Genomic DNA, 113,561 nt, shown 5'->3' with positions numbered 1-113,561 from the left:
GCCGCGTCCGGGTGACCATGTAGGTCAGGCCCACCATCAGCGCGAGGGAGACGGCGAGGATCACCACCTGCACCAGGGTCACCTGGGCGCCGAACACCTCGAACCGGGTGTCGGGGAACGAGCCCGGCGGGAAGCGGCGGGTGTCGGGGCCGTAGCGCCACTGCAGCACCGCGATGAGCATGCCGGCCAGCGCGATCGAGGAGATCAGCCCGGCGAAGTGGGCGTCGGCCCGGTTCTTGAGCGGCCGGAACGCCACGCGCTCGATGACCAGCCCCAGGACGGCGCCGAAGACGAACACGACCGGCAGGGCGGCCCAGAGGGACAGCCCGCCCCGCTCGACCAGCTCGATGCCGACGAATGCGGAGGCGGCGAAGACCGCGGGGTGCGCGAGGTTCAGCCGGTCGAGGATGCCGAACACCAGCGTGAAGCCGATGGCGAACAACGCGTAGATCGAGCCGATGAAGATGCCGTTGAGGAGCTGCTGCACAGCGTCGCCTGTTCTCGTCGTGGGTGCCGGGGCACGGTAGCCGACACGTGGCCGGGGGGGGGGGGGGGGGGCGGGGGCGGCCCCCGCGGGCCCCGGGGGGGGGGGGGGGGGGGGGGGGGGGGGGGGGGGGGGGGGGGGGGGGGGGCCGGGCAGCCGGCCGGCGCCGCGCGAGGGGTCACTGCAGGACGGCGAACTGACCGTTCTCGACGACCTGGACGACGGCCGGGTGGTCGGCGTCCCGGTTCTCGTCGATGGAGAACTCGCCGAGGACGGTGGGCACGTCCTCGATCTGCCCCAGCGCCTCCTGGATGCTGTCGCGCTCGGCGGAGCAGTTGGCGCGCACGGCCTGGTCGACGAGCTTGAGCCCGGTGTAGGCCTGGGCGGCGAACTGGTCGGGCTGCGAGCCGTACTCGGCCTCGTAGGCCTGGAGGAACGCCTGGTTCTCCGGGTTGTCCGAGGCGGAGTTCCAGGCGGCGCCGACGACGACGCCCTCGGCCGCCTCACCCGCATCGGCCATCAGCCGCGGGTTGTTGAACCCGTTGCCGCCGATGATCGGCACGTCGATGCCGAGCTCACGGGCCTGGGTCACCAGCGGCACCGCGGCCTCGATCAGGGCCGAGACGACGAGCGCGTCCGGGTCGTTCTCCTGCGCCTGGGTCAGCAGGGCGCGGAAGTCGGTGTCGGACTTGGAGAAGGTGATCGTCTCGCTGATGGTCACGCCCTGGTCCTCCAGCGCGGCGGCGAACGCCTCGTAGCCGGACTCGGTGAACGCATCGTCGTTGCTGTACATGACGACGACGTCCTCGAGGGCGAACTGCTCGGTGGCGGCTGCGACGGTCTGCGGGATGACCGCCTGCTCGGTGAGGGAGTCGCGGAAGACGTAGTCGCCGATCTCGGTCACCCCCGCGGCCGTGTTGGAGATCCCGAGCACCGGCACACCCGCCTCCTGGGCGATCGGGTCGGCCTGGACGGCGGCGTTGGACAGCGTGGGGCCGATGATCAGGCTCACGCCGTCGTTGACGAATTCGTCGAAGAGCGTGATCGCCTGGCGGGGGTCGGTCTGGTCGTCCTCGATCGTGAGGTCGTAGGTGACCCCGCCCTGCTCGGCCAGCTCCGAGGCGGCGAGCTCCAGGCCGCGCTGCTGGGACTCGCCGTAGCTGGCCGCGGCACCGGTCAGGCTGAGCACCGCGCCCAGGGGCACCTCGCCCTCGATGGTGCAGGACTCACCGCTGCCCTCGCCGGTGAGTGCCCCCGAGGCGGCGGACTCCCCGCCGCCGGACTCACCGGAGCCGCAGGAGGCGAGGAGGAGGGCCGCGGCGCCGGCCGCGGCGACGGTGTGGAGCTTGGTGCGCATGTCTCTCCCTTGTCGAGCACGACGACCGGCCGACCGCGACGAGGCGGCCGCGCGGCGCCCGCGGACGGGTCCGTCCGAGGCACCCGGGCGTCGTGGGCCGATCGGAGCCGGTCGGCTGGTTACGGGAGTCACAGTAGGCACCGCCCACCGCGCCGCCGGCAGGGGCGGGGCAAGCGTGCTCAGAACGTGACCGTCCGGAACCCGACGGGTTGCGCGTCGGCAGCTCGCGGCGCCGGGCCGATGACACCGGGTGCAAGATGGGCCGTCCCTCTCCCGCTCCAGGAGGCCCCTCGTGCCCGCTCCCCTCCCCCCGGCGAGGACGTAGTGCGTCCCGCTCGCGCCGCCCGGTCGGGTGGCCTCGTCCCCGGTTCCGCCCTCCTCCCCGCCCTTTCCCGCCGCACCCTGCTGGCCGGCACCGGCGCCGTCCTCGCCGCCGCGCTCGCCGGCTGCTCCGGCACCTCGACCGCCGCACCCGGCTCCCCCGGCACGCTGCGCATCGGCGCCATCCCCGACCAGGACCCCGAGGTCCTGCAGCGCCAGTTCGGCACGGTGGCCGGTACCCTCGCCGCAGACCTCGACCTCGATGCCGCGTACCGGCCGGTCACCGACTACGCCGCCGCCGTCTCGCTGTTCCGGACCGGCGACCTGGACCTGGTCTGGTTCGGCGGGCTCACCGGCGTCCAGGCCCGGCTGCAGACCCGCGGCGCCGTCCCGATCGCCCAGCGCGACATCGACGAGGAGTTCCACTCGGTCTTCGTCGTCAACACCGCCACCGGGCTCGCCCCCGCCGACGACCTGCGCCCGCTGGCGGACCTCCGGTTCACCTACGGCAGCGAGACCTCCACCTCCGGCCGGCTCATGCCCGCCCACTTCCTGCGCGAGGCCGGCGTCGACCCCGAGGGCTTCCCCGGCGGCCCGGGGTTCTCCGGCTCGCACGACGCGACGATCGCCCTCGTCGCCTCGGGCACGTACCAGGCAGGCGTCCTCAACGAGCAGGTGTGGCGGTCCCGCTCGGAGGACGGCGGGGTGGATCCCGCGGTGATCGCCTACGCGCGCACCCCCGCTTACCACGACTACCACTGGCTGCTCGGCCCCGGCGCGGTCGAGCGCTTCGGTGACGACCTGGCCGGCCGGCTCACCGGCTGGTTCACCGGGCTGTCCGCCGGCGACCCGGACGACGCAGCGGTGCTCGAGCTGTTCGGCGCGGGCTCCTTCATCCCGACCGAGGCGGCGAACTACCGGCACATCGAGGACATCGGCCGGGACCTCGGGTTGGTCAGCTGAGCGAGGTCGTCCGGCTCACCGGTGTCGAGGTCCGCTTCGGCGGCACGCCCGCCCTCGCCGGGGTGGACCTCGCGGTGGCCGCGGGAGAGCGCGTCGCCGTCGTCGGCGCCTCCGGCGCGGGCAAGTCGACGCTGCTCGGGGTGCTCAACGGCTCGGTGCCGCCGACGGCCGGCTCGGTCCGGGTGCTCGGCGCGGACCCGGCGGCCCTGCGCGGGCGGGAGCTGCGCCGGCTGCGGGCGCGCACCGGCACGGTCCACCAGCACCTCGAGCTCCCCGGGCAGCTGCGGGTGGTGCACAACGTGAACGCCGGCCGGCTGGGCTCCTGGTCGGCCGCCCGGGCCACGTGGTCGCTGGTCCGCCCGCAGGGCACCGGCGACGTGCTGGCCGCGCTGGCCCGCGTGGGGCTCGCCGACCGGGCTTACGAGCGCACCGAGCGGCTCTCCGGCGGGCAGCGGCAGCGGGTGGCGCTGGCCCGGCTGCTGGTGCAACGGCCCGAGCTCGTGCTCGCCGACGAGCCGGCGTCGGCGCTGGACCCGGCGCTGGCCGACCAGGCGCTCGGTCTGCTCGGCGAGCTGGCGACCGGGCGCGGCGGTGCGCTGCTCGCCTGCCTGCACGACCCGGCGCTGGCGTTGCGGCACTGCGACCGCGTGGTCGGCCTGGTGGCCGGCCGGGTGGTGCTCGACGCCCCGGCCCGCACCCTCACGGTGGCGGCGCTGGAGGGCTTCTTCGGGGTGACCCGGTGACCGCCGTCCTGCAGCGTCCGGCCCCGCCGGCGCCCCGCCTGCGCCGCGACCGGCGGCGCTGGGCGTGGGGGCTGGGCGCCCTCGCCCTGCTGGGCTGGGCGCTCGCCGGGAGCGGGCTGTTCTCCGGGCCGGTGGTCAACCCGGCCGGCGCCGGCCAGGTCGGCCGCTTCCTCGCCGCCGCCGTCCGGCCGGAGCTCGGCGCGGAGTTCCTCGGCGTGGTGGCGGGCTCGACGCTGGTCACCGTCGCGTACGCGGTCCTCGGCGCCGGGCTCGCCGTCCTGATCGGGGCGCTGGGTGCGGTCCCGGCCTCGCGCACGGCATGGGGACGGCGGCGCACCGGGTGGCTGCTCACCCGCGGCGGGCTGGCGCTGCCGCGCGGCCTGCACGAGGCGGTGTGGGGCCTGCTCCTGGTGAACGTGCTCGGCCTCGACCCGTGGGTGGGGGTGCTGGCGATCGCCGTGCCCTACGGCGCGATCACCGCGAAGGTCTTCGCCGACCTGCTCGACGAGGTCCCCCGCGGCGGGTACCGGGCGCTGCTCGCCGCCGGCGCGGGGCGGGGGACGGCGGCCCTCTACGGCCTGCTCCCCCCGGCCGCGGGCGGGCTGCTCTCCTACTCGTTCTACCGGCTGGAGTGCGCGGTGCGCTCGGCCGTCGTCCTCGGCCTGATCGGCGCCGGCGGGCTGGGCTATCAGCTCGCCCTCTCGTTCGCCTCCCTCCGCTGGGAGCAGGTGTGGACGACGGTCTACGCGCTGGCCCTGCTGTGCCTGCTCGCCGACGTCGCCGGCCGGGCCGTGCGCCGCCGCGTCGCCGCGCCGCGGCCCGGGGCCCGGCGCGACCGGGTCCTGGCCGTGGCCGTGCTGGCGGTCCCGGCGCTGGCCGGCTGGGCGGTCTGGTACCTCGCACTCTCCCCCGCCGCCCTGGTCTCCGCCCGCACCCGCGAGCAGGTCGCCTACGTCGCCGCTGCCGCGTGGCCCCCGGCGACCGGCGGCGACCTGCTGGCGGCAGTGTGGTCGGCTTCGGTGGAGACGGTGCGGATGTCGGTGCTGGCGGTGGCGTTCGCGACCGCGGGGGCGGTGGCGCTGGCCGGCCTGGCGGCGCGTCCGGGCAGCCCCGGCGGTCCCGGGCGCCACGCGCTGGGAAGGCTCACCCGCGTCGGGCTGCTGCTGCTCCGCGCCGTCCCGCCACCGGTGTGGGCGCTGGTGCTCCTGTTCGTGCTGCTCCCCGGCGTGCTGCCGGGAGCGCTCGCGCTCGGCGTCTACACGCTGGGCGTGCTGGGGCGGCTCGTCGGCGAGGCGGTCGAGGAGGCCGACCGTCGCCCCCAGGAGGCGCTCCGGGCCGCCGGTGCGGCACCGGCCGCCCGGTGGCTGTACGGCGGCGTCCCCGCGCTGGCCGGGCCGGTGCTGGCCCTGGCGCTCTACCGGTGGGAGGTCGTCGTGCGGGACACGGTGCTCGTCGGCCTGCTGGGTGCCGGCGGGATCGGTGTCCTGCTCTCGGCCGCGACGTCGTCCTTCGACTGGCCCGCGGTCACCACGGTGCTGGTCGCGATCGTGCTGCTGACCGTCGCCGTCGACCTGGTGGGCGCCCGCGCCCGCGCCGCCCTGCGATGACACCGCGCCCCTCCGGGCCGCACCACGGCCACGTGCCGTCCCCTGCTGCGACGAGTGCGTCCGTCCACCGTGCCGGGAACCCTCCGGGCTCCGCGCCACGGCGAACCGTGCTCCCTACATCCAGCGGGTGCGGGCCGACAGGGCGGCGAGGGCGGCGGCACCCGCCGTGGAGGTGCGCAGCACCTCAGGGCCCAGCCGCACCGCCTCCGCCCCGGCCGCGCGGAAGGCGACGACCTCGCCGTCGGAGAGGCCGCCCTCCGGGCCGACGACGACCACCACGGTCCCGGACGCCGGAACCGCCAGCCCGGCCAGCGGGCGACGGGCCCGCTCGTGCAGGACGACGGCGAGGTCGGCTTCGGCGAGCATGCCGGCGACCTCGCGGGTGCTCATGGGTTCGGTGACCTCGGGCAGCCGTGGGCGGCGGGACTGCTTGCTCGCGGCCCGGGCCGCGGCCCGCCACTTCGCCACGCCCTTCCCGACCCGGTCGTCCCGCCAGCGGGTCACGCAGCGGGCGGCCTGCCACGGCACGATCCGGTCGACGCCGAGCTCGGTGGCCAGGTCCACCGCCAGCGGGCCCCGGTCCCCCTTGGGCAGCGCCTGCACGAGCACGAACTCCGGGTCCGGAGCGGGCACCTCGAAGCGGTTGCGCACGGCGACACGCAGCCCCGCCGGTCCCGCGACGACGACCTCGCCCTCGGCGACGGTCCCCGCGCCGTCCCCCACGTGCACCCGCTCGCCCGGCTGCAGCCGCAGCACGTCGACGGCGTGCCGGCCCTCCTGGCCAGCGACGAGCAGCTCCTCGTCGTCGGGCAGCTCGTCCAGCAGGAACAGCGGGACGCCGTCGAGCGCAGGGGCCTCGCTCACGTCAGCGCCCGTGGAAGGCGTCGCGCACCCGGGAGAACAGGCCGCCCTGCGCCTCGCGGTCACCGCCGGGGGTGTCCTCGCCCCGCAGCGCGGCGAGCTCGCGCAGCAGCTTCTCCTGCTCGGCGTCGAGCCGGGTCGGCGTCTGCACCTCGACGTGCACGAGCATGTCGCCGCGCCCGGTGGCCCGCAGCCGCGGCGCCCCGTGCGCGCGCAGGGTGAGCACGCTGCCGGACTGGGTGCCCGGGCGGATGTCGAGCTCCTCCTCGCCGTCGAGCGTCTTCAGGTTCAGCGTGGTGCCCAGCGCCGCGGCCGTCATCGGGAGGGTGACCCGGCAGTGCAGGTCCTCGCCGTCCCGGGTGAACACCTCGTGCGGGCGCTCGTGCACCTCCACGTACAGGTCGCCGGCCGGTCCGCCGCCGGGGCCGACCTCGCCCTGGCCGGTGAGCCGGATGCGCATCCCGTCCTCCACGCCTGCCGGCACCTTGACCGAGAGGGTGCGGCGGGCTCGTACCCGGCCATCTCCGCCGCACTTCGGGCACGGCGTGGGGATGACCTGGCCGGTGCCCGAGCAGGTCGGGCAGGTGCGGCTGGAGACCACCTGGCCGAGGAAGCCGCGCTGCACGCTCTGCACCTCGCCGCGCCCGGAGCAGGTGCCGCAGGTGGCCGGGTGGGTGCCGGGCGCGGTGCCGGCGCCGGTGCAGGCGTCGCAGAGGACGGCGGTGTCGACGGTGATGTCCTTGGTGGTGCCGAAGACCGTCTCGTCGAGCTCCAGCTCCACCGGGATGAGCGCGTCGCGCCCGGCCCGCGTGCGGCTGCGCGGGCCCCGGGTGGCCGCGCCGCCGAAGAAGGCGTCCATGATGTCGCCCAGGCCGCCGAACCCGGCACCGCCGAACCCGCCGGCGCCCCCGGCCCCCGCGTCGAACGGGTCACCGCCGAGGTCGACGATCCGGCGCTTCTCGGGGTCGGTCAGCGCCTCGTAGGCGCGGGTGACCTCCTGGAACCGCTCCTTGGCCTCGGGGTCGGGGTTGACGTCCGGGTGCAGGTCGCGGGCCAGCCGCCGGTAGGCGCGCTTGATGTCCTGGTCGGTCGCGCCCTGGGCCAGGCCCAGCACGCCGTAGTAGTCGGTCGCCATCGAAGAGTCTCGTCCTCAGCTCTCGGCCAGCAGGTGGCCGACGTAGCGGGCCACGGCTCGCACCGCGGCCATGTTCCCTGGGTAGTCCATGCGCGTCGGCCCCACGACGCCGAGGCCCCCGAGCGCCCGGTCGCCGGAGCCGTACCCGACGGTGACCAGCGAGGCCCCCGTCAGCGCCTCGTGCGCGTTCTCCTCGCCGATGCGCACCAGCACGGTGCCGGCGTCCACCTCGCTCATGAGGCGCAGGACGACGACCTGCTCCTCGAGGGCCTCCAGCAGCGGCCGCAGCGTGCCGGGGAAGTCGGTGCCACCGCCGCGGGCGAGGTTCGCCGTCCCGCCGATGACCAGCCGGTCCTCGCTGGGCTCGACGAGGGTCTCGACGAGCGTGGCGCTGACGGCGGCCACCAGCCCCCGCAGGTGCGGTGGCGCCGTCTCCAGGAGGCCCGGCACCTTGTCCCCGGCCTCGCCGAGCTTGACCCCGGCGAATGCCGAGTTCAGCAGCGCGCGCAGCTCGGGGACGGCGGCGGCGTCGACGTCCGGCGGGCAGTCGACGACGCGCTGCTCCACCCGACCGGTGTCGGTGATCAGGACCAGCAGCAAGCGGCCCACCGCCACCTGCACCACCTCGAGGTGCCGGACGGCGCTGCGGGACAGCGTCGGGTACTGGACGACCGCCACCTGGCGGGTCAGCTGCGCGAGCAGCCGGACGGTGCGGCCGAGCACGTCGTGGAGGTCGACCGCACCGTCGAGGAAGCGCTCGATCGCCCGGCGCTCCGCGGCCGACAGCGGCTTCACCGCCGAGAGCCGGTCGACGAAGAGCCGGTAGCCCTTGTCGGTGGGCACCCGGCCGGCGCTGGTGTGCGGCTGGGTGATGTAGCCCTGCTCCTCCAGCACCGCCATGTCGTTGCGGATCGTCGCCGGGGAGACCCCGAGGTCGTGACGCTCGGCGAGGGCCTTGCTGCCCACCGGGTCGTTGGTGGAGACGAAGTCCTGGACGATGGCCCGGAGGACCTCCAGGCGGCGTTCGTCGTGCGCCACGGTGACACCTCCCCGTACCGGTCGACGTGCCGTGCCGCGCCCCGGGGTGCGGGGCCGCCGCCGGCCCCGGGCCACGCCCGGCCTGGCACTCGCACGGACAGAGTGCCAGGCCAGCATACGCCTAGGACCTGGTCCGCCTCGCCGCTCGCAGGCGTGCGGCGAGCCCCGGCGGCGGGCCGCCGGGGGCGGGGCACGGCGGTGCTCCGGCGGCTAGGGTGGTGGCGGTCGGTGCCCCTGGCCGGGGGGCGGAGAGCGGGAGGTCGGTCCCCTGATCTTCAAAGGCGTGCGCAACGGGCGCCCCTACCCCGACCACGGGCTGTCCACCCGCGACTGGGCGATGATCCCGCCCCGGCAGGTCCGGCTCGACACCCTGACGACCACCAAGCGGGAGCTGGCCCTCGACGCGCTGCTCGCCGACGACTCCACCTTCTACGGCGACCTCTTCCCCCACGCGGTGCAGTGGCACGGCGAGCTCTACCTGGAGGACGGGCTGCACCGGGCGCTGCGCGCAGCGCTGCAGCAGCGCAACGTCATCCACGTGCGGGTCCTCGACCTCGACGCGCTCACGCCGGTGCAGGCGCCGGAGGGCCCGAGCACCGCCTCGCTGCCCGCGCAGCCCCCGGTCCCCGGCCCGCGCGGCCGCTGACCCGCCGCCGCCCCTACAGCCAGCCCTTCTCCTCCGCGACGCGGGCCGCCTCCACCCGGGTTCGGGCGCCGGTCTTGCCGATCGCCGAGGACAGGTAGTTGCGCACCGTGCCCTCGGACAGGAAGAGCCGGCCGGCGATGTCGGCCACCGTCGCCCCGTCGGCGGCGGCCCGCAGCACGTCGGCCTCCCGCGCCGACAGCGGCGTCGCCCCGATCGCCAGCGCGGCGGCGGCGAGGTCGCGGTCGATGACCCGCTCCCCGGCCACGACGGCCCGGATGCCCTGGGCGAGCTCGCTGACGGGGGCGTCCTTCACCAGGAAACCGGCGGCGCCGACCTCCATCGCCCGGCGCAGGAAGCCCGGTCGGCCGAACGTCGTGAGGATGACGGCTCGGCACCCCGGCAGCGCCGTGGCCAGCTCCCTGGCGGCGGTCAGCCCGTCGGCGCCGGGCATCTCGATGTCCAGCAGCGCCACGTCGGGGCGGTGCTCGGCGGCCGCCGCGGCGACGGCGTCCCCCCGCCCGACCTCGGCCACCACCTCGATGTCGTCCTCCAGCTCCAGCAGCGCGCGCAGCGCCCCGCGGACCATCGTCTGGTCCTCGGCGATGAGCACCCGGATCACGACGCCGCCACCGGCGACGCCGCGACCGGGCTGGTCAGCGGCACCGATGCGGTGAGCCGGAACCCGCCGCCCTGCCCCGGCCCGTGGTCCAGCCGGCCGCCCACCGCGGCGACCCGCTCGGCGAGCCCGCACAGCCCGGCCCCGGCCGGGGCGTCCCCGCCGCGCCCGTCGTCGGCGACGGTCAGCTGGACGTCGTCCTCCCCGGTCCGGAGGGTCACCGTGACCGACCGCGCCGCGCTGTGCCGCAGCACGTTGGTGGTGGCCTCGCGCACGACCCAGCCGAGCACGGCGTCCACCGGGCCCGGCAGCGGCCGGCCCGGCGCCGGCGCCCGCAGCGCGATGCCGGCCGCCGACAGCGCGGGCCTCGCCTCGGCCAGCGCCTGGGCGAGGTTCACCTGGCGGTAGCCGCTGACCGCGTCCCGGACCTCGGCCAGCGCCCGCCGCGCCGCGGACTCGACGTCGGCCATCTCCTGGCGGGCGCGGGCCGGGTCGCGCTCGGCCAGCCGGCCGGCCAGCTCGCTCTTGAGCGCGATCAGCGAGAGGCTGTGCCCGAGCAGGTCGTGCAGGTCGCGGGCGAAGCGCAGCCGCTCCTCGGCGACGGCGTTGCGGGCCAGCTCCTCCCGGGCCTCCACCAGCTCGGAGTTCAGCGAGATGAGCTGCCGCATCCCGCGGAGCGCGAACGCGGTGAGCAGGCAGATCACGGGCAGGACGAACACGTCACCCAGGACGCCGTGCGCAGCCAGCACCGCGGCGCAGACACCGGCCGCGCCCACGACGGCCGGCCACACCCACCGCTGGGGCAGGCCCACCGACGCCGCGGCCGAGACGTAGATCATCAAGCCGGCCCACGCGGGTCCCAGCCAGACGGCCAGCCCGACGCCGAGGACGGCGACGACCGCCAGCGGCACGCGCGGCCAGTCGCAGCGCTCGCCGAAGACCTGGCCGAAGATGCCGAGGTAGACGACGGTGAAGGCGACCAGGGCCGCGGCCGCCACCACCTGCACCAGCAGCGGCCGCGGCGTGCTGACCAGGTCGGCGACCGGGAAGACCTGGAACAGCAGCCAGGGCACGGCCCAGCCCAGACGCTGCCAGCGGTTCCGGGGATCCACGAGCCGCACCGTAACCGGGCTCAGCCCGCGACCGCGTGCAGCGGCCGCTTCCGGGCGACGGAGACCGCGGTCAGCCCGAAGGCGACCGTGAAGCCGGCCATCGCCAGGACCGCCGCCGCCGGCCGGCCCCCGGCGGCCACGCCGCGGCCCAGCTCGGCGTACCAGTACGACGGCAGGGTGTAGGCCAGCCCGCGCATCGCCTCGGGCAGCATCTCCACCGGCCACCACAGCCCGCCCAGCGTGGCCAGCACCACGCCCAGGATGCCGATGGCGCCCCCGGCGGCCTTCTCGTCCAGCGACAGCCCGACCAGCAGCCCCAGCGCCACGAACGCCGCCGAGCCGGCCCACAGCACCGCCACGAGCGCCAGCCAGGTGCCGGCGGGCAGCTGCACCCCGTTGACGAACCGGCCGACGAACGCGACCACCAGCAGGCTCGGCAGGGCCAGCAGCACCCCGACGAGGACGTCGACGGCGATGACCTGGGTCTGCGGCACGGGCGTGACCCGCAGCTGCCGCAGCCAGCCGGAGGCGCGGTCGAACGAGATGCGGATGGTCGCGCCCAGGGAGGCGCCGATGGCCCCGTAGGCCATCATCGACACCATGATCGACGCCGAGACCTCCTGACGCTCGGCCGTCCCCGGCATCTGCCCGCCGATGATCTTCGTCAGGAAGATCGTGAACAGCGCCGGCAGCAGCACGGTGAAGAAGACGAACTGCTTGTTGCGCGCCACCCGGCGCAGCTGGAAGGCGAAGAGCGGGTTCACCGGGTCGCTCCGATCGTCGTCTGCCGGCGGGCGGGGAGGAGGGAGAGGACGGCGTCCTCGAGGGAGGCGCCGCGCACCTCGAGGTCGGGCAGCCGGCCGTCGGCGAGCAGCGTGCGCAGGGTGGCGTCGGCGTCGGCGGTCGCCAGCCGGACCGTGCTCCCCTGCCAGGTCACCGCGGTGACCCCGGGGACGTCGTCGAACCGGCGCTCGGGCACCGCCGTGAAGGAGATCGTCCGGCCGCCGACGCCGGCCTTGATCTCGGCCGCGGTGCCGTCGGCCACGATGCGGCCACCGGCGACGACCACCACCCGGTCGGCGACGGCGTCGGCCTCGTCGAGGTGGTGGGTGGCGAAGACGACGGTGTGCCCGCGCCCGGCCAGGCCGCGCATGGTGGTCCAGAAGGCGCGGCGGCCGGAGACGTCCATGGCCGAGGTCGGCTCGTCGAGGAGGAGCAGCGGCGGGGCTCCGACGAGCGCCAGGGCCAGCAGGACGCGCTGGCGCTGGCCGCCGGAGAGCGCGTCCACCGGCCGGTCGAGCAGGCCGTCGATGCCGGCGGTGGCCACCAGGTCGGCGAGCGGCCAGGTGCCCTCGCCGGCGGCCCGGCCGAAGCTGCGCCGGACCAGGTGCAGGACCTCGCCGACCCGGGTCTCGCTGGGCAGGCCGCCGTGCTGGAGCATCGCACCGACCGTGCCGGCCCGGACGGCGTCCCGCGGGGTGCGCCCGAGCACGCGCACCTCTCCGGCCGTCGGGGTGAGCAGGCCGAGGACGGCGTTCAGCGTCGTCGACTTGCCGGCGCCGTTGGGCCCGAGCAGGGCGACGGTCTGGCCGCGCGGGATGGTGAGGTCGAGGTCGTCGACGGCGACCACGTCGCCGTAGCGGACGGTGAGCCCGCGGATGTCGAGGGCGGCGGGAGGCATGCCCCGAGCCTGCCCGGCCGGCGGGAGGGTGGAGTAGTGCCGGACGTCGCCACCCGCGTCTGACATCCGTCAGGTCCGGCCGGCGACGGCGCTCAGGTGGCGGGCGTGCAGGCGACGCAGGTGCGCGCGAACGGGCGCAGCTCGAGCCGCTCCTCGGGGATGGCGGTACCGCACCCGGTGCAACGGCCGTAGGTGCCCTCGTCGATGCGGGCGAGCGCGGCGTCGATCTCCTCGATGGTGCGCTGCAGGTCGGCGCTGCGGCGCTGGGCGACCGGGTCGGGCACCGAGGTGGCGCACTCGGCGAGCGCCTCCTCGCGCTGCTGCACGGCCTCGGCGCGCTGCTCCTCGAGCAGGTTGCGGAAGCGGTCGGCCGAGGCGTCGGTCGGGCTGTCGAGGCTGGCGGACATGCGGATCTCCTTCGGGCGAACGCGGGAGGACGCGGTCACCGGTCGGTGGCGCGTCGGGGCGGGCGGTCGTGACCCGTCGAGCGGGTCAGGAACGGCGCGGCGGGGCCCGGTCCTGGCTGCGGCGGAGGACGTCGAGGCCCCGGAGACCGCGGGCACGGCGGTTCATCGCGAGGGCGAGCCGGGCACCGCCGGACAGGGCGAACGGCGGGTGCACGGAGGGGTGCGCTGCTGGTGCGGACACCGACGCCCCCCTCCGTGCCACCCGGCCCCGTTGCCGGAACGGGGACCATAACCGACGTTCGCGTACCGCAATAACCCCCTTCGGGTGAAACCGGTCCCCGGCAGCCGCCGTCGGCCCCCTGCAGGGGCCCGCCGCGAGCGTGCGAGCGGTGGGGGCAGGGGGCCCTTCAATCGGTGAGGTCGCGGACCACCGCGTCGGCCAGCAGCCGGCCCCGGTCGGTGAGGACGGCCCGCCCCGCGGCGTGGGCACCCGGCTCGAGCAGCCCGCCGGCGACGGCCACCGCGGCCCGGGCCCGCCCGGTGGCCGTCAGCGCGGTCAGCGGCAGCCCGTCCCGCAGGCGCAGCCCGAGCATCACCGTCTCCAGGGCCCGGTCGGCGTCGTCGAGCACCTCCGCGTCCTGCGCCGGGCTCTCGCCGCGGGCCAGCCGGTCGGCGTAGGCCGCGGGGTGCTTGACGTTCCACCAGCGCACCCCGCCGACGTGGCTGTGCGCGCCCGGGCCGACGCCCCACCAGTTCGCGTTGGCCCAGTACAGCTCGTTGTGCCGGCAGCGGGCCGCCGCGGAGGTGGCCCAGTTGGAGACCTCGTACCACTCGAAGCCGGCCCGGCGCAGGGTCGCGTCGGCCTGCTCGTAGCGGTCGGCGAGCACGTCGTCGTCCGGCATGGGCAGCTCGCCGCGCCGCACCCGGCGGGCGAGCCTGGTCCCCTCCTCGACGATCAGGGCGTAGGCGCTGACGTGGTCGACCGGCGAGGCCAGGACGGCGTCGAGCGAGGCCGCCCAGTCGGCGTCGGTCTCCCCCGGCGTGCCGTAGATGAGGTCAAGGTTGACGTGCTCGAAACCCGCCGACCGGGCCTCGTGCGCCGCCTCGACCGCGCGGCCGGGGGTGTGCCGCCGGTCCAGGGCGGCGAGCACGTGCGGCGCGGCCGACTGCATGCCGAGGCTCACGCGGGTGAAACCGGCCCCGCGCAGCCGGGCCAGCGACGCCGGCGAGACCGTCTCCGGGTTGGCCTCCGTGGTCACCTCGACGTCGTCGGCGACGGGGAAGAGCTCCCGGACGGCCGCGAGCACCGCGGCGAGGTCGTCCGCGGGCAGGAGGGTGGGCGTGCCCCCGCCGACGAACACGGTGGAGACCGTCGGGAGGTCCGGGCCGAGCGTGCGGGCGGCGCGCTCGAGCTCGGCGATCGCGGTGCCGGCGTACTCGCTCCGGTTGGCGCCGGGCCCGAGCTCCTCGGAGGTGTAGGTGTTGAAGTCGCAGTAGCCGCAGCGGGTCGCGCAGAACGGCACGTGCACGTAGAGGCCGAACGGCGTGGTCGCGAGCTCTTCGCGGGCGCCGGCGGGGAGCCGGTCGGGGCCGGGCGACCCGGGCGGCAGGCCGGCGTCGTCGATCAGCGGCAGGACGGTGTTCATCTGCTCCCAGTGTGCCGCGCCGGCCCGCAGGGGCGGCAGGATGCCGGGCGTGACCTCCGACCGAGTGCTGCAGGTGTCCCTCTCGCGCGGCGTCGCGACCCTGACGCTGGACTCCCCGGTCAACCGCAACGCGCTCTCGCGGGCCATGCGCGCCCAGCTGCGCGGTGCGCTGACCGACGCCCTGGCCGACGACGCGGTGCGGGTGGTGGTGCTGGACCACACCGGCCGGGTGTTCTGCTCGGGGATGGACCTCTCCGAGGCCGCCGGCGGCTCCGCGGAGGACCAGGGGGTGCGCGAGTTCCCGGAGCTGCTCCAGCTGCTGTGGTCCTCCCCCAAGCCGGTCGTCGCGGTGGTGCGCGGCCCGGCGCGCGCAGGCGGTGTGGGGCTGCTGGCCGCCTGCGACGTCGTCCTCGCGGCGTCGTCGGCCACCTTCGCCTTCTCCGAGGTGCGCCTGGGCCTGGTGCCGGCGGTGATCTCCGCCGTCGTCCTGCCCCGGATGACGACGCACGTCGCGCACCGGCTGATGCTCAGCGGCGAGGTCTTCGACGCCACGACCGCCGCCTCCGGCGGGCTGGTCGACCTGGTTGCTGCCGACGACGACGTCGACGCGGCGCTCGCCGGGCAGCTCACCGCGCTGGCGGCGGGGGCGCCCGCCGCCCTGGCCGAGACCAAGCGGCTGCTGCGGGCGCGCCAGCCGCAGCTCTCGTTCGAGCCGCTGCTCGACCTCTCGGCGCGGTTCTTCGCCGGCGAGGAGGGCCAGGAGGGGATCGCGGCCTTCCGCGAGAAGCGCCCCGCCCGCTGGGTCCCCGCCGCCGACGGCTCGTCCTCGGCGTGAGTCGCGCTCTGCCCACCCTGGGTGGGCAGAGCGCGACCACCCGCGGAACCCCTGTCGGGGGGCGGCGGCCCCGGAGCGGCCTGCTCCCGCAGCGCTCGTGCCCGGCCCACGAGAGTTGGCAGGGCACGGGCATGCCGGGACGGAGCCGTCAGAGGGCGCAGGTCGCGATCGTCTGGCCGGGTCGTCGGATGTCGGCATCGCCCTGAGCCGCTTCTCGGTGGACACACGAGATCACGGACGGCCTCGGAGCAGCAGGCTGCCGTGACGGGCGGACGCCGGGACGCATGCCGATCGGTGCAGCTTCAGCGCAGGCGGCGGGTGTTGTCGGGCAGCCGCTGGGTGACCCCCCGCCCGTCCAGCCACTCCATGAGCGGGACGGCGACCCGGCGGCTGGTGCCCCACGCCTGGCGGGCCTGGCTGAGGGTGAACGGCTGCGGCACCGCGGCCAGCCGCTCCCGTGCGACCGCCTCGATGCCGGGTGCCAGGTAGACCCCCTCCCCCACCCGCACCAGCTGGCCGCTGCGCACGGCTGCGGCGAGCTCCCGGCTGCCCAGCCCGGCGGCCACCAGGTCGGGGGCCTCCGGGGCGGCGAAGGGGTCCGCGGCGAGCCGCGCGCGCACGGCGTCGACCGCCCGCTGCACCTCCGGCGGCAGATCGGCCGCGCCGTCGACGACGCGCCCCTCGCGCAGGACCAGCGGCTCGCGGACCAGCGCCGGCACCACCTCCGCGTCGGGCAGCTCCAGGGCCCGCCGCACCACCTCGGCCGGCGGCCCCGGTTCCAGCGGCCGCAGGCGCCGGTAGCGCGCGACGACCTCGGGCAGCCGGGCGGCGAGCTCGTCGGCGAGGCCGGCGGCCAGCAGCCACGGCCCGTGCCGCGTCGCCCCGGCGGGAACCGGCCAGCCCATCGCGGCGAAGTCGGCGGCGCGGACGATGCGGCGGCGGGCCAGGGCGGCGGAGGCGCCCTCCACCCCGTCCGGCTGGGCGACGAGCTCGGCGGCCCGCTGCCGCGCGGCGCCCCGGCGCCGCAGCTCGGGCGGGTCGACGTCGCGCACGTCGGCGCCCAGCACCCGCCGGGCACCCGGGTCGCGCAGCAGCAGCCGGTCGCCGATCCGCAGCGGCAGCGGCGAGGCCAGGCGCAGGCGCACCGCCGCACCCTCGAGCGGGCGCAGGCGGGCCCCCACGGTGGCCGAGCCCACGTGCACGACCGGGCCGGCCGGCAACCGGTCGCCGGGCACCGCGGTCAGCGTCACGTCGACGACGTCGGTCAGCCGGAACGCCCCCGGCGTGAGCAGCGCGTCCCCCCGCGTCAGCTCCTCCACGGCGACGCCGCGCAGGTTCAGCGCCACCCGCGCGGTGGCCTCGGCCCGCTCGACCGGCTGACCGAGGGACTGCACGCCGCGCACGGTCACCTCGCGATCACCCAGGACGAGCCGGTCCCCGGCCGCGACGGCCCCGGCGGCGAGCGTCCCGGTGACCACCGTGCCGGCGCCCTTGATGGTGAACGCGCGGTCGATCCACAGCCGCACGGGCCCACCCGTGTCCGGGGCCGGCAGCCCCCCGAGCAGGCGCTCGAGCGCCGCCGTCAGCTCGGGGACGCCCTGCCCGGTGACCGAGCTGACCGCGATCCCGGGCACCTGGCCCATGGACGTCGCCGCGAGCCGCTCCTGCACGTCGGCCAGCACCGGTGCCGGGTCGGCGAGGTCGGACTTGGTGACGGCGAGCAGGGCGTGCCGCACGCCCAGCGCGTCGAGGACGCCGACGTGCTCGGCCGTCTGGGCCGACCATCCGTCGTCTGCCGCCACGACGACGACGGCGGCCGGGACCGGGCCGACGCCGGCGAGCATGTTGCCGACGAAGCGCTCGTGACCGGGGACGTCGACGACCGCGAGCCGGCGGCCCGAGGGCAGCGTGGTCCACGCGAAGCCCAGGTCGATGGTGAGGCCGCGGCGGCGCTCCTCGGCCCAGCGGTCGGGCTCCATCCCGGTGAGCGCCCGCACCAGCGCCGACTTGCCGTGGTCGACGTGGCCGGCCGTCGCGATCACGTCCACCGGCGGGCCACCTCCAGCACCGCGTCGGCGAGGGCGTCGTCGGCGTCCGGGGGCACGCTGCGCAGGTTGAGCAGCGTGCGACCGTCCTCGACGTATCCGACCACCGGGGTCGCGCCCAGCCGCAGCGGCTCGGCGAAGCGCTCGGCGAGCGCCACGGCGGCGCCGGGGAGCGGGTGCTCGGGCGCCCCTCCCCCGCCGACGCGGGAGTCGGCGTCCACCGCCTCGGCCTCCACCCCCGCGGCCACGAGCCGGGCCGCCAGCGCGCCCGCCCGGTCCCGCAGGCCGGCGACGTCGGCCACGAGCATCCGCTGCACCGGCGGCAGCGGGCCGCGCAGCGTCGCCTCGAGGGCGGCCAGCGTCGTCTTGTCCACCCGGAACGCCCGGTAGAGGGGGTGACGGCGCAGCCGCTGCACGAGCTCCGCCCGGCCGAGCACGAGCCCCGCCTGCGGGCCGCCGAGCAGCTTGTCGCCGCTGGCCAGCACGAGGTCCGCGCCCGCGGCGAGCGTCGTCTGCAGGTCGGGCTCGTCGGGGAGGACGGGATGCGGCCGGAGCAGGCCGGAGCCGACGTCGGCGACCAGCGGCACCCCGGTGCCCCGCAGCGCCGTCGCCAGCTCGCCCACCTCCACCGCCCGGGTGAAGCCGCGCACCACGAAGTTCGACGGGTGCACCTTGAGCACCGCGCCGGTGGCGGGCCCCAGGACGTCCCGGTAGTCGGCGAGCGCCACCCGGTTGGTGGTGCCGACCTCGCGCAGCCGGGCGCCGGTGCTCTCGAGCAGCTCAGGGATGCGGAAGCCGTCGCCGATCTCCACCAGCTCCCCGCGGGCGAGCACCAGCTCACGGCCCTGCCCCAGGGCGGTCGCCACCAGCGCGAGGGCGGCGGCGCAGTTGTTCACCACGAGCGCGGCCTCCGCGGCGGGCACCGCATCCAGCAGCGCCGCGATCGCCGCCTCGCCGCGCGGGCCGCGGCGGCCGGTGCGCAGGTCCAGCTCGACGTCGGTGGTGCCGCTCGCCGCGACCACCGCCTCGACCGCGGCCGCCGAGAGCGGCGCACGGCCGAGGTTGGTGTGCACGACGACACCGGTCGCGTTGAGCACCGGGCGCAAGCTGCCGGCCACGGGCGGGAGGTCGGCGAGGACGGCGTCGACGGCGTCGTCCGGGGCGACCTCGCCGGCCCGGATCCGCTGCTGGACGCGCTGCACGGCGCTCTTGACCAGGACGCGCCCCAGCCGCTCACCGGCCCCGGCCAGGCGGGGGTCGGCGAGCAGCGTGTCGGTGCGGGGCACCAGGCGGCGCGGGTCGGTCGTCATCGCCCCGCAGCGTAGGTGCGGGGCGGGAGCTGGCGGAGGCGGACGGGAATCGAACCCGCCTGGCCGAGATGCTCGGCCACGTCGGCTTTAGAGGCCGCGGGGGCCACCAGACACCCTGACGCCTCCGCGGGTGAGCCTACGGGGTGGAACTGTCGGAGGTCGGTGCCAGCATCCGCGGCGTGAACCGCACCGAGCCCCGCACCCCCGCGACGCTGCCGCCGGTCGCCCTCACGCCCGAGGAGGCGGCCGCCGTCGCCGCGGCGCTGGCCGCCCGGCCCGCGGGCCCCTACGCGGAGGCGGGGCAGACCGCCCTGGAGAAGGTGCTGACGGCGCTGGAGCCCGATCCGGCGCAGCGCGCGCGGTTGCTGGCGAGCAGCCGCCGGCTGGCCGCCGAGGCCGCGCGCGACGCCGAGGTCCGCCGCCGCGTGGAGCAGGGGCTCACCGATCGGCGCGTCCTGGTGCTGGCTACCGCGACCGCGAGGGCCGCTGGTCGGAGCGGGCCGTCGAGCCGCAACTGCTCGTCCGCGCCGGCGCCCACGAGTTCTTGCTGGCCTGCTGCCGGGAGCGCCAGGAGCTGCGCTGGTTCCGGGAGGACCGCATCGGCGCCGCCGAGGTCACCGGTGAGCCCGCGCCCCGGCGGGACCTGTCCGGCGTCGGTGCGCCGCCCTCGGCGGGGCACCCGGCGGGGCGGAAGCTCCCCCGCACCCCGCCGCCCCCGGCGCCACCCCGGCTCCGGGTGCTCCGCGGCGGCCGGGCCTAGATTCGGGGCCGTGACCACCGCACCCGCGCGCATCCGGCTCACCCAGTACGCCCACGGCGGGGGGTGCGCCTGCAAGATCCCGCCCGGTGAGCTCGAGGCGGTCGTGGCCGGGCTGACCGCGCAGGGGCCGGTCGACCCGGCCGCCGAACTGGTCGTGGGGCTCGACGACGGCGACGACGCGGCGGTGGTCCGCATCGCGGGCGGGCAGGGGCTGGTCCTCACCACCGACTTCTTCACACCGGTCGTCGACGACGCCTGCACCTTCGGCCGGATCGCCGCGGCGAACGCGCTCTCCGACGTCTACGCGATGGGCGGCACCCCCGTCGTCGCCGTGAACCTGCTCGGCTGGCCCCGGGACGTGCTGCCCGCGGAGCTCGCCGCCGAGGTGCTGCGCGGCGGCCTCGAGGTGGCCCAGGCGGCCGGCTGCCACGTCGGCGGCGGTCACTCCATCGACGACCCCGAGCCCAAGTACGGCATGGCGGTCACCGGCGTGGTCGACGTGGACCGGCTCATCACCAACTCCGGGGCGGTGGCCGGCACGCCGCTCACCCTCACCAAGCCGCTGGGCGTCGGGGTGCTCAACAGCCGCATGAAGGCCACCGGCGAGGTGTCGGAGGAGGCGGTCGCCGCGATGACCACGCTCAACCGCGAGGCCGGGCGGGCCGCGGTCGCCGCCGGCATCCGCGCGGGCACCGACGTCACCGGGTTCGGCCTGCTCGGCCACCTCTACAAGATGGCGCGGGCCAGCGGGGTCACCGCCGTCGTCGACGCCGCCGCCGTCCCCTACCTCACCGGTGCGCGGGAGGCGCTGGCCGCCGGGTTCGTCTCCGGGGGCACGCGCCGCAACCTCGACTGGGTGCGCCCGCACGTCGACTTCTCCGCGGTGGACGAGGACGAGGCGCTCCTCCTGGCCGACGCGCAGACCTCCGGCGGCCTGCTGCTCGGCGGGGAGGTGCCCGGCTCCCCGGTCATCGGCGAGTTCGTGCCGCGCGGCGAGCACGTGGTCATCGTCCGCTGACAGGCCCGGGAGCATCGCAGCGAGGAACGAGCGAGGAGCGGACCGGGGCGCGGAAGCGGACCAGGGGTGATGGTCCGCTGAGCCCCCAGCGACGGCGCGTCGCCGCGGCACGCCGGGGACCGGCCCGGCACCGCGCGGGGACCGCTCCCCCCGGCGGCCGGGCTCGTGCAACCGTCCCGCCAGGTCGGGTGCGACGGTGCACACGGCGGCGGACCGGCGGGGAGGACGACGTGGCGGTGCGGACGGCGGCACGGGCGGCGCTGGCGGCGGGACTGGCGGCCGCGGCCGTGGGGAGCGGGGCGGGAGCGGCCGGTGCCGCGGGTCCGGGCGGCGGGGTGGGCGACCCGGCGTGGCGTGCCAACGCCGTGTTCGTGGACCAGACCCAGGGCGTCCTGGTCGACGTGACCGTCGCGGAGGCCTCGGCCGCCCGGACCACGGTGACCGTGGACCTCTTCTCCGAGGGGTGGGTGTGCGCCGTGCAGGGACAGCCCTCGGTCGCCGACGTCGTCCACCTGGAGTCCGCCCGCGTCGGGGGGACGTTCGGCTACACCTGCTCGGAGGGGACGGGCGGTGGCCAGGGGCTCGCGCCTGCCGCGCTGCAGGGCACGGTGGCCCTCGACGTCACCTGGACCGGCGTGGGCTCCCCGGTGGCGCAGCCGCTGTTCGACGGCGCGGTCGGGCGCTACGTGGTGCGGGACGCCGACGTCGACGCGACGGTGTCCGTGACCGGTCACCTCTCGGCCGCCCCGGAGGTGGACTCGGGTCACCTGGCCCGCGAGTCGACCGTGGTCCCTCCCGGCCGTCTCCGCTGATCCCGGACGGCCGGCGGTCCGGAGGACACCGGGCGGAGTCCTCGGCTAGGTTCGCCGTCATGCTGGCTGCCTTCGTCTCCACCCCTGCCCCGAAGGACCCGCTCTCCGTGCTGGAGATCGGTGAGCGGCCCGAGCCCGAGGCGCCTGACGGCTGGACGACGATCCAGGTCAAGGCGGTGTCGCTGAACCACCACGACCTGTTCAGCCTGCAGGGCATCGGGCTGCCCGCCGAGCGGATGCCGATGATCCTCGGCACCGACGCCGCCGGCATCGACGAGGACGGCAACGAGGTCGTCGTCCACGGCGTCATCTCCACGCCCGACTGGATGGGTGACGAGACGCTCGACCCGAGGCGGTCGCTGCTCTCGGAGGTGCACCAGGGCTCGATGGCGGAGAAGGTGGCCGTCCCCCGGCGCAACCTGCTGCCCAAGCCGGCGGAGCTCACCTTCGCCGAGGCCGCCTGCCTGCCCACCGCGTGGCTGACCGCCTACCGGATGCTGTTCGTGAAGTCCGGGCTGCGGCCGGGGCAGACCGTCCTCGTGCAGGGCGCCAGCGGCGGGGTGGCGACGGCGCTCATCGTGCTCGGCCGCGCCGCCGGCTACCGCATCTGGGTCACCGGTCGCAGCGAGGAGAAGCGGGCCGCCGCGCTGGCGCTGGGCGCCGAGCAGGCGTTCGAGAGCGGCGCCCGGCTGCCCGAGCGGGTCGACGGCGTGATGGAGACCGTCGGCGAGGCCACCTGGAGCCACAGCATCAAGTCGCTCAAGCCCGGGGGCGTGCTCGTCATCTCCGGCGCGACGACCGGCTTCAACCCGGGCGCCGAGCTCAACCGGGTCTTCTTCACCCAGCTGTCGGTGATCGGGTCGACCATGGGCACGAAGTCCGAGCTCGAGGCGCTGATCCGGATGTGCGCCGTGACCGGCGTCCGCCCGCAGATCGACGTCGAGCTGCCGCTGGCCGACGCCCGGGAGGGCTTCGCCCGGATGCTCGAGGGCCGCACCAACGGGAAGATCGTCTTCACGCTCTGAGGCGAGCGGCGGTGTGCGCCGACGCGCCGTTCTCCGCTGGGAACTGCGCGTCGGCGCAGACCGTCAGTGGACGAGCTTGAGGCCGACGACGCAGGCGACGATGCCCGCCAGCAGCAGCACCCGCACCAGCGAGACCTGCTCGGCACCGGTGACCATCGCCCACGCGACGGTCAGGACGGCGCCGATGCCCACCCATACCGCGTAGGCGGTGCCCAGCGGCAGCTCGCGCATCGCGAACGCGAGCCCGCCCATGCTCGCGACCAGCGCGACGCCGAAGACGACGGAGGGCACCAGCCGGGTGAAGCCCTGGGACCGGTCGAGCGCCGCCGCCCACACCGCTTCCAGCACCCCGGACAGCACCAGGACCAACCACGACATCTCGGGCTCCTCTGGCGCCGTCTTGTCGCACACCGGGTACGGCACCGCTCGTCCGGGAGCCGGGGGGTGGCTCCCCTCCACCTTCGCACGTGTCAACACGACGGTTGACACGCCACCGCGGGTCCTCGTCGAACAGCTGGAGGCGCTGCAGGTCGGCAACGCCCGCGACCAGGGGTGGACCTGGGAGCAGATCGCCCAGGAGCTCGGGGTCAGCCGGCGGGCGGTGCACAAGAAGCACGCGGGCGGTCGCGGGCCGTTCCGACGGAGGGACTGACGATGTTCGAACGGTGCACGCAGCAGGCCCGCGACGTCGTGGTGGGCGCACAGGCCAGGCGCGCGCTGCGGCCCCGACGGGCACCTCGCGCACGGCCTGATCCGCGAGGGCGAGAGGCTGGCCACGAAGGTGCTGCACGACCGCGGCGTCGACCCCCCGGCGCTGCGGGACGACCTCAGGCTCGCGCTCGGCTCCTGACCGGCGCACCGCGCAGCAGGACCAGGGCGGCGATCGCGGCCAGCGCGGCCGCGACCGCCGCCCCGGCGAAGACGGTGTGCAGCTGGGTGAGCACGGCGGCCTCGGTCGCGGCGTCGTAGGCCGCGCAGTCGGCCGGGCTCGCCGGGCAGAGCTCCACGGGGCTGCCGATCGCCGCCACCTCGGCGGTGAACCGGCGCAGCGCGACGGCGGTGAGCAGCGACAGCCCGGCCAGCATGCCGACGGTCCGCGCCACGACGGCCAGCGAGCTCGCGCTCCCGTGCACCCGCGGCGGGGTGACCGCCAGCAGCACCGCGTTGACGGGGGCGATCGCGAGCCCGAAGCCGAAGCCCGCGGCGACGAGGGCGACGGTCGACCAGGCACCGTCCAGCGCCTGCTCGTCCCACCTCGTCATCGCGACGAAGGCGACCGCCGCCAGGGCCATCCCGGCGCCGGCGACGACGCGGGCGGCCACCACCCGGCACAGCCACCCCCCGGCCACCGCCCCGACCGGCACGGCAACCAGCAGCCGCAGCAGCACCAGGGCGGCGCCCAGCTGGTCACCGGGCGCCGTGGTCGCCCGGGCGAACAGCGGGACGTCGACGAGCGCGGCCACCAGCGCAGCCCCTACGAAGAGGTTCACCACCAGCGCACCCCACGCCCCGACCGGCCGGAGCGCCGCGGGCGGCAGCACCGGCTCCCGGGCGCGCCGCTCGTGCAGCACGAACAGGGCGCCGGTGACGGCGGCCAGCGGCAGCAGCACCCATCCGTGCGCGACCACCTCGCGGGCCGGGTCGGCGGCGGCGAAAGCCCAGACCAGGGCGCCGAGCGAGACGACGGCCAGCAGCGAGCCGACGACGTCCACCTCCCGCGCCAGCCGGCCGAGCCCGCCCAACGGCAGCACCGCACCCGCGGGGTGAAGCAGGCTGCGCGCGGCGAGCAGCACCGCGAGCACGACGGTGGCCAGCAGCAGGGGCGCCGTCCACACCGCCCCGTCGAGCAGCGGGACCCACAGCAGGCCGAGGGTGACGTCCTCGGCCAGCGCGGGCGGCTCGGCGAGCAGCAGCCCCAGCGCGACGGCCGCCGGCGCGGCGAGGCCGAGTCCCACCGGGTCCGGCCGCCGGACCCGCCCGGTGACGACGACGCCCGCAGCCAGTGCCAGCCCGAGCAGCAGGTTGAGCCAGAAGATGGCGCGCCAGTCGGCGACGGCGAGCACCGCCGCACCCGCCAGCGGCCCGAGCACCGCACCGGCCTCCTGCACGGCGCCGACCACGCCGAGCGGGACCGCCCGCCGCTCGGGCGGCCATCGGTCGGCGACCAGCGCCAGCGTGGCCGGCACCAGGCCGCCGGCGCCGATGCCCTGCAGCCCGCGCCCGGCCACGGCGGGGCCGAGCGTCCCCGCCGTCGCCGTCAGCAGCGAGCCGAGGGCGAACAGCAGCAGGCAGCCGATGAGCACCGGGGCGCGCCCGCGCAGGTCGGCCAGCCGGCCGAGCAGCGGCAGCGTCGCGGTGTAGCCGAGCAGGAAGCCGCCGACGATCGGCGTCGCCTTCTGCAGCTCGTCCAGCCCCACCCCGACGCCGGTGAGGATGTCGGGCAGGGCGAGGACGACGACGTAGGTGTCGGCGGCCGTGACCAGCACGGCGAGGGTGGCGAGGACGATGGCGGCGGCCCCGGGGACCGCCCGGGCGCCGGGCTCAGCCGGTGGCCGGTGCGGTGATCTCGACATCGGCCCCGAAGTCGCTCAGCTCCAGGACGTAGGTGGCGTCGGTGCCGGCCTCGAAGAACGGACCGCTCAGCTCGGCCCGGCGCAGCTCGCCGCTGTCGGTGGCCACGAAGAACCGGGCCTGCACCGGCTGGGAGGGGTCCTGGCTGGTGAGGAGCTGCTGCACCAGGTCGCCGGGCAGCTCGGCGGTCACCTCGCGGACGACGGTGCCGTCCACCCGGCGCTCCTGCCCCAGCTCGGCTCCCTCCGCCTCGACGAGCAGCTGCGAGATGCCGGTCTCGGGGTCGAGCAGCGCGCCTGGGTCGCCGATGCCGAACTGCGCGGGGTCGATGACGCTGAAGCCGCTGGAGAAAGGCAGCTGCGCGTAGACGGTGCCGTCGACCGAGACGACCTCCAGGTCGAGGCTCGACCCGACCGCCAGCACCTGCAGCGTCCCGTCGAAGGACGACGGGCGGGCGATGTCGCCCTCCCCGCCCACCAGCACGGTGCCGCTGCGCGGCGCCCCCTCGCTGTCCAGCACGAAGTGCGCGCTCTCGGCCTCGTCGAGGGTCTGCTTGGCCCGCTCGAGCAGGGCGGTCGCCGACTCGGCGGGCTCGTCGGAGCCGCAGGCGGCCAGCACCGGGCCGGCGAGCAGCGTCAGCGCGAGCAGCGGCGCGCCCGTCCGGCGCAGCAGCATGACGTCCTCCCGTCGCGGCGGGACTCCCCGGCCCTCGCGGCGGACACTAGCGCGCCGGGCCGCTCAGCCGGGGACGGCTCGGGCCCCGATCCGCGCCGCCAGCTTGGCCCGGTTGCGTTCCGGGAAGGTGCCCAGCGCCGGGGCCAGCTCGGCGACCCGGTGCTTCTGGGTGGTCCAGACCCGGAACGTCAGGCCCACCGTGACGCCGTGGCCGGGGCGGTGCAGCACCTCGATCGCGTCGCCGGCGCCGATGTCGCCGGCTTCGAGCACGCGCAGGTAGGCGCCGCTGGCGCCGTGGGCGGTGAACCGCTTCACCAGCTGGGGCTCGTCCCAGAAACGGGCGAAGTTGGCGCACGGGATCCGCGGGGCGGTCACCTCCAGGAGCGCCGTCCCGACCCGCCACCGCTCGCCGACCACGGCCGCGGTCAGGTCGACACCCGTCGTCCGGAGGTTCTCGCCGAACCGGCCGGGCGGCAGCTCGCGGCCCAGTTCGGCGATCCAGACGTCGGCGTCCTCCTGGGCGTAGGCGTAGACCTGCTGCCCGTCGCCCCCGTGGTACCTCCGGTTGACCTGCACGTCGCCGTCCAGACCAGCAGGACCGACGGCGACCCGACCGGCGACCGGGCGCTTGTCGATGCCGCTGCGGTCGGGCCTGCGATCCGGCAGCGGGAGGAGGTCCGCGCCCGAGACGCAGACCGCCTCGACCCGCGGGGTCACTTCTTGGAGGCGGTCGACTCGTTGGTGGAGAGCGCGGCCACGAAGGCCTCCTGGGGGACCTCGACGCGGCCGACCATCTTCATCCGCTTCTTGCCCTCCTTCTGCTTCTCGAGCAGCTTCCGCTTGCGGGTGATGTCACCGCCGTAGCACTTGGCGAGGACGTCCTTGCGGATGGCGCGGACCGTCTCGCGGGCGATGACCCGGGAGCCGACGGCGGCCTGGATGGGCACCTCGAACTGCTGCCGCGGGATGAGCTCGCGCAGCTTGCCGGCCATCATCACGCCGTAGCTGTAGGCCTTGTCCTTGTGCACGATGGCGCTGAAGGCGTCGACGGCCTCCCCCTGCAGCAGGATGTCCACCTTGACCAGCGCGGACTCCTGCTCGCCGGCCTCCTGGTAGTCCAGGGAGGCGTAGCCGCGGGTGCGGGACTTCAGCGCGTCGAAGAAGTCGAAGATGATCTCGCCGAGGGGCAGCGTGTAGCGCAGCTCCACGCGGGACTCGCTCAGGTAGTCCATCCCGCCGAGCTGGCCGCGCCGGCTCTGGCAGAGCTCCATGATCGCGCCGGTGTAGTCGCTGGGCGCGATGATCGTGGCGTTGACGATCGGCTCGTAGACGGTGTCGATCTTGCCCTCGGGCCAGTCGCTCGGGTTGGTCACCGTGATCTCGGAGCGGTCCTCCATGATCACGCGGTAGACGACGTTCGGCGCGGTGGAGATGAGGCTGATCCCGGCCTCGCGCTCCAGCCGCTCGCGGACGATCTCCAGGTGCAGCAGGCCGAGGAAACCGACGCGGAAGCCGAAGCCCAGTGCCGCCGACGTCTCGGGCTCGTAGGTGAGCGCGGCGTCGTTGAGCAGCAGCTTGTCCAGGGCCTCGCGCAGCAGCGGGTAGTCGCTGCCGTCGATCGGGTAGAGGCCGGAGTAGACCATCGGCTTCGGGTCGCTGTAGCCGCCGATCGGCTCGGCCGCCGGCTTGTGCTGCAGGGTGACGGTGTCACCGACCCGGGACTGGCGGACGTCCTTCACCCCGGTGATGAAGTAGCCCACCTCGCCGACGCTGAGGCCCTCGACGGGCTTGGGCTCGGGCGAGATGACGCCGATCTCCAGCAGCTCGTGCGTGGCGCCGGTCGACATCATCTTGATCCGCTCGCGCGAGGAGATCTTCCCGTCGACCACGCGGACGTAGGTGATGACACCGCGGTAGATGTCGTAGACGGAGTCGAAGATCATCGCGCGGGCCGGGGCGTCGGCGTCGCCGACCGGGGCCGGGATCTCCTGCACGATGCGGTCGAGCAGCGCGGGGACGCCCTCGCCGGTCTTGCCACTGACCCGGAGGACGTCGTCGGGCTCGCAGCCGATGATGTGCGCGATCTCGGCGGCGTACTTCTCCGGCTGCGCCGCGGGCAGGTCGATCTTGTTGAGCACCGGGATGATCGTGAGGTCGTTCTCCAGCGCCAGGTAGAGGTTGGCCAGCGTCTGCGCCTCGATGCCCTGGGCGGCGTCGACCAGGAGGACCGCGCCCTCGCAGGCGGCCAGCGACCGGGACACCTCGTAGGTGAAGTCGACGTGCCCCGGGGTGTCGATCATGTCGAGGACGTACTCGGTATCCCCGACGGTCCAGGGCAGGCGGACGTTCTGCGCCTTGATGGTGATGCCGCGCTCGCGCTCGATGTCCATGCGGTCGAGGTACTGGGCGCGCATCTGCCGTGCCTCGATGATCCCGGTGACCTCGAGCATCCGGTCGGCCAGCGTCGACTTTCCGTGGTCGATGTGGGCGATGATGCAGAAGTTCCGGATGCGGGCCGGGTCGGTGGCAGCAGGAGTCGTCACAGTGCCGCCATCGTCCCACGTCCGGGCCCGGGGTCGTAGGCGGGCGCGGCCGCCGGGTCCCGCGAGGTGTGCCGGACGTCGCCGGACGGCGGGTTGGGGTGGCCGACGGGGCGCTGGTATCTTTGCAGGCCGGTCCTGTGGCGCACGCCGCCCGGACGCACGAACGACTGTCAGAAGTACTCCCTCCTGTCGAGACACCGAGGCTCACGCGTGGCGAACATCAAGTCCCAGATGAAGCGGATCAAGACCAACGAGAAGGCGCGCCAGCGCAACGTTGCCGTCAAGTCCGCCCTGAAGACGGCCGTCCGGCGGGTGCGCACCGCCGCCGAGTCGGGGGACGCCGCGGCTGCGACCGCCGCCTACCAGGCCGCTGCCAAGCAGCTGGACAAGGCCGCGAGCAAGGGCGTCATCCACAAGAACCAGGCCGCCAACCGCAAGTCGGGTCTGGCGAAGCTCACCGCCGGTCTCTGACCGGTCCGCGTCCACCCGGACGCGCGCTCGACGACGAGCCCCCTCCCCTCGCGGGACGGGGGCTCGTCGCGTTCCCGCCCACCCCAGCACGCCCCGTAGGAGTCCCGTGACCGCCCCCGGCCGCCGCTTCCTCGTCCTGCACGGGTGGCAGAACCACCGTCCCGCGCACCACTGGCAGTGGCAGCTGGTGGAGTCGTTGCGCCGCTCGGGTGAGCACGTGCTCTTCCCCGATCCCGACCGGCCGGTGCCGGCCACGTGGACGGAGCTGCTGCGCGCCGAACTGGCCCAGCTGGGCGACGGGGAGCGCGTGGTGGTCGCGCACTCCCTCGCCGTGCCGCTGTGGCAGCACGCGGCGTCGCTGCTCACCCCGGAGGAGCGGGTGGACCGGGTGCTCCTGGTCGCCCCGCCGGCGCCCGAGGTGCTGGCCGGCTACCCGGAGGTGGCCGCCTTCGCCGCGTTCTGCCCCGACGCGGACCAGCTGGGCCGCGGCGCCGGCTCGGTGCGCCTGGTGGCGAGCGACGACGACCCGTACTGGCCCGGCGGCGGCGCGGTCCCGGTGTACCGGGCGCTCGGCATCGACACCGACCTGCTGCCGGGTCAGGCGCACCTGGACCCCGAGGCGGGCTACGGCCGGTGGCCCGCCGTCGAGCAGTGGTGCCTGGACCCGTCGACCCGCCTGACGCCTCGCTGATCCCTCGTCGGCGAGACTGATCCCTCGTCGGCGGGCCGGCCGCCCGGGTCAGCGGCCGGTGCGCACCCGGCCGCGCCCGGTCTCCGCCCGGATGGTGACGATCCGCCGGATGGCCCGCTCGAGCGCGTAGTCGGCGCTGGCGGCGACGCCCTTGACGTCGGCGTTGAGGTCGGCGGCCACGCCGAGGGCCTGCTGGAGGCCCTCGATGCTCCAGCCACGCGCCTGCGCCTGGGCCTTCTTCACCTTCCACGGCGGCATCTTCAGCGTGCGGGCGAGGTCACCGGGGTTGCTGGAGCTCAGCGAGGCCACCCGCGCGGCGGTGCGCACGCCGTCGGCGATCGCGTCGGCGATCAGCACGTGCGCGACCCCGCGCTCCAGCGCCCAGCGCAGCATCTCGATGGAGCCGGCGCGGTCGCCCGTCAGCACCCGCTCGGCCACGGTGAACCCGGTGACCTCCGCCTGGCCGCGGTGGAAGCGGGCGACGTCGTCGGCGTCGATGCTGCCGCCGAAGTCGGAGACCAGCTGGCCGGCGGCGGCCGAGAGCGACCGCAGGTCGGCGCCGATCGCGTCGACCAGCGCCGTGACCGCGTCGGGGGTGATCCGGCCGCCCAGCTGGCGCACCTCGTTGCGCACGAAGGCGATGCGGTCGCCGACGGAGGAGATCTTGGGGCACTCGTCGACCGCGGCGCCGGCGGCCTTGAACGCCTTGACCAGCGCCTCGTTCCGCTTGCCGCCGGAGTGCACGACGACCAGCGTCAGGTCGGGGTCCGGGTCCCTGGTGTAGCCGGTGAGCGCGTCGGCCAGCGCGGACGCCGCCTCCTGCACGCCGGTGACGACGACGAGCCGGTGACCACCGAACAGCGACGGCGCCAGCACGTCGGCGAGCTCGCCCACCGGCAGCCCCATCGCGGCCAGCTCGTGCACCTCGCCGTCGGGGTGGCGGGCGAGCACGGCCCGGCGCACGGCAGCGACGGCCCGGGAACGCAGCAACTCCTCCTCGCCGATCACCACCCGCAGGCGCGACGTGGGCTCGACGGGGGCGGCAGGCACCCCCGCATGGTGCCACGCGGCACCGACGGTCCGTGGCGACCGCCCGGGCCGCCGGGAGCGCCTCCGGGGGCGTGGGGCCGGGCGGCGCCGCCTGCCCGCCGGCGTCCGTCCCGCGGGCGACGATCCCCCAGTCGCCGGCCGTGCCGACCACCGCGAGGTCGCCGTCCCGGTCGGTGCGGTGCACCCGGCTGCCGGCGTCGGCCAGCCAGTCCAGCAGCCGCGGCGCCGGGTGCCCGTAGCCGTTGCCGGCCCCGACGGAGATCAGCGCGCTGCGGGCCCCGGTGGCGGCCAGGAACGCCGGGTCGGTGTCCGCGCTGCCGTGGTGGGGCACCTTGAGCACGTCGGCACGCAGGTCGGCGCCGCTGTGCAGCAGGGCGGCCTCCTCGTCGGCGCCGATGTCACCGGTGAGCAGCAACCGGAGCCCTCCCACGGTCACCCGGGCCACGAGGGAGAGCCCGTTGGGATCGGCCGCAGCGGTGGCCCGGCGCGGATCCGGCGCGAGCACCTCGACCTCAGCCCCGCCCACGCTGCGCCGGTCACCGGGGACCAGCACCTCGCGGGTGCCGCCGGTGCGCGCGACGAGCGCGTCGACGCGCGCGGCGCGGTCGTCCGCCGGGGACAGGGTCCCCGTGGCCACCACGCCCACCCCGCGGCCGGTGAGCGCGCCGGCGAGACCCCCGGCGTGGTCGGCGTCCAGGTGCGACAGCAGCACGAGGGGCAGGGCATCGATGCCCAGCCGGTCGAGGCAGCGGTCGATGGGGGCCGGGTCCGGGCCGGCGTCGACGAGGACCCCCCGCCCGGCGCCGAGCGGCAGCACCAGCCCGTCGCCCTGCCCGACGTCGCACGCCACGAGCACCGCACCGGCCGGGGGCCAGCCGTCGAGGCCCTGGCGCAGCGGCCAGCCGACCAGCACGAGCCCGACGAGGGCCGCCAGCGCGAGCGGGCGCGCCCGCGGGAAGCGCCACAGCAGGCAGCCGGCCACCAGCAGGAGGACGGCGAGCAGCAGGGCCCCCACCGTGCCGGGCGGCCAGCCGGCGACTGCGTCGGGCGCTGCGGCGGCCCGCTCGGCCACGAGCACGATCCAGCGCACCGGCCACCCGGCGAGCCCGACCAGCGCATCGGCGGCCCAGGGGAGCGCCAGGCCGGCCGGGGCGGCCAGCAGCCCGAGGACCGTCGCCGGTGGCACGGCCGGCGCCGCCAGCAGGTTCGCCGGCAGCGACACCAGGCTCACCGTGCCGGTCAACCCGGCGATCACCGGGGCGGTCGCCAGCCCGGCCGCCGCGCTCACGGCCACCGCGTCGGCGGGCCACGCCGGCCAGCCGTGCCCGCGAAGCCGCCGCGCCCACGGCGGGGCCAGCAGCACGATCGCCGCCGTCGCGACCACCGACAGCGTGAACCCCGGGTCCCTCGCCAGCCCGGGCTCCACCAGGAGCAGCACGGTCACCGCCGCACCGAGCGCCGGCAGCGCCGCGCGGGATCGGCCCGACGCGAGGGCCAGCAACGTGACCGTGCCCATGGCGGCAGCCCGGAGCACGCTCGCGCTCGGCCGGGCCAGCACCACGAAGCCGACCAGCGCCAGCCCGCCCACCAGCGCCTGGACCCGCCGGTCGACCGCTCGGCGCCGCAGCGGCCGGAGCACCCCGGCGACCACGATCGCCACATTGGCGCCGGAGACAGCGGTCAGGTGGGCCAGGCCGGCGCGCTGGAACTCCTGGTCGAGCACCGGGTCCATCCGACTGGTGTCGCCCACCACGAGCCCCGGCAGCAGGCCGCCCGCGCGGTCGTCGAGCACCCGCTGGGACGCGGCGCCCAGCGAGCGACGGAGGTCGCCGGCCACGCCCTGCACCGTCCCCGGCCCGCCGAGCGCCTCCGGTGGGCCGCGGGCAGAGAGGACCGCCACCACGTCGTCGCCGGCCTCGGGCAGCGCGAGGCCGGCGCGCACCCGCAGGCGCTGGCCGGGCAGCAGGCCGGACCAGCCGTCAGCGGGCGCGAAGACCAGGACGGGCTCGTCCAGGTGGTGCACCGCGCCGTCCCCGACCAGCTCGGTGACCTCGGCCTCCAGGAGCACGCGCGGCCTCCCACCGCCGCCTGCCAGCAGTTGTGGGTCGCCGCGCACGGTGAGGACCACCCGCGCCGTCCCGCCTGCCTCGGCGGCCGCCCGCAGCGGGGACGCCTCCCGGGCGGCTCCCCGCACGGCCGCGGTGCCCGAGCCGACCGCGACCCCGGCCAGGACGACGAGGGCCAGGGCCGCCGCCGGGCCCCGCAGGCGTGCGAGGTACGCCGCAGCAGCGAGCGCCGCCCCGGCGATCAGCGCCAGCGCGGTCCACCGCAGCCGGGGCGCCACCAGGCCCGTGCCCCACACGGCCGCCGCCAGCGGCCAGAGCCGCAGGTCCAGGACCCGCCGTGGGTGCGGCGCGCTGCTCACATCTGCACCAGCTCGGCGAGCTCCGCGGCCTTGGCCGGGCCGATGCCCGGCACCTGGTCGAGCTCCTCGACGCTGGTGAAGGCCCCGTTGCGCGTGCGGTGCTCGACGATCCGCTGGGCGAGGACCGGGCCGATGCCCGGTAGCGCGTCGAGCTCGGCGACCCCGGCGGTGTTCAGGTGCACGCGGCCACCGGGCGCCGCGGGGGGCGGTCCACCGGCCGCCGCTCCGGGCACCCCCACGGCGATCTGCTGCCCGTCGGAGAGCGGCGCGGCCAGGTTCACCGCTGCGGGGTCGGCGCCGGGGAGCAGCCCGCCGGCGGCTTCGACGGCGTCGGCGACCCGCGCGCCGGCCGGCAGCGTCACCAGCCCCGGCCGCGCCACCTGGCCCACCACGGCGACGACCACGGGTGAGGACGTGCCGGCCGCCTCCCCCACCGATTGCCCGCCGGGTGCAGCGCTGCTTGGCGCGGACGCCACAGGCGCGGGCGCCGCCGCCGGCTCCACCCGCGGGCGTTCCGCCCACGTCCAGACCAGCAGGAGCAGCACCGCCACGACGGCGGCCGCCCAGACGGCCCGGCCACCCATCCGCCCGGCGTCCCAGCGCTGCGTCGTTCCGGGCGCGCGGTGCCGGCCCCCACCGGCCGGCCGGTCCACGGGCGCAGGGGACTCCACCGGCACGGTGATCCGCGCGTCCGCCGGCCACCCGGGCCCGTCCTCGTCGTCGGGCAGCCAGCCGCCGGTGACCGGCCGGGGTTCGGCCAGGACGGCCCGCAGCCGGGCGCGGATCACGTCGGCGTCGTCGTCGCGGCGGACTAGGAGGCGCACCCCGGCGACGCTAGGGAGCCCGGCCGCCGCCGCACCCGGTCACAGCGCGACCTGTGGAGGAGCCCCCGGCTGTGGACGACCGGCGCCCCCGTCCGCGGGGTGCGCGGCACCCTGTGCGGGTGCAGCCCCGCCCGCGGTCAGCCCGTGCCCGTCCCCGTGCCCGCGTCGCCGGCCGGTCGCGCCACCGGCTCCGGACCGGTGGAGACGACCACCCCGACGGCCCCGGGACCCACGTGTGCGCCGATCGCGGCGCCGAGCTCGCTGACGTGGAGCTCGCGCACCCGGGGTACGCGCGCGCGCAGCTCGGTCACCAGCCGGTCGGCGCGCTCGGCGGCCGCGAGGTGGTGCACGGCCAGCGACACCTCCCGCTCCCCCGCGTGCTCGACCACGTGCTGGACCAGGCGGGCCAGCGCCCGCGCCGAGGTGCGCACCTTCTCCAACGGCACGACGCGGCCGTCGACCACGTGCAGCACCGGCTTCACCGCGAGCGCCGAACCGAGGACGGCCGCCGCCGAGCCGATCCGCCCGCCGCGCCGCAGGTGCTCGAGCGTGTCCACCACGAAGAGCGTGCGGGTGCGGTCGGCGGCCTCGCGGGCCACCCGGGCCACGGTGTCGCCGTCGGCGCCACGCGCGGCCGCACGCGCGGCCTCCAGCACGGCGAACCCGGTGCCCATCGCCGCCGAGCGGGAGTCGACGACGGAGACGACGTGCTCCCCGACCTGCGAGGCGGCGACGCGCGCCGCGTCCCAGGTGCCGGAGAGCTCCGCGGAGAGGTGGACCGACACGAGGCGGTCGGCCCCGGCGTCCAGCGCCGCCCGGTACGCGGCCACGAAGTCCCCGGGCGTGGGCCGCGACGTCGACACCTGCTGGCCGCGGGCCGACAGCGCCTTCGCCACGTCCTCGGAGCCGATGTCCTCGCCTTCCCGCCCCGACCGGCCGGCCAGGACCACGTACAGCGGGACGACCCGGATGCCCAACTCGTCGGCAAGCACACCCGGCAGGTAGGCCGTCGAATCGGTGAGGACGGCGACGGGCATTCGGCGAGGCTAACCGTCGCCACGCCACCGGGTCGTGCGTGGTGGCGGCAGCCGGTCAGCCGACGGCGTCGGCGTCCTGGTCCGGGCGATCACCGGCCGCGCCCGGTGCCCCCTCCTCGGGGTCGGCGCGCAGCCGGTCCGCCCCGGGTGCGGCGAGCCCCTCGGGGAGCGGACCGGCCGATGCGTTGTGCCGCATCAGCCGCCACCGGCCGGCCTGCCGGGTCAGCTCGCTCCACGCGCAGTTGCCCAGCGGGCCGAACACCCGGCGGTGGTCGGGCCCCAGGTCCAGCAGCGTCTCGATCATCCGTCCGCTCGTGCCCCCGTGGGTCACCACCACGGCGACGTCGGCGGGCGGGAGGTCGGCGAGCGCGGCGAGCACCCGGGCGGCGACCGCCGGGGCCTCCTCGCCGCCGCGGCCGCGCACCGGGCGCCCGGCCAGCCAGTCCGCGTACTGCTCGGGGTACCGGTCGGCGACCTCGTCCCGGGTCAGCCCTTCCCAGCTGCCCATGCCGTGCTCGCGGAGCCGGGGGTCCAGCCGCAGCGGCACGCCGAGCAGGGAGGTCAGGGCCCGCGCGGTGTCGGCCGCGCGGTCGAGGTCGCTGGCGACCACCGCGGTCGACCGGCTCCCGAGACCGGCGGCCGCCACGAGGTGCGGGGCGGCGTGGGCCGCCTGCGCGCGCCCGACGTCGTCCAGCGGCGGGTCCAGCTGGCCCTGGAACCGTCCGGCCGCGTTCCACCGGGTCCGCCCGTGCCGCCAGACGACCAGACGGGTCACCGGCAGCTCGGGCAGGGCCGGTGCCGTCACTGGCCGGCCGTCTCCGCGACGGACGGAGAAGCGGGGTCTGCGGAATCCTCCGCGCCGCTCGCGGGACGGTCCGCGTCGGTGAAGGGGATGGAGGGGCAGTCCTTCCACAGCCGCTCGAGGGCGTAGTAGGCCCGCTCCTCGGCGTGCTGCACGTGCACCACGACGTCGACGAAGTCCAGCAGCACCCAGCGGGCCTCGGCGACGCCCTCCCGCCGGACCGGCTTGACACCGTGCTCCCGGAGCCGCTCCTCGACCTCGTCGACGATCGCCTGGACCTGCCGCTCGTTGGGTGCGGAGGCGAGGACGAAGGCGTCGGTGATGGCGAGCCGCTCGCTGACGTCGACGATGGTGACGTCGGTGGCGAGTTTGTCCGCGGCGGCCTGGGCGGCGCGCAGCGCGGTCTCCCGGGCCTCGGGCGAGGCGGTCATTCGGGCACCTCCTGGAGGTGGGACGTCGTGGGTGTGGTGCGCTCGCCGGTGGCGTCCGGGGTGGCTCCCGGCCCGGCCGGCGGGCGGTCGTAGGTGGGGCGGTCGCCCGCCGGCCGGCCGTCGCGGACGGGTCCGGCGGTCGGACGCCGCGCGGTGCTCCGGTAGAGACCCCGCTTCTCGATGTACTGGACGACGCCGTCGGGCACGAGGTACCAGACCGGCATCCCGCGGCCCACCCGTTCGCGGCAGTCGCTGGAGCTGATCGCCAGCGCGGGGATCTCCACGAGGCTGACCCCGCCCTCGGGCAGGTGGCTGTCGGCCAGCGTGTAACCGGGCCGCGTGACGCCGATGAAGTGGGCCAGCTCGAAGCACCGTGCGCCGTCGCGCCAGGTCATGATCTGCGAGAGGGCGTCGGCGCCGGTGATGAAGAAGAGCTCGTCGTCGGGCCGCTGGGCGTGCAGGTCGGTGAGGGTGTCGTAGGTGTAGGTCGGCCCGCCCCGGTCGATGTCGACCCGGCTCACGGAGAACCGCGGGTTCGACGCCGTCGCGATCACGGTCATGAGGTAGCGGTCCTCGGCGGGGCTGACGTCCCGGTCGCTCTTCTGCCACGGCTGACCGGTCGGCACGAACACGACCTCGTCGAGCCCGAACAGACCGGCGACCTCGCTCGCGGCGACGAGGTGCCCGTGGTGGATGGGATCGAAGGTCCCACCCATCACGCCGACTCGTCGTCCCGCCACCGGCCGAGCGTATCCGGGTGGCGCCGGACGGCGCCGCGAGGACCGGTCCGCCCGGGGTGCTCCCCCGCCCGCCCCGCCCCGACCGCACCTCCTGCCGGCCGGCGGCCGCCCGCCGCGTCGACATGGGGACGCGTCGACACCACGACACGACGACATCCCGACACGACGGCACCGGACGCGGTCGACAGATCGGCACGTCGACAGCTCGGCGTGCCGGCACGCCGGCCGGTCAGAGCGTCGTGACGAAGTCGGCCAGCTGGGCGGCGTTGCGGCACTCGACCATGTCGATCACCTCGCCGTACCGCTCCGCCGCGGAGTCGCCGCTGCCCCACAGCCGGCGCGGCTCGGGGTTCAGCCAGTGCGCCGACCGGGCCTTGCCCACCAGCCCGGCCAGCACGGGCACCCCGGGCTGCCGGTAGTTGGTGCGCCCGTCGCCGAGCACCAGCAGCGATGTCTTGGGCCCGACCGCCGAGGCCCAGCGGTCGGCGAACACCTCGAAGGCGGTGCCGTAGTCGCTGTGACCGTCGAAGCCGACCACCTGCGCCTCCCGGCCCATCCGCGCGATCGCGTCGGCGACGTCGACCCCTGGGCTGAAGAACCGGGTCACCTCGTCGGTGGAGTCGACGAACGCGAACGCCCGCACGCCGGTGAAGTGCTCGCGCAGCGCCTGGGTGAGCATGAGCGTGAAGTGGCTGAAGCCGGCCACCGAGCCGCTGACGTCGCAGAGCACGACCAGCTCGGGCTTGTGCACCTTCCGCGGCCGGTGGTGGGTGACGACGGGCACGCCGCCGGTGCCCAGCGAAGCGCGGACGGTCTTGCGGAAGTCCAGCCGGCCCTCCCGCCCCAGCCGCCGGCGGGCCGAGAGCCGGACGGCGAGCCGACGGGCCAGCGGGGCCACCGACCGCCGCAGCTCGGCGAGGTCGGCCGACTGGGCGCGCAGGAAGTCGACCTGGTCGGCGAGCGGCCGGACGGCGTTCTTCGCGACCCGGTCGCGCCCCTTCTCCGCAGCGGTGCGCCGCCGCACCTCGGCCTCGACCGCCGTCCGGAAGGCCGCCAGCCGGTCCCGCACCGTCTGCCGCGCGACCTGCTCGACCAGCCCGCCGCGCCCGCCGTCACCCAGCAGCCCGGCGAGCAGCTGGGCCACCAGCGTGTCCGGCGAGAGCGCCCGCATCACCCGGTAGCTGAAGTAGGACTGCCCCGAGGGGGTCGGCTGCCCCTGGCCCAGCTGGTCCACGGCGTCCCGCGCGAACCGGCGCAGCGCCTCCGGGTCGCCGTCCTGCAGGAGCTCCAGCAGCTGGGCGCGCATGAGCGCGGCCAGCGCGGCGTCGTCGGGCACGTCCAGGGTGGACTCCCCCGGCTCGCCCGGCGCCTCGCCGTCCGCGGCATCGGGCTCGGGGCGGTCACCGAGCGGCCACCACAGGTCGAACAGGACGTCGTAGGTGGGGCGCTGGGCCGCGCGCTGGAGCAGCACGGCGGCCAGCCCGTGGCGCAGCTGCTCCCGGTCGAGCAGGTCCACGACGGTGAGGATCTCCGCCGCGTCGACGGCCTGGCTGATGCCGACCGGGATGCCTGCCTCGCGGACCGCCCGCACGAACCCGTCCAGGTGCCCGGCGAGCCCACCGGGCTCCGTCCGGTTCCCCTGCGGAGCAGCGTCCATCAGTTCAGCCGCAGCTCGGCCGCGGCCCGGGTCTGGTCGCTGGCGTGCTTGAGCACCACGCCCAGCGTCGCGGCCATCGCCGGCTCGTCGAGGGTGTCGAGCCCCAGCTCCAGCAGGGTCTGCGCCCAGTCGAGGGTCTCCGAGATCGACGGCGACTTCTTCAGCTCCAGCCCGCGCAGCGCCCGAACCGTCGCGACCAGCTGGTCGGCCAGGCCCGAGGCGAGGTCGGGCACGCGGGAGAGCACGATCTCCCGCTCCCGCTCGGCGCTCGGGTAGTCCAGCGCCAGGTACAGGCAGCGCCGCTTGAGCGCCTCGGAGAGCTCGCGGGTCGCGTTGGAGGTGAGGACGACGGTCGGCCGGCGGCTCGCGGTCACCGTGCCGAGCTCGGGGATGGTGACCTGGAAGTCGCTCAGCACCTCCAGCAGCAGCCCCTCCACCTCGACGTCGGCCTTGTCGGTCTCGTCGATGAGCAGCACGGTGGGCTCGGTGCGGCGGATCGCGGTGAGCAGCGGCCGGGAGAGCAGGAACTCCTCGCCGAAGATGTCGTCGTGGACGGTGTCCCAGTCCGCACCCCCCTCGGCCTGGGACGCCTGGATGCGCAGCAGCTGCTTCTTGTAGTTCCACTCGTACAGCGCGCGGGCCTCGTCCAGGCCCTCGTAGCACTGCAGCCGGATCAGCTCGGACCCGGTGGCGGCGGCCAGCGCCTTGGCCAGCTCGGTCTTGCCCGTGCCCGCCGGCCCCTCCACCAGCAACGGCTTGCCGAGGCGGTCGGCGAGGAAGACCGTCGTCGCGATCTGGGCGTCGGGCAGGTAGCCGGCGGTGGACAACCGCTTGCTGACGTCCGCGACCGACGAGAAGTTCGGGGACTGCGACGGCGGGCGGGGCATGCGGCTCCTGTCGGGGTGGTGGGGCGGGCCGGACACTCGCCGGGCGGTCAGCGCGTGTGGCCGGACCCCGTGACGACGTAGGTGGTCGAGGTCAGCTCGGGCAGGCCGAGCGGGCCCCGGGCGTGCAGCTTCTGGGTGGAGATGCCGATCTCGGCGCCGAAGCCGAACTCGCCGCCGTCGGTGAACCGCGTGGAGGCGTTGACCAGCACGGCGGCGGCGTCCACCCCGGCGGTGAACTCGGCGATGGCGCGGGCGGAGTCGGCGACGATCGCCTCGGTGTGGCCGGTGCTCCAGCGGGCGATGTGGTCGAGGGCCTGCGGCAGGTCGTCGACGACCCGCACCGCCATGTCCATCGACAGGTACTCGGTGCCCCAGTCCTCGTCGGTGGCCGGGACGACGCCGTCGTGCGCCGAGCGGGCCGCCTCGTCGCCGTGCAGCGCGACCCCGGCGTCGGCCAGCGCGGCCAGCAGCCGCGGCAGGAAGGGCACGTCACGGTGCACGAGCAGCGTCTCGGCGCTGTTGCAGACGCTCACCCGGTGGGTCTTGGAGTTGAGCACGACCGCCTCGGCGATCTCCGGGTCGGCCGAGGCGTCGACGTAGACGTGGCAGTTGCCCTCGCCGGTCTCGATCACCGGCACCCGCGACTCCCGGACGACCCGCTGGATCAGCGAGGCCCCACCGCGCGGGATGACGACGTCGACCAGGCCCCGGGCGTTCAGCAGCTCCCCCACCGACGCGCGGTCGGCCGGCAGCAGCTCGACGAAGCCCGCCGGCAGCCCCGCCTTCTCACCCGCCTCGGCGAGGACGGCGAGCAGCGCGGTGTTCGTGCCGAACGCCGAGGCCGAGCCGCGCAGCAGCGCCGCGTTGCCGCTCTTGAGGCACAGCCCGGCGGCGTCGACGGTCACGTTGGGGCGGGCCTCGTAGACGATCCCCACCACACCGAGGGGCACGCGGACCTGCTTGAGCTCCAGCCCGTTGGGCAGCCGGGACCCGCGGACGACATCCCCCACCGGGTCGGGGAGCGCGACCAGCTGGCGCAGCGCGTCGGCGACCCCGGCGATCCGGCCGGTGTCCAGCCGCAGCCGGTCGACGATCGCCTCGGGCGTGCCGTCGGCCCGGGCCGCGGCGACGTCGGCCGCGTTGGCCGCCAGGATCTCGTCGGCGCGCGCGACCAGCGCCTCGGCCATCGCCGTCAGCGCGGCGTCCTTGGTGTCCGTCGGCAGGGTGCGGAGCACCCGGGAGGCGGCCTTCGCGCGCAGCGCGGCGGCACCGATCAGGGGCAGGCCGGAGACGTCGGACACACCGAGATCCTACGCGCGCGGCCGGACGGGTTCCCCCGCGCGACCCCGGACCGCCCCGACGGCCCCCTGTGCGAGAATGATTCTCATGCACATGACGCCGATCCGCCGCGGGGCGGTCGTACTCGGTTCTGCCACCTGCCTGCTGCTCGCCGGTTGCGGCGCGGAGGAGGGCGGGACCGGGGCGGGCGAGGGCCAGCTGTCCGTGCTCGCCGGCTTCTACCCGCTGCAGTGGGCCGCCGAGCAGGTCGGCGGCGACCGCGCGTCGGTCACCTCGGCCACCCCGCCCGGTGCCGAGCCGCACGACCTCGAGCTCACCCCGCGGGACGTCGCCGCGATCTCCGAGGCCGACCTGGTCGTCCACCTGGAGGGCTTCCAGCCGGGCCTGGACGAGGCGGTCGCCTCCGAGGCAGCGGACGCCGCCTGGGACGCGGGCCAGGCCGCCGACCTCTCGCTGACCACCACCGGTGAGCACGACCACGCCCACGAGGGCGAGGAGCACGCCGAGGAGGACGACCACGCGGAGGGCGGCGAGGCGGTCGACCCGCACTTCTGGCTGGACCCCACCCGCCTGGCCGACGTCGCCGACGCCCTCGCCGACCGGCTCACCGAGCTGGACCCGGACGGTGCGGACACCTACGCGGAGAACGCCGCGGCGCTGCGCGCCGACCTCGAGGCCCTGGACGCGGAGATGTCCGATGCGCTGGCGGGCTGCGCGGTGGACACCTTGGTGACGAGCCACGACGCGTTCGGCTACCTCGGCGAGCGCTACGGTCTCGAGGTGGTCGGCATCAACGGTCTCAGCCCGACGCAGGAGCCGAGCGCGGCCCAGCTCGCCGAGATCGCCGAGCTGGTGGCCGACCGCGGCATCACCACGGTCTACACCGAGACCCTCGTCGACCCGGCGGTGGCCGAGACCGTGGCCGGCGAGGCGGGCGTCGAGACCGCCGTCCTCGACCCGATCGAGGGCCTGACCGACGAATCGGCCGGCGGGGACTACCTCGAGGTGATGCGCGCCAACCTCGCCACCCTGCAGGAGGGTCAGAACTGCTCGTGACCGGCCGGAACCTCGCCGGGCAGCGCCCGACGGAGCCCGATCGCGACCTCGCGGTCGGGCTCCGCGGCGCCAGCATCGGCTACGGCGACGTCCCGGTGGTCCGGGACGTCGACCTGACCGTGCGCCCGGGCGAGGCGATCGCCGTCCTGGGCTCCAACGGATCGGGCAAGACCACCCTCGCGCGCGGCCTGCTCGGCCTGGCCTCCGTGCTCGGCGGCGAGGTGACGGTGCTGGGCGCGCCCGTGGGGCGGCTGCGCGAGCGCGGCCGGGTCGGCTACGTGCCGCAGCGGCACACCGTGAGCGGGGCCGTACCGGCCACCGTCCGCGAGGTGGTCGGCGTCGGCCGGCTCGCCCGTCGGGGACTGCTCGGCCGGCCGTCGGCCGCTGACCGCGCGGCGGTGGCCGACGCCATCGACGCGGTGGGGCTCGGCGACCGCGTGCGCGACCCGGTCGCGTCGCTGTCGGGCGGCCAGCAGCGCCGCGTGCTCGTGGCCCGGGCTCTGGCCGCCGAGCCCGAGCTGCTGATCATGGACGAGCCGACCGCCGGGGTCGACGCCGCCAACCAGCGCACCCTCGCCCGGGTCCTCGCCGAGGTGTCCGCGCGGGGCACCACCCTGCTCGTGGTCACCCACGAGGCGGGCCCGCTCGCCGGTGTGCTGACCCGTGCGGTCGTCGTCGACCACGGGCGGATCCGCTACGACGGGCCCCTGGCCGATGCGGGCCCCCTCGCCGGCGGTGCGGGGCACCACCACCCGGACGACCCGGAGGACCAGCCGGGGACGGGGTACCGCCAGCACCAGCCGTGGACGTCGTCCCGGCCGGTGCGCGCCCGCGACGGGGAGCAGTGACGTGGAGATCCTCCAGTACGAGTTCATGCAGCGGGCACTGCTCGCGTCCCTGATGGTCGGGCTGGCCGCGCCGGCCGTCGGCGTCTTCCTGGTGCAGCGGCGGCTGTCGCTGCTGGGCGACGGCCTCGGCCACGTGGCACTCGTCGGCGTGGGCGTCGGCGTCCTCACCTCCACCGCGCCGGTGGGCGCCGCCCTCGTCGCCGCGATCGCCGGGGCGGTGCTGATCGAGCTCGTCCGCGCCCGCGGCCGGACCAGCGGCGACGTGGCGCTCGCCGTCCTCTTCTACGGCGGCATCGCCGGCGGCGTGGTGCTGCTCAGCCTGGCGCCCCCGGGCCAGGCGACCAACCTCGACGCCTACCTGTTCGGGGCGATCACCACCACGAGCGCCGGCGACCTGGTCGCCTTCGGCGTCATCACGGTGGTGATCCTCTCGGTCGTGTGGCTGCTCGGGCAGCGGCTGTACGCGGTGAGCGACGACGAGGAGTACGCCCGCGCTGTGGGCCTACCGGTGCTGGCGCTCAACGTGGTGCTCGCCGCGCTCGTCGCCTCGACGGTCGTGCTGTCGATGCGGGTGGTCGGCCTGCTGCTGATCAGCGCGCTGATGATCCTGCCGAGCGCGGTGGCCCAGCTGCTGGCCGGCAGCTTCCGGCAGGCGCTCCTGCTCGCCTGCGGCATCGGCCTGGTCATCAGCGTCACCGGTACCACGGCCTCCTACTACACGGGCACGCCGTCCGGCGGCACCATCGTGCTGCTGGCGATCGGCCTGTTCCTGCTCGTCACCCTCGCCGTCGCCGTCCGGGACACCACGGGCCGGCGGCGGCACCGGCGTAGGGTCGATCTGCACGCCGCCCACCCGCACGAGCACGGGGAGGGCTGCGGCCACCGGGCGGTCTCGCACGGCGACCACGTGGACTACGACCACGACGGCCACCTGCACGCGCCGCACCGGACCGGATCCGGCGTGCACTACGACGAGCACGGCGAGCACCCGGCGACGGCGCGGGTGGAGGGAAAGGCAGGCCGACCGTGAGCTCCCCGGACGTCGCTCCGCCCGCCCGCCGGCAGACCCGCCAGCGCACCGCCGTCCTCGAGCTGCTCGACGAGCTCGACGGTTTCCGGAGCGCCCAGGACCTGCACTCGCTCCTGCGCGAGCGCGGTGACTCGGTGGGCCTGGCGACGGTCTACCGGGCGTTGCAGGCGCTGGTCGACGACGGCCTCGTCGACGTGCTGCGCAGCGGGGAGGGCGAGGCGGCGTACCGCCGCTGCTCACCGGTGCACCACCACCACCTGGTCTGCCGCGCCTGCGGGCGCACCGTGGAGGTCGCCGACCCGCCGGTGGAGCGGTGGGCGGCCAAGATCGCCGCCGAGCACGGCTTCGCCGACGTGCAGCACGAGCTCGAGGTCTTCGGCACCTGCGGGAGCTGCGCCGCCGACGGCTGACAGGCGCGGTTGGTCAGCGCTCGCGGAGCGCCCGCAGGGCGGCCTTCCGGGCGTCACCGGTGAGCCGGTCCAGGAACACCTTCCCGTCGAGGTGGTCGACCTCGTGCTGGAGGCAGCGGGCCATCAGCCCCTCGCCCTCCAGCCGCAACGGCTTGCCGTCGACGTCGAACCCCTCCGCGACGCAGCGCATCGCGCGGACGGTCGGCGCCCAGATGCCCGGCACGGACAGGCAGCCCTCGTCGCCGTCCTGGATCTCCTCGGAGCGCTCGACGATGACCGGGTTGACCATGTGCCCGATGACGCCGTCGATGTTGTAGGAGAAGGCGCGCACGTTGACGCCGATCTGCGGCGCCGCGACCCCGGCCCGGCCGGGGTGGTCGACGGTCTCCTCGAGGTCGCGGACCAGCGCGGCCAACCAGCCGTCGAAGGCCCGTACCGGGTCCGAGGGCGTGCGCAGCACCGGGTCGCCGAGTTCGCGGATGGGGCGGATCGTCACCGGGTCAGTCTCTCAGCCCGGTCCGGACGCTCAGCGCAGGCGTCCGACCAGCACCATCTCGTCGCGGTGCACCACCTCACGGCGGTACTCCGCCGGGAGGTCGCCGGTCTTGCGGCCGAGCAGCCGGGGCATCTCCCGGGCGTCGTAGGCGACCAGCCCGCGGGCGACCACCACGCCGTCCGGCCCGACCAGCTCCACCGGGTCGTCGGCGACGAACTCCCCCGCCACGCCGGTGATGCCCGCCGCCAGCAGCGAGGCGTGCCGCTCGCGGAGCGCCTCGACCGCACCGTCGTCGAGGAGCAGCCGGCCCCGCGGCCGGCTGGCGTAGCGCAGCCAGAACTGGCGGGCGCTGGGCCGCTTGCCCATCGGCGCGAACAGGGTGCCCACCCGGTCGCCGTCCAGCGCGCCCGCGGCCTGCGGGGTGGAGGTGACCACGACCGGCACCCCGGCGTGCGCGGCGATGAACGCCGCCTCGACCTTGGTCGCCATCCCACCCGTGCCGACGCCGTTCCGGCTGGCCGAGCCGAGCACGACGGCGGCCAGGTCCGCGGGGTCGCGCACGGTGTCGACCAACTGCGCCGGCCCGGTGCGCGGGTCGCCGTCGTACACGCCGTCGACGTCGGAGAGCAGCACCAGGGCGTCGGCCTGCGAGACGTGGGCGACCAGGGCGGCCAGGCGGTCGTTGTCGCCGAAGCGGATCTCCTCGGTGGCGACCGTGTCGTTCTCGTTGACGACCGGCAGCACCCCGAGGTCCAGCAGCCGCTCGACCGTCCGGCGGGCGTTGCGGTAGTGGCTGCGGCGGGTGAGGTCGTCGGCGGTGAGCAGCACCTGGCCGACGGTGATCCCGTGGCGGGCGAACGCGTCGGCGTAGGTCTGCACCAGGCGCAGCTGCCCGACGCTCGCCGCCGCCTGCGCGGTCGCCAGGTCGCGGGGGCGCCCGTCGAGGCCGAGCGGCGCCAGCCCGGCGGCGATCGCGCCGGAGGACACCAGGACGACCTGCCGGCCCGAGGCCCGCACGGCGGCGAGCGCGTCGACCAGGGCGGTCAGCCGCTCGACGTCCAGGCCCCCGGGCAGGGTGGTCAGCGAGGAGGAGCCGACCTTGACCACGACCCGGCCCGCCCCGGCGATCGCGGGGCGGGCGGCGGCCGGGGTCACCGGGTTCCCTCGCCGGCCCCACCGGGCAGGTCGTCGGCCATCTCCTCGAGCTCTGCGTCGGTCCAGCCGGCCTCGGTGGCCTCGAACGGGACGCGGCGGGCGCGCTTGGCGGCCAGCCGCTCGGTCGCCCCGACCCGCTCGTTGCTCTCGAGCCGGTTGTCGGTGCCCCGCCCGCCCAGGCCCGCGGACTCCTCGGCGGTGAGGGTGCCGGCCGGCAGCGTCGGCGCCCAGTCGAAGGTGACGTCGCCGATGGTGACGGCGTCGCCCTCGCGCGCGCCGGCCTTGGCCAGCTCCTCCTCCACGCCGAGCCGGTTGAGCCGGTCGGCGAGGTAGCCGACGGCCTCGTCGTTGGTGAAGTCGGTCTGCCGCACCCACCGCTCCGGCTTCACGCCGCGGACGACGAACGCTGCGCCGTCGGCCCCACCCGCCCCGTCGGGGTCGCGCTCCACGGTGAAGCCGCTGTCGTCGACCGCCCGCGGGGTCAGCGTCACGCGCACCGGCTCGGGCGCCGGCAGCGAGGCCCGGTGCTCCTCGACCGCGGCCGCCAGCGCGTAGCCGAAGGCGGCCAGCCCCTCGCCGGTGACGGCGCTGATCGGGAACACCTGCAGCCCGCGCGCCTCCAGGGCGCCGCGGACCAGGTCGACCAGCTCACGGCCGTCGGGGACATCGATCTTGTTGAGCACCGCGATGCGGAGCCGGCCGACGAGGTCCAGCTCGTCGCCGCCGTACTCGGCGAGCTCGTGCTCCAGCGCGTCGATGTCGGTCTCGGGGTCGCGCCCGGGCTCCATGGTCGCCATGTCGATGACGTGCACCAGCACGGCGCAGCGCTCGACGTGCCGCAGGAACTGCAGGCCCAGGCCCTTGCCGGCCGAGGCCCCGGGGATCAGCCCCGGCACGTCGGCCATCGTGTAGACGGTGTCGCCTGAGCGGACCACGCCGAGGTTGGGGACCAGCGTGGTGAAGGGGTAGTCGGCGATCTTCGGCCGGGCCGCCGACATGGCGGCGACCAGCGAGGACTTGCCGGCCGACGGGTACCCGACCAGCCCGACGTCGGCGATGCTCTTGAGCTCCAGCACCGCGTCGAGGGCCTCGCCGGGCTCGCCCAGCAGCGCGAACCCGGGCGCCTTGCGGCGGTTGTTGGCCAGCGCGGCGTTGCCCAACCCGCCCTTGCCGCCGTGCGCGAGCACGACGCGGGTGCCGGCGCCCACCATGTCGGCGATCTGCCGGCCGTCGAGGGTGCTCACGACCGTGCCCTCGGGGACGCGCAGCACCCGGTCCTCGCCACGGGCGCCGTGCCGGTTGCTCCCGGCGCCGGGGCGGCCGTTGGCCGCCTTCTGGTGCGGGCGGTGGTGGAAGTCGAGCAGCGTGTGCACGCTCGGGTCCACCTCGAGGACGACGTCGCCGCCGTCACCGCCGTTGCCGCCGTCGGGCCCGCCGAGCGGCTTGAACTTCTCCCGGTGCACCGACGACACGCCGTGCCCACCGTTGCCGGCGGCGACGTGGATGGTCACCCGGTCGACGAAAGCGGCCATGCCCGCCACCTCCTAGCTTGCTGTAGAACGCCACGAGCGCACGGGCCGATCGGCCCGTGCGCCCATGAGCGGATGGAACGGCCCCGTCCCGAGGCTCGTCCCGAGCGTGCGAGGGATGAGGAGGACGGGGTCCTCTCAGGCCTCGACGGCGGTGATGGAGACGGTCTTGCGTCCCCGTCGCGTGCCGAAGGTGACCGCGCCCGGCGCGAGCGCGAACAGCGTGTCGTCACCGCCGCGGCCGACACCCAGGCCCGGGTGGAAGTGGGTGCCGCGCTGGCGGACGATGATCTCGCCGGCCTTCACGACCTGGCCGCCGAAGCGCTTCACGCCGAGGCGCTGGGCGTTCGAGTCGCGGCCGTTCCGGGAGGACGAGGCGCCCTTCTTGTGTGCCATGTCGGCGTCAGCCCTTCGTGATGTCGCGGACCACGACGTCGGTGAGGCGCTGACGGTGCCCCTGACGCTTGTGGTAGCCGGTCTTGTTCTTGAACTTGTGGATGTGGATCTTGGGACCCTTGCCGTGGGCGAGGATCTCACCCGTCACGGTCACCTTCGCCAGGGCCGCCGCGTCGCTGGTGACCGTGTCACCGTCGACCAGGAGGATGGCCGGCAGGGTGACGGTGTCGCCAGCCTCACCGGCGAGACGGTTGATCGTGAACGTGTCGCCCACGGCCACCTTGTGCTGGCTCCCGCCAGCCTTCACCACTGCGTACACCACTGACTCCTGTTCGCGTTTCTCACGTCGAGCTCTGTGTCCGGCGCGCACGACCGGGGGGCGCCGGGTGCTTGGACGGGCTGCGCACGCCGTCCCGGCGGCGCCCGGAGGCGCCTGCGCGGTGGCGCAGCAACCCGTCCAGCGTACCCGAGGCGTCCCGGGCCGGTCGACACGCCCTGGTCGTGACCCTGCTGACCCCGTTCCCCTGGATCGGCGACCCCACCCAGGGGCCGCCGATCCACGGGCAACCGGTCCCCGGGGCTAGCTGACCGGGGGGCCGGCCGGCCGGCTGGCCGCCCGGCGGCGCCGCGGCCGGGAAGCCGCGGCAGGGACCTCGCCGTCGCCGGGGGCCTGCGCCTCCGGCACCGGCGGGGCGTCCTGGACCGGCGGGGCGTCCTCGGTCTGCGCACCGGCGTCGGCGGCGTGCGCCACCCCGCCGGGGACGACGTCGGCGGGCGTGGTCGCCGGGGTGATCGGCGACGCGTCCTGCTCCGGGACCTCCACGGCGGCGACCTCACCGGCGGGGAGGACGTCGTCGGCCTCGGTCTCCGCCTGCGCGGCGGGGACCGGGACGCTCTCGGGCAGCGGCTGGACCGTGGGCACCCGCACCGGCGGGTCGAGCTCCAGCACGGGCGGCACGACATCCTCGACCGTCTCGGCGGAGCCGTCGGCGACCGGCTCGGCCGGCGCCCCGTCGTCGGCGCGGGTGCCGGCGAGGACAGCGGCGTCCTCGGCCGCGCGCTCCTCCCCCGACTGCCCGCGGTTGCGGCGGCCCCGGCTGCGGCGGCCGCCGCTGCGCCCGCCCTCGGAGGGCTCGCCGTCACCGGCAGGGGCCTCGGCCGCGACCGGCCGGCCGCTCTCCTCGGTCTCCTCGGCGGCCGGGCTCTCCTTGCCGGTGGACTCCTTACCGCCGGAGTCCTTGGCGCCGGAGTCCTTGCCGCCACCGCCGTTGCCGCGGTTGCGCCCGCTGCCGGCGTCCTTGGCGCCGCCGCCGGAGTCCTTCCCGGCGGAGCCGTTGCCGCCGGGACCGCTCCCCCGGCGCTTCTCGTCGACCGGGTCGGTGTGCACGAGGATCCCGCGGCCGCGGCAGTGCTCGCAGGCCTCGGAGAAGACCTCCAGCAGCCCCTGGCCGACCCGCTTGCGGGTCATCTGGACCAGGCCCAGGGAGGTCACCTCGGCGACCTGGTGCTTGGTGCGGTCGCGGCCCAGGCACTCGGTCAGCCGCCGCAGCACGAGGTCGCGGTTGCTCTCGAGCACCATGTCGATGAAGTCGATGACGATGATGCCGCCGATGTCGCGCAGCCGGAGCTGGCGGACGATCTCCTCGGCCGCCTCCATGTTGTTGCGCGTCACCGTCTGCTCGAGGTTGCCGCCCGAGCCGGTGAACTTGCCGGTGTTGACGTCGACGACGGTCATCGCCTCGGTCCGGTCGATCACCAGCGAGCCGCCCGACGGCAGCCACACCTTGCGGTCCAGCGCCTTGGTGAGCTGCTCGTCGATGCGCAGGTCGCGGAAGACGTCACCTTCACCGGTGTAACGGGTGAGCCGCTCGCTGAGCTCGGGCGAGACGTGCGCGACGTAGGCCTCGACGGTGTCCCAGGCGTCGTCACCCTGGACGACGAGCTCCTTGAAGTCCTCGTTGAAGACGTCGCGGATGACCCGGATGGCGAGGTCCGGCTCGCCGTAGAGCAGCGTGGGCGCGTTCGTCGTCGACTCGGACTTCTGCTTGATGACGTCCCACTGGGCCTTGAGCCGGTTGACGTCGCGGGTGAGCTCCTCCTCCGAGGCGCCCTCCGCCGCGGTCCGGATGATGACGCCGGCGTCCTCGGGGACGATCTTCTTGAGGATGTCCTTGAGCCGCTGGCGCTCGGTGTCGGGCAGCTTGCGGCTGATCCCGGTCATCGAGCCACCGGGCACGTAGACGAGGAAGCGGCCGGGCAGGTTGATCTGCTGCGTCAGCCGGGCGCCCTTGTGGCCGATCGGGTCCTTGGTGACCTGCACGAGGATCTTGTCGCCCGACTTGAACGCCTGCTCGATCGAGCGCTGCTTGCCCGAGAGCCCGGCGGCGTCCCAGTTGACCTCGCCGGCGTAGACGACGGCGTTGCGCCCCTTGCCGATGTCGACGAACGCTGCCTCCATGCTCGGCAGGACGTTCTGCACCCGGCCCAGGTAGACGTTGCCCGCGAAGGACGTCGCCGAGGCCTGCGTGACGTAGTGCTCGACGAGGACGTCGTCCTCGAGGACGGCGATCTGCGTGCGCTCCCCCCGCTGGCGGATGACCATCTTGCGGTCGACCGCCTCGCGACGGGCCAGGAACTCCGCCTCCGTGAGGATCGGCTGACGGCGCCGGCCGGTGTCGCGGCCATCCCGGCGGCGCTGGCGCTTGGCCTCCAGCCGGGTGGAGCCGGTGATGCCGCGGACGTCGTCGTCGCTGGTCGTCCGGCCGTTGCGGCCCGCCCGCTCGGGGCGGTCGTCGTCGTCGGAGTCCTCGGAGCTGTCCTCGGCGCCCGAGCTGCTGCCCCGGCGGCGACGACGGCGCCGGCGGCGGGTGCCCGAGCCGGTCGAGCCCTCGTCGTCGGTGTCGTTCTCGTCCTCGTCGCCCTCGCCCGCGTCGGCGGAGGTGTCCTCGTCCTCGGTGTCCTCGCTGTGCGGGCGCTCGTCGGCGCTGTCGTCGTCGGCGTCCGAGGCGTCCTCGCCGCTGCGACCGCGGCCACGGCCACGACGGCCGCGGCGGCGGCGACGGCTCGCCGACGAGCCGCCCTCGTCGCGGTCCTCGCCGGAGTCGTCGCGGTCGTCGGCGTCCTCCGCCTGCTCGTCGTCGGTGTCCGCCTCGGCCAGCTCGGGCTGCTCCTCGGCGGCGCGGCGACGCGAGCGGCTGCGGCGGGAGCGCGGCGCCTCGTCGGCGGTCTCGTCGGCGTCCCGCTCCTCGGCGGCCTCGTCGGTGAGGTCGGGCTCGGGCGACTCGACGGGGCGGCGGCTGCGGCGGCGGGGCGCCGGGGGTGCGTCGTCGGGCGGCGCCACGAAGCTCACGAACGCCGGGACCGCCGCCGCGACGACCGGGCGCGCGGGCTGCACCGGATCGGGGTCGGGGGCGGCCGCGCCGGCCGGGCGGGTGGCCCGGCGGCGGGGGCGCGCGACGACCGCGGTCGGCTCCGGCGAGCTGAACTGGGCGCCGAAGCGCGGCCCGGCCGGCTCGGGCTCCTCGGCCGCTACCTCGGTCTCCGCCGTCGCCTCGCCGTCGGCGGCGGCGCCCTCGTCGGCGGCGCCGTCCTCGTCGGCGGGGTCGGCCTCCGGTGCCCCCTCCTCGGGGGTCGCCGGGATGCCGGTGGCCTCGGCCTCGGCGGGCTGCGGTGTGCCCGGCGGGACCGCGGCGTCCGTCGCGTCGTCGGTGTCGGTGGTCGGGTGGTCGGTGTCAGCCACGAGGGCTCTCGCCTCCTGTGCTGCTCCCGGGCGCCGATCGGTGAGGACTGGCGGCCGCGCAGGAGCACGGGTTGGGCGGGGCGGGCCGCCGCGGGGGTGTGGCGGACGTGCTCGCCCTGCGAAGTCTGTGGGGCGGCTCCCGCGCGACGGTTGCCGCGGCAGGGAGCCGGTGTGCGGTGGTGCCCGTCCCCGGTGACGCCGGGGGCGGTGGTGCGGGTCCTGCGGTGGTCTGGGCGACCGGGCCGGGTGGCCCGGGGCGGGCGCGTCACGTCTGGCAGCCGTGCCGCTCGACAGCGCGCGGTCTCCGGGCGGTCCGCCGGTCAGACCGTCGCGTGCTCCCCCTGGCAGCGGGTGCGCGCCGCACGGTCAGGACCGAGCGGATCAGCCACGGTCCCGGTGTCGTCGAGCCGGCCCTGCGCCTCACGCACGGCCCGGGGGGGCAACGGCGGGCGCAGGTCGGCGACGGCAGCCAGGGCGGCCAACACGTCGTCGGGTCGTACAGCGGGCGTCACCTGCCGGACGACCATGTGCAGTATGGCACAACCTGCCTCCTCCGCCGCCGACGCGCTGGCGACGGCGGGGCGGGCGTCGACGTCCTTGAGTCCGTTCTTGGTGCGCTTCGCGACGGTGACGACGTCGGCCGCCAGGAACTTCTCGACCGCGGGGGCGAGCTCCTCCAGGCGCACGCCGGGCAGCTCGACCCGCCAGACGGAGGTGTCGATCCGGTCGGCCAGCGAGCCGGTCCCCTGCGCCGCCTCGACGCACTCCAGGACGGCGACGTCCTCCGGCAGCGCGGCGTCGAGCGCGGCCCGCACCGCCTCGGGGTCGCAGCGCTCGGCGAGCCCGATCTCCACGTACTCGGCCTCGCTGGCCGAGCCGGTGGGCGCGGCGCCGAGGTAGGAGATCTTCGGGTGCGGGCTGAACCCGGCGGAGAACGCCATGGGCACCCGCGCCCGGCGCAGCGCCCGCTCCAGGGCCCGCGCCAGGTCGCGGTGCGAGGCGAACCGGAGCCGGCCGCGCTTGGCGTAGCGGATGCGGAGCTTCTGGACGGTCGGGGGCGGCGGCGGCCCTTCGGGCTGGCGGGCCATCAGACGACGGTGAGCGGGAGCAGGTTGCGGCCGGTGGGCCCGATCTGGATCTCGGTGCCCATCGTCGGGCAGACGCCGCAGTCGTAGCAGGGGGTCCACCGGCAGTCGGCGACCTCCTCCTCGGACAGGGCCTCCTGCCAGTCCTCCCAGAGCCACTCCTTGTCCAGCCCGGAGTCCAGGTGGTCCCAGGGCAGGATCTCGTGCTCGGTGCGCTCGCGGGTGGTGTACCAGTCCAGGTCGACGCCGAACGCCGCGAGCTCCTCGGCCGCGGCCTGCGTCCAGCGCTCGAAGGAGAAGTGCTCGCTCCAGCCGTCGAACTTCCCGCCCTCGCGCCACACCCGCTCGATGACACGGCCGACGCGGCGGTCACCGCGGGAGAGCAGTCCCTCGATCACGCCGGGCTTGCCGTCGTGGTAGCGCAGGCCGATGGAGCGGCCGATGCGGCGGTCGGCGTTGATCGCCTGGCGCAGCACCCGCAGCCGGTGGTCGATGGTGTCGGCGCTGGCCTGGGCGGCCCACTGGAAGGGGGTGTGCGGCTTGGGCACGAAGCCGCCGATGGAGACGGTGCAGCGGATGTCCTTGCGCCCGCTGGCCTCGCGGCCGGCGCGGATCACCTCGACCGCGAGCTCCGCGATCTCCAGGACGTCCTCGTCGGTCTCGGTCGGCAGACCGCACATGAAGTAGAGCTTCACCTGCGTCCAGCCGTTGGCGTAGGCCGTCGTCACCGTGCGGACGAGGTCCTCCTTGGACACCGTCTTGTTGATGACCCGGCGGATCCGCTCGCTGCCGCCCTCGGGCGCGAAGGTGAGGCCGGAGCGCCGCCCGTTGCGGGACAGCTCGTTGGCCAGGGTGACGTTGAAGGCGTCGACCCGGGTGCTGGGCAGGCTGAGGCTGGTGTTGGTGCCCTCGTAGCGGTCGGCGAGCTGCTTGGCGACCTGGCCGATCTCGGAGTGGTCGGCGCTGGAGAGGCTGAGGAGCCCGACCTCCTCGTAGCCGGTCGCCGCGAGCCCCTGCTCGACCATCGACCCGATGCCGGTGATCGTCCGCTCGCGCACCGGTCGGGTGATCATCCCGGCCTGGCAGAAGCGGCAGCCGCGGGTGCAGCCGCGGAAGATCTCCACGCTCATCCGCTCGTGCACGCTCTCGGCCAGCGGCACCAGCGGCTGCTTGGGGTAGGGCCACTCGTCGAGGTCCATGACGGTGCGCTTGCCGACCTTGGCGGGCACGTCGTCCCGGGTCCGGGTGACGGCGGCGATGGTGCCGTCCGGCCCGTAGGAGAAGGCGTAGAAGCGCGGTACGTAGACGCCGTCGACGCGGGCGAGCCGGGTGAGCAGCTCCTCGCGGCCACCGGGGCGCCCCTGCGCCTTCCACGCCTTGACGACGTCGGTGATGTCGCCGACGGCCTGCTCGCCGTCGCCGAGGACGGCGCAGTCGACGAAGTCCGCGACCGGCTCGGGGTTGAAGGCGGCGTGCCCGCCGGCGACGACGACCGGGTGGGTCTCGTCGCGGTCGACCGCGTGCAGCGGGACCCCGGCCAGGTCGAGCGCCTCGAGCAGGTTGGTGTAGCCGAGCTCGGTCGCGAAGCTCACGCCGAGCAGGTCGAAGTCGCGCACCGAGCGGTGGCCGTCGACGGTGAACTGCGGGACGCCGTGCTCGCGCATGAGGGCGGCGAGGTCGGGCCAGACGGCGTAGGTGCGCTCGGCCAGGGCGTCGGGGCGCTCGTTGAGCACCTCGTACAGGATCATCAGGCCCTGGTTCGGCAGCCCCACCTCGTAGGCGTCGGGGTACATGAGCGCCCAGCGCACCTCCGCGGACTCCCACGGCTTGGTCCGGGCGTTGAGCTCGCCGCCGACGTACTGGATCGGCTTCTGGATCTGGGCCAGCAGCGGCTCGAGGCGGGGGTAGAGGGTCTCACCAGTCATGACCTGTCCAGGGTAGCCGCCGCGGGCACCGCTCCCCGCCCCGCGCGACGATCAGATGACCTGATCATCGAGCGTCCTCCCTCACCGCAGACGCCGAGGGAGGACGCCGCACGGTGAGGCAGGACGTGCCGAGGCTTGAGCGACTTGTTGCATTAATGCTACGTTTCATCGCATGGGGCGACAGCCGAAGTCCACGGCGGACAAGGTCCACGACCGCATCGCGGTCCTCCGGGCCGACCGCGGCGTGAGCCGGAAGGAACTCGCGGACGCCGTCGGGGTGCACCCCCAGACGATCGGCTACGTGGAGCGCGGCGAGTACAGCCCGTCGCTGGCCCTGGCCCTGCGCATCGCCCGCTTCTTCGACCTGCCCGTCGAGGCGGTGTTCTCGCTCGATCCGCTGCCCTCGCTCAGCGAGGAACTCCTCAGGAGGACGTCATGAGCGTCTCCCCCGACCAGACGTACCTGGCCCGCAACTTCGACGACGGCCGGTGGGCGTGGGCGCGCAGGCGCCCGGTCCGCCGGCGTGCGGTGCTCGCCCAGATCGCGCTGTTCCTGGCCCTCGTCGCGGCCACGCTGATCGCCGCGGCCACCGGAGGCTGGTCGACGTGGTACTTCGTCGTCTGGACGGCGGGCATGCTCGGGTTCATCCCGCTGCACTCGCTGCTCAACCTGAGCATCCGCGGGGTGTTCGACCGGAGCAGCCGCTCGCTGGACGAGCACCAGCAGGAACTGCGGGAACGTTCCTACGTGGCGGTGGCGTGGCCCTCCTGGGGGCTGCACCTCACCGCGTTCGCCGGCGCGGTCACCCTCGTCGCGCTGACCGACGAGGTGGCGCTCGCGCTCTGCCTCGGGTTCCTGCTGTGGATGGCCGCCGGGCTGCTGGCCTACTGGCACCTCGCCTGGACCGCCCCCGACGAGGACGACGCCGACCTCTGATCCCCGCCGGCTACGCCACGATCGGCTCCGGTGATCGTGGAGCGCCCTCCCTCACGGTGCACGGTGAGGGAGGACGCCCGATGATCAGGGGCCCTGATCCCAGCGGCTCTCAGCCCAGGTCGGGGAAGAAGAGCGCCACCTCGCGCGCGGCGGACTCGGGCGAGTCGGAGCCGTGCACGATGTTGTTCTGCACCTCGAGGGCGAAGTCGCCGCGGATGGTGCCGGGGCCGGCCTTCACCGGGTCGGTGGCGCCGGCCAGGGCGCGGAAGGCCTCGATGGCCCGCGGCCCCTCGACCACCAGGGCCATCAGCGGCCCGCCGGTGATGAACTCCACGAGGTCGGCGAAGAACGGCCGCTCGCGGTGCTCGGCGTAGTGGGTCTCGGCGGTCTCCCGGTCCAGCGTGCGCAGCTCGGCGGCGACCAGGCGCAGCCCCTTGCGCTCGAGCCGCGTGATCACCTCGCCGACCAGGCCGCGGGAGACGCCGTCGGGCTTGACGAGGACGAGAGTGCGTTCGGTCACGGAGCGGCAGCCTACGGGGTCGGCGCGGCGTCCCCGCCGCCGTCGGTCCGGTCGGGCTCCGCGACGGTGCCGAGGGCGGTGCCCACCAGCTCCTTGCGCACCTGCAGCAGGTAGGCCCAGATGAGCAGGAAGGCCCCGGCGACGAACCACATGACGCCGTTGATCAGGCCGGTCGCCAGCAGGGGCACCTGCAGGGCGGTGCCGATCGCCAGCCCGCGCGGACGGCGCTGGACACCGCTGGCCAGGATGAGGACGAGGGCCAGCAGGAGCAGCACCGCGAGCAGGCCGCCGCCCAGCCCCTCCTCGGTCTGCGCGATGCCCCGGGGCACGAACAGCACCGCGATGCCCTCGAGCACCAGCACCGCGGCGGCGGCCCCGCGCAGGGCCTTGGCGGCGCGTACCGGGTCCGCCGCGGTCACCGCGAGCCCCGCGCCATGAGCGTGCGGGCCTCACCGGCGGTGATCACGCTGCCGGTGACCAGCACGCCGGACCCGCCGAGGGCGTCGTCCGGACCGGCCTCGGCCAGCTCGACCGCCTCGGTGAGCGCCTCGTGGAGCGCCGGCTGGACGCTGACCCGGTCGGCGCCGAAGACGTCGACGGCCAGCGCGCCGAGCTCGTCGGCCGGCATCGCGCGCGGCGAGCTGTTCTGGGTGACGACGAGCTCCGCGCAGACCTCCTCCAGCGCGGCGAGCATCCCGGCGACGTCCTTGCCGTGCACGCAGCCGACCACGCCGACCAGCCGGGTGAAGTCGAAGGACTCCCGGATGGCCTCGACCGTCGCCCGCATGCCGGCCGGGTTGTGCGCGGCGTCGACCAGCACGGTCGGGCTGGTGCGCACCCGCTCCAGCCGGCCGGGCGAGCGCACGGCGGCGAAGGCGGCGCGCACGGTCTCCTGCTCGATCGGCCCGGTCGCCGCTCCCGCGCCGAGGAACGCCTCCACCGCGGCCAGCGCCGTCACCGCGTTCTGCGCCTGGTGGGCACCGAACAGCGGGAGGAAGACCTCCTCGTACTCACCGCCGAGGCCTTGCAGGCGCACCTGCTGCCCGCCGACGGCGACCCGCCGCTCCAGCACCCCGAACTCGGTGCCCTCGCGGGCGACCACCGCCTCCACCTCCACGGCGCGGCGGACGAGGGCGTCCAGCGCACCCGGCTGCTGGTGGGCGAGGACAGCGATCGAGCCGGCGGAGATGATCCCCGCCTTCTCCCCCGCGATCGTCGCGACGTCGGGGCCCAGGTACTCGGCATGGTCGAGGTCCACCGGGGTGACGACGGCGACGCGGGCGTCGGCCACGTTGGTGGCGTCCCAGGTACCGCCCATCCCCACCTCGATGACGGCGACGTCGACCGGCGCGTCGGCGAAGAGCGCGTAGGCCATGCCGACCATGACCTCGAAGAAGCTCATCGGGGTCTCCCCCGCGGCGTCGACCATCTGCACGTAGGGCGCGATGTCCTCGTAGGTCTCGACGAAGCGCTCGGCGCTCACCGGCTCCCCGTCGAGCACGATGCGTTCCCGGATCGACTCCAGGTGCGGGCTGGTGAACCGGCCGACGCGCAGGCCGAAGCCGCGCAGCAGCTCGTCGACCATCCGCGCCGTCGTCGTCTTGCCGTTGGTGCCGGCCACCTGCACGACCGGCATCGCGCGGTGCGGGGACCCCAGCAGGTCGACCAGCGCCGAGATGCGGGTCAGCGAGGGCTCCAGGCGGCTCTCCGGCCAGCGGGCCAGCAGCTCCTGCTCGACCCGGGCCATGTCACCGGTGCTGCTGCTCACCCGGTCAAGGATGCCAGCCGCTCACCAGGCCCCGGCGCGCCGCGGGGGTGCGCCGCCGACCACACCGCCACCCGCGTGCACCCAGTCCCTCGGCGGCGCCGTCTCGACCACCCGCTTGCCGAGCGGGAACAGCCCGACGGCGGCCAGCTTGAACGAGGCGATGCCGAACGGGATCCCGATGACCGTGAGGCAGAACCCGATGCCCGCGACCACGTGCAGGACCGCGAGCCACCAGCCGGCGACGAGGAACCACAGCAGGTTGCCGATCGCCGACGCCACCCCTGCGCCGGGTGCGCGCACCGTCGTCCGCCCGAACGGCCAGACCACGAAGCCGGCCAGCCGGAACGAGGCGATGCCGAACGGGATGGTGACGACCAGCAGGCAGGCGATCACGCCGGCCAGCAGGTAGGCCAGCGCGAGGATCCAGCCCTGGAGGACCAGCCAGACGAGGTTGAGCAGCAGGCGCAGGGTGTCCACGTCATCTCCACGGACGGCACCGGCGCAGCGTTCCCCGGCAGGGCGGAAGCACGTTGCCCGCGCTTCCTAGGATGAGCGGCATGGTTCCCGACATCGCGACCCCGGACACGACTGCCCCGGCTGCGACCGTCGGCGTACCCGACAAGCCGACCGTCGACGGGCTCGAGGAGAAGTGGATCGGTCGCTGGGCGGCCGAGGACACCTACGGCTTCGACCGCGACGCCGCGCTGGCCGCGCCGCGCGAGCAGATCTGGTCGATCGACACGCCCCCGCCGACCGCCAGCGGCTCGCTGCACGTGGGGCACGTCTTCAGCTACACCCACACCGACATCGTCGCCCGGTACCAGCGGATGCGCGGGAGGCACGTCTACTACCCGATGGGCTGGGACGACAACGGCCTGCCCACCGAGCGGCGCGTGCAGAACTACTACGGCGTCCGCTGCGACCCGTCGCTGCCCTACGACCCGTCCTTCCAGCCGCCGGCCAAGCCGGGGAAGGACCAGCTGCCCGTCTCACGCCGCAACTTCGTCGAGCTGTGCATGCAGCTGACGGAGGAGGACGAGGCGGAGTTCGAGAAGCTGTGGCGCCGCGTCGGCCTGTCGGTGGACTGGACCAACGTCTACCGGACGATCTCCGAGACCTCCCGCGCCACCGCGCAGCGCATGTTCCTGCGCAACCTCGCCCGCGGTGAGGCCTACGCGCAGGAGGCGCCGACCCTCTGGGACGTCACCTTCCGCACCGCCGTCGCGCAGGCCGAGCTCGAGGACCGGGAGCGCCCGGGCGCCTACCACCGGATCTCCTTCCACTCCGCCGACGGCCCGGTGTTCATCGAGACCACCCGGCCCGAGCTGCTGCCCGCCTGCGTCGCCCTGGTCGCCCACCCCGACGACGAGCGCTACCAGCCGCTGTTCGGGAAGACCGTCCGGACGCCGCTGTTCGACGTCGAGGTGCCGGTGGTCGCCCACCGCCTCGCCGAGCCGGACAAGGGCTCGGGCATCGCGATGATCTGCACCTTCGGCGACCTCAACGACGTCACCTGGTGGCGGGAGCTGCAGCTGCCCACGCGCGCCATCGTCGGCTGGGACGGGCGCATCCTGGCCGATCCGCCGGCCGACGTCCCCGCCGGGCCGTACGCGGAGCTCGCCGGGAAGACCGTCTTCAGCGCGCAGCAGCGGATCGTGGAGATGCTGCGCGAGTCCGGCGACCTCGAGGGCGAGCCGAAGCCGATCACCCACCCGGTGAAGTTCTTCGAGAAGGGCGAGCGCCCGCTGGAGATCGTCACCACCCGCCAGTGGTACATCCGCAACGGCGGCCGGGACGCCGACCTGCGCGACGCCCTGGTGGCCCGCGGCCGGGAGATCCAGTGGGTGCCCGAGCACATGCGCCACCGCTACGACAACTGGGTCGAAGGGCTCAACGGCGACTGGCTGATCAGCCGGCAGCGCTTCTTCGGCGTCCCCTTCCCGGTCTGGTACCGGCTCGACGAGGCCGGCGAGCCCGACTACGAGAACCCGGTCATCGCCGATGAGGCGTCGCTGCCGGTCGACCCGTCGTCCGACGTCCCGCCGGGCTTCTCCGAGGAGCAGCGCGGCGTGCCGGGCGGGTTCATGGCCGACCCCGACGTCATGGACACCTGGGCGACCTCGTCGCTGTCCCCGCAGGTGGCCTCGGGCTGGGACACCGACCCGGAGCTGTTCGCCAAGGTCTTCCCGATGGACCAGCGGCCGCAGGCGCACGACATCATCCGCACCTGGCTGTTCTCCACGGTCGTCCGGGCGCACTTCGAGCACGGCACCGTGCCCTGGACGCACGCCACCATCTCCGGCTTCGTGGTCGACCCCGACCGCAAGAAGATGTCGAAGTCCAAGGGCAACGCGACGACGCCGATCGACGTGCTGGAGCGGTACGGCACCGATGCCGTCCGCTGGCGGGCCGCCGGTGCGCGGCCGGGTGCGGACTCGCCGTTCGACGAGGCGCAGATGAAGGTCGGCAGGCGCCTGGCGATGAAGATCCTCAACGTCGGCAAGTTCGTGCTGGGCCTGGGCGCCTCGGCCTCGCTGACCGCCGAGCAGGTCACCGAGCCGATCGACCGCGCGCTGCTCACCGGGCTCGCCGCCGTGGTCCAGGACGCGACGGCGGCGCTCGAGTCCTACAACTACACCCGCGCGCTCGAGGTCACCGAGGCGTTCTTCTGGTCGTTCTGCGACGACTACGTGGAGCTGGTGAAGTCCCGCGCCTACGGCTCGGGGGATGCCGCGACCTCCGCCCAGGCGGCCCTGGCGATCGCGCTCGACGTCCAGCTGCGGCTGTTCGCGCCGGTGCTGCCGTTCGTCACCGAGGAGGTCTGGTCCTGGTGGCAGAGCGGCTCGGTGCACCGCGCGGCGTGGCCGGCCGCGTCCGAGCTGCCGGCCGACGGCGACCCGGCCGTCGTCGCGGTGACGGCGGCGGCGCTGGCCGCGGTGCGCAAGGCCAAGTCCGACGCCAAGCAGTCGATGCGCGCCGAGGTGGAGACCGCCACGGTCACGGCTGCGCCCGACCAGCTGCCCCTGGTGGAGGCCGGGCGGTCCGACCTCGTCGACGCCGGCCGCATCCGCTCGCTGACCGTGCGCCCGGGCGAGGGCGAGCTGACCGTCGACGTCGTCCTCGCCGAGACCGCCGAGAGCTGAGCCGGCCGCACCCGTGCGACCCCGGCCGGGGTCGCCCGGGTGCGGATCCTCAGGCGGCGTCCGCGGCCCAGTCCGGGGGCGGGCCCGTGCCGAGCCGCCAGCGCGCCGCCTCCTCGGACGGGCTGTACGGGCCGAGCGCCAGGCGCAGCGCCCGCAGCTGGGCGCGGGTGACGGCCAGCTGCGACGCGCCGCCGTTGCCCCGACCGGGCACCCCGGCGCTCCCGGCGACCGACGGCGACACCACGTACGCCGCGGCGCCGGACAGCCCGCGGTAGACGAGCCGCTCGGGTGCGCTGAGGCCGGGCGGGGCGGCGAGGAACTGGCGCAGGTGGTCGGGGACGGGCCGCAGCACGGGGCGGTAGGCGGCAAGGGCCTCGGCCAGCTCGGCGGTCGTCAGCGGCAGGTCGGTGGCGCCCAGCTCCGCCGCGGCGCGGGCCCACTCCCCCACGTAGACGTCCGGCCAGCCGCAGCCGAAGCGCGGGGTCAGGTCGCCGCCGACCGCCTGCTGGGCGGCGAGGAAGGCGTCGGTGAAGGCCAGGTGCACCCAGCGCAGCAGCGCCGGGTCGGACGCCGAGTAGGCGGTGCCCCCGACCCGGCCGCGGACGCGCGCGTGCATGCCCCGGACCCGCGCCGCCTCTCGCTCGGCCAGCTCGGCCGAGCCGAAGGTGCTGACCACCAGCCAGCGGGCGGTGCCCGCCAGCCGCTTCCACGGGTCCTCGCGGTAGGCGGAGTGCCGCTGCACCCCGGCCAGCGCGAGCGGGTGCGCGCCCTGGCCCAGCAGCGCCGCGACGCCGCCGACCAGCGTCGAGAGGTCGCCGTGCACGCGCCAGACCACGCCGTCGGGCTCGAACCAGCCCGGACCGGTCCCGACGAGCGCGATGTCACGGACCCAGTCCGGGGCGCCGGTCGGGTCACCGGAGACGCGGGCCCGGAAGGCCTCCCGCGCCTGCTGGGGCAGGGAGGTCAGGGCGCGCACGCCCCCGAATGTGCCACGCGGCGGGCACCCCGGGGCGATCAGCGGGTGAGCTCGACCAGCTTCCGGACCGTGTTCCAGTTGCGGTTGGTGCCGGTCGCCCCGAGCAGCTGGTCCCACTTCCACCCCGCCGTGCGGCTGTGCTGGAACCCGTCCCGCAGCCACACGTACACCTCGCGCCCGCGCACGACGTACTCCCCGCCCTCGGCTGCCGGCAGCGCCGCCACGCGTTCGGGGTCCAGCGGCTCGGCGTAGAAGGTGACCGCATACCGGGCGGGATCCGTGGCGACGTGGCCCAGCGGGTCGGTTGCCAGCACGGCAGCCATCTCCTCCGCCGTCCGGACGACGACGGGGACGTCGAGCGCGAAGTGCTCGGCGATCGCCGCGGACAGGTCGGCGGCGAGCTCGGCTTCCGGGAGCGGGCTCTCGAGCAGGACGTTCCCGCTGGTCAGGTGGGTGCGGACCGCGCCGTACCCGCGGGCGGTGAGCACCTCGCGCAGCTGGGGCATCGAGACCCGCCGGGTGGCGCCCAGGTTGACCGCTCGCAGCAGGGCCACGTACCGGGTGCTCACGCGCGCAGGCTAGCCCGGGATGCGGGAACCGTGGGCGCCCGACGGCTCGGATCGCCCGCTCTGACCCTCCGTGCCCGGTGAACGCCAGAGGCCCAGAACCCGGCGGGTCCTGGGCCTCTGGCGAGCGGTCGTCAGGTGCGGGTCAGGCCGACTTCTCGCGGGGGGCGCGGGTGGGCTTGCGTGGCACGATCGTCGGGTTGACGTGCTCCAGCACGACCTCCTTGGTGATCACCACGGAGGCCACGTCGTCCCGGCTGGGGACGTCGTACATCACCGACTGGAGGACCTCCTCCATGATCGCCCGGAGCCCACGGGCGCCGGTGCCGCGCAGGATGGCCTGGTCGGCGACGGCCTCCAGCGCGTCGTCGGTGAACTCCAGCTCCACGCCGTCGAGCTCGAACAGCTTCCGGTACTGGCGCACCAGGGCGTTCTTCGGCTGGGTCAGGATGTTGATCAGCGCCTGGCGGTCCAGCTTGCGGACGCTGGTGATCACCGGGAGCCGGCCGATGAACTCGGGGATCATGCCGAACTTCAGCAGGTCCTCGGGCATGACCTCGGCGAAGGCGTTGGCGTCCTCGATCTCCTGCTTGCCGCGGATCTCACCGGCGAAGCCGATCCCCTGCTTGCCCGCGCGGGCCTCGATGACCTGCTCGAGGCCGGCGAACGCGCCACCCACGATGAACAGCACGTTGGTGGTGTCGATCTGGATGAATTCCTGGTGCGGGTGCTTGCGCCCACCCTGCGGCGGCACCGACGCCGTCGTGCCCTCGAGGATCTTCAGCAGCGCCTGCTGCACGCCCTCGCCGGAGACGTCGCGGGTGATCGACGGGTTCTCGCTCTTGCGGGCGATCTTGTCGACCTCGTCGATGTAGATGATGCCGGTCTCGGCCCGCTTGACGTCGTAGTCGGCGGCCTGGATCAGCTTCAGCAGGATGTTCTCGACGTCCTCGCCGACGTAGCCGGCCTCGGTGAGCGCCGTGGCGTCGGCGATGGCGAACGGCACGTTGAGCATCCGCGCCAGCGTCTGCGCGAGGTGCGTCTTCCCGCAGCCGGTGGGGCCGATCAGCAGGATGTTGGACTTCGCCAGCTCGACGGCGTCCTCGCGGGAGGCGCGGTCACCGCCGGCCTGGATCCGCTTGTAGTGGTTGTAGACCGCGACCGAGAGCGTCTTCTTGGCCTTGTCCTGGCCGATGACGTACTGGTCGAGGAAGTCGTGGATCTCCTTGGGCTTGGGCAGCTCGTCGAACTTCAGGTCCGACGACTCCGAGAGCTCTTCCTCGATGATCTCGTTGCAGAGGTCGATGCACTCGTCGCAGATGTAGACCCCGGGGCCAGCGATGAGCTTCTTGACCTGCTTCTGGCTCTTCCCGCAGAACGAGCACTTGAGCAGGTCACCGCTCTCACCGATTCGTGCCACCTGCTGACCTCCACCTCGACAGTCGCCGGTCCTGGTGTCAGGTACCCGCGGGTTGGACCCTGCTTGCTTGTCTTGTGCCCCTGCTCGGCCCCGCTGGCAGGCTGCCCCGCGAGGCTCTCCTCCCGGCGGTGCGGGCCGGGGATCGGGCGTTCGCCGAACGTACCCGCCGCCTCCGGCCGGTCCGGGCAATGACTCACCCGGATCGCCCGAGGCCGTTCCTCTTCTGTCCCGTCGTGCCCTCGGACCCCCGACGGTACGGGCCGAACACGCGTCTCGCGCGTCCCCGGCCCGTACCGGATCACGCAGTCGGGAGGGCGTTCAGCTTCCGGCTCTGGATCACCTGGTCGACGATCCCGTACTCCTTGGCCTCCGGAGCGGTGAGGATCTTGTCGCGGTCGATGTCGGCGCGGACCTGCTCGGCGCTCCGGCCGGTGTGCCGCGCCAGGATCTCCTCCATCTGCGTGCGGACCCGCTGGATCTCGGCGGCGTGGATCTCCAGGTCGGAGACCTGACCGCCGGCCTCACCGGAGGGCTGGTGGATCAGCACGCGGGAGTACGGCAGCGCCAGCCGCTTGCCCGGCGTCCCGGCCGCGAGCAGGACGGCGGCGGCCGAGGCGGCCTGCCCCATGCAGACGGTCTGGATGTCGGGCCGGACGAACATCATCGTGTCGTAGATGGCCATCAGCGAGGTGAAGGAGCCACCGGGCGAGTTGATGTAGATCGTGATGTCGCGGTCCGGGTCGGCCGACTCGAGCGTGATGAGCTGCGCCATCACGTCGTTGGCCGACGCGTCGTCGATCTGCACCCCGAGGAAGATGATGCGCTCCTCGAAGAGCTTGTTGTACGGGTTGGACTCCTTCATGCCGTAGCTCGTGCGCTCCACGAAGGAGGGCAGGATGTACCGGCTGGAGGGCATCTGGAAGCTCATGTGTCTGTGTCCTCGGGCGCTCAGTTGTCGGAGACCGGGTTGGCGCTGTCGGTCATCGCGGCACGGCTGACGACGTGGTCGACGAAGCCGTACTCGAGCGCCTCCTGCGCGGTGAACCAGCGGTCGCGGTCGGCGTCCTTCTCGATCTGCTCGACGCTCTGACCGGTGTGGAAGGACTGCAGCTCGTTGAGCTCGCGCTTGGTGCGCCGGAAGAGGTCGGCCTGGATCGCGATGTCGGCCGCGGTGCCGCCGACGCCGGCGGAGGGCTGGTGCATCATGATCCGCGCGTGCGGCAGGGCGTAGCGCTTGCCCTTGGTGCCGGCGGTGAGCAGGAACTGGCCCATCGAGGCGGCCAGACCCATGCCGTAGGTGGCGACGTCGCAGTCGATGAACTGCATGGTGTCGTAGATGGCCATGCCGGCGCTGACCGAGCCGCCGGGCGAGTTGATGTAGAGGTGGATGTCCCGCTTCGGGTCCTCGGCGGACAGCAGGAGCATCTGGGCGGCCAGCTGGTTGGCGATGACGTCGTCGACCTGGGTGCCCAGGAAGATGATGCGCTCGCGCAGCAGGCGCTCGTAGACCGAGTCGCCGAGGTTCATCCCCCCGCCGTTGGCGCGCAGCAGCGGCGCGCTGGCCAGGTTCGGGTCGGTGGTGCTCACGGGTGCGGTGACCTCCGTAGGACGCGTGTCGTGGCAGTCGGTCTCGGTGTGGTGCGGGGCCCGGAACGGCCTGCCGGGAGAGGTACCCCCCGGCGATCGCCTGAGTCCTGTCGACCCTAACGCGCACCTGCGACGGGACAGTCCCCGTGGCGGTGGTGTTCGCCGTCGGCGCAGCGGTGGCCCTGGAACGGCGACGACGCCGCCCCACCCGCGGAGGTGGGACGGCGTCGTCGGTGCCGTGCGAGCCTGCCGGCTCAGGCCTTGTTGACGTCCTCGGTGTTCTCGGTCGCCCCTTCGGCGGCCTCGGTGGCGACGGCCTGGACGCCGATCTCCCCGCCCTCGGCCGGAGCCTCCTCGGCGCCCTCGGCCGGAGCCTCCTCGGCGTCCTCGGCCGGGGCCTCCTCGGCGGCCGCCTGGACGGTCTTCGGCCGCAGGGCCTCGAGGTCGACGGGCCGGCCCGACGCGTCGGTGATCGTCGTCTGCTCGAGCAGCTGCGCCAGCGTCTTGGTGCGGCGGACGTCGGCGACGAACTCGGCGATGTTGCCGCTCTGCTGCAGCTGCTGGGCGAACTGCTCCGGGCTCATCCGGTTGCGCTGCGCCTGCGCCATGATCTGCGCCGAGAGGTCGTCGTTGCCGACGGTGACCTCACGGGCGTCGGCGATGGCGTCGAGGATGAACTGCGTCTTGACCGCCTGCTCGACGTTCTTGCGCTGGTCGGCCTCGTAGTCCTCGCGGCTGTCCACGCCCGACATCTGCAGGAACGCGTCCCAGTCCATGCCCGCCTGGGCGAGCTCGCGCTCGAAGGCCTGGTTGCGCCACTGCACCTCGCGCTCGACCAGGTTCTCGGGGACCGGCACCTCGATGGTCTCGATGAGGTGCTCGACCAGCTTGTCGCGCGCCTGGGCGCCCTGCTGGATCACCTTGGTGCGGGCCAGCCGCGTGCGGGCGTCCTCCCGCAGCTCCTCGAGGGTGTCGAACTCGCTGGCGGTCTGCGCGAAGTCGTCGTCGAGCTCCGGCAGCTCCTTCTCCTTCACCGAGCGGACGGTGACGGTGACGTCGGCCACCTGGCCGGCGTCGGGGCCGGAGAGGAGGGCGGTCTGGAAGGTCTTCGACTCGTCGGCGGAGAGACCGCGGACGGCGTCGTCGAGGCCCTCCATGAGGTTGCCCGAGCCGACCTCGTAGGACATGCCCGTGGTCGACCCGTCCTCGAGCACCTCGCCGTTGAGCTTGGCCTCGAGGTCGATGGAGACGAAGTCGCCGTCCTGCGCGGCGCGCTCGACGCCGGTGAGCATGCCGAAGCGCTCGCGCATGACGGAGATCTGCTGGTCGATCTCCTCGTCGGTGACCTCGACGTCGTCGACGGTCACGGCCAGGGAGTCGAGGGCCGGCAGCTCCAGCTGCGGCGCGACGTCGACCTCGGCGGTGAAGGCGAGGGTGTCGTTGTCGTCGAGGCGGGTCACCTCGATGTCGGGCTGGCCGAGGACGCGGACCTGGTTCTCGCGGATGACCTCGGAGTAGATTTCCGGGACGGCGTGCTGGACGACCTGCTCCAGGACGACGGGGCGGCCGAGGCGCTGGTCGAGCACGCGGTTGGGCACCTTGCCGGGGCGGAACCCGGGGACGCGGACCTGCTTGCCCAGCTCCTTGTAGACCTCACCGAAGGCGTGGTCCAGGTCCCCCCACGGCACCTCGATCGCCATCCGGACCCGCGTGGGGCCCAGTTCCTCGATGGTGCTCTTCACAGCGGCAGTGCTCCTCGGTGAGACAGTGGTGTGCAGGCGTCCGCACGAACTCGGAACGCCGGGTCGACCCCCGAGTCTAGAGACGTCGGGGCACGGTCGGGGTGGCGGGATTTGAACCCACGGCCCCCCGCTCCCAAAGCGGGTGCGCTACCAAGCTGCGCCACACCCCGTGGCCGCACGAGTCTAGGCGGCCCGGCACCCGGCCGGGTGGGCGCGGTCGGCAGGCACCCGGTCCGGCGGCGCCGTCGTCAGCCGTCGTCGACGACCAGGTCGGGGTCGACCAGCCGCAGGTCGACGCCGACGAGGTCCCAGGGGGTCACGGCCGCGGTGCAGGCACCCGAGACCACGAGCGGGTCCGCGGCGACGACGTCGCGCGCCTCCTCCGGCGAGCCGCAGCGGAGGACGTAGGCGGCGTCGCCCTCGCCCAGCGGGCCGCCGAGCAGCACCAGCTGCCGGTCGACGAGCGAGTCGACGAAGGCCTCGTGGTCGGGGCGCCGGGCGCCCGCACCCGGTGCCGCGGTGAGCAGCACCAGGAAGTAGGAGCCCCCGCTCACGCCGACACCGGCGGCCGCCGGTCGGCCCACGGCGCCGCCTCCTCCAGCGCGGCGGCCACACGGACCAGGAGGTCCTCCCGGCCGACGGCGGCGACGAGCTGGACGCCGACGGGCAGCCCCTCCTCGGTCCGGTGCAGCGGCAGGCTCACCGCCGGCTGGCCGGTGACGTTGAACTGGGAGGTGTAGGGCATGAGGCTGTTGATCCGCCGACCCTCCTCCCGGTCGCCGGCCGCGGTGAACCAGCCGAGCTCCGGCGGCGGCGCGGCGATGGTCGGCGTCACCAGCAGGTCGAAGCCCTCGCCGCCGAGTTCGGGCGGCGCCCACCACTGCGCCATCCGGCGGCTCCAGGAGCCCAGCCACGTGCGGGCGCCGAGGTACTTCTCGGCCGAGAGCCTGCGCCCGACCGCCCGGTACATCTGGTTGCGCGGCTCCAGCTCCTCGTCCTCGATCGGGCGCCCCAGGGACCGCTCGAACGCCGAGAGGGTGAGCGCCACGTCCGCCGCGATGGTCGTGGTGAACCAGCGGGGGAACTCGGGGTCGAACATCGCCCCCGGCGTCCCCGGCTCCACGTCGCAGCCGAGGTCGGCGAGCAGCCGGCCGGTGCGCTCGACCGCCGCCCGGCACGCGGGGTGGTCGAGGTACTGCTCCCCCGGCTCGGCGTCCAGCAGGCCGACGCGGAGCCGGCCCACCGGCGCCCCGACCTCCTCCGCGAGCGGGCGGGGCAGCGCCGGGGCGGCGTAGGGGTCGCCGGGCATGGGGCCGCCGATGGCGTCGAGGACGGCGGCGGTGTCGCGCACCGTGCGGGTGACGACGCCGTCGATGGTGGCGCCGGCCCACCCCTCCCCCACCTCGGGCCCCTGGCTGACGCGGGCCCGCGTGGGCTTGAGCCCGACGAGCCCGCACTCGGCCGCGGGGATGCGGATGGAGCCGCCGCCGTCGTTGGCGTGCGCGACCGGCACCAGGCCGGCGGCGACCGCGGCGGCCGACCCGCCGCTGGAGCCGCCGGTGGAGCGGTCGGTGTCGTACGGGTTGCGGGCGGGCGGGTTCGCGGCCGGCTCGGTCGTGATCGTCGTCCCGAACTCGGGCACGTTGGTGCGGCCGAGGACGACGAAGCCCGCCGCGCGGAAGCGGGCGGCGAGGTGGCTGTCGACGGGCCACCGGACGTCGGCGTCGCGCAGGAAGGAGGTGCCGTAGTGGGTGGCCTCGCCGGCGACGTGGCAGCCGAGGTCCTTGAGCAGGATCGGCACGCCGCGGAACGGCCCGTCGGGCAGGTCGCCGGCGGCCTCGGCGCGGGCGGCGTCGAAGCGGTCGCGGATCACCGCGTCCAGCCGCGGGTTCACCCGCTCGATCCGCTCGATCGCGGCGTCGACGAGCTCCGCGGGCGTGGCCCGGCCCGTGCCGACGAGCTCGGCCTGCGCGGTGGCGTCCATCCAGGTGGTCTCCGTCACACGGGCACCGTAGCGGCGGCCTGCGACGCCGCGACCGGCCCCCGACGCCGGGACGGCCGGCGCCGGATCAGCCACTCCGCGACCGCGAGGTTGACCGCCCAGCCGGCGCCCATGAGCAGCGCCTCGGTGGTCGGCCCGGGCGCACCCACGACCGCCGCGCCGAGGCCGGCGGTGAACACCTGCGTACCCGCGCCGAGGCCGAGGGCGTAGCCGCGCAGCATCCAGGCGCGGTGCCGCCGGACGTCGCGGCGCACGATCGCGGCGACCCCGAGCACCAGCGCCACGGCCATGCCGGCCCCCGCCGCGGCGCGGAGCGCGGTGAGCAGCCCGCCGTCGGCCCCGGTGGTCACGACGGTGAGCCAGAGCCCGCTGACCGCGGCCACCAGCCCGGCCGGCGCGACGATCCGCCCGGTGACCCGGTGCCATCGGGGCCGCCGGCCGCGCGTGCCCGGCACGAACTGGAAGGCGCCGACGACCGTGAACACCAGCGCGCTGACGATGTGCACCGCGAGCGGCACCGGCGCGCCGGCGGAGCGCGGGGGTTCGAGCACCGCCGCGCCCCCGGAGAGCTCGACCAGGCGGAGGGCGCCGGCGAGGAGCGGCACGAGGGCGAGGGCGACGAGCCCGGCGGGCACCAGCCACTGCCGGCGGGACGTCGTCGGTGCTGCTGCGGTCATGCACCAGATCGTCGAGGCGGTGACGGCGCAGGTCATCGCCTGGAAGTCCGGTTCCGGCCTCCTCCTTTGGTCGGAGGGCCCGGCTACCCGCGAGGCGGCACGCGGTGCGTCTCGTAGGCCCAGATCGCGATCTCCACCCGGTTCCGGACGCCGAGCTTGGCCATCAGGCTGCCGACGTGCGTCTTGACCGTGCTGAGGGTGATGTGCAGCTCGCGCGCGATCTCGTCGTTGGAGCGGCCCCGGGCGACGGCGGCGAGGACGTCCTCCTCGCGGTCGGTCAGCGGGTCGACCGGCTGGGCCGGCGGCGCGGCCGGTGCCGCACCCGCGAAGGCGTCGAGCAGGCGCGCGGTCACGCTGGGCGCGATGAGCGCGTCGCCGCGGGCCGCGGCGTGCACGGCCTGGGCCAGCAGGTCCGGGCCGGCGTCCTTGAGCAGGAAGCCGCGCGCGCCGGCGCGCAGCGCGGCGTAGACGTACTCGTCGAGGTCGAAGGTCGTGATGACGACGACCGGCACGGGGTCGGCCACCCCCGGGCCGGCGAGCCGCCGCGTCGCCTCGAGGCCGTCGGTGCCCGGCATCCGGACGTCCAGCAGGCAGACGTCGGGGCGGAGCCGGCGCGCGAGCGCGACCGCGGCAGCGCCGTCGGCGGCCTCGCCGACCACCTCGATGCCGGGCTGGGCGTCGAGGATCATCCGCAGCCCGGTGCGCACGATCTCCTGGTCGTCGGCGACGAGCACCCGCACGCTCACGCCGCTCCCCGCCGGGGCAGCACGGCGGTGACGGTCCAGCCCCGCTCGGGCCCGGGGCCGGCGGAGAACGTGCCACCGAGCAGCTGCACCCGTTCGGCCATCCCGCGCAGGCCGTAGCCGGGGTCACCGGTCCGGGCGGTGCCGTCGCCGTCGTCGCGCACCTCCAGGTCCACCCGCGCATCGTCGACGACCACCCGAACGTCGACGCGGGTGGCGCGCCGCGCGTGCCGGCGGGCGTTCGTGACGGCCTCCTGGGCCACGCGGTAGACGGCCGTGGCCACCGGGGCCGGCACGTCGTCGACGTCGCCGAGGACCCGGACGTCGACGACGAGCCGCTCGTGGCCGACGAGCTCGTGCAGATCGGCCAGCCCCGGTGCGGGGGCCAGCTCGGCGGGTGAGTCCCGGCGGAGCGAGCGCACCATGCTGCGCATCTCGGCCAGCGTCCGGGACGCCTCCGCCTCGATGAGGCGGAGCGCCTCGGTGGCGGCCTCCGGTCGCACCGCCGACGTGGCCAGGCCGGCCTGCGCGCGGACGGCGATCGCCGAGACGTGGTGGGCGACGGTGTCGTGCAGGTCGCGCGCCAGGTGCTCGCGCTCTCGCGAGGCCACCTGGTCGAGCTCGCGGGCCCGCGCCCGGGCCCGGTAGCGGGCGGCCGCGCCGGTGGCGAGGGTGGCGAGCAGGATGGCGGCCCCGCCGATGACGTCCCCCGCCGAGACCGGGCCCACGAGCACCGTCGAGGCGGCGCTGACCAGCATGAGCACCGCGCCGGCGAGCGCCTCGCGCCCGGAACCCCACCGCACGACGGCGTAGGGCAGCAGCAGGCCGACCGCAGCGGAGTACATGCCGTCGTCGTCGCCGGTGACGACGGCGAGCACGCCCAGGGCGCCGAACCAGAGGACGAGGACGAGCAGCGGGCGGGTGCGGCGCCACAGCAGCAGCGGGGCGAGCGCGCAGAGGACGGCGACCTGCAGCCAGCGGGCGGTCAGGTCGGGCCGCAGCACGCCCTCCAGCACGGCGACGAACCCGGTCAGGACGACGACCCCCCGGTCCCACCGGACCCGCGCGGGCGGGTCGGGTGGTCGCGGTTCGCCCCAGAGTGAGCGCAGCAGCCCCTGCACGCGGCTCACCGTACGAGCCGGAGCGCCGGAGTTGATCAGCCGGAAGTACGAGTCCACCCCGGGGGGTCAGGCGTCCACCGGCTCCCAGTCGACGACACGGGACGCCACCGCGTCGAGCAGCGGGCGGTCGTGCGAGACCGCCAGCAACCCGATGCCGGCGGCGCGGCAGTGCTGCAGCAGCAGGTCCCAGATCACGGCCTGGGTGACGGCGTCGACGCTCGCGCTGATCTCGTCGGCGACCAGGTAGCGCGGCCGGGCCAGCAGCGCCCGCGCCAGGTTGACCCGTTGGAGTTCACCGCCGCTGATCTCGTGGGGGCGGCGGTCCAGCCAGGCGGGGTCCACGAGCCGCCGGTCCAGCGCGGCGACGTCGCCGTCCGCCGCGCCGGTCGCGGCAAGCACCCGCCGCACCGTCCAGCGCGGGTCCATCGCGCGTTCGGGGTGCTGCAGCACGAGCTGCACCGGGTGCGGGGCGCGTCGGGCCCGCGGCACGACGCCGTCGACGGTCACCCGGCCGCGGACCGGGGTGGCGAAGCCGGCCAGCACCCGGCCGAGCGTGCTCTTGCCCCCGCCGCTGGGGCCGCACAGCCCCACGACCTCCCCTGCCCCGACCCGCAGGTCGACCCCGGCGAGGACCCACGGCTGCGCGGCGCCGTAGCGGAACCAGACGTCCTCGGCGTGCAGCATCAGGCCTCCGCCGTCGCCGGCGCCCGGAACCCGTTGGCGGGCAGCGCGTGCCAGAGCGACCGCGTGTAGGGGTGCCGCAGGGACGCCCCGTCGCCGGTGAACGCCCGCGGGTCGGCGACGTCGACCGTGCGGCCGTCGCGGCAGATGACCACCCGGTCGGCGACGGCGAGCGCGGCGACCAGCTCGTGGGTGATCAGGACGACCGCGCACCCCTCGTCGGCCATCGCGCGGAACTCGGCGAGCGTGGTCGCGACGGTGGTGGCCGGCAGGCCGGTGGTCGGCTCGTCGGCGACGAGGACGCGCGGCCGGCTCATCGTCGCCATCGCGACCAGCACGCGTCGCGCCATGCCGCCCGAGAGCTCGTGGGGGTACAGCCGCAGCACCTCGGGCCCGAGCCCGCGGCGGGCCAGCGCCTCCCGGGCGGCCCGCCGCGGATCGGGGTGGCCGGCGAGCCGCGCCGAGCGCCGCACCTGCCGGCCCACCCGGCTCAGCGGGTCGAGGAACCCCACCGACTGCGGCAGCAGCGCGATGCCGCGCCCGGCCAGCCGGCGGCGCCCGTCCGGGTCGACCTGCACGCCGTCGAAGCTCACCGTGCCCCGCTCCACCGCGTTGGGCGGCAGCAGCCCCAGGACGGCGTGCGCGAGCAGCGACTTGCCTGCCCCGCTGGCCCCGACGAGCGCGACCACCTCCCCCGCCGCCGCGGTGAGGTCCATGCCGGCCAGCGCGGTCACCGTCCGCCGGCGCAGCCCGCGTTCGTACTGGACGAACTCCACCTCCAGGCCGCGGACCTCCAGCAGCTGGCTCACAGGTGGGCGCTCCGCGGGTCCAGCAGCGCCCGGGTGTTCTCGCCGATCGTGTCGACCAGCTTCACCACGACCAGGAGGCACAGCCCGGGCAGCACCGCCAGCCACCAGGCGCCGGCGCTCAGGTAGCGCATCGACTCGGCCAGCAGCACCCCGATCGAGGGCTCACCCGGGTCGACCCCCAGGCCGAGGAAGGACAGGGCCGCCTCGTGCAGGATCGCGTGCGGGAACAGCAGCACCGCGCCGACGAGGAAGTGTCCGGTCAGGTGCCCGGCGAGGTGGTGCCGGGCGATCCAGCCGCGACCGTGCCCGAGCTGCCGGGAGACAGCGACGTGGTCGGAGCAGATGATCTCCCGCGCCCGGCCGCGCAGCACCCGGGTGAGCGTCGGCCAGTGCGTGAGGGCGACGGCGAGCACCGCGGCCCGGGTGCCCCCGCCGAACACGAACGCCAGCAGGATCAGCAGCACCAGGTGCGGCAGCGCGAGGAAGAGGTCGACCAGCCAGCTCACCGCCCGGTCGACGACGCCGCCGAACACCGCCGCGGCCGAGGCGAGCACCAGCGCGATCACGGCGGAGACCAGCGCCGCCGTCGTCCCGACCACGAGGCTGAGCCGCAGGCCGGCCAGGACGCGGGCGAGCAGGTCGCGGCCCAGCGGGTCGGTACCGAAGGGGTGGGCGGCCGACGGGCCGAGGTTCCGGTCGGCCAGCGCCGTGGTCGACGCGGCGTCGCCCGCGACACCCCCGGCGACGAAGACGCCGAGCACGACCAGCAGCGAGAGCCCGACCCAGGCGAGCGTCCGGCGCCGCCGGTCCCCGAGGAACCGGGGCCGGACGGCAGGGGCGGCGGTGCTCACCGCACCCCCTGCCCGGCCGGGGACGGCGCGACCTGTTCCCGCGGGGGCAGCGCACCCGGTGCCGGCGGACGGGACGCAGCGACCGGGCCGCGCAGGCCGCGCCCAGCACGGCGGGCGGCGGCGAGGTCCACGGAGACCCGGGGGTCGAGCCGGGCGTGCACGAGGTCGCCGACCTGGTTGCCGACGAAGACGAACACGGTGGTGAAGAGGACGATCCCCAGCAGCAGCGGCACGTCCTGCCCGAGGGCGGCGGCGGTGGTCGCGGCGCCCAGCCCCGGGTAGGAGAAGACCTGCTCGGCGAGGACCGCCCCACCGAAGAGCTCCCCGAGCGAGCTGAACTGCAGCAGCACGGCCGGGGCGGCGGCGTTGCGCAGCACCCGGTGGACGACGACGCCGGTCGCCGACTCCCCCTGCGCGCGGGCGAAGGCGACGTAGTCGCCGGCCAGCGCCTCGACCACGGCGTGCCGGGTGTGCAGCACGACCGGGGCGACCCCCACGATCGAGAGGGTGAGCGCCGGCAGCAGCAGGTGGTGCAACCGGTCGAGCAGGGTGACGTCCTCTGCGAGGGTGCCGACCGGGACCGCGCAGCACACCGGCGTCCAGCCCAGCTGCACCGAGAAGACGTAGAGCAGCAGGAGACCGACCCAGAACGTGGGCGCCGAGGCCAGCGTGTAGGCCCACCAGCAGATCGCCCGGTCGGTGAACCTGCCCTGCCGTGCGCCGGCGAGCACGCCGAGCGCGAAACCGAACAGCCCGGAGAGCAGCCAGGCGGTGGCCATGAGCGCCAGGCTGGCGAGGAAGCGCTCACCGATGACCTCGGCGACCGGCTGGTCGAACGTGAGCGACCGGCCGAGGTCACCCTGCGCGAGCTGCCCCGCCCACGCGAGGAACCGCTCGACCGGTGGCTCGTCGAGCCCCCAGCGCTCGGCGATCAGCGCCCGCTGCTCGGGCCCGACGGCGGCGATGTCCCCGCCGACGTAGGCGTCCACCGGGTCGACCGGCGAGTGGACCACCAGCGCGAACGACGCGGTGGCGACCGCGACCAGCAGCACGGCCAGCCGCACCAGCCGGCCGGCCACCCAGCGCCCGGCGCGGCTCAGCAGCTCCACTGCCAGTCCGCGATCCCCGCGGTGATCGGCCAGCCGTGGCCGTGCGGCTCGACCTGCGGGCTGCCGAGGTCGAGGCACTCGTCGACGAAGTAGGTGTGCTCGAGGTTGACCAGCCAGGCCCAGGCCGCGTCCCCCGTCGGCCCGAACCCCGTGCCCTCGCCGTCGTACTGGGCGGCCTGCCAGTGCGGGATCGCCGTCTCCTGGTCGGAGGCGGCCATCGCCGCCTCGAGGTGCGCGTCGACCTCGGGGTCCGCGTAGTAGCCGGGGTTCCAGTACTCGACGCCGGCCTGGGTCGACGAGTAGAGGTTGTACATCTCGGTGGGGTCGAGGCTCCCCCAGCCGAAGAGCACGGCGTCGGCGTGCAGCCGCTCGTCCATGACGTCCCAGCTCGCGCCGTCCGGCGTCACCTCGATGCCCACGGGGGCGAGCATGTCGGCGACCGCGAGGGCGAGCGCCTGCCGCAGCGAGTCGTCGGCCGGATAGCGCAGGGTGAAGGCCGCCGGGACGCCGTCGCGCTCGCGCACGCCGTCGCCGTCGGTGTCCACCCAGCCGGCCTCCTCGAGCAGCCGCTCGGCCCTGGCGGTGTCGGCGTCGGTGATCGCCGCCGCGGGCTCGTCCCAGGGCAGCCCGTCGACCGGCCCGGTCGCCGGTGTGCCGTAGCCCTCCAGGATCCCGTCCACGAGCGCGGCCCGGTCCACCGCGTAGGTGACCGCCTGGCGCACGGCGCGGTCGGAGGTGACGTCGTTGCCGATCGGCTGCCCGTCGTCGGTCGTCCGCCCCTCGTCGGGGACGACGGGGAACATGATCCCGCGGTTGTCGACCGACGGGACCGCCACCAGCCGCATGCCCGGTACCCGGGTGGTGGCCAGCTGGGCGGGGACGGCGGCCATGTCGACCTGCCCCGCAGTCGCGGCGGCCAGGGAGGTGTCCTCGCCGGTGAACTGGAAGACCAGCCGCTCGAAGGCCGGCTGCTCGCCGTAGTAGTCGTCGTTGCGCTCGACGATGAGCTGCTGGCCCTCGTCCCACTGCACGAACGTGTAGGGCCCGGAGCCGACCGGGTTGCGCGCGTAGTCCGGGCCGTGCGCGTGCTCGGGCACGATGCCCAGGGAGGCCAGCCGGTTGACGAACGTGCTCTGCGGCCGTTCCAGGCGCAGCTCGACGGTGTCCTCGTCGACGGCGACGGCCTCGGCCAAGGCGGTGACGTCGGTCAGGCCACCGCTCCGGCTCGCGGTCGTGAAGGTGTAGGCGACGTCGGCCGCGGTGACGGGCTCGCCGTCGGTGAAGCGGGCGTCGGTGCGCAGGTCGACGGTCCACACCAGGCCGTCCTCGCTGACCGACCAGCCGGTCGCCAGGTCGGGGACGAGGTCGAGGTCCGCGTCGCGGGTCAGCAGCGTCGACTGGAACAGCGGCGAGCCGTACCGGCCCCAGCCGAGCGTGGGGTCGTAGCCGTCGTCCGGCTCACCGCCGATCGCCAGCCGCAGCTCGGTGGGCGCCGTCGAGCCGGCCGCCGCCCCGGGCCCGCCGGCGACACCACCGCAGCCGGCGACCAGCGCCACCGCAGCGGCGACGGCCAGCGCGCTCCGGACCGCTCCCCGCCGTGCGTGCACGTGACGTCCTCCCGGCTGAAACGGCGTGCCGCACCCGGTGCGCGCCATGCCGCTGCCGAGGCTATTGCAAACCCCTTGCAACAAGCCATCCGGGGTTGCGCACCGCAACCGGAACACCGACCGTTGCTGCTCCGTTGGACTACGGGGCGGGCACGCCCCAGATCCTCCTCCGAAAAGAGCCATGAGCCCCTATCACAGTCCTCAGGCCGCGCCCCTCCGCAACGGGAAGATGGTGCGCGGCCGGTGACCGAAGTGCTCTCGTTGCTGCTCGGAGTGCTCGTCGTGCTGGCGATCACGGCCGTCACGGGCTACTTCGTCGCCCAGGAGTTCGCCTACATGGCGGTCGACCGCGCGACGCTCGCCGCGCGGGCGGAGGCGGGCGACGCCGCCGCGCAGCGCGCCCTGGGCGTCACCCGCCGGACCTCGTTCATGCTGTCGGGGGCCCAGCTCGGCATCACCGTCACCGGGCTGCTGGTCGGGTACGTCGCCGAACCCCTGATCGGTGAGTCTCTCGGCGCCCTCCTGGGAGGCGCGGGCGTCCCCACAGCGGTCGGCGTCGGCGTCGGCGCGGTGCTGGCGCTGCTCTTCTCCACGGTCGTGCAGATGCTCTTCGGGGAGCTGTTCCCGAAGAACCTGGCCATCTCCCGCCCCGAGCCGGTCGCCCGGTGGCTGGCCGCTTCGACGGTCGTGTACCTCAAGGTCTTCGGCTGGCTGATCTGGGTCTTCGACCAGGCGTCGAACCTGCTGCTGCGGGCGCTGCGGATCGAGCCCGTCCACGACGTGGAGCACGCGGCCACCGCCCGCGACCTGGAGCACATCGTCGAGGAGTCGCGCGACAGCGGGAACCTGCCGGCGGAGCTGTCGATGCTGGTCGACCGCATCCTCGACTTCCCCGACCGCGACGTCGAGCACGCGATGATCCCGCGCCCGCGGGTGGACACCGTCCAGGACACCGACACCCTCGGCCACCTGCGCGCGCTCATGACCCACGGCCACTCGCGCTACCCGGTGCTCGAATCCGGGACCGGCGACGTCGTCGGCGCGGTGCACCTGGCCGACCTGCTGGCCACGCCCGAGCCGGACACCGCCCTGGTGACGACGATCGCCCGGGAGTGCCCGGTCGTCTCCACGTTCACCCCGCTGCCCGAGGCGCTGCGGCAGCTCGCCGAGGCCGGCGAGAAGATGGCCTGCGCCATCGACGAGTACGGCGGCTTCGCCGGCATCGTCACGGTGGAGGACCTGGCCGAGGAGCTGGTCGGCGAGATCACCGACGAGCACGACGACGAGCGCCCGGAGTACGTGCCGCTCGTGGGGGACGGCGTCTGGGAGATGGCCGGTGACGTGCACGTCGACGAGGTCGAGCGGGCGCTCGGGATCGACCTGCCGGAGGGCCACCACGAGACGATCGCCGGGCTGGTCATCACCGCTGCCGGCGCCCTGCCCGAGCCCGGCGACCGGCTGACCATCGAGCTGCCGCCGGACCCTGCCGACCTGGTGCACGCCGACGAACCCTCCCCGCGGTTCCTGCACGTCGAGGTGCTCGCCGTGGAGAGGCACGTGCCCTCGCGCGTCCGCCTCGAGCTGCCCGATCGGGCCGGTGCGACCGCCGGGCGGGACCACGCGACCGACCAGGGGGCAGCCCGATGAGCGAGAACCCGTGGGTGGTCCTCACCGCGACCGTCGTCATCGTCGCGCTGTCCGCGTTCTTCGTCGCGGTCGAGTTCGCCGCTCTCGCCGCCAAGCGCCACCGGCTGGAGGAGGCCGCACCCGACAGCCGGGCGGCCCGCGCGGCGCTGCGCAACTCCTCCGAGCTCACCCTGCTGCTGGCCGGGTCGCAGCTGGGCATCACCGCGGCCACCCTGGCCCTGGGCGCGGTCAGCAAGCCGGCGGTGCACCACTGGCTCACCCCGCTGTTCGAATCCTGGGGGCTGCCGCTGGTCGCCGCCGACGTCGCCGGGTTCGTGCTGGCGCTGCTGGTGATCACGTTCATCCACCTCGTGGTCGGCGAGATGGCGCCGAAGTCCTGGGCGATCGCCCACCCGGAGCGCTCGGCCACCCTGCTGGCGGCGCCGATGCGGGCCTTCATGGCGGTGTTCCGGCCGCTGCTGCGCCTGCTCAACGCGGCCGCCAACCGGCTCGTCCGCGCCGTCGGGGTGCAGCCGGCCGACGAGCTCGCCGTCGGGCACAGCCCCGACGCGCTGCGGCACCTGGTCGAGCACTCGGCCGACGTCGGCGCGCTGGACGCGAGGTTCTCCGTGCAGATCGCGGGTGCGCTCGAGCTGGAGCGCATGACCGTCCGGGACCTCGTCACCCCGGACGCGCCCCTCGTCACCGTGCCGGGGAACGCCACCGTCGAGGCGGTGCGCGAGGCGACCCGGCGCAGCGGGCACCTACGCATCCTGCTCGGGACGCGGGCGCGGCTGACCGGTGTGGTGCACGTGCGCGACACCCTCGCCTCCGCTCCCGGCACTCCGGCGGCCGGGTTCGCCCGCCCGGTGTTCGACCTGGACGCCGGCACCACGGTGTGGGCGGCGCTCGCGGCGATGCGCGAGACGCGGAACCACCTGGCCGTGGTCAGCGAGGGCGGTTCGGTGCTCGGCGTGGTCACCATGGCCGACGTCCTGCACCGGCTGCTGCCCCAGCCGACGGCCGCCGAGCCGGCCGGCTGAGCCGGGGACGCCCATCGGAGGCTCTGCCTCTGCCCCCCCCCGTCGGGGCCAGTACGGCAACACGTGGGGGGAAATGTGGGACATCTCTGCGTCCCTCGACGGGCCTCGGTGACCGCTGCGCTCGGCCGACCCAGGGGGTTCTGAGCTTGGCCGTGTGCGGCGGCCAGCTGCGGCAGCGACACGCGGTTCTGCACTGGGCGATCAGCAGCCCGCTGGCGCGCAGCAACGTCTCCCTTGCGTCACGCTTCGGGTGGAGCTGCTGGACTCCGAGGTCGTAGGACCGCACGATGCGAGCTGTGAACCGACCCCGGCCGGTGTGGCCCCTGCTGGCGATGGCGGCGCTGCTGGCCGCCACGCCTGCGCTGGCCGCCTGCGGCGCCGGCGGGCCGGGCAGTTCGCCCTACGTCGCGGAGTTCGGCCTCGGAGCTGATACGCCCGAGGCCCGGGAGTTCGTGCTCACGCCGCTCCCCGGACCACGCGTTGAGGTGCTCCCCGCGCCGTCCCCTGCGCCCCGAATCACGCTGCCCGACCCCGGGGAAGGGTTCGACGAGCGGACCTACACGCCCTCGCCGGCGCCTGCGCCCGACTCCGGTGGCCCGTCGCCCCTCGAGTCGGCCTTCCAGCCCTCGATCGCCTGGGTCAACGACGGCCAGTACCTCGCGGTGGTCACCTTCGGCAGTTCCAGCTGTCCCAGCGGACCGCTTGGTATCGAGGTGGTCGCAGAGCAAGAGATCGAGGTCCGCCTGGGACCGCTGTTCCCCGACCGGGACGTCTGCTCTGCGGACATGAGCGGGCACGTCACGGTGGTGGAGCTGCCGTCGGGGGTCACGCCGACGAAGCCTCTGGCGGCCCGCTTCGGGGACCACGAGGTGACCATCGAGGCCACGGGTCGCTGACCCGGTCCCGCCGTACCGACTCGCTTGCCTGCGTCCGGTCACGGACCGGCTGTGTCAGCTGGCGGGCGGCAAGCGGTGCAGCTGGTAGCGGTACGTGTGGGTGCTCTGCGGCGGGCGCAGTTCGATGTCGGCCGGTGTGCGCACCGGGTCGGCTTTCCGCTGCCGGGTGATCCGGCCCGCGGCGGCCTGGCGGGCTGCGGCGGCGCGGCGGAACGACCCGTGGAACCACACCTCGAGGTCGAGGTAGCCGGGGTTGCTGTTGGCCTTCGCCAGCACGGTGGTGACGAGCTGCTCCACGTCGCCGTCGCGGTCGGGGCTGCGGGCCCAGTGCCGGGCGACTTCGAGCGCGAGGTGCGGGTCGGCCAGGTGCAGGCCGCGCTCGACCGCCGAGGCGAGCAGCTTGCTGACGGTGGTGTGCTGGTGCTTGGCGCGGGCCTCCTGCACGACGACCCACAACATGTGCGCGGCCATGTCGGACAGGCCCTGCGCCGGCCAGGTGTCGATCTTGCGGGCGCTCTTGCCGTAGTACAGGTCCTTCTTCACCTGCTTGGACAGCAGGCTGACCGGGACGCCGGCCGCGGTGGTGCCGTAGTCGAGGGCGCGGCGGGTGAGCAGCCGGTAGATGACGTCCCGCGGGCAGGGGCGTCCGGCGACACAGGCCGGGCAGGCGGCGTGCGGCTCGCACGGCTGGGCGTCGCGGATCTGCTGATGGTTGGCCCTGTACCAGGCCCGCGCCGCCGGCCGGTCGAGGCGTTCCAGCAGCGGTTCCAGCGCGACGAGCAGGGTGCCCACGTCGCCGGGGTCGCGCGTGGTGGCCAGCAGCGCGGTGAGCCGGTCGAGGAGGCGGGGCGCGTGACGCTCGTCGTAGAGCACCTTCTCCGCGATCGTCGGGCAGTGCAGCCGCACGCAGGCGGCGATCTGCGCGGTCCAGGCGTCGAGCGCGGCCTCGGTCGGTCGGGCCGGCAGCCGGGTGCGGCCGTGGCAGGCGCGGATGTGGCCGGCCGGGATCTGCGGAGCGCGCATCCGCCGTCGGCGGCGGACTGTGGCAGCGATGTCGCTGCTGCGCTTGGGCTTGGTGACGCGGCAGAACTCGTCCCAGGTGGCGATGCCCAGCAGCGCGGCCTCGGCCAGGAGACAGTCGAGCACCTCGGCGGTGTCCTGAGCGTCCTTGAGCGCCTTGTGCAGCCGGGCCTGGGCGCGCGGCACGGCGAGGGTGGTGTTGATGCCGTACCGGGTGGCGAGGTCGGTGAGCTTGGCGAAGTTGGCGACGCCGGGCAGCTTGAGCCGGACGCCGAGGAACTCGGTGTCGAAGACGAGCCGGTCGAATGGGGTCATCCCGGCGCGGGCGTAGGCGGCGGCCAGGTGCCCGACGTCGAACAGGGCGTTGTGGCAGACCAGCGCGGCGTCGGGGTGCCCGGCGAGGAAGGCGTCCAGCTCGGCCAGCACGGCGGCGACGTCGGGCTGGCCGGTGAGGTCTGCGGTGCGGATGCCGTTGTAGGCGCTGCTGTCCCTGTCCACCGGGACGCGGGGGTTGGCCAGCCGGTGGAAGGTCTCCCGACGGGTGCCGTTGAGCAGCACCACCGCCCCGACCGAGATCGGGTGGAAGGCGGCCTCGGCGGTCTTGGTTGCCTTCGTGTGCGTGGTCTCGATGTCGAGGACGACGAACTCGCGGCCGGCGACCAGCTCCTGGTACGCCGCCCCCTTCTCCGGCGCGGTGCTCACGAGGAGTGCCGTTCGAGCAGCTCGGTGACGGAGAACGCGTCGCGCAGGCCGAGCACGCCCGCGGGCTCGGTCAGGGCGCGCGGCGGCGGTGCCCAGCCCGCGGTGCGCTTGGACGCCTCGCGCAGGGTGCGGGCGACCTCGTGCTGGTCGAGCAGCGCGCCGTTGGCGGCGGCTACGACGAGGTCGCCGAGCAGGTTGGTGCGGGCCAGGTTGGAGAACATCGCGCCGCGTCGGGTGGTCAGCCGCTTGACCCACGCCCGGATCTGCGCCTCGACCGCCGAGTTGCTGACCTGCACCTCCGGGTCGTTCTGCCGCTGCGCCACCAGCGCGGTGCGGCGCAGCAGCGGCTCGTAGCGGCGGCGCTGCGCGGCCACCAGGTCGGCCGGCAGGTCGGCGGCGGCCGTCGCGTCTTCCAGCTCGTCGAACCAGGTGCTGACGGCCTTCGGCCCGCCGTCGCGCATCAGCTCGCGGCTGAGCCGGTACATGTGGTCGCGCACCTTGTCGGCCAGCCGCCCGCGGGGCGGGGTCAGCCTGGCCTCGATGTTGCGGGTCGCGTGGTACATGCACGGCACGAACGTGGTCTTCTTGCCCCACACGGCGGTCGCGGCCTTCTCGATCGCCGCCGCGCCGTCGGCGACGAGGAAGTTCGGCGCGTCGAGCTCGGCCAGGACCAGCCGCCAGGCCTCGGTGGAGGCGTTGGGCAGCGCCCGCACCCGCACCAGCCGGCTCGACCGGCCGGTGACCTTGCCGTCCTTGTCGCGCTCCCAGCTGGTCCGGGTGACCACCAGCGCGGTCCACACAACCGGGGCGTTGGTCAGCGTGGCCGACCGGGCGTAGTCCCGCTTCACCGCCACCTCGTCGGCGAAGTACACCACCGGCAGCCCCTCGGCCCGGTAGGCCGCCTCCTCCACCTGCATCGCCGCGAGCGCCGGCTCGGTGATGAACGGGGCGAACCGCTCGAGGATGTCGGCCGAGAGGTGCCAGTGCGCCTTCAGCTCCCGGCGCGGACCGAACTGGCCGGCCTCGTGCAGCTCCTCGGGCGTCTTGCCGCCGACCGTGCGCACTCGCCCGGTCGGGCGCTTCATCTGCTCCAACGCTCGCTTCGACACCGCCGTGTAGGCGTGCCCGTCGGCCAGCTCGCGCAGCACCGACACGACCACCGGTGTCGGCACGTTCAGCCGCCGGCTGACCGCCTCCTCCCCGGCGTGCCTCGGGGTCAGCACCTCGCAGTCCGGGCAGCAGGTGTCGTCCTCCACCGCCGCGCGCGGCAGCGGAGCGGAGAAGGTGTGGGCGTCGCCGTCGTCGGTCCGACTCACGCAGCGGTACCGCTGCCGCTCGCCGGCGGCGGTCTTGTAGGTGCCGTGGGGCCACACGTAGCGCCCGCCGTGCCCCGGCCTGGGGCACTCCGGCGCACTCACCACCTGGTCGATCAGCAGCCGCGCGTCCGCCTTCGGCCGGGTGAGCACCGTGAAGTAGTGGACCCCGGCCTCGCCGTCCTGCTCGAACCGGCAGCGGAACACGCGCGTCGCTCCGCGCCTCGACTGCCTGGCCTCGTGAGCATGGACCTGCGCGCCCGCGTGCCCGTCCGGGCACGCGGGCGCAGGCACAGACCGGCGAGCGGCCACCGTGTGCACCTCCGACGCCGAGGGCGCGGGCGGCCCTTACGCAGCGTCAAGATCAAACCACACAGCGCGGACAAAGTCCCACATTTCCCCCCACGTGTTGCCGTACTGCCGTCGGGGGCAGAGGCAGAGCGTCGTCCGGGGCGGTCCCCGTGGAGCGGCCTCGTGCGGTTCGGCTCTGCTGACCGGGCCACGCCACGCCCTCGGGTGGCGGCGCGCTACGCTCGTCGCGGCTCGGCAGCCCGGTGGATCTCGGTCCCCGGGTGGCTCCGATGTCGAGGGAGTTCGCTTCCTCGCGCCACCACGCGGGTGTAGCTCAATGGTAGAGCCCCAGCCTTCCAAGCTGGCCATGCCGGTTCGATCCCGGTCACCCGCTCCACGCGCGACCAGGGTGTGTGCCGCGTGTCCGCTTCAGCGGGCCGCGTCGGCCGGCGTGCTCGTCCGTCCACCGCCGGCGCTGCCGATCCCGGACCATGCGGATCTCCCGGACCCCGCCCTCGACCTGCGCCGTCCCGTCGGCGGCGAAGCCGTGCTTGCGGTAGAACGCCTGGGCTCGGGGGTTCGGGTCGGCCACCCACAGCGCCACGGGCTCCTCCGGATCGACGACCGCCCGCAGCAGCGCCGACCCGGCACCCGTGCCGTGGTCGGCCGCCCGCACGTAGAGCACGTACAGCTGCCGCCGCCACGTCGCCCCGGCGTCCAACGGTGGGCCCGACATGGCGATCCCGAACATGTCGTCGCTCCGCGAGGCGACGGCCACGCGGTTCTCGCGGTAGCGCCCGTCGGTCAACGCGGCAGTCCAGAACCGCTCCCGCGCGGCCAGGAAGCCCGGGTCGTCGAGCACCGCGTCGGGCAGGAGTCCCCGGTACGTCTCCTGCCAGCACTGCACGTTCACGCGCGCCATCTGCGCGACGTCGTCGACCCGCGCCGGGCGGACGGCCAGGCGGGGCCCCGCCGCCCCCATGACCGGGTCGCCGCCTGTGGCCGGGTCGGGTGGGCTCATCCGCCCGCGAGCGCGACGCCGTGGCGGCTGGTCACCGAGCGGACCGCCGGCATCGACTCCTCCAGCGGCCGGTCGACCGCGACGGTGCGGGCGAAGTCGGCGAAGAACCGCCCGGCGCCGTCCCCGGAGGTGATCACCAGGAGCCGTGCGGATCCGCCGACGACCCCGAAGGTGGCCGGCGTACCGGCCGGGACGACGACCAGCCCGCCAGGCTCCACGTCGTAGGACGTCCCGTCGACGACCGCGGTGATCCGGCCCTCCAGCAGGAAGAGCACCCCGGCCCACGGCGAGATGTGTGGCGGAGCCATCGGCGCCGCGGGCGCGACCACCTCGAAGACCTCGAAGCTGCCGCCGGCGTCCCGGACGGTGACCTTCGCGATGTGGTCGCCGTCGATCATGCGGTGGTGCCGGCCTTCCCCGGGACGGACGTGCACGGTGCTCATGGCTCCTCCTCGGGCGGGATGCGGACAGCCTTGCGCGACGGAGCGGCGGGCTCGCGAGTAGTGCGCTACCCGACTCCGAGGACGTCCGCCAGCGCCGTGCGCTCGGAGACGCCGAGTTTGAGGCCGGCGCGGTAGAGGTGCCCCTCGACGGTGCGCACCGACACGGTCAGCCGCGCGGCGATCTCCTTGTTGGACAGCCCCCGGGCGGCCAGCGCGGCGATCTCCCGCTCGCGGGTGGTCAGCGGCAGCGGGCGGATCGCGACCGCCAGGGCCGGGGTCCGGGCGCCGGACCGCCCGGCCGTCCGCTCGGCGAGGGCTGCCGCGGAGAGGGCCGACCCCTGCCGCCCGTGCCGGCGGTGCACGTCGGCGGCCTGGGCCGCCGCGTCGCCCGCTGCGACGAGGTCGCCCAGTCGGGCCCAGGCGTCGGCGGTCTCGAGCAGCGCCTCGCCGTCCTGGTCCGCCCAGGCCCGGGCGTGGGCGAGCGCCACCGCCGCCCGAGGGCTCACCCCGGCGAGTGCAGCGAGGCGGGGCAGCGCCGCAGTTGCGTGCCCGAACTGCACCGCGGTCTGCCAGGCCAGCACCTCGTAGGCGGGGGCACCCGCCTCGCGAGCGAGGTCGGCTGCGGCGACGGTGTGGCCGAGCGACTCGGTCGTCGACCCCGCCGCGGCTGCGCCCCACGCGAGCGCGAGGAGGTCGTCGGGCGCGTACAGCCGGTAGGCCGGATGCCGCCCGGTGACGATGCCGGCCAGGGGCGGTGCGGACTGCGCCGCGTGGCCGGCCTGGGCCGAGGCCGTCGCCAGCAGCGTTCGGCAGCGGAACCGGAACTCGTGCCCCGAGTCCACCAGCCCGGCCCACGCCTCGCGCAGCAGGGGCAGCGCGTCGCCGACCCGGCCTCCGGCGAGGGCGGCATGCCCGGCGACGACCAGCCCCATCAGCCGAGCCGGGCCCGGGAGGTCGGCCGACGCGGCCTGCATCCGCCGGGCCTGCCGGTCCGCCCGGTCGGGCCTCCCGGTGAGGCGGTGGCCGAGCACCTGCAGGTCCGCGAGACCGAAGCCGGGGATGACGGTGGGCACCCGGTCGGCGGTGAGCCCACCCACCACGGCGGCCTCGTCGAGCAGCGCGGTGTCCCCGGTGACGGCGGCCGCTGCGGACACCGCCGAGGCGACGAGGATGCGAGCCAGGTCGTCGGGCAGCTCCTCGTGCAGCAGCTCCCGACCGCGGAGCAGCACGGGCGCGACCTCGCCGCCCGCGGCGGCCAGGGCGAGGGACATGCCCGCGACGTGCAGCGGGGCCGCCCCGGTGGCCTCGGCCGCGGCCAGGGCCTGGCGGGCGTCGTCGGGCCGGGCCAACGTCCAGAGCAGGTTGCCGGCGCGGTGGACCTGGGCCCGGGCGCACATCCCGCTGTCCGGCGCGGTCAGGGCGAGCCGGGTGAGGATCGCCTCGGCCTCGTCACCGCGGCTGAGCCAGGACAGCGCTGCCGCGTGCACCAGCCGGGCGGCGGGGTCGCCGGCCGCGGCGGCCGCGCGCGCCAGCCGTTCGGCCAGCGGCAGGTCGTACATCCGGATCGCAGCCTCGGCGGCCCTCAGGAACAGGACGGGCTCCGGGGGGAGGTCGGAGTCGAGGGTGAGCACCGCGCGGGGAATCGGGTCCGGCTCCGCGTCCAAGGTCTGCGCGACCCTGCCGCGCAGGCGGCGCGCACGCAGGGTGCCCATGACCTCGCGGCGGACCTCCCCGTACAGCGGGTGCGCCAGCCTGGCGACGAGCCCGTCGGTGCGCACCAGGCCTCGTTCCTCGGCCGCCTCCAGGTCCGCCGGCGAGGTCAGCGCGGACAGCGTCGGTACCGCCACCGGCTCGGCGAGCGCAACCAGGTCGACGACGCCCTGCACCCCCGGCCCGAGGCGGCCGATCTGCTGCTCGAGGAGGTCGACCAGCTCCGGTGAGATCGCCGGCTCGCTGGTCCACCGCCAGAGCCCGGACGCCGGTGCGAACCTGCCGGCCGCCACCTCCCCGGCCAGCAGGTGCCGCAGGAACAGCGGGCTCCCCTCGGTCAGCCTCCACAACCGGCGGGCGGACCCCGGCTCGACCGGACCGCCGACGACCCGGGCGACCAGGCCGGCGGTGCAGGCGGCGTCGAGCGGGGCCAGGTCGAGGCGCGGGAGGTGGTCGTCCTTCCACAGGGACGTCACCGCGTCCGGCGCCGGCTCCCCCGACCGGAGGGTGACCACGACCGGCGCCAGCCGCCGCACCACCACGCGGTGCAGCACGATCGCGGAGTGCTCGTCGAGCAGGTGCGCGTCATCGACGGCCAGCACCAGGGGCCGCCGCCGGGTGAGCGCGTCCAGCGCCCGGCCGATGAGCTCCGCGGCGTCGCCGGGCGGGACGTCGAGCAGGCCGGCGAACGCACCGAGGGGGAACGGCCGGGCGGCCGTGCTGCCGTGGGCCCAGACGGCGGTCGCCCGCCGACCGCCGGGTGCCGCCAGCGCCTCGCGGGCCAGCCGGGTCTTGCCCACCCCGGGCGGGCCCGCGACCACGATCCCCACCGCACCGGGCCGGACCGCCGCCGCGACGGTGCGCAGCTCCTCGTCCCGGCCGGCGAGCGGCCACGGCCGCTGCATGGGGGCAGGCTAGCGAACCGCGATCGGGTACCGCACTACTCGCAGCCCTGGCGCCGGTTCTCGCGAGGGTCGGTGCATGAGCGCTCGAGCCGTCCTCGTCACCGGCGCCGGCCGCGGTATCGGCCGCGCCATCACCGTCCGCCTGGCGCACTCGGGGTGGCGGGTGCACGCCGGCGTCCGCAGCGACGTCGCTGCCAAGAGCCTGGCCGCGGAGTCCGATCTGATCACACCCGTCGAGCTCGACGTCACCGTCCCGGACCACCTGGCCGCACTCGACCGCGTGCTGCCCGAGCGCCTCGACGCCCTGGTCAACAACGCCGGTGTCGCGGTCGCGGGGCCGCTCGAGACGCTGTCCCGGGCCGACATGCACCACCAGTTCGACGTGAACCTGATCGGGCCGCTCGCCCTGACCCGGGCCGTGCTGCCCCGGTTGCGCCGGGCCCGGGGCCGGGTGGTCTTCATCTCCTCGATCAACGGCCGGGTGTCCTTCCCGTTCACCGGGATCTACAACGCCTCGAAGTACGCGACGGAGGCCGTCGCCGACTGCCTGCGGGTCGAGCTGCGCCCGTTCGGTGTCCAGGTCGGCCTCGTCGAGCCGGGCGTCATCGACACCGACCCCTGGCACGGGATGGAGCAGCTCATCGACGAGCTCGAAGCCGGGCTCGACCCCGGGGATCGCGAGCTCTACGCACCCCACTTCGCCGGCGAGCGCCGGTTGACGGCGAAGCTCCGCACGGGCGCCAAGCCGCCCGAGCTGGTCGCCGCCGCCGTCGAGCGCCAGCTGACCCGTCGGCGGATGCGGCCCCGCACCCTGGTGGGCGCCGACGCCCGGTCGATCCTCGTCATGAAGGCGCTGCTCCCACCCCGCGGCCTCGACGCCGTCTGGGCCCAGGGCATCGGGATACGGGGGCGACGACGGACCGTGGTCGCCCCCCCGACCGTTCCGTGACCCGTGGACCTGCTCGGCCGCCGTCGCGGGACGGGTGCGGCCGGCGGATCACACCGGAGGCTGCGCGGTCCGCAGCAAGCCCGCGCCAAGTGCGCCACAAGCGGATCCGCCGAAGCTCCCCTCACGAGGCCGGGACGGACCCGGCCCGGAGCACGAGAGGCACCACCGTGGCACCGTCCCGCACCCCCGTCCCCGTTGTCGCCGGCCCGCTCCCCGCCGGCATGCCCGTCCTCGTCATCGGCGCGACCGGCCAGGTCGGCCGCCAGGTCGTCGCCGCCCTGCTGTCCCGGGGCGCAAACGTCCACGCCCTGCTCCGCGACCCCGAGGGCGCCGACGTGCCCGCGGGCGTCCGGCGCATCCGCGGTGACCTCCGCGACCCGGCGTCCCTGCGGGCGGCGCTGCGCGGTGCCGGGGCGGCGTTCTACGTCTCCCCGCACGAGGCCGACGAGCGCGCCCTGGCCGCCGGCGTCGTCGCCGCGTGCGAGGCGGAGCGCGTCCGGCTGGTCTTCGTCGGCGTCCACGTCCACGCCCGCTGGCGCTGGCAGGAGGCGCTCCTGCGCGTCGTCTTCGGCCGGATCCTGCCGCACTACCGCGGCAAGATCGCCCTCGCCCGCGACGTCGCCCGTTCCCCGCTGCGCCCGGTCATGCTGGTCCCGGCCAACTTCATGCAGAACGACGAGGTGTTCGCCGAGGAGATCCGCGCCGGCAGGTTCGTGACGCCGCTCAGCGACGAGGGCGTCAACCGGGTCGATCTCCGTGACGTCGGCGAGGCCGCCGCCCGGGCGCTGGTCGACGGCGACGTGCCCCCCGGTTCCTACGACGTCTCCGGGCCGCGCTCCATCGGCGGCAGGGAGTCCGCAGCGGTGTGGGCGGAGGCGCTCGGACGGCCGGTGGCCTACCTCGGTGACGACGACGAGCTGATGGCGCGGACGTTCGCCCGGTACCTGAGCGGCCAGCGGCTCGCGGACTGGACCGCGTCCTTCCAGGTGCTGCGCCGCATCTCGAGGTCGACCTCGCACAGGGAGCTCCGCACGACCAGGCAGCTGCTCGGCCGGGAGCCGCGGTCCTTCGAGACGTACGTCCACGACACCGTCGCGGCGTGGCGGGCCGCGGGTCTGCTGGACGGCTCACCGGACACCGCTCGCGGAGCGGTCGCGTCCGCGGAGCCCGGCCTCACCCGGTAGCGCGGGGCTGCACCGCGGTGCGGCTGTCCCGACCACCCCGCAGCACCTTGGTCATCGGCCGCCCCTTGGCGATCTCGTCGACGAGCTTGTCGAGCATGCGGATCCTGCGCATGAGGGGGTCCTCGACCTCTTCCACGCGGACCCCGCAGACGCTGCCGGTGATGAGCGACGCGTGGGGAGCCATCGCCGGTGCCTGGTCGAAGAAGGTCGCGAAGTCGACCTCGTCCGCCAGCGCCGCGGCGAGGCCGGCAGCGTCGTAGCCGGTGAGCCAGCAGATCGCCTCGTCGACCTCGTCCCGGGTACGCCCCTTGCGCTCGACCTTGGCCACGTAGTGCGGGTACACGCTGGCGAACGGGGTGGTGAAGATGCGGTGTGCCGGCACGGCGGGGCTCCCGGGGTGAGTCGCAGCGGCTGATCCCCGGACGCTAACGCGGCTCGCCTGACCCGACCAGCAGCACCGCGACCTGTGGCGGTCACCCGCGCCGCACGTCGGGTGGCCGAGGCCCCTCCCGGACAGGGTCGGAGGTCCGTCCGGGCCAGGGCCCATCGGCGGTTACCCCACGGAGGCGACCGTGCAGGTGCGGGTGGGTGACTGGCTGCTCCTGCACAGCCGGCTCGTGGACGAGGGCGCCCGGGAGGAGGAGATCGCCCCCGGCGGGACGCTGGTGCTGGTCGACGAGGGCACGCGGCTGCCCACGCTCACCGCCTACCCGCTCGTGGGGCACGCCCGCGGGGTCGTCGGGCACGCCACTTCCGGGCCGGCCGCCGGGGTGCTGCTCGCCCTCGTGGACGACGGCCGGCCGGGACCCGGACCGGGTGACCCCCGCTAGACCGCCGGCCGCCCGAGCAGCGCGCGGCACACCAGCGTGAGATCGACCAGCCCGAGCAGCCGGCCGTCCTCCACCACGGGCAGGTACTGCAGCCCGTTCGACAGCATCAGCTCCGCGGCGTCCACCACGGTCACGTCCGGGCCCACCGTGACGGGCACGGGACGGTGCAGGTCGGTGATCCGGGTCTCCTCCGGGTTCCGGCCGTCGGCGACCGCCTGGGCGATGTCGGCGTCGCAGAGGAGCGCCACGGGCCGGCGGCTCTCGGGGTCGCTGAGCACCACCAGTGCGCTGTCCCGCGCCCGTTTCATCAGGTAGGCGGCCCCGGCGAGGTGCGCGGTGCTCTCCACGGTGGTGACCGGGGGGCGCATCACGTCTCCCACGGTGACGACCTCCGGTGGGCGTCCGGCTGCAGGCTGCTCCGACATCGCGGTCCCTTCCGGCAGAGGTGGGGACCTCGGCATTGTGCCGCTGATGGCCGGCCGGTGGGAGCCGTGCGGCGCCCCCGGGCCAGGGCGGAGGGAGAGGCGTGACCACGAGTGCACCGGTCGTCGTGGACGACCGGGAGGCCGGCCGGTTCGAGGTCCTGGTCGACGGGCAGGTCGCCGGCTTCGCCGAGTACCGGCGCCGGGGCCCGTCGGTGGCGTTCACCCACACCGTCGTCGACCCGGGGTTCGAAGGCCAGGGCGTCGGCTCCGCCCTGGCCCGAGGAGCGCTGGACGCGGTGCGCGCGGAGGGGCTGTCGGTGCTCCCGTTCTGCCCGTTCATCCGTGGCTGGATCCAACGCCACCCCGGCTACGCCGAGCTCGTCCCCGAGGCCCGCCGGGCGCAGTTCGGGCTCGCGACCGGCGACTCCGCCTGAGACCGGCGGCGGAACCGATCCCGGTCGCCACCCCGTCCACCGGGCATGGACGCCGTTCCCGCCCGCTTCCTCGTCCCGGCCGTGCTCGTCCTCGCCCTGCTCGCCGGCTGCACGGGCCCGTCCGGCAGCGGGTCGGTGAGCGCCGACGGCGCCGGTGGCGCGGTCGCCCCTGTCACCGCCGTCCCGGGCAGCGACGAGATCGCCGACCCCGACCGGCAGGTGGTCACCACCGCCGCGACCTCGCTCGCCGTCGCGGACCCGGCCGACGCCGCGCAGCGGGTGAGCGAGCTGGTGGAGTCCGTGGGCGGGCGCGTCGACGAGCGCACCGTGCAGGCCACCTCCGGTGCGGACGGCGCCGAGGGCGTGGTCGCCGACCTCGTCGTGCGGGTGCCGGCCGACGCGCTGACCGGCGTCCTCGCCGACCTGGAGGAGCTCGGCGACGTCGAGGACGTGTCGGTGTCCCGCTCCGACGTGACCGCCACCGCCGTCGACCTCGACGCGCGCATCTCCGCCCTTCAGGCCTCGGTGACGCGGCTGCTCGCCCTGATGGCGGACGCCGCCACCACCGAGGCGCTGCTGGAGGCGGAGCGGGCGCTGTCCCAGCGGCAGCAGGAGCTGGAGTCGCTGCAGTCGAGGCGGGCCGCGCTCGCAGACCAGGTGGAGCTCTCGACGCTCCGGGTGCACCTGGAGCGCTTCGGCGTGGCGCCGGCCGGCGGGCCGGACGGCTTCCTCGACGGGCTCGCCACCGGCTGGCGGTCCCTGGTCGCGGTCGTGGGCGGGACGGTCGTGGTGCTCGGCGTCGTCCTGCCGTGGCTGGTGCTCACCGCACTGGTCGCCGCCGCCGTGGTGGTGCCGCTCCGCCGGGCGCGGCGGCGGGCCGCCACCCCGTCCCCGGCGGCGGCCACCGAGGGTTGACCCGCGCCGGGCGACGTGGATCCGGGTGCGCATGCGGCTGGACGGCGGCCGGCGCGGCTGGACCTCACCGGTTCGTGAGGAGGACGAGCTGCTGCGTCGCCCGGGTCATCGACACGTAGCGGTCCACCCCTCCCGCGACGCCCGGCCCTAACGCCTCCGGGTCGACGAGGACGACGAGGTCGAACTCCAGCCCCTTGGCCAGCACCGGGGTCAGCGACCGCACGCGGGGCCGCTCCCGGAACGACGGCGCCCCGATCACGCAGGCGATCCCCTCCGCGTGCTGGGCCAGCCACCCGTCGACGACCGCGTCCAGCTCCGCGACGGACCCGTGCACGACCGGCACCCCCGTGCCGCGGACCGACGTCGGCACGTTGGCGTCCGGCAGCACCGCGCGGATCACCGGCTCGGCCTCGACCATCACCTCCGCAGGCGTCCGGTAGTTCACGGTCAGCGACATCTGGCGCACCTCGGTCAGCCCGACGCGGTGCAGCCGCTCCGCCCACGGCTCGGGGAAGCCGTGCCGCGCCTGCGCCCGGTCGCCGACCACGGTGAAGCTCCGCGACGGGCAGCGGCGCAGCAGCACCTGCCACTCGGCGTCGGTCAGCTCCTGCGCCTCGTCGACGACGACGTGCGCGAACGTCCCGGCCAGCGGGTCGACGTCCGCCGCGGGCAGGGCGTCCCGGTCGATCAGGGCGTCGCGCAGGTCGCCGTGCCGCAGGCTGGTCATCAGCAGCAGCTCGGAGTCGTCGGCCGCGACCAGCTCGTCGATCACCGCCGACATGCGCTCGCGCTCCCGCGCCACGACGGCGGCCTCCCGCTGCCGGCGCCGCACCGCGCCCGCGTCGCCCAGCCGCATCCGCGCCGCGTCCAGCAGGGGCAGGTCTGCGACGGTCCACGCCCGGGGGTCGCCGCGCTGCAGCCGCCGCACCTCGTCGGCCGTGAGCCCGGGCGCGCACCGCCGCAGGTACGCGGGCACCGACCAGAGGTCACCCACCAGATCGGCCGGGTCGAGCAGCGGCCAGGCCCGGTCGAACGCCGTCCGCAGCTCCCGGTCCTGCCGTACCGCGGCGCGGACCAGGTCGGGGTCCACGTCGGCGTCCTGCGCGTCGACGACGATGTCCAGCAGCGCCTCCCGCACCTGCTCGCGCGCCTCGTTGTGCGGCGTCCCCGGCTCGGCCGCCTCGAACGCCTCGGCCCAGTCGTCGGGCGTGAGCCGGACATCGTCCCACGGCGTCGTCACCGTCGTCCCCCGGGCCGGCGGCTCCTCGTAGAAGCGGACGGCCGCGTCGATCGCAGCGACCATCCCCACCGACGACTTGAGCCGGGCCACCTCCGGGTCGTCCTCGGGCATCGCCCCGGCCCCCTCGGGCACCAGGTCGCGCAGGGTGCAGGTGCGCACCCCCTCCTGCCCCAGGCCGGGCAGCACATCGGCGACGTAGGCCAGGTAGGGCTCGTGAGGGCCGACGAACAGCACGCCACCGCCGCGGTGCCCGAGGCGCGGATCCGCGTGGAGCAGGTAGGCCGCGCGGTGCAGGGCGACGACGGTCTTGCCGGTGCCCGGCCCGCCGTCGACGACGAGGGCGCCGCGAGAGCCGGCGCGGATGATCGCGTCCTGGTCGGCCTGGATGGTGCCGAGCACGTCGCGCATCCGGGCCGACCGGTTGCCGCCGAGGCCGGCGAGGAACGCCGACTGGTCGTCGAGGGCGGCGTGCCCCTCCAGCCCCTCGGCGGTGAACACCTCGTCCCAGTAGTCGGTGATCCGGCCGCGGGTCCAGCGGTAGCGGCGACGGCTGACCAGCCCCATCGGGTCGGCGTGGGTGGCGGCGAAGAACGGCTCCGCCGCCGGCGACCGCCAGTCGACGAGCAGCCGGCGGCCGGCGCCGTCGGTGAGGCCGAGCCGCCCGACGTAGACGGGCTCCCCGCCGTCCGCGGGGACCACCCGCCCCAGGCAGAGGTCGAGGCCGAACCGGCGCAGGGTGCGCAGCCGGGTGGCGAGCCGGTGCACCTCCAGGTCGCGGTCCAGGGCCGCCTGGCCGGTGCAGCCGGGGGCGGCCCGCTCGGCGGTGAGCCGCTCGGTGAGCTCGGCGATCGACCGCGCGAGGCTCTCGGCGACCAGGGCGAGGTGCCGCTCGTCCCCGGCGATCAGCGCGGGGTCGGCCTTGGCGGCGAGCTGGGCGGGGAGGTCGAAGGCACGGGTGTGCACGGTCACGGCAGCGGCTCCGATCCGGGGCCTCCGCCGCACGCGTCCGCGCGCGGTCAGCCGCCCCGGCGGGCGAGTGTGCGGCCCGACCGGGGTCTTGCCGCAAGCCCCGGGGTGCGCTATACGTTCGAGTGGGACGAGGACACGTCACTGCTGCGCGGCCGGGGCCTCCGCCTCCGGCGCGGCGCCACCGGGCGCCGGCACGGTCACCTCGTCGACGAAGCAGTAGGCCCAGCTCTCCCCCGGCTCGGCCGAGGCGATGAGCGGGTGGTCGTCCGCCGCGGCGTGCGCCCGCGCGTGCCGGCGCGGCGAGGAGTCGCAGCAGCCGACGTACCCGCAGGCCAGGCACACCCGCAGGTGCACCCACTCGGTGCCCTCCCGCAGGCAGCCCACGCAGCCGTGCGCCCACGGCACCACCGGCCGGGAGCTGCTGCCGTGCTCGCAGCCGCTGCCGGCCGGCCACTCGTAGCGGACCACCCGGGTGGTGTCGACGACGGTCCGCCCGTGGTCCGGGTGCGCCACCCGGTGCCCCAGCTCGGCGAGGACCGCGCGCTCCAGCGCGTGACCGGAGATGCGGTCCCGGTCGAGGACGTGGTCCGCGCCCGCGTCCGCGAGCTCGACGACGTCGACGGCACCCAGCGGCCGCGCCACGATCGGGGCGGTGGTCACCGCGCGTGCCGCGGCGACGACCCGCACCGCCTGCTCGGGATCGTCCTCGGCGACGACGGCGAGCCGGGCGGCGGGGACGCCGGCCACCCGCAGGATCTCCCCCTTGGTCGGGTCGCCCCGCACCACGGTGTGCCCGTCGGCCTCGGCCTGCGCCGCCCCGTCGGGGTTGAGCGTCGTCATCACCACGCCCACCCCGCGGTCGCGCAGGGTGCCCGCGAGCTCGAGGGCGGTGGGCCCCCACCCGATGATCGCGACGTGGTCGCGGTGCTCGCCGTCCTCGTCCCCGGCCACCGGACCGGTGAGGGCAGCGCCGCCCGAGCGGTCCAGCCGCGCCGCCACCGCGGCCAGCTGAGGGGTGGCAAGCATGAGCAGCACCGTGGCGGCGACGACGACCTGGGCACCGTCGTCGGCCAGCCCGAGCGGCGCCAGCCCGGCCGCGGTGCCCACGGTGAGCAGCACGAAGGAGAACTCGCCGACCTGCGCCAGCAGCAGCCCGGTCGCGGCCGCGGTGCGCAGCCGGATCCCGACGGCGGTGGCGGCGACGGCGGTGGTCAGCGTCTTGAGCAGCAGCGCACCGAGGGCCGCCCCCAGCACCAGCGGCAGGTTGGCGAGCATGAAGCCGACGTCCAGCAGCATGCCGACCGAGACGAAGAAGACCGCGCTGAACACGATCTGCAGCGGCAGCACCTCGGCGAGGGCCTGGGTGCTGGCCCGGCTCTCGCTCACCACCAGGCCGGCCAGGAACGCCCCGAGCGACACGCTCACCCCGGCCAGCGCGGTCAGGTAGGCGGTGCCGAAGCAGACGGCGATGATCGCGAGCAGGAAGACCTCGGGCGAGCAGGTGCGGGCCACGACGTCGAGCAGCGCGGGCATCACCCGGCGGGCCAGCACCAGCACGCCGGCGATGACCGCCACCGCGGTCAGCACCGCCCCCAGCAGCGCCCCACCGGCCGACCCGCCGCCGCCGGCGGTCGGGCCGAGCAGCGGCACGACCAGCACCATCCCCACCACCGCGAGGTCCTGGGCGATCAGCACGGCCAGCGCCAGACGGCCCCGGACGGTGGAGCTCTCCCGCCGCTCCCCCAGCAGCTTGAGGACGATGGCCGTCGACGACAGCGCGAGCAGGAACCCCGTGAACAGCCCGTCCCGCCACTGACCGCCCAGGGCCAGCGTCAACCCGAGCCCGGCGCCGGTCGCGAGCACCAGCTGCAGTCCCCCGGCGACGGCGATCCACGTCCACACCCGCGCCAGCCGGTCCAGCGAGAACTCGATCCCGATGGTGAACAGCAGCAGGATGACGCCGATGTCCGCGGCGGCCTCCACGGCCTCGCTGCTGTCGACGACGCCGAACTGCGCCGGGCCGATCAGGACCCCCGCCACCAGGAACCCGACGATCGGCACCACCCGGGCGCGGGCGCTCAGGTAGCCGATGACCGCCGCGGCCACCACCAGGGCCGCCGTGGGCCCCAGGTAGCCCGGCACCTCGCCGGCTGCGATGACGAGGTCCGCCGAGGGCGACATGCCGACATCATGCGCGCCGCCGGCGGCGGATCCCAAGGTGCACCGGTGACCCGTGGAATCACCGGCCACCGCGGGCGTTGCACAGCGGCACGTGGCGCACCGATGCTGAGCGGCAGCGGGCGGAGGAGGACCGGACATGACCGCACCACCGCCGGTCGGCGCGGGCCTGCGGATGGGCACGGCGCAGGGACGCTGGGTGCTGCTCGCGACGGTCCTCGGCTCGGGCGTCGCCATGCTGGACGCCACGGTCGTCAACGTCGCCCTGGAGCGGATCGGCTCCGACCTCGGCGCCGACTTCGCCGGGCTGCAGTGGACGGTGAACGCCTACACGCTGACCCTCGCCGCGCTCATCCTGCTGGGCGGCTCGCTCAGCGACCGCTACGGGCGCCGGCGGATCTTCGTGGTCGGCGTCTGCTGGTTCGCCCTGGCCTCGCTCCTGTGCGGGCTGGCGCCGGACATCGGGACGCTCGTGGCCGCCCGCGCCCTCCAGGGCATCGGCGGGGCGCTGCTGACCCCCGGGAGCCTCGCGATCATCTCGGCCTCCTTCTCCGGCCCCGACCGGGCCGCGGCGGTCGGGGCCTGGTCCGGGCTCTCCGGTGTCGCCGCCGCCATCGGGCCGTTCGTCGGCGGCTGGCTGGTGGAGTGGAGCTGGCGGGCGGTCTTCCTGATCAACCTGCCGCTGGCGGCACTGGTCGTGCTCGTCGCCGTGCGGCACGTCCCCGAGTCCCGGGACCCGGCCGCCGCGCCGCGCCTGGACTGGACGGGGACGGCGCTGGTCGCGGTGGGGCTCGGTGCGCTGACCTACGCCCTCACCGCCGCCGGGGAGGGTGGCGCGGGGACGGCGACCTGGCTGTGGGCCGCGACCGGGGCCGTCGCCCTGGCCGCCTTCGTGCCGGTCGAACGCCGGTCACGGCACCCCCTGGTACCGCCGTCGCTGTTCGCGGAGCGGCAGTTCACCGCCGCCAACGCCGTCACCCTCTTCGTCTACGCCGCCCTGGGGGCGCTGTTCGTGCTGCTGGTCCTGCAGCTGCAGGTGGTCTCCGGCTTCAGCCCGCTCCTGGCCGGCACCGCGCTGCTGCCCGTCACCGTCCTCATGCTGCTGTTCTCGGCGCGGGTCGGGGCGCTGGCCCAGCGGATCGGACCGCGCGCCCTGCTGACCGGCGGACCGCTGGTGGCGGCCGGTGGTGTGCTGCTGACGCTCCGGATCGGCCCGGACGCCTCCTACCTGCTCGACGTGCTCCCCGCGGCGGTGCTCTTCGGCGCCGGGCTCACGCTGCTGGTCGCCCCGCTCACGGCGACCGTGCTCGACTCCGCCGCCGACCGGTACGCCGGCGTCGCCTCGGGGGTCAACAACGCCGTGGCGCGGGCTGCCGGGCTGCTCGCGGTGGCGGTCGTCCCGGTCGCCGCAGGCCTCGGCGGGACCGACTACACCGACCCCGAGGCCTTCGCCGACGGCTTCCGCGCGGCGATGCTCATCCTGGCCGGGCTGCTGGCCGTCGGCGCCCTGCTGGCCGTCCTGTACGTGCGCCGCCCGCTCGGCGACGTCGCTCCGGAGGCGCCGGCCCAGCCGTCCGGTTCCGGGCGCGTCCGGATCGAGGAGTGCCCGCACTGCGCGGTCACCGGCCCGGCGGTGCACCCGCGCGACGACGCCCCGGCTCCCGGCGGCCGCCCCTCGCCCTGACCGGAGCCCGTCGCCCCGTGGTCCCCCTCAGAGGGGTGCAGATCCCCGGGATCCGGTGCCGCCCCGCGCGAGAAGCACTGTCCGGGCCACCGGCGGAGGTGTAGCCAGGGACCATGGACCCGCTCCACCTGGGTCGCGCAGCCGTCGACCGCCGTGCGTGGGACGAGGCCTGCACCCACCTGGCCGCCGCCGACGACCAGGGCGCGATCCACGACGCGGACGACCTCCTGCGGCTGGGGCTCAGCGCCCACCTGACCCGGAGGGACGAGGTAGCCGACCGCGCGTGGGAGAGGGCGTACCAGGCGTTCGCCGAGAGCGGCGACGTCCTCGCCGCGGCGCGCTGCGCCTTCTGGCTCGGCCTGGTGCTGCTCCTGGCGCGGGGCGAGGACGCTCGCGGCGGAGGCTGGATCGCCCGGGCGCAGCGGGTGCTGGACGAGGGGGCGCCGCCGGAGTGCGCGGAGCGGGGCTACCTGCTGCTCCCGGCCGGGCTCCGCGCGCTGGACTGCGGTGATCCGGCGGGCGCGCACCGCGCGTTCGCGCAGGCGACCACGACCGGTCGGCGCTTCGGGGACGCCGACCTGGCCACGCTCGGCTGCCTCGGGCAGGGCCAGGCGCTGATCCGGAGCGGTGCGGCAGCCCGGGGGTTGACCCACCTCGACGAGGCGATGGTCGCCGTCCAGGCCGGCCAGGTCTCACCGGTGGCGGCCGGGATCGTCTACTGCGCCGTGGTCCTCGCCTGCCAGGAGGTCCTCGACCTGCACCGGGCCCAGCAGTGGACGGCGGCGTTGACCCGGTGGTGCGACGCGCAGCCCGGGCTCGTCCCCTTCCGGGGGCAGTGCCTCGTGCACCGGGCGGAGCTGGCCCAGTGGCGCGGCGACTGGGGGGAGGCGGTCGCCGAGGCCGAACGCGCCTGCCGCCGGCTGTCGGACCCACCTGACCTCGCGGCCGGGACGGCGTACTACCGGTTGGCCGAGTTGCACCGGGTGCGGGGCGAGCAGGCCGCCGCCGAGGCCGCCTTCCAGCAGGTGGTCCACCTGGGCCACGACCCGCAGCCGGGACTCGCGCTGCTGCGGCTGGACCAGGGACGCACGCAGGCCGCCGTAGCGGCGATCCGCTGCGCGCTCGACCGGCCTCCGCTCGGCGATCCCGACGTGGTGCACGAGGCACGTGCCCCTCGCTCGCGGGCGGAGCTGCTGGCTGCCGCCGTCGAGATCCTGCTGGCCGCCGGGGACACCGGGGCGGCCGGGTCCGCCTGCCTCGAGCTCGACGGCATCGCCCGAGCCGTCGGCACGAGCGCCATGCGGGCCACCGCTGCGCGGGCCCGGGGCTCGGTGTCGCTGGCCGAGGGCCGGTGTGCGGTCGCGATGGGCGACCTGGCGGACGCGCTGGCGCGCTGGTCGGTGCTGGCGGCCCCCTACGAGGCGGCACGGACCCGGGTCCTCGTCGGCCACGCGCTCCGCGGGCTCGGCGACGAGGACACGGCCGCGATGGAGGTGACGACGGCGCGGCGCGTCTTCGAGACGGTCGGGGCCAGGCCCGACCTGGAGCGCCTGGGCGCTCCCCCTCCGGCGGCCGGGCTGACGCCGCGCGAACTCGACGTCATCCGCCTCGTCGCGGAGGGGTGCACCAACCGCGAGATCGCCGCGCGGCTGGTGATCAGCGACAAGACCGTCGCGCGGCACCTGCACAACGTCTTCACGAAGCTGGCGCTGCCCAACCGGTCCGCCGCGACGGCCTACGCCTACGAGCACCACCTGGTCTGACGGGCATGCACAGGACGGTGCATGCGCCGGTCCCGGCGGATGTGCACCGTCTGGCCGATGCCGCGCCGGTCCCCCGTTCCTAGCGTCAGCAGGTGCCGCAACCGCTGACGCCAGGAGGAAGCCGTGCCCCACCTCGGAGAACACGCCGTCGTGCTCGGTGCCGGAATGGCCGGGCTCGTGCACGCCGTACCGCTGGCCGAGCGCTTCCGGCGCGTCACGCTGGTGGACCGGGACGTGCTGCCCGACCGCCGCGCCGAGCGGCGAGGTGTGCCCCAGGGCCAGCACATCCACCTCCTGGTGCCCGGTGGGCTGGCCCGGCTGGAGGAGCTGCTGCCGGGGGTCGTCGACGACCTGACCGCCGCCGGCGCGCACGTCATCGGGTCACCCGAGTGGCGCTTCCACATGGGCGGGGGCCGGCTGGACCTCACCGGCACGGACTTCCGGATCACGGGGGCGACCCGGCCGCTGATCGAGGGCGTCGTCCGAGACCGGGTCCGGGCGCTCGAGGGCGTCGAGGTGCTGGACGGCTGGGCCGCCCGCGAGCTGACGACGGATGCAGCACGGAGCCGCGTCACCGGTGTGCGGTTGCGGTCCGAGGCGGACCCGGCGGAGGAGCGGACGCTCGCCGCCGACCTGGTCGTCGAGACCACGGGCCGCGGCTCCCCGTCGCCCCGCTGGCTGGCGGAGCTCGGCTACGCGCCCCCCACCGAGGAGCGCCTCAAGGTCGACGTGCACTACACCACGCGCCTGTTCCACCGGGACCCGACGGTGCTCGGGGGCGGGCGCAACGTGCTGGTGGACGTGCCGCCCGGCGGCCGCCGGGGCGGTGCCGCGCTGGCCGTCGAGGACGGGCGCTGGATCGTCACCCTCATCGGCATGCTCGGCGAACGCCCCCCGGCCGATCCGGCCGGCTTCGCCGACTTCGCCGCCGGCCTGTGGAACGAGGACCTCGCCTCCATCGTCGCCGGCGCGGAGCCCGTCGGGGAGGCTGCCCGAGCCGCCTTCCCCTCGTTCTCGCGGCACCGGTACGACCGCCTGCGGCGCCTGCCCGAGGGCTACCTGGTCGCCGGTGACGCGGTCTGCTCCTTCGATCCCCGCTTCGGGCAGGGCATGACCGTGGCGATCCTCGAGGCCGTGGAGCTGGGCCGCGCGCTGGACTCAGGCGGCGTCGACCGCATCGGCATCCGGACGCTCGGGGCGGCGCGCTGGGCCGTGCAGGACGCCTGGGACCTCGCCACGGGCTCCGACCTCGCGCACCCGGAGGTGGAGGGACCCCGGCCGGTGTCCTGGCGGCTCACCACCGCCTACCTGCAGCGCCTGCTACCGGCGGCGCACCGCGATCCGCTCGTGGCCGCAGCCTTCATCCGCGTCGTCGGGATGCTCGCCCGACCCGCGGAGCTGATGCGCCCGCACGTGCTCGCGCGGGTCCTGACCGCGTCCCGCCGTCCTACCGGCCGGGACGCGACCGACGGGGTTCCCGCGGACAGCCGGGCCCGGCCGACCACGTGACGGAGGCGGACGACGAGCGGTGGCGCCGCTAGCGCCTGACCCCCTCCCCGGCGGTCGACCCGGTGCCGGGAGGCCCGTCGCCGGCGGAGCCGTCGAGCCGCGCCACCTGCTCCCGCAGCGCCCCGATCTCGGCCACCAGCGCCTGGACGTCCCGGCGGGTCACCGACGCCGAATCCTCCTCGATCTCCTCGACCCGTTGCACCAGCCAGGAGGCGAAGGTGGCGGTGATGACGCCCAGCAGCGCGATCCCGGCGAGCATCAACCCGGCCGCGATCACCCGCCCCGTCGCGGTCACCGGGTAGCGGTCGCCGTAGCCGACGGTGGTGACCGTGGCGAACGACCACCACAGCGCCCCGCCGTAGGTCTCGATGTTCGCGTCCTCTGCACCCCGCTCGGCCTCGAGGATGGCCAGGGACGAGACCAGCATGACCAGCACCGTGGCGCCGGTGACGTAGATGACCACCCGCCCGCGCAGCGAACGCCCCGCCTGCCGGTTGAGCACGGACAGCAGGGTCACCAGCCGGAGCAGGCGCAGCGGGCGGAACAGCGGCAGGACGACGACGGAGAGGTCGAGCAGGTGGGTGCGCACGAACAGCCAGCGCCGTTCCGCGAGCGCCACCCGCACCACGTAGTCCACGGCGAACGCCCCCCACGTGACCCAGGTGACGACGAGGCACAGCCACCGCCAGCGCGCCGCCAGGTCGGGGTCGAGGATCGGCCACGCGTAGCTGGCCAGGAAGAACAGCGCCGCCACGGTCAGCGGCCACTCCGCGGAGCGTTCCCAGCGCCTGCGGCGTGCGTCCTCCGTCGACGTGTCCGCCATGGGGGCCGACGGTAGCCGCGGGGTGCCGCGCACCCGCCGGCGGCGTCGGACGGCCCGGTGACCGGACCGCGGCGGGCGGATGCGCGGCGTGCCGGCCCGGACCGCGCTCAGTCCAGCTCAAGGCCGGAGCCGGTCGCCGGCGTCCGGTCGCGGTCGAGCGCTCGCACGGCCACGGCGACCGCGCAGAGGGCGGCTGCCTTGGCGATCGCTCCCGAGAAGCCACCGTGGTCGGACAGCCCCGCGATCGGCGACAGCGCCACCCCGGCAGCGATCGACCCCGGCTCGAGGAGGATCAGGGCCCAACCCGCGTACCGCGGGAGGACGCCGGCCCGGACGAGCGAAGCGCCCCACGAGAGGAGTCCACCCATCCAGGCGAGCGCACCGAGCGGGAAGCCCAGGAACGTCAGCTCGTCGACGCCCAGTCCCACCGCCACGCTCACGACGGTGATCACCACGAGCGCCGTCTGGGTGACCGCGTAGCTGACCTGCTCCCAGCGCCCGCCCCGGCCGGCGTGCAACCGGTGCAGGTGGATGAAGGCGACGAACGTCAGCGTTCCCGGGACGAGCCAGAAGACGTCCCGGTAGTTCTGCACCCCGCCGCGCACGACGGATTCCACGGACAGGACGGCGAAGGCGGCCGCAGCTCCCCAGGCGAGGGCGGCACCCCGCGCCGCGGTCCGGGCGAGGTCGGGCTGGTCGACGGCGGCGGCACGAGTGGACTGCACGGTCACGGAGGGCTCCTTGTGGCCGGTGGACTGGTCACCCGGGACGCTCCCGGGCCGGCCGTCCCGGGCGCACGGGTGTGCCGTCGCGAGCCGGTGCGGACGCGGTGTCCCGGCCGGTCGGGACAGCGCGTCCCGTGACGCCGCGGCGTCCGCCCGCCACGATGTGCACCATGACCACGGCAGTCGGGCTGCGACCGGCCACGGCCCGCGGCTCGGTGACGGCCGCCCTCCCCGTCGTCGCAGGAGCTCTGGCGGTTCTGGCGGCGGCCACCGGGGTCGCGCTCCACCTGTCCACCGGCTCCTCGGCGACGGGGGTGACCGACTGGTGGCTGATGCAGACCACCGCGGCCCTCTCCTACGCCACGACGGGGGCCTGGCTGGCCCGCGCCCGGCCCGGGCTGGTCACCGGCTGGCTGCTCCTGGGCATCGGCAGCGCCCAGGCCGTGGGGCTCCTCGCCCTTGAGCACGGCGTCGCGGCCCACGCCGGGGGCGCCCCGGGCGCCCTGGCCGTGGCGGCGCTCTGGGCGGCGAACTGGCTCTGGGCGGCGGCCCTGGTGACCATCGGCACGGTGCTGCCGCTCCTGCTCCCGGAAGGGCGGCTGCTCTCGCCGCGCTGGCGGCCGGCCCTGGCCCTGTCGGTCGCCGCGGTGATCAGCGTGGCACTGTCCTGGGCGCTGACCCCCTACGAGAGCTGGTCGCCGACCCTCGCCGCCATCGGCGCGCACAACCCGCTGGGCGCCGGCTGGGTGACCGAGGGCTGGGTCGCCGTCCCCAGCACGCTGCTCGCGGTGACGGCCGTCGTGGTCGCCTTCGCGGGGGCCTTCGCGCGCTGGGCCGCCTCGTCCGGCGAGGGCCGGGACCAGGTGGCCTGGGTGCTGTTCGGGGGGCTGGTCACGGTCGCCGTCTTCGCGGCCGGCTTCGCCCTCGGGCCGGTGGTGACCGCGCTCGCGATGGTGCCGCTGCCGGCCGCCTGCGTCGTCGCCGTCCTGCGTCACGGCATGTGGGACGTCGACGTCGCCATCAGCCGCTCCCTGGTCTACGGAGCCCTCACCGCCTGCGTGCTGGGCGCCTACGCAGCGGTCGTCGGCACGCTCGGCGGTCTGATCGGCCCGACCACCGGCGCGCCGATCCTCGTCACCGCGCTCGCCGCCGTGCTGGCCGAGCCGCTGCTGCGCCGCCTGCGGGCGGCGGTGAACCGGCTGGTCTACGGCGATCGGGAGGACCCGTACGCCCTGCTCGGGCGGCTGGGGCAACGACTCGAGGACGCCCGGGACGCCGCCTCCGTGATCGACGAGGTGCTCCCTGAGCTGGTCAGCTCGGTCGCCGGTGCGCTCCGGCTCCCCTATGCCGCCGTCGAGCTCGGCGACGGCGGGGTGATCGCCCACGGCCGGTCGTCGGGGCCGGTGGAGTCGGTGCCCCTGGTCTACGGCGGCGCCGCCGTGGGGCGCCTCGTGCTGGCCACCCGCCCGGGTGGTCTCCGCCGGCGCGAGCGGCGGGTGCTCGCCGGTCTCGCCGAGCAGGCGGGAGTGGCGGTGCACACCGTGCTGCTCACCCGCGACCTGGACCGGTCCCGGGAGCTCCTCGTCACCGCCCGCGAGGAGGAGCGCCGGCGGCTGCACCGCGAGCTGCACGACGGCCTGGGGCCCACGCTGGCCGCGCTGGCGCTGCAGGCGGAGACCGCCCGCGACCTGGTGCGCGAGGACCCGGTGGCCGCGGCCGGGCTGCTGGACCGGGTGGTCCCCCGGCTGCGGACCGCGGTCGCCGACGTGCGCGGGGTCGTCAGCGGCCTGCGCCCACCCGCCCTCGACGAGCTGGGCCTGGCCGGCGCGGTGCGGGAGCTGGCCTCGCGCTTCGCCGCGCCCGGGCTCACGGTCACCGTCCGGGCCGACGACGTCGGGCCGCTCCCCGCCGCGGTCGAGGTCGCCGGCTACCGGATCGCGGCCGAAGCCCTCACCAACGCCGTGCGCCACGGCCGGCCCTCCCGGGTGGAACTCGTGCTCCGGCGAGAGCCCGGCGACCTGTCCCTGTCGGTCGAGGACGACGGGTGCGGGCTGCCCGCCGTGCCGACACCCGGTGTCGGGATGGCCTCGATGCGCCAGCGCGCCGCGGAGCTCGGCGGCACGTTCCACGCCGGCCCCCGGACGGGCGGGCCGGGCACCCGGATCTCGGCGGCCCTCCCCCTGGAGGCCCCGTGACGGTGCGCGTCCTGGTCGTCGACGACCACCCCCTCTACCGCGAGGGGCTCACCACCGCGCTCGCCGCGCTGCCCGGGATCGAGGTGGTCGGTGAGGCCGGGGACGGGGCCGAGGCGGTGGACCGGGCCGGCGAGCTGGCCCCCGACGTCGTCGTCATGGACCTGAACCTGCCCGTGGTCAACGGGATCGAGGCCACCCGCGCGATCGTCTCCCGCCACCCGGCGACCGCGGTGCTCGTGCTGACGATGCTGGAGGGCGACGAGTCGGTCTTCGCCGCCATGCGCGCCGGCGCCCGCGGCTACCTGCTGAAGGGGGCCGACCGGCACGAGATCGGACGAGCCGTCACGACCGTGGCCCACGGCGAGGTCATCTTCAGCGCGCAGATCGCCGCCCGGGTGCTGGCCTGGTTCGCCGCCGGGGACGACCGCCCCGTGGCCCCGTTCCCGCAGTTGACCGAGCGGGAGCGGGAGATCCTCGACCTGGTGGCCTACGGGCTCACCAACGGCGCCATCGCCCAGCGGCTGTTCCTCTCGGAGAAGACCGTGCGCAACCACGTGTCCAACGTCTTCACCAAGCTCCAGGTCGCCGACCGCGCCGAGGCCGTCGCCCGCGCCCGCGACGCGGGTCTGGGCCGGTCCGCGGGCTGAGGACGGGACGCCTCGTCCCGGGTCCATCAGGGCCGGCGGCTCAGGCGGCCGGGACCGGTCATGCGCCACGGTGGGCGTGCTCGTCCCCTCCACCGGAAGGCAGCACGATGGCGAACACCCGGGGAACCACCCCCCTCTCCCCCGCCGCCCGCCGGCTCGGCGTCGGCGCCGGCCTGCTCCTCGCCTGGAGCGCGGTCGGTGGGATCGTCTCGGTCCAGCTCGGGGCCAACACCTGGTCGGACGCATGGGGTGCCAACGCGACCCTCGCCGCACCGTGGCCGATGGTGATCGTGCAGCTGGTCGCCGCGCACCTGGCCGTCCTGACCGTCGGCCGCTGGGCCGTCGCCGGCTCGGCCGTTCTGCTCGTCGGCGCCTTCCTGTCGGCGATCTCGGGCTTCTTCGACGGCCAGTTCGCCCGGGCCGACCTCTCCGCCCCCTACGTGGTGCTCCAGGCAGCGCTCATCACCACGGCCGCCGCGGTGGTCGTCCTGTCCGCCTTCCGGCTGCGCGAGCTGCTCCACCGGGCCCCGCGGCCTGCGCCCCACCGTTAGGTGTCGGTGGGACGCTGGTCACGTCGGCCGGGCCAGGGTCGTGGGCAGTCCGAGAGCGGCGAAGAGGTCGCAGTCGAGGTTGAGGAAGCTGGAGATGTGGGCGATCCGGCCGTCCTCGATCTCCAGCACGTGCAGGCCCCACGGCACGTGACCACCGCCCTCCGCCGGCCGGTACTGGGCGAAGGCCGGGGTTCCGTTGGCCGAGGTCTGGATCAGCCGGGACCCCCGGCACGCGCTGGCCGGCTCCGTCACCATCCAGGCGCCGATGTCCTCCCGCCCGCGCAGCCACATCTCGAACGGCGGCATGTGCTGGGTGGCGTCCTCGTGCAGCAGCTGCACGAAGGCGTCGATGTCGTAGCGCTCGAAGGCGTCCAGGTAGCGGGCCAGCAGCGCGCGGGCGTCGTCGTCCAGTGCGCGCGGGGCCGGGCGTCCGCCGAGGTCGGCGAGCGTGGCCCGGGCCCGCTGCAGCGCGCTGTTCACCGAGGCGACGGTGGTGTCGAGCAGCTCGGCCACCTCGTCGGCCTTCCAGCGCAGCACCTCGCGCAGGATGAGCACCGCCCGCTGCTTGGGCGGCAGGTGCTGCAGGGCGGCGATGAACGCCAGCCGCACGGATTCCCGGGCCACCGCCTGCTCGGCCGGGTCGCCGTCCTCGGGCAGGATCTGGCGGTCGAGCACCGGCTCGATCCACGCCGTCGTCGGCCGCCGCCCGGCCAGCGACGCGGGGACCGGCGGGTACGGGGAGCCGGCCAGGTCCATCGGCAGGGCCCGGCGCTGCCGGCCGGCGAGCTGGTCGAGGCAGACGTTCGTCGCGATGCGGTAGAGCCACGACCGCAGCGCCGACCTGCCCTCGAACTCCGACAGCCCGCGCCACGCGCGCACGAGCGTCTCCTGCACCGCGTCCTCGGCGTCGAAGATCGAGCCGAGCATGCGGTAGCAGTAGCCGGTGAGCTCACGGCGGTGCTCGAGCAGCCGCGGGTCGAGCTGTTCCGCGGGACCGATGACGGCACTGGTCACAGGAGTCCACCCCTCGAGATCGATGTGGCGGTCAGCACACCACAGGCCACCGACAGAACGGGAGCCCCCGGAGCGTCGGGGCTCCGGGGGCTCCCGCTCGTTCCCACCGGGCCGGGTGGGCCGGTGTCAGCGCGTCACCGGAGCAGCGGCTCGCCGTCACGCACCAGCTGCCAGTTCTCGACGAAGAACTCCGCCGGGTCGATCTCGCCGGCCGCCTGGGCCCGCTCGATGAGCAGCTGGCGGATCTCCAGCTGCTCGTTGTAGACGACCGGGGCGGTGCTGATCGCCGGGAAGGCGCCACCACCGCTGCGCCGGTAGTTGTTCACGGCCACGACGAACCGGTCGTCGTCGGCCACCGGGGTGCCCCCGTAGGAGAGCCCGACGATGCGCGAGCCGGCCGGCTGCGCCACGTCGATGGCGTACTCCACGCCGGACAGGATGTCGAAGTTGTAGTCCGGGATCCCGTTCGGGACACCGTCCACGACGGCGTTGGTGATCGTCTCGGGGTCGACCTCCCCGGTGGTCGGCACCCGTTGGAAGTACCGGGCGGAGAACTCCAGGTACTCCTCCAGCTGGGCCCCGGTCAGCTCCACCGCCTCGAGGGTGTTGTCGTAGATGTAGAGCCCGGCGATGTCGCGGATGGTGACGTCACCGGCGGGGAACACGGCGTCCCGGCTGAACGGGGCCGCGATCGAGAGCACCGGCAGGTCGGCCCGGTCCGTGCCCTCCAGTGCGGCGGCCACCGTGTCGGTCTGCACGTCCTGGATGAAGTCCAGGATCGCGGTGTCCTCGTACCGGCTGGTGCGGGCGGAGAGCTCCTCCGCCGAGGTGGCCACGACCTGGTTGACGTACTCGACGGTGGTCGCGTGCGCCTGCGCCGTGGCGTCCAGCACCTCCTCCGACTCCGGGACGCCAGCGGTGCTCAGCGCCGTGGCGGAGGTGCCGACGACGTCCCACTTCCCGCGGACCTGCTGCAGGTCGATGTCGACCTGGGAGACGGTGGCGCCCCAGCGGTAGGGCTGGGTGAGCAGCACGTCCTCGCCGGTGACCTCGTTCGTGACGACCTGGGAGGGGGCGTTCTGGTGGGTGTGGCCGACGACCATCGCGTCGATGCCGGGCACCGTGCGGGCGATGACGTCGGAGGGGTTCTCCGTGGGCACCTCGGGGCCGTAGGAGGACGTCCCACCGACCCCGGCGTGCGACAGGACGACGACGACGTCGGCCTTCCGGTCGACGACCGGCACCCACTTCTCCGCCGCGTCCACCATGTCCTGGAAGGTCACGCGGCCCTCGACGTTGCCCTTGTCCCAGATCGCCGAACCGGGCGTGGTCAGGCCGATGACGCCGACCTTGACCGGCCTGTGACCGGGGACGCGCATCGTCTCGATCGTGTACGGCTTCAGGTACGGCCGCGGGGTGCCCTCGCGGAGCACGTTGGCGCCGAGCACCGGGTGGTCGACGTCCTCCTCGTAGGCCCGGAGCAGGTCCAGGCCGTAGTTGAACTCGTGGTTGCCGACGACCTGCGCGTCGTAGCCGATGGCGTCGTACGCCGCCGCCATCGGGTGCTCGACGCGGGTCTCGGTGACCGGCTCCTGCTGGGCGTAGTAGTAGCTCAGCGGCGTTCCCTGCAGGAAGTCGCCGTTGTCGACCACGAGGACGCTCTCCTCGCCCCGCGCCGCGCGGACCGAGTCGACGACCGTGGCCACCTTCGCCAGGCCCGTCTCGAACCCGGACCGCTCCCAGTAGGTCCGATCGGCGAAGTAGTCCCAGTTCCGCACGCGGCCGTGCAGGTCGGTCGTGGCGAGCATGGTCAGCGTCAGGTCGTCCGCCGCGGGCGGCGCGGCGGCGGCCGGGCTCAGGGGCGCCATGGTGAGCGCCGCCGCCGCGGCCACCACGGACAGCGTGGTCCGCCGTCTCATCCGGTCGTTTCCTCTCGATCGATCGGTCCCCGTGACGGTGTGCAGGGGATCCGGGATGGAGAGTAGGTACGGGGACCGACGGCCCGGCGGACGCTCGGTGGCCGGAGCGCTACTGGTAGCTGATCAGCTGGGGGTCGGGCTCCACGTCGCTGATCGTCTGCTCCGGCGTGAGCATCGGGATGTCCTCGTCGTAGAAGTTCTTCCAGCCCCACCACAGGCCCTCGGGGGCACCCTGCCGCAGCGCGTTCCACGTGCCCTGCTTGGCGCCCTGCCCACCCTGGCCGTCGGCGTGCACCATCACGGCCAGCTCGTCGCGGCCCAGGTCCACCCGCTCGCGGCCGGGGATCATGTCGAGGCGGAACTGGTGCAGCACCAGCAGCTTCTGCGGCAGCCGGTTCTCGCGGGTGAGGTCGGCCAGCCACGTCACGACGCGGTTGACCTCCTCGACGTCCACCGACCCGATCTGGCGCAGGTGCACCTCGTTCGGGCCCAGCCGCCACTCGGGGTCCAGCGCCAGGCCGACGTGCGGGAGCTCCAGCAGCGGGCGGTACAGCTCGGCCTGGGCGACGAAGTCGGTGCGGCCCGGCTGCAGGTCGAGGACGACGTACAAGCCGGCCTCCCCGGCCGCCTCCACCCACGGCCGCAGGAACTCCGGGTCGGCCTCCGCCGAGTAGTCGCCGTCCTCCCCGGCCGACGCCGAGGCGATGGTCGCGATGATCTCGAAGGCGGGTACCACCGTCTCCTCGACCAGCGGTTCGTAGGGCGCCGCGTGCGCCTGCGCCCGCTCGACCGCCGCCTCGACCGGCTGCTCCCCCATGAGGCCGAGCGCGGCGGTACCGGGGTGGCCGTAGAGGGCGACCAGCAGCTTGCCCGGGAAGAGCGTCTGCCCACCGCCGGGCAGCTGCACGCCGGTGGCGGCGGTCTCGACCTTCCAGTCCAGGCCGTCCTCGGCGGCGAAGCCCGAGCCGAGGGCCACCACCGAGCCGGGGTCCTCCTCGCCGAGCGTGCTGACCACGTCGGCGGAGGTCCGCGGGTCGGTGGCGCCACCGGTCAGCAGCACCCGGGCGCCGGCGGCGCGCGCCGTCGCGATGCCGGCCAGCGAGCCGGGATCCCCGGAGGCCAGCACGACGGTGTCCTCCAGCGGCTCGGGGCGGGTGGTCTCGGGGAGCTCCCCGACCGTGCTCTCCTCCGTCCGGTCCGCGGCCGCACCGCCGCCACCCTCTGCCCGCAGCGCGGTGGGCTGCTCCGGGTCGAGCGCCGCGACGGCCGCGGCGTCGCCGTCGGCCGGCACCGGGTCGCCGTCGGCCAGGTCGAGCCCGGTCGCGGCGGCCACGGCCTCGGCGTCGGCCGCGACCGTCACCACGTCCACGTCCGAACCGGTCAGCTCGGCGTCGCCCACGGCGAGGACGGCACCGGCGCCCAGCCGCTCCAGCTCTCCGGTCACCGGCTCCGGCGTCTCCGCACCGGTGGTGACCAGCAGCGGGACGCCCATCGCCACGGCCGCCGACGCGCCCATCAGCATCGCGGCGCGGTCGCCCTCGTCGGCGAGCACCGCGACGTCGGAGGAGCCGAACAGCGCGCGGCTGGTGCTCGCCGCGGTCCCCACCGGGTCCTCGTCCGCGACGACCGTCAGCTGCTCCTCGGGCGCCGCCGTGACGGCCTCCGCGACCGGCGCCTCCGCCGGCTCCTCGTCGCCGGAGGAGGTGCAGCCGGCGAGCAGGGCCGCGCTGAGCGCGAGCGGGATGGTGCGAGAGCGCACGAGGGGCCTCCGTCGGTCGGGGCGCCGACGGACGGCACTGCGACGCCGGCGTGACAGCACCCGACCCTAGCCGGGACGGCACCGCGGCCGGGTCGCTGGACACGGCACCGGCGGGCGGAACCACCCCACCGGGACGGGGGCAGCCGCGGTCGGGACGGCCCGACCACCAACCGGCCAGCCAGCGGGACGGGTCCGGGAGGCGGGCCGCAACAGGCTCGAGGCCGAACGGCAGACACCCTCCGGCTCACCGCCTGCTTCGTCGTCAGCGAGGCGCTGGCCAACGTGGCCGAGCACAGCGGCGCGACGGCGTACCGGGTGGAGGTCACCTGCTCACGGACCGGGTCGCCGAGGGCCGCTCGAACCCCACGATCGCCCGGGCGCTGGTGGGCACGCCGGGGGCGGTGGAGATGCGCACCCAGCACATCTCCGCCGAGCCCCGGGCTCGGCCAGGACACGGACGAGCACCGACGGGTGCTGGCGACGCCGGCCTACCTGCGCGGCTGACGGCCGCCGGACGCGTCACCGGCACCGAACTCGTTGGCGGAGGGTCGGACCCGACCGGTAGACACGTCGGCGTGATCGACGTCGACGCCCGCCTGCGCCCGGTGACCCCCGACGAGTGGCCGGCCTTCGCCCACGCCATGCACGACGTGTTCGCGGAGGAGGCGCCGGCGTCCTTCGCCGAGCGGCCGTCGTCGGTGGCGGAGCTGGACCGGTCGCTGTCGATGTGGGAGGGCGACCGCGTCGTCGCCACCGCCGGCATCTACAGCCGCACCCTGGCCGTCCCCGGCGCCCTGGTGCCCTGCGCCGGCATCACCTGGGTCACCGTCGCCCCGACGCACCGCCGGCGCGGCGTGCTCACCGCGATCATGCGCCGCCAGCTGACGGAGCTGCACGAGCAGCAGCGCGAGCCGGTCGCGGGGCTCTGGGCGGCCGAGTACCCGATCTACGGCCGGTTCGGCTACGCGCCGGCGACCCGGGAGGCCCGCTTCTCCGGCCGCACGGAACGGCTCCGGCTGCGGCCCGACGTCGACCTCGGCACCGGCCGGGTCGTGCAGGTGACCGCCGAGGAGTACCGCCCGGCCGCGGTCGCCGTGCACGCGGCGGTGCACCGGTGGGTGCCCGGCAACATGGTCCGCGACGACCGCTGGTGGGACCGGCACATGCGCGACGACCCCTCCGGCCGGCAGGGCGCCTCCGCGCGGCGGTACCTGCTGCACCGGGAGGCCGACGGCGCGGTCACCGGGTACGCCGCCTTCCGGGTGAAGGGTGCGTGGAGAGACAGCGGCGAGCCCGACGGCACGCTGACCGTCGAGGAGGTGCGGGCGACCAGCACCCCCGCCTACGCCGCGCTGTGGCAGGTGCTGCTGTCCGTGGACCTGGTGCGCACGCTGAAGTACCCGGCGGCCTCACCGGAGGACCCGCTGCGCTGGCTGGTCACCGACGCGCGGGCCCTGCACAGCACACCGGTCGACGGCCTGTGGGTCCGGCTCGTCGACGTCGACCGCGCGCTGGCCGCCCGCCGCTACCCGGCCCCGATCGACCTCGTGCTGCAGGTGCGGGACCCGTTCTGCCCGTGGAACGACGGGCGCTGGCGGCTCTCCGGGCACCCGGCCGGCGGCTACTGCGGGCGCACCGACCGCGACCCCGACATCGTGCTGGGCATCGAGGAGCTGTCCGCGGCCTACCTGGGCGGCGTCCCGCTCGCCGCGCTGCAGGCCGCCGGGCGGGTCACCGAGGTGAGCCCGGGGGCGGTCACGCTGGCGTCGACGGCGTTCAGCTGGCCGGTCACGCCCTGGTGCCCCGACTCCTTCTGAGCACGGCCGTCCGGGGACCGACCGCGGTGGCGGGCGGGACGGCCGACCCCGTCCGGGGACCGACCGCGAGCGTGCGAGCGGTGGGGAGGACGAGGTCCTCCCTCAGTCGGTGCCGGCCTCCATCGCAGCCCGGTCCAGCAGCTCCTCGTCGGCCGGGACCTGGCCGCGGGAGGCGATCGCCTCGGCGCCACCCTCCTCCGTGACGTCGATCAGCCCGGTCGCCGCGGCCTGGGCCGCACCGATGGCCGCGTGCGACGGCGCACCGCCGACCATCCCCAGCCGCGCGTACTGCTCGAGCTTGGCCCGCGAGTCGGCGATGTCGAGGTTGCGCATGGTCAGCTGGCCGATGCGGTCGACGGGGCCGAACGCCGAGTCCTGGGTGCGCTCCATCGAGAGCTTGTCCGGGTGGTAGCTGAACGCGGGACCGGCGGTGTCGAGCACCGAGTAGTCCTCGCCGCGGCGCAGCCGCAGGGTGACCTCGCCGGTGACCGCCATCCCGACCCAGCGCTGCAGCGACTCCCGGAGCATGAGCGCCTGGGGGTCCAGCCAGCGCCCCTCGTACATGAGCCGGCCCAGCCGCCGGCCCTCGGAGTGGTACGTGGCGAGGGT

General features: G+C 75.3%; 105 protein-coding genes, 3 tRNA genes, 1 pseudogene and 1 riboswitch (2 of these 110 running past the window's edge). Of the genes and pseudogenes, 36 read left to right on the top strand and 73 right to left on the bottom strand.

The annotated features are described in order from the left end of the window. On the bottom strand, positions 1 to 487 hold the 5' portion of the coding sequence (locus tag ACI79W_RS10235) for a branched-chain amino acid ABC transporter permease (RefSeq protein ID WP_456561967.1). Its footprint begins 389 nt before the window's first position; the window shows 487 of its 876 coding nt (coding positions 1–487); it begins with the start codon at positions 485 to 487; its stop codon lies beyond the left edge, outside the window. A gap of 175 nt (positions 488 to 662) precedes the next feature. Next, positions 663 to 1,841 (bottom strand): ABC transporter substrate-binding protein, encoded by a 1,179-nt coding sequence (locus tag ACI79W_RS10230; RefSeq protein ID WP_456561966.1) that lies wholly within the window; start codon positions 1,839 to 1,841, stop codon positions 663 to 665. 324 nt (positions 1,842 to 2,165) lie between these two features. On the opposite strand from ACI79W_RS10230, the gene ACI79W_RS10225 reads away from it, so the two are divergent. The 3 genes from ACI79W_RS10225 to ACI79W_RS10215 are packed head-to-tail and all read left to right on the top strand — an operon-like array spanning position 2,166 to position 5,475. Next, entirely contained in the window at positions 2,166 to 3,125 is a 960-nt protein-coding gene (locus ACI79W_RS10225; RefSeq protein ID WP_456561965.1) for a putative selenate ABC transporter substrate-binding protein, read from the top strand. Continuing rightward, entirely contained in the window at positions 3,122 to 3,868 is a 747-nt protein-coding gene (locus tag ACI79W_RS10220; protein WP_456562019.1) for a phosphonate ABC transporter ATP-binding protein, read from the top strand. The genes ACI79W_RS10225 and ACI79W_RS10220 overlap by 4 nt, the downstream gene beginning before the upstream one ends. Further along, a complete protein-coding gene (locus ACI79W_RS10215; protein ID WP_456561964.1) occupies positions 3,865 to 5,475 on the top strand; it encodes a PhnE/PtxC family ABC transporter permease in 1,611 nt (536 codons plus the stop codon). Before ACI79W_RS10220 ends, ACI79W_RS10215 begins: the two co-directional genes overlap by 4 nt. A gap of 114 nt (positions 5,476 to 5,589) precedes the next feature. On the opposite strand, the gene ACI79W_RS10210 is transcribed toward ACI79W_RS10215, so the two are convergent. The 3 genes from ACI79W_RS10210 to hrcA are packed head-to-tail and all read right to left on the bottom strand — an operon-like array spanning position 5,590 to position 8,509. Then, on the bottom strand, positions 5,590 to 6,339 hold the full coding sequence (locus tag ACI79W_RS10210; protein WP_456561963.1) for a 16S rRNA (uracil(1498)-N(3))-methyltransferase: 750 nt from the start codon (positions 6,337 to 6,339) through the stop codon (positions 5,590 to 5,592). A gap of 1 nt (position 6,340) precedes the next feature. Further along, positions 6,341 to 7,471, bottom strand: coding sequence for a molecular chaperone DnaJ (gene dnaJ, locus ACI79W_RS10205; RefSeq protein ID WP_456561962.1), 1,131 nt, complete (start codon positions 7,469 to 7,471; stop codon positions 6,341 to 6,343). A gap of 15 nt (positions 7,472 to 7,486) precedes the next feature. After that, positions 7,487 to 8,509, bottom strand: coding sequence for a heat-inducible transcriptional repressor HrcA (hrcA, locus tag ACI79W_RS10200; protein WP_456561961.1), 1,023 nt, complete (start codon positions 8,507 to 8,509; stop codon positions 7,487 to 7,489). A gap of 268 nt (positions 8,510 to 8,777) precedes the next feature. On the opposite strand from hrcA, the gene ACI79W_RS10195 reads away from it, so the two are divergent. After that, positions 8,778 to 9,155: a type II toxin-antitoxin system VapB family antitoxin gene (locus ACI79W_RS10195; RefSeq protein ID WP_456562018.1), complete on the top strand. Its 378-nt coding sequence runs from the start codon at positions 8,778 to 8,780 to the stop codon at positions 9,153 to 9,155. 13 nt (positions 9,156 to 9,168) lie between these two features. Here ACI79W_RS10195 and ACI79W_RS10190 read toward each other — a convergent pair whose 3' ends face one another. The 6 genes from ACI79W_RS10190 to hemW all read right to left on the bottom strand — a co-directional run bounded on the left by ACI79W_RS10190 (position 9,169) and on the right by hemW (position 14,617). Beyond that, positions 9,169 to 9,774, bottom strand: coding sequence for a response regulator (locus ACI79W_RS10190; RefSeq protein WP_456561960.1), 606 nt, complete (start codon positions 9,772 to 9,774; stop codon positions 9,169 to 9,171). Then, on the bottom strand, positions 9,771 to 10,883 hold the full coding sequence (locus tag ACI79W_RS10185) for a sensor histidine kinase (RefSeq protein WP_456561959.1): 1,113 nt from the start codon (positions 10,881 to 10,883) through the stop codon (positions 9,771 to 9,773). Before ACI79W_RS10185 ends, ACI79W_RS10190 begins: the two co-directional genes overlap by 4 nt. 20 nt (positions 10,884 to 10,903) lie before the next feature. After that, positions 10,904 to 11,647 (bottom strand): ABC transporter permease, encoded by a 744-nt coding sequence (locus ACI79W_RS10180; RefSeq protein ID WP_456561958.1) that lies wholly within the window; start codon positions 11,645 to 11,647, stop codon positions 10,904 to 10,906. After that, positions 11,644 to 12,564, bottom strand: a complete 921-nt coding sequence (locus ACI79W_RS10175) for an ATP-binding cassette domain-containing protein (RefSeq protein WP_456561957.1) — start codon at positions 12,562 to 12,564, stop codon at positions 11,644 to 11,646. The genes ACI79W_RS10180 and ACI79W_RS10175 overlap by 4 nt, the downstream gene beginning before the upstream one ends. 92 nt (positions 12,565 to 12,656) lie before the next feature. Further along, positions 12,657 to 12,971 carry a TraR/DksA family transcriptional regulator gene (locus ACI79W_RS10170; RefSeq protein ID WP_456561956.1) on the bottom strand — a complete coding sequence of 105 codons (315 nt, stop codon included), beginning with the start codon at positions 12,969 to 12,971 and terminating at the stop codon, positions 12,657 to 12,659. Positions 12,972 to 13,378: 407 nt separating this feature from the next. Beyond that, positions 13,379 to 14,617 carry a radical SAM family heme chaperone HemW gene (gene hemW / locus ACI79W_RS10165; RefSeq protein ID WP_456561955.1) on the bottom strand — a complete coding sequence of 413 codons (1,239 nt, stop codon included), beginning with the start codon at positions 14,615 to 14,617 and terminating at the stop codon, positions 13,379 to 13,381. A 49-nt stretch (positions 14,618 to 14,666) separates the two neighbouring features. Between hemW and ACI79W_RS10160 the strand changes: the two genes are divergently transcribed. Continuing rightward, positions 14,667 to 15,452, top strand: a complete 786-nt coding sequence (locus ACI79W_RS10160) for an enoyl-CoA hydratase-related protein (RefSeq protein ID WP_456561954.1) — start codon at positions 14,667 to 14,669, stop codon at positions 15,450 to 15,452. 302 nt (positions 15,453 to 15,754) lie between these two features. On the opposite strand, the gene selB is transcribed toward ACI79W_RS10160, so the two are convergent. The 3 genes from selB to ACI79W_RS10145 all read right to left on the bottom strand — a co-directional run bounded on the left by selB (position 15,755) and on the right by ACI79W_RS10145 (position 18,933). Next, positions 15,755 to 17,500, bottom strand: coding sequence for a selenocysteine-specific translation elongation factor (gene selB / locus ACI79W_RS10155; RefSeq protein WP_456561953.1), 1,746 nt, complete (start codon positions 17,498 to 17,500; stop codon positions 15,755 to 15,757). Beyond that, on the bottom strand, positions 17,491 to 18,807 hold the full coding sequence (gene selA, locus ACI79W_RS10150) for an L-seryl-tRNA(Sec) selenium transferase (protein WP_456561952.1): 1,317 nt from the start codon (positions 18,805 to 18,807) through the stop codon (positions 17,491 to 17,493). The genes selB and selA overlap by 10 nt, the downstream gene beginning before the upstream one ends. Before the next feature lie 30 nt (positions 18,808 to 18,837). Continuing rightward, a tRNA-OTHER gene (locus tag ACI79W_RS10145) sits at positions 18,838 to 18,933 on the bottom strand. A 4-nt stretch (positions 18,934 to 18,937) separates the two neighbouring features. Here ACI79W_RS10145 and ACI79W_RS10140 point away from each other — a divergent pair. From ACI79W_RS10140 to ACI79W_RS10125, 4 genes are all read left to right on the top strand, one after another. Beyond that, on the top strand, positions 18,938 to 19,567 hold the full coding sequence (locus ACI79W_RS10140; RefSeq protein WP_456561951.1) for a WYL domain-containing protein: 630 nt from the start codon (positions 18,938 to 18,940) through the stop codon (positions 19,565 to 19,567). A 10-nt stretch (positions 19,568 to 19,577) separates the two neighbouring features. Next, on the top strand, positions 19,578 to 20,585 hold the full coding sequence (gene selD / locus ACI79W_RS10135) for a selenide, water dikinase SelD (RefSeq protein ID WP_456561950.1): 1,008 nt from the start codon (positions 19,578 to 19,580) through the stop codon (positions 20,583 to 20,585). 230 nt (positions 20,586 to 20,815) lie between these two features. Beyond that, positions 20,816 to 21,397: a hypothetical protein gene (locus ACI79W_RS10130; protein WP_456561949.1), complete on the top strand. Its 582-nt coding sequence runs from the start codon at positions 20,816 to 20,818 to the stop codon at positions 21,395 to 21,397. 59 nt (positions 21,398 to 21,456) lie between these two features. Then, positions 21,457 to 22,422 (top strand): zinc-binding dehydrogenase, encoded by a 966-nt coding sequence (locus ACI79W_RS10125; RefSeq protein WP_456561948.1) that lies wholly within the window; start codon positions 21,457 to 21,459, stop codon positions 22,420 to 22,422. Positions 22,423 to 22,485: 63 nt separating this feature from the next. On the opposite strand, the gene ACI79W_RS10120 is transcribed toward ACI79W_RS10125, so the two are convergent. Then, a complete protein-coding gene (locus ACI79W_RS10120; RefSeq protein ID WP_456561947.1) occupies positions 22,486 to 22,800 on the bottom strand; it encodes a DMT family transporter in 315 nt (104 codons plus the stop codon). Between the two features lie 11 nt (positions 22,801 to 22,811). Continuing rightward, a riboswitch (guanidine-III (ykkC-III) riboswitch) is annotated at positions 22,812 to 22,876 on the bottom strand. 60 nt (positions 22,877 to 22,936) lie between these two features. On the opposite strand from ACI79W_RS10120, the gene ACI79W_RS10115 reads away from it, so the two are divergent. Both ACI79W_RS10115 and ACI79W_RS10110 read left to right on the top strand, forming a co-directional pair. Continuing rightward, the gene (locus ACI79W_RS10115; protein WP_456562017.1) at positions 22,937 to 23,074 is read left to right on the top strand and encodes a helix-turn-helix domain-containing protein; all 138 of its coding nucleotides are present in this window, start codon (positions 22,937 to 22,939) and stop codon (positions 23,072 to 23,074) included. Positions 23,075 to 23,203: 129 nt separating this feature from the next. Further along, positions 23,204 to 23,272 (top strand): hypothetical protein, encoded by a 69-nt coding sequence (locus ACI79W_RS10110; RefSeq protein WP_456562016.1) that lies wholly within the window; start codon positions 23,204 to 23,206, stop codon positions 23,270 to 23,272. Here ACI79W_RS10110 and ACI79W_RS10105 read toward each other — a convergent pair. The 4 genes from ACI79W_RS10105 to lepA all read right to left on the bottom strand — a co-directional run bounded on the left by ACI79W_RS10105 (position 23,250) and on the right by lepA (position 28,211). Next, entirely contained in the window at positions 23,250 to 24,908 is a 1,659-nt protein-coding gene (locus ACI79W_RS10105) for an MFS transporter (protein ID WP_456561946.1), read from the bottom strand. The two genes, ACI79W_RS10110 and ACI79W_RS10105, sit on opposite strands and share 23 nt — an antisense overlap. Positions 24,909 to 24,963: 55 nt before the next feature. Beyond that, positions 24,964 to 25,668: an LppX_LprAFG lipoprotein gene (locus tag ACI79W_RS10100; RefSeq protein ID WP_456561945.1), complete on the bottom strand. Its 705-nt coding sequence runs from the start codon at positions 25,666 to 25,668 to the stop codon at positions 24,964 to 24,966. 63 nt (positions 25,669 to 25,731) lie between these two features. Beyond that, complete coding sequence (locus tag ACI79W_RS10095; protein ID WP_456561944.1) at positions 25,732 to 26,385, bottom strand: MOSC domain-containing protein; 654 nt, start codon at positions 26,383 to 26,385, stop codon at positions 25,732 to 25,734. Beyond that, positions 26,382 to 28,211, bottom strand: coding sequence for a translation elongation factor 4 (lepA, locus tag ACI79W_RS10090; protein ID WP_456561943.1), 1,830 nt, complete (start codon positions 28,209 to 28,211; stop codon positions 26,382 to 26,384). The genes ACI79W_RS10095 and lepA overlap by 4 nt, the downstream gene beginning before the upstream one ends. 210 nt (positions 28,212 to 28,421) lie before the next feature. Here lepA and rpsT point away from each other — a divergent pair, with 210 nt between their 5' ends. Together rpsT and ACI79W_RS10080 are read left to right on the top strand one after the other, a co-directional pair. Further along, a complete protein-coding gene (gene rpsT / locus ACI79W_RS10085) occupies positions 28,422 to 28,682 on the top strand; it encodes a 30S ribosomal protein S20 (RefSeq protein ID WP_236826314.1) in 261 nt (86 codons plus the stop codon). A 106-nt stretch (positions 28,683 to 28,788) separates the two neighbouring features. Then, positions 28,789 to 29,373, top strand: a complete 585-nt coding sequence (locus ACI79W_RS10080; RefSeq protein ID WP_456561942.1) for an RBBP9/YdeN family alpha/beta hydrolase — start codon at positions 28,789 to 28,791, stop codon at positions 29,371 to 29,373. A 48-nt stretch (positions 29,374 to 29,421) separates the two neighbouring features. On the opposite strand, the gene holA is transcribed toward ACI79W_RS10080, so the two are convergent. The 10 genes and pseudogenes from holA to ACI79W_RS10030 all read right to left on the bottom strand — a co-directional run bounded on the left by holA (position 29,422) and on the right by ACI79W_RS10030 (position 40,527). After that, entirely contained in the window at positions 29,422 to 30,423 is a 1,002-nt protein-coding gene (gene holA / locus ACI79W_RS10075; protein ID WP_456561941.1) for a DNA polymerase III subunit delta, read from the bottom strand. 319 nt (positions 30,424 to 30,742) lie between these two features. After that, positions 30,743 to 32,767 (bottom strand): annotated as a pseudogene (locus tag ACI79W_RS10070) (ComEC/Rec2 family competence protein); the annotation flags it as partial. A 77-nt stretch (positions 32,768 to 32,844) separates the two neighbouring features. After that, the gene (locus ACI79W_RS10065; protein ID WP_456561940.1) at positions 32,845 to 33,672 is read right to left on the bottom strand and encodes a helix-hairpin-helix domain-containing protein; all 828 of its coding nucleotides are present in this window, start codon (positions 33,670 to 33,672) and stop codon (positions 32,845 to 32,847) included. A 137-nt stretch (positions 33,673 to 33,809) separates the two neighbouring features. Further along, complete coding sequence (locus ACI79W_RS10060) at positions 33,810 to 34,709, bottom strand: DegV family protein (protein ID WP_456561939.1); 900 nt, start codon at positions 34,707 to 34,709, stop codon at positions 33,810 to 33,812. A 55-nt stretch (positions 34,710 to 34,764) separates the two neighbouring features. Further along, positions 34,765 to 35,514: a histidine phosphatase family protein gene (locus tag ACI79W_RS10055; protein ID WP_456561938.1), complete on the bottom strand. Its 750-nt coding sequence runs from the start codon at positions 35,512 to 35,514 to the stop codon at positions 34,765 to 34,767. Then, complete coding sequence (gene rsfS, locus ACI79W_RS10050; protein WP_456561937.1) at positions 35,511 to 35,942, bottom strand: ribosome silencing factor; 432 nt, start codon at positions 35,940 to 35,942, stop codon at positions 35,511 to 35,513. Before rsfS ends, ACI79W_RS10055 begins: the two co-directional genes overlap by 4 nt. Next, complete coding sequence (gene nadD / locus ACI79W_RS10045; protein WP_456561936.1) at positions 35,939 to 36,682, bottom strand: nicotinate-nucleotide adenylyltransferase; 744 nt, start codon at positions 36,680 to 36,682, stop codon at positions 35,939 to 35,941. The genes rsfS and nadD overlap by 4 nt, the downstream gene beginning before the upstream one ends. 229 nt (positions 36,683 to 36,911) lie before the next feature. Continuing rightward, positions 36,912 to 38,339, bottom strand: coding sequence for a vWA domain-containing protein (locus tag ACI79W_RS10040; RefSeq protein ID WP_456561935.1), 1,428 nt, complete (start codon positions 38,337 to 38,339; stop codon positions 36,912 to 36,914). After that, positions 38,339 to 39,226, bottom strand: a complete 888-nt coding sequence (locus ACI79W_RS10035) for an AAA family ATPase (protein WP_456561934.1) — start codon at positions 39,224 to 39,226, stop codon at positions 38,339 to 38,341. The genes ACI79W_RS10040 and ACI79W_RS10035 overlap by 1 nt, the downstream gene beginning before the upstream one ends. 47 nt (positions 39,227 to 39,273) lie before the next feature. Then, on the bottom strand, positions 39,274 to 40,527 hold the full coding sequence (locus tag ACI79W_RS10030; protein WP_456561933.1) for a glutamate-5-semialdehyde dehydrogenase: 1,254 nt from the start codon (positions 40,525 to 40,527) through the stop codon (positions 39,274 to 39,276). Between the two features lie 91 nt (positions 40,528 to 40,618). Here ACI79W_RS10030 and ACI79W_RS10025 point away from each other — a divergent pair, with 91 nt between their 5' ends. From ACI79W_RS10025 to ACI79W_RS10010, 4 genes are read left to right on the top strand one after another with little or no spacing between them, the layout of a single operon-like run. Then, positions 40,619 to 41,581: a metal ABC transporter substrate-binding protein gene (locus ACI79W_RS10025; RefSeq protein ID WP_456561932.1), complete on the top strand. Its 963-nt coding sequence runs from the start codon at positions 40,619 to 40,621 to the stop codon at positions 41,579 to 41,581. Further along, the gene (locus tag ACI79W_RS10020) at positions 41,578 to 42,429 is read left to right on the top strand and encodes a metal ABC transporter ATP-binding protein (RefSeq protein WP_456561931.1); all 852 of its coding nucleotides are present in this window, start codon (positions 41,578 to 41,580) and stop codon (positions 42,427 to 42,429) included. Before ACI79W_RS10025 ends, ACI79W_RS10020 begins: the two co-directional genes overlap by 4 nt. A gap of 1 nt (position 42,430) precedes the next feature. Next, the gene (locus ACI79W_RS10015) at positions 42,431 to 43,459 is read left to right on the top strand and encodes a metal ABC transporter permease (protein ID WP_456561930.1); all 1,029 of its coding nucleotides are present in this window, start codon (positions 42,431 to 42,433) and stop codon (positions 43,457 to 43,459) included. Further along, the gene (locus tag ACI79W_RS10010) at positions 43,456 to 43,869 is read left to right on the top strand and encodes a Fur family transcriptional regulator (RefSeq protein WP_456561929.1); all 414 of its coding nucleotides are present in this window, start codon (positions 43,456 to 43,458) and stop codon (positions 43,867 to 43,869) included. The genes ACI79W_RS10015 and ACI79W_RS10010 overlap by 4 nt, the downstream gene beginning before the upstream one ends. A gap of 13 nt (positions 43,870 to 43,882) precedes the next feature. Here ACI79W_RS10010 and ACI79W_RS10005 read toward each other — a convergent pair whose 3' ends face one another. From ACI79W_RS10005 to ACI79W_RS09970, 8 genes are all read right to left on the bottom strand, one after another. Continuing rightward, positions 43,883 to 44,365: a peptide deformylase gene (locus ACI79W_RS10005; RefSeq protein WP_236826289.1), complete on the bottom strand. Its 483-nt coding sequence runs from the start codon at positions 44,363 to 44,365 to the stop codon at positions 43,883 to 43,885. Between the two features lie 30 nt (positions 44,366 to 44,395). Continuing rightward, the gene (gene proB / locus ACI79W_RS10000) at positions 44,396 to 45,520 is read right to left on the bottom strand and encodes a glutamate 5-kinase (protein WP_456561928.1); all 1,125 of its coding nucleotides are present in this window, start codon (positions 45,518 to 45,520) and stop codon (positions 44,396 to 44,398) included. Further along, positions 45,517 to 47,052: a GTPase ObgE gene (gene obgE / locus ACI79W_RS09995; protein WP_456561927.1), complete on the bottom strand. Its 1,536-nt coding sequence runs from the start codon at positions 47,050 to 47,052 to the stop codon at positions 45,517 to 45,519. Before obgE ends, proB begins: the two co-directional genes overlap by 4 nt. A gap of 135 nt (positions 47,053 to 47,187) precedes the next feature. Further along, complete coding sequence (rpmA, locus tag ACI79W_RS09990) at positions 47,188 to 47,445, bottom strand: 50S ribosomal protein L27 (protein WP_091933064.1); 258 nt, start codon at positions 47,443 to 47,445, stop codon at positions 47,188 to 47,190. A gap of 7 nt (positions 47,446 to 47,452) precedes the next feature. Then, on the bottom strand, positions 47,453 to 47,764 hold the full coding sequence (gene rplU, locus ACI79W_RS09985; protein WP_236829593.1) for a 50S ribosomal protein L21: 312 nt from the start codon (positions 47,762 to 47,764) through the stop codon (positions 47,453 to 47,455). Between the two features lie 261 nt (positions 47,765 to 48,025). Beyond that, entirely contained in the window at positions 48,026 to 51,184 is a 3,159-nt protein-coding gene (locus tag ACI79W_RS09980) for an Rne/Rng family ribonuclease (protein WP_456561926.1), read from the bottom strand. A 320-nt stretch (positions 51,185 to 51,504) separates the two neighbouring features. Next, the gene (locus tag ACI79W_RS09975; protein WP_456561925.1) at positions 51,505 to 52,272 is read right to left on the bottom strand and encodes a TIGR03936 family radical SAM-associated protein; all 768 of its coding nucleotides are present in this window, start codon (positions 52,270 to 52,272) and stop codon (positions 51,505 to 51,507) included. Then, positions 52,272 to 54,194, bottom strand: coding sequence for a TIGR03960 family B12-binding radical SAM protein (locus ACI79W_RS09970; RefSeq protein ID WP_456561924.1), 1,923 nt, complete (start codon positions 54,192 to 54,194; stop codon positions 52,272 to 52,274). Before ACI79W_RS09970 ends, ACI79W_RS09975 begins: the two co-directional genes overlap by 1 nt. A 172-nt stretch (positions 54,195 to 54,366) precedes the next feature. Here ACI79W_RS09970 and ACI79W_RS09965 point away from each other — a divergent pair, with 172 nt between their 5' ends. Both ACI79W_RS09965 and ACI79W_RS09960 read left to right on the top strand, forming a co-directional pair. Next, a complete protein-coding gene (locus ACI79W_RS09965; protein WP_456561923.1) occupies positions 54,367 to 54,633 on the top strand; it encodes a helix-turn-helix transcriptional regulator in 267 nt (88 codons plus the stop codon). Beyond that, on the top strand, positions 54,630 to 55,130 hold the full coding sequence (locus ACI79W_RS09960) for a hypothetical protein (RefSeq protein ID WP_456561922.1): 501 nt from the start codon (positions 54,630 to 54,632) through the stop codon (positions 55,128 to 55,130). Before ACI79W_RS09965 ends, ACI79W_RS09960 begins: the two co-directional genes overlap by 4 nt. Before the next feature lie 109 nt (positions 55,131 to 55,239). On the opposite strand, the gene ndk is transcribed toward ACI79W_RS09960, so the two are convergent. From ndk to ACI79W_RS09940, 4 genes are read right to left on the bottom strand one after another with little or no spacing between them, the layout of a single operon-like run. After that, positions 55,240 to 55,650 carry a nucleoside-diphosphate kinase gene (gene ndk / locus ACI79W_RS09955; protein WP_456561921.1) on the bottom strand — a complete coding sequence of 137 codons (411 nt, stop codon included), beginning with the start codon at positions 55,648 to 55,650 and terminating at the stop codon, positions 55,240 to 55,242. Between the two features lie 11 nt (positions 55,651 to 55,661). Beyond that, positions 55,662 to 56,069, bottom strand: coding sequence for a DUF4233 domain-containing protein (locus tag ACI79W_RS09950; RefSeq protein ID WP_456561920.1), 408 nt, complete (start codon positions 56,067 to 56,069; stop codon positions 55,662 to 55,664). After that, complete coding sequence (locus ACI79W_RS09945) at positions 56,066 to 57,418, bottom strand: bifunctional folylpolyglutamate synthase/dihydrofolate synthase (RefSeq protein WP_456561919.1); 1,353 nt, start codon at positions 57,416 to 57,418, stop codon at positions 56,066 to 56,068. Before ACI79W_RS09945 ends, ACI79W_RS09950 begins: the two co-directional genes overlap by 4 nt. Before the next feature lie 21 nt (positions 57,419 to 57,439). Further along, positions 57,440 to 57,895: a YccF domain-containing protein gene (locus ACI79W_RS09940; RefSeq protein WP_456561918.1), complete on the bottom strand. Its 456-nt coding sequence runs from the start codon at positions 57,893 to 57,895 to the stop codon at positions 57,440 to 57,442. A gap of 80 nt (positions 57,896 to 57,975) precedes the next feature. Here ACI79W_RS09940 and valS point away from each other — a divergent pair, with 80 nt between their 5' ends. Beyond that, entirely contained in the window at positions 57,976 to 60,561 is a 2,586-nt protein-coding gene (valS, locus tag ACI79W_RS09935) for a valine--tRNA ligase (protein ID WP_456561917.1), read from the top strand. Positions 60,562 to 60,610: 49 nt separating this feature from the next. Here valS and ACI79W_RS09930 read toward each other — a convergent pair whose 3' ends face one another. The 17 genes from ACI79W_RS09930 to ACI79W_RS09850 all read right to left on the bottom strand — a co-directional run bounded on the left by ACI79W_RS09930 (position 60,611) and on the right by ACI79W_RS09850 (position 76,452). Further along, positions 60,611 to 61,537, bottom strand: coding sequence for an oxygenase MpaB family protein (locus ACI79W_RS09930; RefSeq protein WP_456561916.1), 927 nt, complete (start codon positions 61,535 to 61,537; stop codon positions 60,611 to 60,613). Positions 61,538 to 61,575: 38 nt separating this feature from the next. Then, on the bottom strand, positions 61,576 to 62,106 hold the full coding sequence (locus ACI79W_RS09925) for a DUF1697 domain-containing protein (RefSeq protein ID WP_456561915.1): 531 nt from the start codon (positions 62,104 to 62,106) through the stop codon (positions 61,576 to 61,578). Between the two features lie 142 nt (positions 62,107 to 62,248). Then, positions 62,249 to 63,523 carry an ATP-dependent Clp protease ATP-binding subunit ClpX gene (gene clpX, locus ACI79W_RS09920; protein ID WP_236832893.1) on the bottom strand — a complete coding sequence of 425 codons (1,275 nt, stop codon included), beginning with the start codon at positions 63,521 to 63,523 and terminating at the stop codon, positions 62,249 to 62,251. A 298-nt stretch (positions 63,524 to 63,821) separates the two neighbouring features. Next, entirely contained in the window at positions 63,822 to 64,451 is a 630-nt protein-coding gene (locus ACI79W_RS09915) for an ATP-dependent Clp protease proteolytic subunit (RefSeq protein ID WP_456561914.1), read from the bottom strand. Between the two features lie 20 nt (positions 64,452 to 64,471). Continuing rightward, a complete protein-coding gene (locus ACI79W_RS09910) occupies positions 64,472 to 65,110 on the bottom strand; it encodes an ATP-dependent Clp protease proteolytic subunit (protein ID WP_374201379.1) in 639 nt (212 codons plus the stop codon). A 254-nt stretch (positions 65,111 to 65,364) separates the two neighbouring features. Next, entirely contained in the window at positions 65,365 to 66,852 is a 1,488-nt protein-coding gene (gene tig, locus ACI79W_RS09905) for a trigger factor (RefSeq protein ID WP_456561913.1), read from the bottom strand. 96 nt (positions 66,853 to 66,948) lie between these two features. Beyond that, a tRNA-Pro gene (locus ACI79W_RS09900) sits at positions 66,949 to 67,022 on the bottom strand. 78 nt (positions 67,023 to 67,100) lie between these two features. Further along, positions 67,101 to 67,406: a YciI family protein gene (locus tag ACI79W_RS09895; RefSeq protein ID WP_456561912.1), complete on the bottom strand. Its 306-nt coding sequence runs from the start codon at positions 67,404 to 67,406 to the stop codon at positions 67,101 to 67,103. Next, a complete protein-coding gene (locus tag ACI79W_RS09890; RefSeq protein WP_456561911.1) occupies positions 67,403 to 68,854 on the bottom strand; it encodes an amidase in 1,452 nt (483 codons plus the stop codon). Before ACI79W_RS09890 ends, ACI79W_RS09895 begins: the two co-directional genes overlap by 4 nt. Continuing rightward, the gene (locus tag ACI79W_RS09885) at positions 68,851 to 69,531 is read right to left on the bottom strand and encodes a DUF2306 domain-containing protein (protein ID WP_456561910.1); all 681 of its coding nucleotides are present in this window, start codon (positions 69,529 to 69,531) and stop codon (positions 68,851 to 68,853) included. The genes ACI79W_RS09890 and ACI79W_RS09885 overlap by 4 nt, the downstream gene beginning before the upstream one ends. Positions 69,532 to 69,614: 83 nt before the next feature. Continuing rightward, positions 69,615 to 70,277 carry a response regulator gene (locus tag ACI79W_RS09880; RefSeq protein WP_456561909.1) on the bottom strand — a complete coding sequence of 221 codons (663 nt, stop codon included), beginning with the start codon at positions 70,275 to 70,277 and terminating at the stop codon, positions 69,615 to 69,617. Further along, positions 70,274 to 71,395 (bottom strand): sensor histidine kinase, encoded by a 1,122-nt coding sequence (locus tag ACI79W_RS09875; RefSeq protein ID WP_456561908.1) that lies wholly within the window; start codon positions 71,393 to 71,395, stop codon positions 70,274 to 70,276. Before ACI79W_RS09875 ends, ACI79W_RS09880 begins: the two co-directional genes overlap by 4 nt. Before the next feature lie 66 nt (positions 71,396 to 71,461). Then, entirely contained in the window at positions 71,462 to 72,079 is a 618-nt protein-coding gene (locus ACI79W_RS09870; RefSeq protein WP_456561907.1) for an ABC transporter ATP-binding protein, read from the bottom strand. Further along, positions 72,079 to 72,885, bottom strand: a complete 807-nt coding sequence (locus tag ACI79W_RS09865) for an ATP-binding cassette domain-containing protein (protein WP_456561906.1) — start codon at positions 72,883 to 72,885, stop codon at positions 72,079 to 72,081. Before ACI79W_RS09865 ends, ACI79W_RS09870 begins: the two co-directional genes overlap by 1 nt. Continuing rightward, on the bottom strand, positions 72,882 to 73,736 hold the full coding sequence (locus tag ACI79W_RS09860) for an ABC transporter permease (RefSeq protein ID WP_456561905.1): 855 nt from the start codon (positions 73,734 to 73,736) through the stop codon (positions 72,882 to 72,884). The genes ACI79W_RS09865 and ACI79W_RS09860 overlap by 4 nt, the downstream gene beginning before the upstream one ends. Further along, positions 73,733 to 74,845 (bottom strand): ABC transporter permease, encoded by a 1,113-nt coding sequence (locus ACI79W_RS09855; RefSeq protein WP_456561904.1) that lies wholly within the window; start codon positions 74,843 to 74,845, stop codon positions 73,733 to 73,735. The genes ACI79W_RS09860 and ACI79W_RS09855 overlap by 4 nt, the downstream gene beginning before the upstream one ends. Then, positions 74,833 to 76,452: an ABC transporter substrate-binding protein gene (locus ACI79W_RS09850; RefSeq protein WP_456561903.1), complete on the bottom strand. Its 1,620-nt coding sequence runs from the start codon at positions 76,450 to 76,452 to the stop codon at positions 74,833 to 74,835. Before ACI79W_RS09850 ends, ACI79W_RS09855 begins: the two co-directional genes overlap by 13 nt. A gap of 243 nt (positions 76,453 to 76,695) precedes the next feature. Here ACI79W_RS09850 and ACI79W_RS09845 point away from each other — a divergent pair, with 243 nt between their 5' ends. The 3 genes from ACI79W_RS09845 (at position 76,696) to ACI79W_RS09835 (ending at position 80,017) form a co-directional block, all read left to right on the top strand. Beyond that, complete coding sequence (locus tag ACI79W_RS09845) at positions 76,696 to 78,099, top strand: hemolysin family protein (protein WP_456561902.1); 1,404 nt, start codon at positions 76,696 to 76,698, stop codon at positions 78,097 to 78,099. Beyond that, positions 78,096 to 79,121, top strand: coding sequence for a hemolysin family protein (locus tag ACI79W_RS09840; protein ID WP_456561901.1), 1,026 nt, complete (start codon positions 78,096 to 78,098; stop codon positions 79,119 to 79,121). Before ACI79W_RS09845 ends, ACI79W_RS09840 begins: the two co-directional genes overlap by 4 nt. Before the next feature lie 296 nt (positions 79,122 to 79,417). Next, entirely contained in the window at positions 79,418 to 80,017 is a 600-nt protein-coding gene (locus ACI79W_RS09835) for a hypothetical protein (protein ID WP_456561900.1), read from the top strand. A gap of 54 nt (positions 80,018 to 80,071) precedes the next feature. On the opposite strand, the gene ACI79W_RS09830 is transcribed toward ACI79W_RS09835, so the two are convergent. Both ACI79W_RS09830 and ACI79W_RS09825 read right to left on the bottom strand, forming a co-directional pair. Continuing rightward, complete coding sequence (locus tag ACI79W_RS09830) at positions 80,072 to 81,739, bottom strand: 3'-5' exonuclease (RefSeq protein ID WP_456561899.1); 1,668 nt, start codon at positions 81,737 to 81,739, stop codon at positions 80,072 to 80,074. Beyond that, positions 81,736 to 83,259, bottom strand: a complete 1,524-nt coding sequence (locus ACI79W_RS09825) for a hypothetical protein (protein ID WP_456561898.1) — start codon at positions 83,257 to 83,259, stop codon at positions 81,736 to 81,738. The genes ACI79W_RS09830 and ACI79W_RS09825 overlap by 4 nt, the downstream gene beginning before the upstream one ends. Before the next feature lie 407 nt (positions 83,260 to 83,666). Here ACI79W_RS09825 and ACI79W_RS09820 point away from each other — a divergent pair. Continuing rightward, a tRNA-Gly gene (locus tag ACI79W_RS09820) sits at positions 83,667 to 83,740 on the top strand. Here the strand turns inward: ACI79W_RS09820 and ACI79W_RS09815 are convergent. The 3 genes from ACI79W_RS09815 to ACI79W_RS09805 all read right to left on the bottom strand — a co-directional run bounded on the left by ACI79W_RS09815 (position 83,729) and on the right by ACI79W_RS09805 (position 87,422). Beyond that, positions 83,729 to 84,364: an N-acetyltransferase family protein gene (locus tag ACI79W_RS09815; RefSeq protein WP_456561897.1), complete on the bottom strand. Its 636-nt coding sequence runs from the start codon at positions 84,362 to 84,364 to the stop codon at positions 83,729 to 83,731. The genes ACI79W_RS09820 and ACI79W_RS09815 overlap by 12 nt on opposite strands. Further along, on the bottom strand, positions 84,361 to 84,807 hold the full coding sequence (locus ACI79W_RS09810; protein WP_456561896.1) for a cupin domain-containing protein: 447 nt from the start codon (positions 84,805 to 84,807) through the stop codon (positions 84,361 to 84,363). Before ACI79W_RS09810 ends, ACI79W_RS09815 begins: the two co-directional genes overlap by 4 nt. Before the next feature lie 65 nt (positions 84,808 to 84,872). After that, positions 84,873 to 87,422, bottom strand: coding sequence for a LuxR C-terminal-related transcriptional regulator (locus ACI79W_RS09805; protein WP_456561895.1), 2,550 nt, complete (start codon positions 87,420 to 87,422; stop codon positions 84,873 to 84,875). Between the two features lie 76 nt (positions 87,423 to 87,498). Here ACI79W_RS09805 and ACI79W_RS09800 point away from each other — a divergent pair, with 76 nt between their 5' ends. Together ACI79W_RS09800 and ACI79W_RS09795 are read left to right on the top strand one after the other, a co-directional pair. Beyond that, positions 87,499 to 88,371, top strand: a complete 873-nt coding sequence (locus tag ACI79W_RS09800) for an SDR family oxidoreductase (RefSeq protein WP_456561894.1) — start codon at positions 87,499 to 87,501, stop codon at positions 88,369 to 88,371. A 221-nt stretch (positions 88,372 to 88,592) separates the two neighbouring features. Then, entirely contained in the window at positions 88,593 to 89,555 is a 963-nt protein-coding gene (locus tag ACI79W_RS09795) for an NAD(P)H-binding protein (RefSeq protein WP_456561893.1), read from the top strand. On the opposite strand, the gene ACI79W_RS09790 is transcribed toward ACI79W_RS09795, so the two are convergent. After that, the gene (locus tag ACI79W_RS09790; protein ID WP_456561892.1) at positions 89,545 to 89,937 is read right to left on the bottom strand and encodes a DUF2200 domain-containing protein; all 393 of its coding nucleotides are present in this window, start codon (positions 89,935 to 89,937) and stop codon (positions 89,545 to 89,547) included. The two genes, ACI79W_RS09795 and ACI79W_RS09790, sit on opposite strands and share 11 nt — an antisense overlap. 190 nt (positions 89,938 to 90,127) lie before the next feature. Here ACI79W_RS09790 and ACI79W_RS09785 point away from each other — a divergent pair, with 190 nt between their 5' ends. Continuing rightward, the gene (locus tag ACI79W_RS09785; RefSeq protein WP_456561891.1) at positions 90,128 to 90,385 is read left to right on the top strand and encodes a hypothetical protein; all 258 of its coding nucleotides are present in this window, start codon (positions 90,128 to 90,130) and stop codon (positions 90,383 to 90,385) included. Here ACI79W_RS09785 and ACI79W_RS09780 read toward each other — a convergent pair. Beyond that, positions 90,382 to 90,753: a CBS domain-containing protein gene (locus ACI79W_RS09780; RefSeq protein ID WP_456561890.1), complete on the bottom strand. Its 372-nt coding sequence runs from the start codon at positions 90,751 to 90,753 to the stop codon at positions 90,382 to 90,384. The two genes, ACI79W_RS09785 and ACI79W_RS09780, sit on opposite strands and share 4 nt — an antisense overlap. A gap of 158 nt (positions 90,754 to 90,911) precedes the next feature. Between ACI79W_RS09780 and ACI79W_RS09775 the strand changes: the two genes are divergently transcribed. Then, positions 90,912 to 91,244 (top strand): GNAT family N-acetyltransferase, encoded by a 333-nt coding sequence (locus ACI79W_RS09775; protein ID WP_456561889.1) that lies wholly within the window; start codon positions 90,912 to 90,914, stop codon positions 91,242 to 91,244. A gap of 45 nt (positions 91,245 to 91,289) precedes the next feature. Further along, positions 91,290 to 92,159, top strand: a complete 870-nt coding sequence (locus ACI79W_RS09770; RefSeq protein ID WP_456561888.1) for a DUF4349 domain-containing protein — start codon at positions 91,290 to 91,292, stop codon at positions 92,157 to 92,159. A 64-nt stretch (positions 92,160 to 92,223) separates the two neighbouring features. Here ACI79W_RS09770 and helR read toward each other — a convergent pair whose 3' ends face one another. After that, positions 92,224 to 94,368 carry an RNA polymerase recycling motor ATPase HelR gene (helR, locus tag ACI79W_RS09765; protein WP_456561887.1) on the bottom strand — a complete coding sequence of 715 codons (2,145 nt, stop codon included), beginning with the start codon at positions 94,366 to 94,368 and terminating at the stop codon, positions 92,224 to 92,226. A gap of 138 nt (positions 94,369 to 94,506) precedes the next feature. Beyond that, complete coding sequence (locus ACI79W_RS09760) at positions 94,507 to 96,549, bottom strand: cation:proton antiporter domain-containing protein (RefSeq protein WP_456561886.1); 2,043 nt, start codon at positions 96,547 to 96,549, stop codon at positions 94,507 to 94,509. A 136-nt stretch (positions 96,550 to 96,685) separates the two neighbouring features. On the opposite strand from ACI79W_RS09760, the gene ACI79W_RS09755 reads away from it, so the two are divergent. From ACI79W_RS09755 to ACI79W_RS09745, 3 genes are all read left to right on the top strand, one after another. Then, positions 96,686 to 98,230: an MFS transporter gene (locus ACI79W_RS09755; RefSeq protein ID WP_456561885.1), complete on the top strand. Its 1,545-nt coding sequence runs from the start codon at positions 96,686 to 96,688 to the stop codon at positions 98,228 to 98,230. 113 nt (positions 98,231 to 98,343) lie between these two features. After that, a complete protein-coding gene (locus ACI79W_RS09750; RefSeq protein ID WP_456561884.1) occupies positions 98,344 to 99,993 on the top strand; it encodes a LuxR C-terminal-related transcriptional regulator in 1,650 nt (549 codons plus the stop codon). 123 nt (positions 99,994 to 100,116) lie between these two features. After that, positions 100,117 to 101,502 carry an FAD-dependent oxidoreductase gene (locus ACI79W_RS09745; protein WP_456561883.1) on the top strand — a complete coding sequence of 462 codons (1,386 nt, stop codon included), beginning with the start codon at positions 100,117 to 100,119 and terminating at the stop codon, positions 101,500 to 101,502. 28 nt (positions 101,503 to 101,530) lie between these two features. Here the strand turns inward: ACI79W_RS09745 and ACI79W_RS09740 are convergent, their stop codons facing one another. Together ACI79W_RS09740 and ACI79W_RS09735 are read right to left on the bottom strand one after the other, a co-directional pair. Further along, complete coding sequence (locus ACI79W_RS09740; RefSeq protein ID WP_456561882.1) at positions 101,531 to 102,325, bottom strand: potassium channel family protein; 795 nt, start codon at positions 102,323 to 102,325, stop codon at positions 101,531 to 101,533. Between the two features lie 107 nt (positions 102,326 to 102,432). After that, positions 102,433 to 103,056, bottom strand: a complete 624-nt coding sequence (locus ACI79W_RS09735; RefSeq protein WP_456561881.1) for a hypothetical protein — start codon at positions 103,054 to 103,056, stop codon at positions 102,433 to 102,435. Positions 103,057 to 103,220: 164 nt separating this feature from the next. Between ACI79W_RS09735 and ACI79W_RS09730 the strand changes: the two genes are divergently transcribed. The 3 genes from ACI79W_RS09730 to ACI79W_RS09720 all read left to right on the top strand — a co-directional run bounded on the left by ACI79W_RS09730 (position 103,221) and on the right by ACI79W_RS09720 (position 106,443). Next, the gene (locus ACI79W_RS09730) at positions 103,221 to 105,245 is read left to right on the top strand and encodes a sensor histidine kinase (RefSeq protein ID WP_456561880.1); all 2,025 of its coding nucleotides are present in this window, start codon (positions 103,221 to 103,223) and stop codon (positions 105,243 to 105,245) included. Beyond that, the gene (locus ACI79W_RS09725; protein ID WP_456561879.1) at positions 105,242 to 105,892 is read left to right on the top strand and encodes a response regulator; all 651 of its coding nucleotides are present in this window, start codon (positions 105,242 to 105,244) and stop codon (positions 105,890 to 105,892) included. Before ACI79W_RS09730 ends, ACI79W_RS09725 begins: the two co-directional genes overlap by 4 nt. Positions 105,893 to 105,999: 107 nt before the next feature. Next, the gene (locus ACI79W_RS09720; RefSeq protein ID WP_456561878.1) at positions 106,000 to 106,443 is read left to right on the top strand and encodes a hypothetical protein; all 444 of its coding nucleotides are present in this window, start codon (positions 106,000 to 106,002) and stop codon (positions 106,441 to 106,443) included. An 18-nt stretch (positions 106,444 to 106,461) separates the two neighbouring features. Here ACI79W_RS09720 and ACI79W_RS09715 read toward each other — a convergent pair whose 3' ends face one another. The 3 genes from ACI79W_RS09715 to ACI79W_RS09705 form a co-directional block, all read right to left on the bottom strand. Continuing rightward, the gene (locus ACI79W_RS09715) at positions 106,462 to 107,457 is read right to left on the bottom strand and encodes a sigma-70 family RNA polymerase sigma factor (RefSeq protein ID WP_456561877.1); all 996 of its coding nucleotides are present in this window, start codon (positions 107,455 to 107,457) and stop codon (positions 106,462 to 106,464) included. 134 nt (positions 107,458 to 107,591) lie between these two features. Continuing rightward, positions 107,592 to 109,376, bottom strand: coding sequence for a bifunctional metallophosphatase/5'-nucleotidase (locus ACI79W_RS09710; RefSeq protein WP_456561876.1), 1,785 nt, complete (start codon positions 109,374 to 109,376; stop codon positions 107,592 to 107,594). 109 nt (positions 109,377 to 109,485) lie between these two features. Beyond that, positions 109,486 to 111,135, bottom strand: coding sequence for a hypothetical protein (locus ACI79W_RS09705; RefSeq protein ID WP_456561875.1), 1,650 nt, complete (start codon positions 111,133 to 111,135; stop codon positions 109,486 to 109,488). 575 nt (positions 111,136 to 111,710) lie between these two features. Between ACI79W_RS09705 and ACI79W_RS09700 the strand changes: the two genes are divergently transcribed. Then, positions 111,711 to 112,952, top strand: a complete 1,242-nt coding sequence (locus tag ACI79W_RS09700) for a GNAT family N-acetyltransferase (protein WP_456561874.1) — start codon at positions 111,711 to 111,713, stop codon at positions 112,950 to 112,952. A gap of 102 nt (positions 112,953 to 113,054) precedes the next feature. Here the strand turns inward: ACI79W_RS09700 and argG are convergent, their stop codons facing one another. Next, positions 113,055 to 113,561, bottom strand: partial view of an argininosuccinate synthase gene (gene argG / locus ACI79W_RS09695; protein ID WP_236825199.1) — the 3' portion only. Its footprint extends 945 nt past the window's final position; the window shows 507 of its 1,452 coding nt (coding positions 946–1,452); its start codon lies off the right edge, out of view; its stop codon occupies positions 113,055 to 113,057.

Source organism: Blastococcus sp. SYSU DS0533, assembly GCF_054050775.1.
Note: the sequence above shows the minus strand (reverse complement) of the source record. Positions and strands in the feature narration are given on the sequence as shown.

Coding starts and splice junctions, on each gene's coding strand:
- ACI79W_RS10230 (WP_456561966.1), bottom strand. CDS start 1,841: ATGCGCACCAAGCTCCACACCGTCGCCGCGGCCGGCGCCGCGGCCCTC.
- dnaJ (WP_456561962.1), bottom strand. CDS start 7,471: ATGGCGACCGACTACTACGGCGTGCTGGGCCTGGCCCAGGGCGCGACC.
- ACI79W_RS10175 (WP_456561957.1), bottom strand. CDS start 12,564: ATGCCTCCCGCCGCCCTCGACATCCGCGGGCTCACCGTCCGCTACGGC.
- ACI79W_RS10170 (WP_456561956.1), bottom strand. CDS start 12,971: ATGTCCGCCAGCCTCGACAGCCCGACCGACGCCTCGGCCGACCGCTTC.
- hemW (WP_456561955.1), bottom strand. CDS start 14,617: ATGAACACCGTCCTGCCGCTGATCGACGACGCCGGCCTGCCGCCCGGG.
- selA (WP_456561952.1), bottom strand. CDS start 18,807: ATGACGACCGACCCGCGCCGCCTGGTGCCCCGCACCGACACGCTGCTC.
- ACI79W_RS10125 (WP_456561948.1), top strand. CDS start 21,457: ATGCTGGCTGCCTTCGTCTCCACCCCTGCCCCGAAGGACCCGCTCTCC.
- ACI79W_RS10120 (WP_456561947.1), bottom strand. CDS start 22,800: ATGTCGTGGTTGGTCCTGGTGCTGTCCGGGGTGCTGGAAGCGGTGTGG.
- ACI79W_RS10100 (WP_456561945.1), bottom strand. CDS start 25,668: ATGCTGCTGCGCCGGACGGGCGCGCCGCTGCTCGCGCTGACGCTGCTC.
- ACI79W_RS10060 (WP_456561939.1), bottom strand. CDS start 34,709: ATGCCCGTCGCCGTCCTCACCGATTCGACGGCCTACCTGCCGGGTGTG.
- rsfS (WP_456561937.1), bottom strand. CDS start 35,942: ATGACCGCCTCGCCCGAGGCCCGGGAGACCGCGCTGCGCGCCGCCCAG.
- ACI79W_RS10040 (WP_456561935.1), bottom strand. CDS start 38,339: ATGGACGCTGCTCCGCAGGGGAACCGGACGGAGCCCGGTGGGCTCGCC.
- ACI79W_RS10035 (WP_456561934.1), bottom strand. CDS start 39,226: ATGCCCCGCCCGCCGTCGCAGTCCCCGAACTTCTCGTCGGTCGCGGAC.
- ACI79W_RS10025 (WP_456561932.1), top strand. CDS start 40,619: ATGACGCCGATCCGCCGCGGGGCGGTCGTACTCGGTTCTGCCACCTGC.
- obgE (WP_456561927.1), bottom strand. CDS start 47,052: ATGGCCGCTTTCGTCGACCGGGTGACCATCCACGTCGCCGCCGGCAAC.
- rpmA (WP_091933064.1), bottom strand. CDS start 47,445: ATGGCACACAAGAAGGGCGCCTCGTCCTCCCGGAACGGCCGCGACTCG.
- ACI79W_RS09975 (WP_456561925.1), bottom strand. CDS start 52,272: ATGGCCCGCCAGCCCGAAGGGCCGCCGCCGCCCCCGACCGTCCAGAAG.
- ACI79W_RS09970 (WP_456561924.1), bottom strand. CDS start 54,194: ATGACTGGTGAGACCCTCTACCCCCGCCTCGAGCCGCTGCTGGCCCAG.
- ACI79W_RS09965 (WP_456561923.1), top strand. CDS start 54,367: ATGGGGCGACAGCCGAAGTCCACGGCGGACAAGGTCCACGACCGCATC.
- ACI79W_RS09960 (WP_456561922.1), top strand. CDS start 54,630: ATGAGCGTCTCCCCCGACCAGACGTACCTGGCCCGCAACTTCGACGAC.
- valS (WP_456561917.1), top strand. CDS start 57,976: ATGGTTCCCGACATCGCGACCCCGGACACGACTGCCCCGGCTGCGACC.
- ACI79W_RS09915 (WP_456561914.1), bottom strand. CDS start 64,451: ATGAGCTTCCAGATGCCCTCCAGCCGGTACATCCTGCCCTCCTTCGTG.
- ACI79W_RS09885 (WP_456561910.1), bottom strand. CDS start 69,531: ATGACCGCAGCAGCACCGACGACGTCCCGCCGGCAGTGGCTGGTGCCC.
- ACI79W_RS09870 (WP_456561907.1), bottom strand. CDS start 72,079: ATGCTGCACGCCGAGGACGTCTGGTTCCGCTACGGCGCCGCGCAGCCG.
- ACI79W_RS09840 (WP_456561901.1), top strand. CDS start 78,096: ATGAGCGAGAACCCGTGGGTGGTCCTCACCGCGACCGTCGTCATCGTC.
- ACI79W_RS09815 (WP_456561897.1), bottom strand. CDS start 84,364: ATGAGCCCACCCGACCCGGCCACAGGCGGCGACCCGGTCATGGGGGCG.
- ACI79W_RS09810 (WP_456561896.1), bottom strand. CDS start 84,807: ATGAGCACCGTGCACGTCCGTCCCGGGGAAGGCCGGCACCACCGCATG.
- ACI79W_RS09805 (WP_456561895.1), bottom strand. CDS start 87,422: ATGCAGCGGCCGTGGCCGCTCGCCGGCCGGGACGAGGAGCTGCGCACC.
- ACI79W_RS09800 (WP_456561894.1), top strand. CDS start 87,499: ATGAGCGCTCGAGCCGTCCTCGTCACCGGCGCCGGCCGCGGTATCGGC.
- ACI79W_RS09795 (WP_456561893.1), top strand. CDS start 88,593: ATGCCCGTCCTCGTCATCGGCGCGACCGGCCAGGTCGGCCGCCAGGTC.
- ACI79W_RS09780 (WP_456561890.1), bottom strand. CDS start 90,753: ATGCGCCCCCCGGTCACCACCGTGGAGAGCACCGCGCACCTCGCCGGG.
- ACI79W_RS09770 (WP_456561888.1), top strand. CDS start 91,290: ATGGACGCCGTTCCCGCCCGCTTCCTCGTCCCGGCCGTGCTCGTCCTC.
- ACI79W_RS09760 (WP_456561886.1), bottom strand. CDS start 96,549: ATGTCGCCCTCGGCGGACCTCGTCATCGCAGCCGGCGAGGTGCCGGGC.
- ACI79W_RS09755 (WP_456561885.1), top strand. CDS start 96,686: ATGACCGCACCACCGCCGGTCGGCGCGGGCCTGCGGATGGGCACGGCG.
- ACI79W_RS09750 (WP_456561884.1), top strand. CDS start 98,344: ATGGACCCGCTCCACCTGGGTCGCGCAGCCGTCGACCGCCGTGCGTGG.
- ACI79W_RS09740 (WP_456561882.1), bottom strand. CDS start 102,325: ATGGCGGACACGTCGACGGAGGACGCACGCCGCAGGCGCTGGGAACGC.
- ACI79W_RS09730 (WP_456561880.1), top strand. CDS start 103,221: ATGACCACGGCAGTCGGGCTGCGACCGGCCACGGCCCGCGGCTCGGTG.
- ACI79W_RS09720 (WP_456561878.1), top strand. CDS start 106,000: ATGGCGAACACCCGGGGAACCACCCCCCTCTCCCCCGCCGCCCGCCGG.
- ACI79W_RS09710 (WP_456561876.1), bottom strand. CDS start 109,376: ATGAGACGGCGGACCACGCTGTCCGTGGTGGCCGCGGCGGCGGCGCTC.